Below are 115,343 nucleotides of genomic sequence, written 5' to 3' on the forward strand. Positions count from 1 at the left end.
GCGAGCTCGCGCACGCCGACGCGTTCCTGCACGGCCAGCGAGCCCCAGTGGTACCGCCCCATGACGCCGCCTCCCGTCACCGACCCGCAGACCTAACCTTCTAAGTCAACTTTAGAGGTTAGGCCCGTCGACGTCAAACCGGTCACGTAACCTTGAGGGGTTAGTAGGCGCGCGCAGAGGAGCGACGAGATGGCGACAGAGGCGGCGGATCCCCGCCCCCTGACGGGCGAGCCGGTCTCCCTGGACCTGCTGAACACGCGGTGGACGCAGGACGGCGAGAGCGTCGACCTCTTCGCCGGCGCCTTCGGGCTGACCCGCATCGAGGGGCTCGCGATCTGGCTGCGCAGCACCGGGCTGGCCGACCGCTTCCGCGCCGACGCCGCGACCCTCGTCCACCTGCTGACCGCCCGCGAGGCGCTCGCCCGCGCGGTCGCGGACCCGGCCGACGAGAGCGCGCGCGCCCTGGTCGACGCCGTCCTGGAGCACGGCCGGATCCGGGCCACGCTGACCGCCGAAGGCCCGGGCGAGCGCACCGAGTTCGAGGACCCGACCTGGGGTCCGGCCTGGACGGCCGCCCGCGACTACCTGGAGCTCCTGGGCACCACGCCCGAGCGGATCCGCACGTGCGCCTCCGAGACGTGCGTGCTGCACTTCCACGACACCTCGCGCAACGGCACCCGACGGTGGTGCTCGATGTCCGTGTGCGGAAACCGGGCGAAGGCCTCGCGGCACTACGCGCGCACGCGCGTGCGCTGAGGAACCGGAAGTTGTCACACCCGACCTGAGACCGGACACCGCGCCTTCCTCGCAATGAGGTCGGGAAGTCGATAAATCAACTCTTCAACCCCTGTGATTCGTACGCGTACGCCCCGGTACGGCCTCGATGGCGCATGGCCTGACCTGGCGAGAGTCCGCCATGTCAGGTCTCGGTCAATGACAACGCTCCCCAAACAGCTGTCACTTGCGCAAAGCTGACCGGTCATCCGGCACCGAAATCCGGACCGTATCTTTCACTTATCCAGGGATGCTGATGACCCTCGAATCCCCCAGCTCCATATCCGGGGCCAGACGCGTCGCGCGCGTCGCGGCCGCGGCCGGCCTGGTCGCCGCGCTGGCGACCGCGGGCGCGATGCCCGTGTTCGCGGCGACGGGCACCGGAAGCGGCACCCCGGGCACCGGCCCGGCGGTCAAGTCCGCGGACCAGAAGATGGGTTCGGCGGACGCCGAGCTGCTCCAGGAGGCCAAGGCCAAGGGTGACGCGACCGTCACCGTCATGGTGGCCACCGCCCCCGGTCAGACCAAGCAGGTCGCGGACCAGCTCACCGCGGTCCAGGGCGCCTCGGTCGGCCAGACCAACGACAAGCTCGGCTACGTGCGCGCCACGCTGCCCACCGGCAAGGCCGAGGCCGCGCTGAAGGCCGCCGCCAAGCTGTCCTCGGTGCACGCCATGGACCTCAAGCACGAGATCCAGCTGTCGGACCCGCGCCCCGACGGCGGGAAGGACTCGGGCTCGGCGAAGAAGACCGCCTCCGAGACCTACCCCGGTCCGGACAAGAACACCCCCGCGAAGAACCCGTACAACCCGTCCTTCGAGACCGGTGCGGTGGACTTCGTCGCCAAGAACCCGCAGGCCGACGGCCGCGGCGTGACCATCGGCATCCTGGACTCGGGCGTCGACCTCGGCCACCCGGCGCTCCAGAAGACCACCACTGGTGAGCGCAAGATCGTCGACTGGGTCACCGCGACCGACCCGATCACCGACAACGACGCCACCTGGCGCGCGCAGATCACCCCGGTCACGGCCACGGGCGGCACCTTCAGCGCGGGCGGCCAGAGCTGGAAGGCCCCGGAGGGCTCGTACCAGTGGAGCCGCTTCAGCGAGTCGATCACCGCCACGGGTGACGCGAAGGGCGACGTCAACCGGGACGGGGACACCACCGACCGGTTCGGCATGCTCTACGACGCCGCCGCCGGCACCGTCCGCGTCGACACCGACCAGGACGGCGACTTCACGAACAACGAGCCGATGAAGCCGTACAAGGACGGCTACCAGATCGGCTACTTCGGCACGGACAACCCGGCGACCGACGTCGCCGAGCGCATCCCGTTCGTGATCCAGATCCGCAAGGACGTCCCGATGGACCCGCTGGGCGGGGACTGGGTCGGCAAGAAGGCCGACTTCGTCAACATCGGCATCATCGAGTCCGAGCACGGCACGCACGTCGCCGGCATCACCGCCGCCAACAGCCTCTTCGGCGGCAAGATGAACGGCGAGGCGCCCGGCGCGAAGATCGTCTCCTCGCGCGCCTGCTCCTGGTCCGGCGGCTGCACCAACGTCGCGCTGACCGAGGGCATGATCGACCTCGTCGTCAACCGCGGCGTGGACATCGTCAACATGTCCATCGGCGGCCTGCCGGCGCTGAACGACGGCAACAACGCCCGCGCCGAGCTCTACAAGAACCTCATCGACACCTACGGTGTCCAGCTCGTCATCTCGGCGGGCAACGAGGGCCCCGGTGTCAACACCATCGGCGACCCCGGTCTCGCGGACAAGGTCATCTCCGTGGGTGCCGCGGTCTCCAAGGAGACCTGGGCCGCCAACTACGGCTCCGGCGTGACGAAGAAGTACAACATGTTCCCGTTCTCCTCGCGCGGTCCGCGTGAGGACGGCGGCTTCACGCCGACCATCACCGCCCCCGGCGCGGCCATCAACACCACGCAGACCTGGCTGCCCGGCTCCCCGGTGAAGGAGTCCGGCTACAACCTGCCGGCCGGCTACTCGATGCTGCAGGGCACCTCGATGTCCTCGCCGCAGGCGACGGGCGCCAGCGCCCTGCTGCTCTCGGCCGCCAAGCAGCAGCACATGACGGTGACCCCGGCGAGCCTGCGCGTGGCGCTCACCAGCACCGCGAAGAAGATCGACGACGTCCCGGCGCACGCCCAGGGCGCGGGCCTGATCAACATCGTCGACGCGTGGGAGTCCCTCCAGCGCGGCGCCAAGGCCAACGAGTTCACCGTCAAGGCACCGGTCGACACCGCGATCGACCAGTTCCTGAAGACCCCGGGCTTCGGCACTGGCCTCTACGACCGCGAGGGCGGCCTCAAGGTCGGCCAGAAGAAGGTCTACGACGTCGTCGTCACCCGCACCACGGGCGTCAAGTACGGCACCCGGCACGACCTGAGCTGGCGCAACAACGACGGCACGTTCAAGGTCGTCGGCGGCTACGACTACGTCACGCTGCCGCTGAACAAGCCGGTCACCATCAAGGTCGAGGCCAACCCCAAGACGGCCGGCGTCCACAGCGGCATCCTGCAGCTGGACGACGAGACCACCGAGGGCATCGACAAGCAGATCCTGACCACGGTCGTCGCCTCCACCCCGCTGGCGAAGCCGTCGTTCACGATGTCGGACACCTCCTCCGTCCAGCGCAACAGCCACAAGTCGTACTTCGTCACCGTCCCGCAGGGTGCGAAGTCCCTTGAGGTCGCCCTCGGCGGTCTCAAGACGGGCAGCCAGACGCGCTTCATCTCGATCCACCCGTACGGTGTGGGCGTCGAGGACAGCGCGACGACCCAGTGCTACCCGAACTACGACAACCCGGCCAACACCTGCCGCCCCGACCTGCGTTCGTACGACAACCCGACGCCGGGCGTCTGGGAGATCGAGGTCGAGTCGCGCCGTACGTCGCCGCTGCTCGACAACCCGTTCAAGCTGGACGTCAGCGTCCTGGGCGCGGGCTTCGACCCGGCGGTCAAGGTCCTCCCCGAGGTCAAGCAGGGCACCCCGGCCCCGGTCCAGTGGACCGTGAAGAACGACGGTGCGGCCATCGCCGGCGGCAAGCTCCAGGGCGGCCCGCTCGGCTCCGCGAAGGTCGCCAAGCCGACCATCGCCAACGGCGAGACCCAGACGAGCACCGTCACCATCGGTGAGGGCGTCTCCCGCCTGGACGTGGCCATCGGCGGTGTCTCCGACACCGGTGCCGACCTCGACCTCACCATCCTCAAGGACGGCGTGAAGGTGGGCTCCTCCGCCGACGGCGACTCCGAGGAGGCCGTGACCCTGCTCAACCCGGCCGCCGGTACCTACACCATCGAGGTGGCCGGTTACGCGGTTCCGTCCGGCTCCACCACCTACAACTACCGCGACGTGTACTTCTCGTCCGCCCTGGGCTCCGTCCAGGTCGACGGGGCCGCCGCGGTGAACCTCGCCAACGGCGCCTCGGCGTCCGTCACGGCGAACGTCCTCGCCTCCGCTCCGGCCCCCGAGGGCCGTCAGTTCTTCGGCGAGGTCAAGCTGCTCAACGGCCGCGGCACCGCCGCCGGCACCGGCAGCGTCCAGATCGAGAAGGTCACCCCGTAGCTCCACCGGTTCCACACCGAAGGGGCGGTGCTCGTCGGAGCACCGCCCCTTCGGGCTTTTTCCCCCGGGCCCGGGTCCGCCCGGCTACCTGCCCAGCGAACTCAGGTCCTGGGCGTACGTGCCGACCGTGTGAGCGATGACGTCCAGGTTGGTGTCGAAGGCCTTCAGGTCCAGGTTCTCCAGGGTGTCGCCCGCACCGTGGTAGTTCGGGTCGTACGGGGCCCCGGCCGTGCCGCCGTACCGCCGGGCCTGCTCGGCGCTCTTGACGCCCTCGGCTCCGGTGAAGGTGCCGCCGGCCGGGATGCCGTTCGCGATGAACGGGCCGTAGTCGGAGCGGCCGTCGAAGTCGCTGCCCTCGTGCGGCTTGCCCTTCCCGTCGAGGAAGCCGTTGATGAGCGCCTCGATCTGCGCCGAGCCGGCCGGGCCCGCGCCCTCGCCGGTCTTGTCCGAGTCATCGCCGTCGTAGACGAACTGCACCGGGTTCGGCGAGGCGATCATGTCGAAGTTCAGGTAGAGCGCGATGTCCTCCTTCTGTTTCGCGGACAGCTGCGCCACGTAGTGTTCGGACCCCAGCAGGCCGAGCTCCTCCGCCGACCACCAGGCGAAGCGGACCTTGTTGGCGGGCCCCTTCCCCTTCTTGTTCGCGCCCTTCCCGGCGAGCTTGAGGGCCACCTCCAGCAGGCCGGCGGAGCCGGACCCGTTGTCGTTGATGCCCGGGCCCTCCGGCACCGAGTCCAGGTGGGCGCCGACCGTGACGACGCGGTCGGCGCGGCCGCCCCTGGTTTCGGCGATCACATTGCGGGTGGTCCTCTTCACGTGCTCCTGGTCGAGGTCCAGGCGTACGGTCACCTCGCCGCCGCCAGCGGCCGCGGCCAGCGCCTCGCCGTCGGCGAGGCTGATCCCCGCACTCGGGACGATCCCCTCGGCGGGCGAGGAGAACCCGCCCCGGACCGGGGTGGTGCCGCTGTGGTTGTAGACGATCACGCCGGCCGCACCCGCGGCGGCGGCCGCCCTCTGCTTCTCCACGAAGGTGCAGGCACCCCGCTTGACCAGGGCGATCTTCCCGGTGAAGGCTCCCGCCGGATAGTCGGCGGCGTCGCAGCCCGGGGTCTCGTCGACCCGGGCGAGCGCGATGGGGGCGGTCAGGCCGCCGGCCGGCGTCGACGTGGTGAAGGTGAAGGCCGCGGTGGCCAGCTCGCGCGGGGCCGCCCCGAGGACGGTGGTCCGCTCCGTCTTCGTGTGCGCCTCGTGGATGTCGAAGTCCTGGTACGAGACCCGGTACCCGGCCTTCTCCAGCGTGTCGTGGACGTACGCCACCGAGGCGGCGTGGCCGGGCGTGCCGGCGGCGCGGTTGCCGCCGTTGGCCTCGGCGATCTGCTGGAACTTCGCCAGGTGGCGGTGGGCGCCGCGGGCGGTGACCTGTGCCACCAGCTCCTCGGCCAGCCCGCCCTCGCGCGGGTGCGCGGCCGCCGGGGCGGCGGCCAGCAGGACGGGTGCGGCGACGGCGGCGGCCGCGAGGGCGGCGAGCGCCGGTATGGACCGGCGGCGGTGGCGGATGGCGCGCACGGTGGTACTCCCCGAGTTCGGTGTGCGGAACGCACGTCCGGATACCGGACGCGACTGATCGGACCGTAACCGGCTACCACCAGGCAAAACGGGCGTTCGGCAGGGGTGCAACACGGCCGCCACGAACGTGTCACGAGGGTTCACATCGGGGACACCGTCCGTTCCTCGGACAATGGATTGGACAAGCCTCGTGGGGTCGAACGCATGATGGCTCCACGCGCCCGCGTCGTACGTACCAAAAGGAGTCACCGTGAGGGTCGGAATCGTCGGAGCCACCGGACAGGTCGGCGGAGTCATGCGCGGCATCCTCGCCGAGCGCAAGTTCCCGGTGGACGAGCTGCGGCTGTTCGCCTCGGCCCGTTCCGCGGGCTCGACCCTCGCATGGGAGGGCAAGGAGATCACCATCGAGGACGCCTCCACGGCCGACTACTCCGGCCTGGACATCGTGCTCTTCTCCGCGGGCGGCTCGACGTCCAAGGCCCTCGCCGAGAAGGTCGCCTCCCAGGGCGCCGTCGTGATCGACAACTCCTCCGCGTGGCGCCGCGACCCCGAGGTGCCGCTGGTCGTCTCCGAGGTCAACCCGCACGCGATCAAGAACCGCCCCAAGGGCATCATCGCGAACCCGAACTGCACCACCATGGCCGCGATGCCCGTGCTGCGCCCGCTGCACGAGGAGGCCGGCCTGACGGCGCTGGTCGCCACCACCTACCAGGCCGTGTCCGGTTCCGGCCTGGCCGGTGTCGCCGAGCTCAAGGGCCAGGCCTGCGCGGTCGCCGAGGCCGCCGACCAGCTCACCTTCGACGGCGGCGCGGTGGACTTCCCGGAGCCGGCCGTCTACAAGCGCCCGATCGCTTACAACGTGGTCCCGCTCGCGGGCAACCTGGTCGACGACGGCTCCTTCGAGACCGACGAGGAGCAGAAGCTCCGCAACGAGTCCCGCAAGATCCTGGAGATCCCGGAGCTCAAGGTGTCCGGCACCTGCGTGCGCGTACCGGTCTTCTCCGGCCACTCCCTCCAGGTCAATGCCCGCTTCACGAACCCGATCAGCGTGGAGCGCGCGTACGAGCTGCTGAAGGACGCCCCCGGCGTCGAGCTCTCGGAGATCCCGACCCCCCTCCAGGCGGCGGGCAAGGACGCCTCGTACGTGGGCCGCATCCGCGTCGACGAGACCGTCGAGAACGGCCTCGCGCTGTTCCTCTCGAACGACAACCTCCGCAAGGGCGCGGCGCTGAACGCGGTCCAGATCGCGGAGCTCGTCGCGGAGGAGCTCCGCGGCTGAGCCCGCGACCACGGCGAAGGGGCGGCACCCACGGGTGCCGCCCCTTCGCCGTGGTCGCGCCGTGTTCGCGCCGGGGCCGCACCGGGGCCGCGCCGGTCAGTACGGCCTGCGGACCTCGAACAGGAAACAGCCGAACTCGGTGGCGCGGACGTGCACCAGAGCGACGTTCGGGTCGGCGAAGGCCTCCGTCAGGGCCTCCTCCAGCGAAGCGTCCGGCTCCTCGCCGAGGGAGAGCGCGCGGCCTCCGAGGATGCGCCCCCCTCCGTCGTAGCGGCGCAGCGTGCGCAGGGCCCCGGGCTGGGCGAAGGGGTGGCCGTGGGTCCGGGCCGGGCCGCCGCAGTCGGCGGCGTGGACGAACACCGGGCCCTGCTCGTCGTAGGCGCCCGGGTCGGCGCCGGTCTCGGCCGCCCAGCGGCGCAGCGGCGCGTAGGAGACGAGTGCGATCCGCTCCCCGGGGCGGCTGCGGCGCAGGCAGCAGCGCAGCGGGGCGCCGCCCTCGGGGTCCTCGTAGGGCAGGCAGGGCCGGCCCGCGTCGTCGCGGATCCGCAGGGCGGCGAGGGTGTCGGGGGCGACGGGGCGTACTGCGTGGAGCGCCGGTCGGGGCGCCGGGTGCGTGGTCATGCCGACCAGCGTGCGCGCCCGGACCGGCTGAAGCTGGCGGAAATCGGACGTCGCGTTTCGCCCGTGGATTACTCCGCCCACCTGGTCGGCCCCGCGTGGAAGGATGGCCGGGCAACGTCACCATCAAAGGAGATGACCGCGTGCCTGGCACGAATCTCACCCGTGAAGAGGCTCAGCAGCGGGCGAAGCTGCTCACCGTCGACTCGTACGAGGTCGAACTCGATCTCAGCGGTGCGCAGGAGGGCGGCACGTACCCCTCCGTGACCACCGTGCGGTTCCGGTCCGCCGAGGCCGACGCCGAGACCTTCATCGACCTGGTCGCGCCCGCCGTGCACGAGGTCGTCCTGAACGGCACGGCGCTGGACGTGGCCGAGGCCTTCAAGGACTCGCGCATCGCGCTGAAGGACCTGGCGGCCGGCGCCAACGAGCTCCGCGTCGTCGCGGACTGCGCCTACACCAACACGGGCGAGGGCCTGCACCGCTTCGTCGACCCGGTCGACCAGCAGGCCTACCTGTACACCCAGTTCGAGGTGCCGGACGCGCGGCGCGTGTTCGCCAGCTTCGAGCAGCCCGACCTGAAGGCAACGTTCCAGTTCACCGTGACGGCCCCCGAGGGCTGGACGGTCATCTCGAACTCCCCGACGCCGGAGGCCGCGGACGTCAAGGACAACGTCTGGCGCTTCGAGCCGACGCCGCGCATCTCCACGTACATCACGGCGCTGATCGTCGGCCCGTACCACGCGGTGCACAGCTCGTACGAGGGCCCGAACGGCCAGTCGGTGCCGCTCGGCATCTACTGCCGGCCGTCGCTCGCCGAGTTCCTGGACTCCGACGCGATCTTCGACGTCACGCGCCAGGGCTTCGACTGGTTCCAGGAGAAGTTCGCGTACGACTACCCGTTCGCCAAGTACGACCAGCTCTTCGTCCCCGAGTTCAACGCGGGTGCGATGGAGAACGCGGGCGCGGTCACCATCCGCGACCAGTACGTCTTCCGCTCCAAGGTGACGGACGCGTCGTACGAGGTGCGCGCGGAGACGATCCTCCACGAGCTGGCGCACATGTGGTTCGGCGACCTGGTCACCATGGAGTGGTGGAACGACCTGTGGCTGAACGAGTCGTTCGCCACCTACACCTCGATCGCCTGCCAGGCCTACGCGGAGGGCTCGAAGTGGCCGCACGCGTGGACCAGCTTCGCCAACTCCATGAAGACCTGGGCGTACCGGCAGGACCAGCTGCCGTCCACGCACCCGATCATGGCCGACATCCGTGACCTGGACGACGTCCTGGTCAACTTCGACGGCATCACGTACGCCAAGGGCGCCTCGGTGCTCAAGCAGCTCGTGGCCTACGTCGGCATGGAAGCCTTCTTCAAGGGCGTGCAGGCGTACTTCAAGGCGCACGCGTTCGGCAACACGCGCCTGTCGGACCTGCTGGGCGCCCTGGAGGAGACCTCGGGCCGCGACCTGACCGCGTGGTCGAAGGCGTGGCTGGAGACGGCCGGCATCAACATCCTGCGCCCCGCCATCGAGACGGACGCGGACGGGAACATCACCGCGTTCGCGGTCCGCCAGGAGGCCCCGGCACTGCCCGCCGGAGCCAAGGGCGAGCCCACGCTGCGCCCGCACCGGATCGCGATCGGCCTGTACGACCTGGACGGCGACAAGCTCGTCCGTACGGACCGGATCGAGCTGGACATCGACGGCGACCTGACCGCGGTGCCGGAGCTGGTCGGCCGCCCCCGGCCGGCCGTCGTGCTGCTGAACGACGACGACCTGTCGTACGCCAAGGTCCGCCTGGACGAGGTCTCCCTCGCCAACGTCACCGCGCACCTCGGCGACTTCACGGAATCCCTGCCGCGCGCACTGTGCTGGGCCTCGGCGTGGGACATGACCCGCGACGGCGAACTGGCCACGCGCGACTACCTCGCCCTCGTCCTGGCCGGCATCGGCAAGGAGTCGGACATCGGCGTCGTCCAGTCGCTGCACCGGCAGGTGAAGCTGGCCGTCGACCTGTACGCCGACCCGGCGTGGCGGGAGCAGGGCCTGGCGGCCTGGACCGAGGCCACGCTGCAGCACCTGCGCGGCGCCGAGCCGGGCAGCGACCACCAGCTGGCGTGGGCCCGCGCCTTCGCGGCCACCGCCCGCACCGAGGGACAGCTGACCTACCTGGCCGCGCTGCTGGACGGGGCGGCCGAGATCGAGGGCCTGGTCGTGGACACCGAGCTGCGGTGGGCGTTCCTGGAGCGCCTCGTCGCCACCGGTGTCCTGGCCGAGACGGCCATCGCGGCGGAGCTGGAGCGCGACCGGACGGCGGCGGGCGAGCGCCACGCGGCCACGGCGCGGGCCGCGCGTCCGACGGCGGAGGCCAAGGCCGAGGCGTGGGCCTCGGTGGTGGAGTCCGCGGACCTGCCCAACGCCGTGCAGGAAGCGGTGATCGGCGGCTTCGTCCAGACCGACCAGCGCGAGCTGCTGGCCCCCTACACCGAGAAGTACTTCGCGGTGGTCAAGGGGATCTGGGACGACCGCAGCCACGAGATCGCCCAGCAGATCGCGGTGGGCCTCTACCCGTCGCTCCAGGTCTCCCCGGAGACCCTCGCGGCGACGGACGCCTGGCTGGCCTCGGCCGAGCCGAACGCGGCCCTGCGCCGGCTGGTTTCGGAGTCCCGGTCGGGCGTGGAGCGCGCCCTGAAGGCCCAGGCCGCGGACGCGGCGGCAGCCTCCGCCTGACGCCCCGCCCGGCTGCCCCGGCCCACCGGACCCTTCCGGCGGCGCCGGGGCACCGCACACGTCCGGCGCCGACGCGGGTCGGGGCAAAGCCGGGTACCCGGCTTTGCCCGGGGCCCGACGGAAACCCGGAGCCCGACGGAGCCCGGAGCCCGGCAGAACCCGGGGTGCCCGGCGAAGCCCGGGGAAGCCTGGGGTACTCGGCAGCCGATCCAGGGGCCCGGCGAAGCCCGGAGCCCGACGAAGCCCGGGGCCCGGGGCCCAGCGGAACCCGGGGTGCCCAGCGGAACCCGGGGTGCCCGGCGAAGCCCGACGAAGCCCGGGGAATCCGACCAAGCCGGTGAACCCGGAGGCCGGCCCGGGCTTTGTGTCTGGTGCGGCCGGGCGGGTTCGGAGTCGGTCTCGGAGAGGACGACGGCGCCGCGCAGCGGGGCCTCAGGGCCCGGTCAGCGAGCGGCAGCGGCCTGGCGGAGGGCCGCCAGGGCGTGGGCCACCGCCGGCGCCGATTCCGATCCCCGGCGGGTGGCCGCGATGACGTGCCGCGTGGGGCGGTCGCGGGTCAGGACCCGCACCGTCACCCCCGAGGCCCGGCTCGACACCATGCGCGGCACCAGCGCCACGCCCATCCCCGCCTCGACCATCGCGAGGATCGCGGTCCACCCGGCCGCCGCGTGCGCCTGTTCCGGCACGAACCCCGCGGCCTCGCACGCCGTCCGCGCGATCTCCTGCCACGGCCCGCTGCCCCCGTAGATCCACGGGTCCCCCGACAGGTCCGCCAGCCGCAGCTCGGCCGCGCCCGCCAGCGGATGCCCCGGCGGCAGGGCCACGTCGAGGGGGTCCTCCAGCAGCACCATGCGGGTGAACCGCGGGTCCCGGGCGGTCGGGGCGTGCGCCGCCAGCGAGAGGGCGAGGTCGACCGCGCCGGCCGACAGCAGTTCGTACGACTCCGCCGCCTCGGTCTCCCGTACCCGTACCTCCACCCCCGGGTGGCTGCGCCGCAGCGCCGCCACCGCCGGGACCACCAGCACCGGCACGGCCGTGGAGAACGCCCCGATCCGGACCTCCCCCGCGTCCCCGACCAGGTACCCGGCCAGTTCGGCGTCCGCCCGCTCCAGCTGCGCGAACACCGCCTCGGCGTGCCGCAGTACGAGGTGTGCGGCATCCGTGAGCCGGACCCGGCGCCCCTGCGCCTCCAGCAGCGGCACCCCCAACTGCCGTGCGAGATTGGTCAGCTGCTGCGAAACGGCCGAGGGCGTCATGTGCAGCGCCTCGGCCGTCGCGGTCACGGTCCCCCGGTCGGCCAGGGTCCGCAGGATCCGCAGCTTCTTGATGTCCCACTCGGTCATGGGACCGAACCTACCGCCGGGCCCCCAGGCTCACGCCGCCCAGGATCAGCGCCATGCACAGCAGCTGCGCCGGGCCCGTCCGCTCGCCCAGCAGCAGGAGGCCGAGGCCGGCGACGCACACCGGCTGAAGGTAGTAGACGACTCCCGACCGGGCAGCGCCGATCAGCGAGACGGCCTTGTTCCAGGCGAAGAAGGCGACCGCGGAGGACATGACGCCGACGTACAGCAGCATGCCGGCGGTGCCCGCGGTGACCTCGAACCCGCCCTGGACGGTGACGGACACGGCGTAGGCGGGGGCGAGCATCAGCGCGCCGAGCACGAAGGTGGTGATCAGGAAGGCCAGTCCGCCGAGCTCGGCGGGCTTGCGCTTGAGGAGCGCGCTGTACGTGGCGAACGACAGGGCGGCGGCGAACATCCACAGGTCGCCGGCCCCGAAGTCGAAGCCGAGCGAGCCGTCCCCGACGAGCAGCAGGACCCCGAACGCGGCGAGGAGCAGTCCGAAGGTGCGCCGGGCGCCGAGCCGTTCGCCGCCGAGCCGGGCGTAGAGCGCCATGATCACAGGCGACGCGGCCATGATCATGCCCATGTTGGAGGCGGAGGTGGTCAGTCCGGCCTGGTGCACGAGCGTGTTGTACAGGGCGACACCGAACAGCGAGGCGAGGGCGACGAAGCCGAAGTGCTTGCGGATCAGCGCCCGCTGCTGCCAGGCCTGGCGGGCCGCGAAGGGGGCGACGGCGAGGGTGGCGATGATCCAGCGCCAGAACACGGCCTGGACGGGCGGGACGGTGTCGGCCATTCCCCGGGTGGCGACGAAGCTGCCGGACCAGACGACCGTGGCCACCAGGGCGAGCAGGACGCCGAGTCCGGCGGACCCCTTCGCGGCCTGGCTGCCGGGCTGGTGCTGCGTAACGGTACGGACCCTGTCCATGACGGCCACGGTGTGTTCTCCCCCTCGGGTGTCGGTCTGAAGTGGGTCTACCGTCGCACTTCGTCACCCGTCAGGTCCATCGAAACATTTCGATCATTCTCTTCAGTAGAACTGAACGGTTCTGCGGGGGCGGGGGTCCGGGCGGCGAACAGCTGGCCGGCGACGGTGGCCCCGAAGGCGATCGCCATGCCCATCAGCTGTACGGGCGACAGGGCCTGCCCGAGGGCCGCCCAACCGATGACGGCGGCGGTGAGCGGGGAGAGCGGGCCGAGCAGGGTGACCGAGGTGGCGGTGAGGCTGCCGATGCCGCGGAACCAGAGCCAGTACGCGATGCCGGTGTTGATCAGCATCATGTAGCCGTAGCCGAGGAAGGCCTTGCCGTCGAGCGCGGGCGGCGCTCCCTCGATCAGGGCCGCGACGGGGATGATGACCAGCCCGCCCGCGGTGAGCTGCCAGCCGGTGACGGCCAGCGGGCCGACCGCCTCGGGACGCCCCCAGCGCTTGGTCATGACCGTGCCGGCGGCCATGGAGGCGGAGGAGACGACACCGGCGACGATCCCGACGAGGTCCAGCCGGGCCGCGGAGGTCAGGACGACCATGCTCACGCCGAACGCCCCCACGACGGCGGCGAGTACGGTCCGCAGCCGGGCCCGCTCCCCCAGGACGAGGGCGGCGAGTCCGACGACGAACAGCGGGCCCGCGGAGCCGAGGACGGCCGCCACGCCGCCGGGCAGCCGGTACGCGGACAGGAACAGCAGGGGGAAGAAGGCGCCGATGTTGAGCGTGCCGAGGACGGCGGACTTCCACCACCAGGCGCCGGTCGGGAGTCTGCGGGCCAGGGCCGTGAGCAGCAGTCCGGCGGGCAGGGCCCGCATCACCCCGGTGAACAGGGGCCGGTCGGGCGGGAGCAGTTCGGTGGCCACGGCGTAGGTCGAGCCCCAGGAGATCGGGGCGAGGGCGGTCAGGGCGACGGTGGCGAAGCGCTTCATGGCGGGTGACTCCTCGGGCGGGTGAGGAACGCGGGACGGAAGGGGAGGGCGGGAACCAGGGCCGGTCCGGCCGGGCGGCTCAGACCGCCGGGGCCGACACCGGGGCCGGGACCGACACCGGGTCCGACACCGGGGCCGGGGTCCGCGGCGCCGAGGCGGCCGTCACGACCGACGGCTGCGGGTACACGGCCTCGACGGGCAGCCGGCGCTCCAGCCGGACCAGCGCCAGGGCGGCGCCGGCCGCGGCGACGGCGAGGACGGCCCAGGGCAGGCGGCCGTCGACGGCGAGCAGGGCGGTGAAGAGGGAGGGGGCCAGGGCGGTGGCCAGCGAGTAGGACACCTGGTAGGTGGCCAGGTAGCGGCCGCGCACGGCTTCCGGGGCGGCGGAGACCGACAGGGCCCCGCCGGACGGGCTGTGCACCAGCTCGCCGAGGGTGTAGACGACGACGATGACCAGCAGGGCGATCAGGGTGGCGGTCTGCCCGGGGCGCAGGGTGCCGAGCACGATCTGGCCGACGAAGGCGGCGGCGAAGAGCAGTGCGCCGAGCGCGGCCGAGCGGGTGCGGCGGGCTCCGGAGCGGCGGACCCGGCCCGCGACGAGCACTCCGATCCCGGCGCACAGGGCGGTGTTGAGGGTGAAGGCGGCTCCGGTGAGGGAGTCGGGCCCGTGCAGCCAGGTGGCGATGTAGAGCGGGAAGAGTACGGACAGGGCCGCGTAGCCCAGTGCGGTCAGGAAGTTGGCGGCGGTCAGGGCGAGGAAGGGGCGGTCGCGCAGGACCATCCGGTAGCCGGCGGCCGGCCGCTTGGCGGAGGCCGTCAGGGCGTCGCGCACCGGGCGGACCCGGCGGACGAGCAGTCCGGCGAGCGCGAAGGCCAGCGCGTTGCCCCAGACGGTGTACGTGAAGGCGGCGGTCCCCCACAGCGCCAGCACTCCGGAGACGATCAGGGCTCCGGCGCCCATCCCGGCGTTCTGCAGGGCGCGCAGGGAGGCCTGGAGCCGGTCCCGGTCGGCGCCGCGCGCCACCTCGCCGATCAGGGACTGCTGGACGACGGGGAAGGACCGGTCGGCCAGGGCGGTGACGAGGGCGACGGCGGCGAAGGCGGGCAGTGAGCCGGCGAAGGGGTAGAGCGCGAAGCCGAGCGCCCGGACCGCGTAGAGGGCGAGGACGATCCGCTTGGCGCCGAACCGGTCGACGGCGGAGCCGGCCAGCGGCAGGAACGCCAGTCCGGCGAGGCCGGTGACGGTCAGGACCAGGCCGACGAGGGCGAAGGAGAGGCCGGTGACGTGGTGGAAGAAGACGAGCGAGAACGGGACGTACATGCCGGTCCCGACCGCGCTGACCCCGGCACCGACGAGCAGGGACCGTTCCCCCGCCACCCTTGATTCCTTGGCCGTGGCCATCGTTCCCCCCAAGTAGATTGATAGAAAGTAGCTTACCCCTAAGCTACTTTCCGTCAAGCAACTTTCTTGCGATCTACTGGAGGAACACTCGATACTGCGCTCATGACCGAGGCCAACAAGGACGCCGTCGACGCGATCATCGACCAGTGGCACGCAGTGCGACCGGATCTGGAAACCGCCCCCATGGCGGTCTTCGGCCGCATCTACCGGATCGCCCGGAGCATGGGGGACGCGATGGATCGGGCCTACGCCCGCTACGGGATCTCGCGCGGCGAGTTCGACGTCGTCGCCACATTGCGGCGCTCCGGCGCCCCGTACACGCTCTCACCGCGCCAGCTGTCGGCCACGCTCATGCTCACGACGGGCGGCATGACCGGGCGCCTGGACAAGCTGGAGAAGGCCGGGTTGCTCTCCCGCAGGCCCGATCCGCACGACCGCCGCGGGCTACAGGTGACGATCACCGACCGGGGGCTCGCACTCATCGACGAGGCCGTCGCCGCCGGGCTGGAGGTGCAGCGCGCCGCGCTCACCGGGCTCGACGACGAGGAGGTCGCCGCTCTGACCGGCCTGCTGCGCAAGCTGCTGGCTGGGGTCTAGGACGGACCCCGGGGCGCTCCGCGGGCCCCTGACGGGCGACGGAAACGCACAACGGAGCGCCGGAGGTCCGCACCGGAGCCGGAAGGCATCGGCGTGCGGACCCCCGGCGCCCCGGAAGTCTGTTGTGTGCTGCCCCGCGGGGTCAGCCCGTTCAGCCGGTGGGCTGCTGCTTGCGCGTCTTGTCGGTGACGATCACGAGGCCCGCGATGATCAGGAACAGCGCGATCGGCGTGAAAACGTACAGGCCGAGGGTCTGGGCGATGCTCAGGCCCGGGCCCGGGTCGTCGCCGTCGTCGCGGGTCACCGCGAGGGCCGGAGACGTCATCAGCAGCATCATCAGCGTCGATCCGGCCGTGACGGCGCCGGCGCGCAGAGCGTTCTTCTTGTCCACGGTGCAAACGTAGCGAACACCTAAACGCGGCGCGCGCCCGGGGGTGCCGTACGGGCACTCACCCCCTCCCGCACCGCTCCCAGCAGGGCGTTCGCCCGGGGGGAGGCGGCTAGCGCCTCCAGGGTCAGCGGCCGCCCCGCCGGGTCGGCCACCGGCAGCCGCCAATTGGGGTACTGGTCCCAGGTCCCCGGCAGGTTCTGCGGACGCCGGTCCCCCACCGCGTCGGGCAGCCATACGCCGACCAGGCTGGCGGGGGTGCGCAGCAGGAAGCCGTACAGGGCCCGTACGGCGGCCTCCTCGCCCTTGGTGTCCAGACCGAGCCGCTCCAGTACGTCCAGCCACTGCGCGGTGTCCGCGGCGTCCTCGGTCTGCTCCTGCTCCACGGGGCGGGTCAGAAGGCCGAGCCGGTCGCGCAGTTCCACGTGGGCGCCGGCCAGTTTGGCGGCGGTGGGCGGCAGGTCGTGGGTGGTGGCGGTGGCCAGGCAGCCGGCCCGCCACGCCTCGGGTGCGAGCGGCTGTCCGTCGCCCGCCCAGTCCCGTTCGAACCACAGCACGGAGGTGCCGAGCACCCCTCGCCGGGCCAGCGCCCGACGGACCCGCGGCTCCACCGTCCCGAGGTCCTCGCCGATCACGAGGGCCCCGGCCCGGTGGGCCTCCAGCACCAGGACCGCGAGCATCGCCTCGCCGTCGTACGAGACGTACGTGCCCTCGGCGGGCGGCGCCCCCTCCGGGATCCACCAGAGCCGGAACAGGCCCATGACGTGGTCGATCCGCAGGGCCCCGGCGTAGCGGAACACCCCGCGCAACAGGTCCCGGAACGGCGCGTATCCGTCGTCGGCGAGCCGGTCGGGCCGCCACGGCGGCAGGCTCCAGTCCTGGCCGCGCGCGTTGAACGCGTCGGGCGGGGCGCCGACGCTGACGGCCGTCGCATAGAGGGACGGGCTGGAGGTGTCGGAGCCCTTCGGGTGCACCCCGACGGCCAGGTCGTGCACGATGCCGACCGCCATCCCGGCCTCGCGGGCGGCCAGCTGGGCCGCACTGAGCTGGGTGTCCGTCAGCCAGACCAGCCAGCGGTGGAAGTCGGCCCCGGCTCTCGGGTCGTCGCCGGCGTGCTCGGCGCACCACGTGGCGTGCCGGTCCAGCTCCGTTCCCTGTTCGGCGCGGAACACCTGGTAGGCGGCCTCCCGTTCCTGCGTGCGGGGGACCGCGTACAGCAGCTCCAGGGCGGCGCGCTTGAGGGCCCAGACGGCGTCCCGGTCGATCAGTGCGCCCTTCTCCAGGACCTCGCGGCGCAGTTCCCCGCCCCGGGCGGCGAGTTCGGCGAGGGCGTCGGAGTCCGGGCAGTCGGCGTACTCGGGGACGTCCTCGATCCGCAGGTGCACCGGGTCGGGGAAGCGGCGCGAGGAGGGCCGGTACGGGGAGGGGTCGGTCGGGGTCCCCGGCACGGCCGCGTGCAGCGGGTTGACCTGGATGAAGCCGACGCCGTGGGTGCGGCCGGCCCAGCTGGCGAGCGCGGCCAGGTCACCGAGGTCTCCCATGCCCCAGGACTGTTCGGAGAGCAGGGAGTACAGCTGGACGAGCAGTCCGTGGGCCCGCTCGGGCGCGGCGGGGGCCCGCTCCGGGGCGATGATCAAGGTGGCGGCCCCGGTGCGACCGTCGGGGGCCTCGGCGATGAGCCGGTGCACACCGAGCGGCGGCACCCGGCCCGGTTCCGGTTCCGGGGCCGGAACCGGGCCGGGGTCCGGGTCCTGGGCCGGGTCCCGGGCGGGCTCCCCGCCGGAGTCCTCGCCCGGCAGCCAGCCTCCGGCCTCGTCGCCCTCCAGCCGGATCCGCGTCCCTGCCGGCAGCGCGGTGAGCTCGGAGGGCGGCAGCGACCCGGCCCACCACACCAGCACGGGCGGCAACAGCCGCTGCGCCGCCTCGCGGTCGGCGTCGGCCAGGTGCCCCCGCACGGCCTGCGGGGTGTCGCAGTCCACGCCCAGCTCCCGCAGCACGGCGGCCACGGTGGCCTCCGGGACCCGGACCGTGACGTCCTCGGCGGGCTGGTAGGTGGTGGCGACGCCGTGCAGGGCCGCGAGCCGGGCGAGGTCGTCCATGTGAATACCCGTGTCCTTGTGTCTAGTCGCCTGCGGCGGCGGCCGCGGCGGGCGTGGTCGGTTCGCTCGTCAGCGGGGCCTCGTCGGTGAGCGGGGGCTCGCTGGTCAGCGGCGCGTGTGCGGAACCGGCGAGCGGGGGCTCGCTGGTCAGGGGCCCTTCGGCGGGCCCGGCCTGCGCGGGCAGGTGGGCGAGCGGCGGGGCGGCGGGGGCGGTTCGGGTGCCGGGTGCGGTGTTCACGGCGGTTGCTCCTTCTTCCGTAAGGGGTGCTGAGGGTGGGTCAGGGCCATGGAACACCGCCGGGAACAACGCAGCCATACCCCGTGGGCAGCGGTGCATTCCTGGCGTATCCAGGTCAGAACACCCGCCCACATTGACACTCCGGGCGCACGGGTGGTGGGCTCGGGGTCATTCGTACGACCGGGGAACGACTCGGGGCGAGGAGGCTTCGTGCAGCTCAGGGCCAGGAAGCGGACGACGGCTGCGGCGGTGGCGGTCATCGGGACGCTGCTGGGGGGCGGGGTGTTCGTCATGTCGCCCGCCATGTTCGAGCTGCCGGGCTCGCCGGCCGTCCCCGGACCGGACCACGGCCCCGGACCTGCGGCCGGAGCCGGCGGTGCGCGCGCCGGCGGACCGGCGTCCGCCACCGCGGCGGGGGCTGCGGGCGGGCCCGTCCTCGACCCGGGCGCCGACGTGCCGCGAGCAGCCTCCGAGGGCCCGGCCGTCTGGCCGCGCCCGCAGTCGATGACCGCCGATGCGGCGCGCGAGGTCCCGCTGGGCCCCGAGGCCGTCCTGGTGGCGGCGCCGGACGCCGATCCGTACGCGGTCGGGCTGGTCCGCACCGCGCTGCGCGAGGCGGGCGTACGGGCCCTGCACGAACCGGCGCCGGGAGAGCCGCTGCCCGAGCGGGGCACCGTCGTACGGCTCCAGGGACCCCAGGCGCAGGAGGCCCTGCGGGCGCTGGGTGCGTTCGGCACCGGAGCCGGAGCCACGGCCGCGGAACTGCCGAGCGGCGGCTACCGGCTCGCCGTGGGCAAGGCCGCGGGCCGGGACACGGTCGCGCTGGCCGGTGTGGGCGAGGACGGCCTGTTCCACGCGGCGCAGACGCTGCGCCAGGTGCTGGCCGCAGGCGGCCCCGGCGCCGGGAAGGTGCCCGGGGTCGTGGTGCGGGACTGGCCGACCGCACCCGTACGCGGAACCACCGAGGGGTTCTACGGGCAGCCGTGGACGCAGGACCAGCGGCTCGCGCAACTCGACTTCATGGGCAGGACCAAGCAGAACCGGCTGCTGCTCGCGCCCGGCGACGACCCGTACCGGACCTCCGACTGGCGCGAGGACTATCCGGCGGCGCAGCAGGCGCAGTTCCGGGAGCTGGCCGAGCGGGCCCGCGCCAACCGGGTGGTGCTGGCCTGGGCGGTGAACCCCGGGCAGTCGATGTGCCTGGCCTCGGCGGCCGACCGGGCGGCGCTGGCGCGCAAGATGGACGCGATGTGGGACCTGGGCTTCCGGGCGTTCCAGGTGCAGTTCCAGGACGTCAGTTACACCGAATGGGGCTGTCGGGCCGACCGGGTGCGGTACGGGACGGGTCCGGCGGCCGCCGCGAAGGCGCACGCCGAGGTCGCCGGCGAACTGGCGGCGCACCTCGCCGCCCGGCACCCGGGCGCGGCGCCGCTGTCGCTGATGCCGACGGAGTACCACCAGAAGGGCGCGACCACGTACCGGACCGCCCTGGCGAGCCGGCTCGACGGGCGGGTGGAGGTCGCCTGGACGGGCGTGGGCGTGGTGCCGCGGACCATCACCGGCAACGAACTGGCGGGGGCGCGCAGCGCCTTCGGCCAGCACCCGCTCGTGACCATGGACAACTACCCGGTCAACGACTGGGATCCGGGCCGGGTCTTCCTGGGCCCGTACACGGGCCGGGAGGCCGCGGTGGCGGGCGGCTCGGCGGCCCTGCTGGCCAATGCGATGCCGCAGGCCGCCCTGTCGCGGATCCCGCTGTTCACGGCGGCGGACTTCGCGTGGAACCCGAACGGCTACCGGCCGGGCGAGTCCTGGGCGGCCGCGGTCTCCGACCTGGCGGGCCCGGACCAGGCGGCCCGCCGCTCGCTGGCCGGGCTGGCCGGGAACACGGCCTCCTCGGGGCTCGGCCAGCAGGAGTCGGCGTACCTGCGCCCGCTGGTGGACGAGTTCTGGCGCACCCGCGGCTCGGGCGACCAGGCGGCCGGGGACAGGCTGCGGGCGGCGTTCACGGCCCTGCGGGAGGCGCCCGCGCGACTGCCGGGGCTGTCGGCCGAGGCCGGGCCGTGGCTGGCGCGGCTGTCGGCGTACGGAACGGCGGGCGAGCTGGCGGTGGACCTCCTGCGGGCCCAGTCCCGCGGGGACGGGGCGGCAGCGTGGAAGGCCTCGCAGGATCTGGCGACGGCCCGCAAGGCGCTCGCGGACCCGGGCGCAGCCCGGGTCGACAAGGCCGTACTGGACCCCTTCCTGGCACAGGCGGTGGCGGAGGCGGACGCGTGGACGGGAGCGGCCCGCCAGACGGGCACGGTGTCACGGGAGCCGGACTCGTTCACGGTCCATCTCAACGCGGTGCGGCCGGTGTCGGTGGTGACCGTGATGACGGACCCGCTCCCGGCGGGAAGCCGGGGCGCGGCGGTGGAGGCGCACGTTCCGGGCGAGGGCTGGCGCAAGGTCGCGGACGCCTCGGCGTCGGGCTGGACCCAGGCGGACGTCGGCGGCGTGGGCGCGGACGCGGTGCGGCTGTCGTGGGCGGGACTGCCGGCTCCGGCGGTGCACCAGGTGGTGCCGTGGCTGGCGGACGGGCCGGAGGTCGGGTTCGAGCTGGCGCAGGCCGTGGACGTGGAGATCGGCGGGGCCGCGCAGGTGGTGCCGGCGCAGCTGTCGGCGCTTCGCCCGGGCGGCGTCAAGGGCCCGCTGGCGGCTACGGCCCCGCCGGGGGTCGAGGTGAAGCTTCCGGCGGAAGCGACGGCTCCGCGGGGCACTCGGGTCACGGTGCCGGTGTCGGTGACGGTCCCGGCGGGCACCCCGGCGGGCAGCTACCCGGTGTCGGTCACCTTCGCGGGGCAGACCCGGACGCTGACCGTCCGGGCGGTCCCGCGCACGGGCGGCCCGGACCTGTTCCGCTCGGCGCGGGCCTCGTCGTCGGGGAACGAGACCCCGGCGTTCCCGGCCTCGGCGGCGGTGGACGGCTCCGCGACGACGCGCTGGTCGTCCCCGCCGGTGGACGGCGCGTGGTGGCAGGCGGAGCTCCCGGCCGCGGCCCGGGTCGGCAAGCTGGTGCTGCACTGGCAGGAGGCGTACCCGTCGGCGTACCGGGTGGAGACCTCTGCGGACGGCACGACCTGGCGGCCGGCGGGTGCGGTCGCGGCGTCGCGCGGAGGCCTGGAGACGGTCCGCCTGGACGCCTCGGCGCCGGCCCGCTTCGTGCGCATCACCTGCGAGAAGCGCGCCACCCGGTTCGGCTGCAGCCTCTTCTCGGCGGAGGCCTACGCCGCCGTCCCGTAGCCGCCGTCCGGTGACCGGCGTCGGTGGCCGCCGTCCGGCACTGTGGTGGCCGGCACTGCGGTGGCCGGCACTGCGGTGGCCGGCACTGCGGTGGCCGGCACTGCGGTGGCCGGCGCCGGATCCGCAGACCTCGGGCCCTCGGGCCCGCGGACCCTGGGCCCGGGTGTCCGGGGCCGAGGTCAGCGGGCGCGAGGTCCGTCGGTCCGGCCGGTCAGGAGGCCGCCGCGCCGATGCGGTCCAGGGCGTCCTCCGCGCCGTAGGCCTGGAGGTACGGCATCCAGCGCGGGTCCCGGTGCCCCGTCCCGATGATCCGCCAGGCCAGACCGGACGGCGGAGCCGGCTGGTGGCGCAGTCGCCAGCCCAGCTCCAGCAGGTGCCGGTCCGCTTTGACGTGGTTGCACCGCCGGCATGCGGCGACCACGTTGTCCCACACGTGCTGCCCGCCGCGGCTGCGCGGGATCACGTGGTCGACGCTCGTCGCGACCCCGCCGCAGTACATGCAGCGGCCGCCGTCCCGGGCGAAGAGTGCGCGGCGGGTGAGCGGAACGGGCCCCCGGTAGGGGACCCGCACGAAGCGCTTGAGCCGGACCACGCTGGGCGCGGGGACGACTCTCGTCGCGCTGTGCAGAAAGGCGCCGGATTCTTCCAGGGAGACGGCTTTGTTCTCCAGGACGAGGACGAGCGCGCGGCGGAGCGGTACGACGCCGAGCGGCTCGTACGACGCATTGAGGACCAGGACGTGCGGCACGGACTGCCTCCTTGTACGCCGGCGGCGCGTGGCTCGCGCCGGGACGATCTGCTCTCCAGTCTCTCCTTAGGGCTGGTCGAAGCGCCACCACGCGCCCGTAACGGGTCCGAGGTGTTTTCAACCACACCGGGTTCATCCCCGGGTGAGCCTGGTCTCTCCCTCGAACACGGCAACAGGGTCACTGGAATGCCCCGTTAGTGTGGAAGGCCTGCCCCGCACACCCCTTTCAGAGGGCAGACCGCTACACCTGGAGGTTCCCGTCGTGCCCTGGCCTGCCGCCCTGCTGCCCCTGGCAGCCGACACCCCGGACCCGGCCGCTTCGGTGAAGGAGGCCCACGAGAGCGTCACGAACGCCGCCAGTTTCATCGAGGAGAACTGGGCCGGATGGCTGTACCTGGGCCTGAAGATCCTGCTGATCCTGGTGATCGCGGCCGCGTTCCGCTCGCTGGTCCGCAAGTCGCTGACCAAGCTGATAACCAGGATGAACCGGGGCGCCGAGGCCGTCGAGGGCATGGCGCTCGGCGGGCTGCTCGTCAACGCCGAGCGGCGGAGGCAGCGCTCCGAGGCCATCGGTTCGGTCCTGCGTTCGGTGGCTTCGTTCCTGATCCTCGGCACGGCCGGGCTGATGGTGCTCGGCGCCCTGGGCATCAACCTGGGCCCGCTGCTCGCGAGCGCCGGTGTGGCCGGCGTGGCGATCGGTTTCGGTGCGCGCAACCTGGTGACGGACTTCCTGTCCGGCGTGTTCATGATCCTTGAGGACCAGTACGGCGTCGGCGACAAGATCGACGCGGGGGTGGCCTCCGGCGAGGTCGTCGAGGTCGGCCTGCGCGTCACCAAGCTCCGCGGGGACAACGGTGAGATCTGGTACGTCCGCAACGGCGAGATCAAGCGGATCGGCAACCTGAGCCAGGGCTGGGCGACCGCGGGCGTGGCCGTCCAGATCAAGCCGTCGGAGAGCCTGACCCGGGTCCGCGAGGTGGTCAAGCACGTCGCGGAGAACATGGCGAAGGAGTCCCCGTGGGACGAGCGCCTGTGGGGCCCGGTGGAGGTGCTGGGCCTGGACGAGGTGCTGCTGGCCTCGATGACGGTGAAGGTGTCGGCGAGGACGATGCCCGGCCAGCAGTTCGCCGTGGAGCGCGAGCTGCGCTGGCGGATCAAGGAGGCCTTCGACGAGGCCGGCATCCGGATCATCGGCGGCCAGCCGGCCGTCGACGGCGACGAGGACGAAGCCGCGGCCGACCCGACGGCCGCCGTGGCCGCGCCGTCGGCGCTCGCCAACCCGGCATCCCCGCAGTCCCTGGCCACCACCCCGATCCCGTCGCCGGCCAGCGGCAGCCCCCGGATCACCAAGTAGCGCTCCCTCTCCCAACGCGTCGCGCCGCTGCCCCCGCAGGTTCATTTCTGCGGGGGCAGCGGCATTGACACGGCTCGAACACCGATAGGAAACTTACCTAACAGTTCTTGCCCACGGCGTGCGCCGATGACCCGATGACCCGATGACGGAGAGAACGCTCATGACCGGCACCACCCCCGGAACGCCCAGCCTTCTCCGCGTCATGAACGACCGCGCGGCGCTGGACCTGCTGCTGGAGCACGGGCCCCTGTCCCGCACCCGGATCGGCCGGCTCACCGGGCTCTCCAAGCCCACCGCCTCCCAGCTGCTGGCCCGCCTCGAAGCCGCCGGACTCGTCGTGGCCTCCGGCACCTCCGGCGGCCGCCCCGGCCCCAGCGCCCAGCTGTACGGGGTCAACCCGCGCGCCGCCCACGTCGCCGGACTGGACGTCACCCCGAACGGTATCGTCGCGGCCGTCGCCGACCTCACCGGCGAGGTCACCGGCAGCCACGAGCTCCCGTACGCCGAGGGCACCGCGGCCGTCGACCGGGTCACCCGGGCGCTCGGCGAGGCCGTCAAGGACGCCGGCCTCCAGCGTTCCGACATCCACCGGGTCGTCATTGCCACCCCGGGCTCCTTCGACCCGGGCACCGGGGCCCTGCGCTACGCCGACCACCTCCCCGGCTGGCACTCCCCCACCCTCCTGGAGGAGCTGGCGGCGGCCCTGCCGATGCCGGTCGAGTACGAGAACGACGTGAACCTGGCCGCGGTCGCCGAGCAGCGCCTCGGCGCGGCCCGCGGCCACGGCGACTTCGTCCTGTTGTGGAACGAGGAGGGCCTCGGCGCCGCCCTGGTGCTCGGCGGCCGGCTGCACCGCGGCTGGACCGGCGGCGCGGGCGAGGTCGGGTTCCTGCCCGTGCCGGGCCATCCCCTGGTCCGGCAGGTCACCCGGGTCAACTCCGGTGGCTACCAAGGGCTGGCCGGTGCACAGGTGGTGCCCGGGATGGCGGCCGCCCTGGGCATCGCGCCGCCGCCCGGCGCCGCAGCCGGGCCGGGGCACGAGGCCGGGCACGAAGCGGGGCCGGGGCACGAAGCGGGATCGGGGCACGGCGCCGGGCGCGAAGCCGGGTCGGGGGCCGCGCTGGTCGCCGCGGCGGTCGCGCTGCTCGCGCAGGCCGCCGAGCACCCCGAGGGGGCCAACCTGCGGCTCCTCCAGCAGTACGCCACCGCGCTCGCCACCGGTCTGGCCTCGCTGGTCGCCGTACTGGACCCGGAGATCGTGGTCCTGTCCGGCGCGGTGACCGCCGCCGGCGGGGACGTGCTGCGTGAGCTCGTCGAGGCCGAGCTCGCCGATCTCGCCCCCTCCCGGCCGCGCCTGGTGTCCGGCACCGTGCGCGAGCGGCCCGTACTGCGCGGCGCGCTGGAGAGCGCCCTCGCCACCACCCGCGACGAAGTCTTCGACACCTCCCGCCGCTGACGGGCCCCGGCCCCCTCCGCCCGTACGACCAGCACCTGCACCTGCACCTGCACCTGCACCTGCACCTGCACCTGCACCACCCGACGCGACGCCGCACCCCCTGGCACACCCCCCGGAAGTTCCTCCCGCAGAGAGCGAGCACCGCCATGTCCAGAAACCGCCGTCTGACCGCCGCGGCCGCCGTCGCCGCGATATCCGTCCTCGCCACCGCGTGTACGGGCCAGAGCGGCAGCGCGGCCGCCGACGATCCGGCCAAGGACGTCACGCTCAACTTCTGGCACGGCTGGTCCGCGCCGAGCGAGGTCAAGGCGATCGAGGAGAACATCGCCCGGTTCGAGAAGGCCCACCCGAACATCAAGGTCAAGGTCACGGGCAACATGACCGACGACAAGATCAACCAGGCGTTGCGCGCGGGCGGGGACAAGGCTCCCGACGTGGTCTCCTCCTTCACCACCGACAGCGTCGGCAAGTTCTGCAACTCCGGCGCCTTCGCCGACCTGAACCCGTTCCTGCGCAAGTCCGGGGTCGACAAGGCGAAGGTCTTCCCCAAGACCCTGCTGGAGTACACCCAGTTCAACGGCAACCAGTGCACGCTGCCGCTGCTCAACGACGCGTACGGCCTCGTCTACAACAAGGACGCGTTCAAGGCCGCCGGCATCACCGAACCGCCGAAGACCTGGAGCCAGTTCACCGAGGCCGCGCAGAAACTGACCAAGACCGACGGGGACTCGTACGACCAGCTCGGCGTCATGCCGACCTTCCACGGCTACGAGAATGCCCCCGTGCGCCTGACCGCACAGTGGAGCCCGACGTACTTCGGCGCCGACGGCAAGTCCAACCTGGCCAAGGATCCGGCCTTCGCGAGCATGCTGACCGCGCAGAAGGACCTGGTGGCCAAGCTCGGCGGCTACGAGAAGCTGGAGAAGTTCCGCAGCACCTTCGGCGACGAGTGGAGCGCCGAACACCCCTTCCACAAGGGGAAGGTGGCGATGCAGGTCGACGGCGAGTGGCGGGCCGCGATGGCCAAGGAGGCCGGGGTCACGTTCGAGATCGGGACGGCGCCGCTGCCGGTCCCGGACGACCAGGTCGCCGACTACGGCAAGGGATACCTCTCCGGCACGATCATGGGCATCGCCGCGGGCAGCAGGAAGCAGAACGCCTCCTGGGAGCTGGTGAAGTACATGACCACCGACACCGAGGCGGTCGTGGCCTTCGCCAACGCCATCCACAACGTGCCCTCGACGCTGGCCGCCCTGGAATCCCCGAACCTCCAGGTCACCCCGGAGTTCAAGACCTTCCTCGACATCGCCCGGCACCCGAAGTCGAACACCACCCCGGCCCAGGCCGACGGCGGCACCTACCAGCTGACCTTCCAGGACCTCGCGTACGCGGTCGAGAAGGGCGACGTCGCCGACGTCCCGGCCGGCCTCGCGAAGGCAGGCCAGCAGATCGACACGGACATCGCGAAGGCGAAGTAGCCCCGATGACCGCCACTGCGCCCGGCCCCGCCGCGCCCGCGCTGCGTGCGAAGCGCCGGCGGTCCGCCCTGCGGACCGCGGCCTTCATGTCGCCCTGGCTGATCGGGTTCGCCGTCTTCTTCGCCTACCCGCTCGTCTCCACGGCGTACTTCTCCTTCACGAAGTACGACGGCTTCCGCCCGCCCGTCTTCAACGGCCTGGACAACTGGGCGTACGTCTTCACCGACTATCCCCTGTTCTGGCCGGCCATGCGCAACACCCTGTGGCTGGTCGTGGTGATGGTGGGCTGCCGGGTCGTCTTCGGGCTCGGCACCGGCCTGCTCATCACCCGGATCAAGACCGGGGCGGGCATCTTCCGGACCCTGTTCTACCTGCCGTACCTGGCCCCGCCGGTGGCCGCGACGCTGGCCTTCGTCTTCCTGCTCAACCCCGGCACCGGCCCGGTCAACACCCTGCTGGACGCGGTCGGCCTGCCCGCCCCCGGCTGGTTCACCGACGCCGACTGGTCCAAGCCCGCGCTCACCGTCCTCGCGGTGTGGGGGGTCGGCGACCTGATGGTGATCTTCATGGCAGCGCTGCTCGACGTCCCGAAGGAGCAGTACGAGGCCGCCGAGCTGGACGGGGCCGGCGCCTGGCAGCGGTTCCGGCACATCACGCTGCCGAACATCTCGCCGATCATCTTGTTCGCGGTGGTCACGGGGGTCATCCAGGCCATGCAGTACTACACGCAGCCCCTGGTGGCGGGAAAGGTCGCCGCGGGTGTCATCGGCGGCTCGGGCGAGCAGTTCGAGCCGGGCTACCCCGACAAGTCCACGCTGACCCTCCCCCAGGTCATCTACAACGTCGGCTTCCAGCGCTTCGACTACGGCGCCGCGTGCGTCGTCGCGCTGGTCCTGTTCGCCCTCTCCATGGCCTTCACCGCACTCCTGATGCGCCGCCGTGGCGGGCTGATCGGAACGGGTGACTGAGCATGCGCCGTAACCACAAGCCCGTCCTCCACTGGATCGGCGTTCACGCCCTCGGTGTCGCGGCCGCCCTGTTCTTCGTCCTCCCGTTCGTCTTCCTCTTCCTGACCTCCCTGATGAGCGACCAGCAGGCGCTGACCCGCGACCTGGTGCCCGACACCTGGGAATGGGGCAACTACGCCAAGGTGTGGCACACCCCCGGCTTCCTGACCTGGTGGCGCAACACGCTCCTGTACGCGGGACTGGGCACACTGCTGACCGTGATCTCCTCGGTGCCCGTCGCCTACGCCCTCGCCAAGTTCCGCTTCCGCGGGCGACGGCTGGCGCTGCTGCTGGTGATCGCCGCGATGATGCTGCCGCCGCAGGTGGTGGTCATCCCGATGTACCTCTTCTGGGCCACGCAGCTCGACCTGTCCGGCACCCTGTGGCCGCTGATCATCCCGATGGCCTTCGGCGACGCCTTCTCCATCTTCCTGCTCCGCCAGTTCCTGTTGACGATCCCCGACGAGTACCTCGACGCGGCCAGGGTCGACGGCTGCGGAGAGCTCCGCACCCTGCTGCGCGTCGTCCTGCCGATGGCCAAGCCGGGGATCGCCGCTGTGGCGCTGTTCCAGTTCTTCTACGCCTGGAACGACTACTTCGGCCCCCAGATCTACGCCTCGGACAACCCCGCCGCCTGGACCCTCAGTTATGGACTGGAGTCCTTCAAGGGGGCGCACCACACCAACTGGAACCTCACCATGGCCGCGACCGTGCTGGTCATGGCGCCGGTGATCGTCCTCTTCTTCTTCGCCCAGAAGGCGTTCGTCGAGGGCGTCACCCTGACCGGAGTGAAAGGCTAGTGCCCATGAAACTCGCAGTGGTGGGCGGCGGTTCCACCTACACCCCCGAGTTGATCGACGGCTTCGCGCGGCTGCGCGACACCCTGCCCGTCAGCGAGCTGGTGCTGATCGACCCCGCCACCGAGCGGCTGGAGCTGATCGGCGCACTGGCCCGGCGGATCTTCGCCAAGCAGGGGCATCCGGGGCGCATCACCACCACCGCCGATCTCGACGCGGGCGTCGACGGGGCCGACGCGGTCCTGGTCCAGCTGCGCATCGGCGGGCAGGCGGCCCGGCTGCAGGACGAGACCTGGCCCCTGGAGTGCGGCTGCGTCGGGCAGGAGACCACCGGTGCGGGCGGGCTCGCCAAGGCGCTGCGGACGGTACCGGTGGTGCTGGACATCGCCGAGCGCGTTCGGCGGGCCAACCCGGACGCCTGGATTATCGACTTCACCAACCCGGTCGGGATCGTCACCCGCGCCCTGCTGCGGGCCGGGCACAGGGCCGTCGGCCTGTGCAACGTCGCGATCGGCTTCCAGCGGAAGTTCGCGGCGCTGCTGGACCTGGCCCCGGCCGACATCCACCTCGACCACGTCGGGCTCAACCACCTCACCTGGGAGCTGGGGGTGCGCAAGGGCGGCCCCGACGGCGATGACCTGCTGCCCGGGCTGCTCGCCGAGCACGGCGCGGCCGTCGCCGAGGACCTGCGGATGCCGCGCGCGGTGCTGGACCGCCTGGGCGTCGTACCGTCGTACTACCTGCGGTACTTCTACGCGCACGACGCGGTGGTGCGCGAGCTGGGCACGAAGCCCTCGCGGGCCGCCGAGGTGAGCGCCATGGAGCGGGAGCTGCTCGGCCTGTACGCCGATCCCGCACTGGACGAGAAGCCGGAACTGCTGGCCAAGCGGGGCGGGGCCTTCTACTCGGAGGCGGCCGTGGACCTGGCGGCCGCCCTGCTGGGCGACGGAGGAAGCGCCGTGCAGGTCGTCAACACGCTCAACCGCGGCACCCTGCCGTTCCTCCCGGACGACGCGGTGATCGAGGTGCAGGCGCGGGTGGACCGGTCCGGAGCGGCGCCGCTGGCCGCACCGAGGCTGGACCCGCTGTACGCCGGACTGGTCGCGCAGGTCACGGCGTACGAGGACCTGGCGCTGGACGCGGCCGTACGGGGCGGTCGCGAGCGGGTCTTCAAGGCGCTGCTGGCGCACCCGCTGGTCGGCCAGTTCGACCTCGCCGAGGGGCTGACCGACCGGCTCCTCGCGCACAACAAGGAGCACCTGCCATGGGCGTGACCGGTGCCGCCCGGAGCGACCGGCCCTCCCGGCCCGCCGTCCTGGCCATCGACGCTGGCAACAGCAAGACGGACGCGGCGCTGATCGCCGCGGACGGCACGGTCCTCGGCACCGGGCGCGCGGGCGGCTTCCAGCCGCAGCGGACCGGCACCGGGGCGGCGCTCGACGTCCTGGGGAAGGCGGTCGCCGAGGCCGCCGAGGCGGCCTCGCTGCCCCGGCCGGCGCCCGGTGCGCCGTACGCCGACCAGGTATCGGCATGTTTGGCCAATGCGGATCTGCCGGTGGAGGAACGGCAGCTCGCGGAAGCGATCGGCGCGCGGGGATGGGGCGCGGCCACGGAGGTGTTCAACGACACCTTCGCGATCTTGCGGGCCGGGCTGACCGGGGCCGGGCCGCCGTGCGGGGTCGCGGTGGTGTGCGGGGCCGGCATCAACTGCGTGGGGATGCGGCCCGACGGGCGCACGGCCCGCTTCCCGGCGCTCGGCCAGCTCTCCGGGGACTGGGGCGGTGGGGGCGGCCTGGCCGCGGAGGCCCTGTGGTGGGCGGCGCGGGCGGAGGACGGCCGCGGCGGGACGACGGAGCTGGCGGCGGCGCTGCCGGGGCACTTCGGGCTCGACTCGATGGCCGAACTGATCGAGGCGCTGCACCTGGGGGCCCTGGCGCAGCGGCGGACCCACGAGTTGGTGCCGGTGCTGTTCTCGGTGGCCGCTGCGGGCGATCGGGTGGCCTCGGCGCTCGTGGAGCGGCAGGCGGACGAGGTGGTGGCGCTGGCGTCGGTGGCGCTGGCCCGGCTGGACCTGCTGGACGAGGAGGCTCCGGTGCTGCTCGGCGGGGGCGTGCTCACGGCCGGTCACGAGCAGTTGGACGGGCGGATCGCGGCGGGGCTGGCGCGGCGGGCTCCGCACGCCCGGGTGTCGGTGGTCGCGGCCCCGCCGGTGCTGGGGGCGGGGCTGCTGGGGCTGGACGCGCTCGGGGCACTGCCCGGGGCCCAGGGAAAACTCCGTGCCCATTTCGGGTGAACCCGCCCCGGAAGGCTCCGGGTCTGGAACCGTGGCGGCCGTGGGGACGTATTCACGGTGAAGGGGTGGGGTCGGCGCGCACAGGGGGGTGGATCGCCCGAGATCCGCGACCGGGTGATGTGGTCGACCGTCACTACGGCCATACTGCTGCGGAGCAGAGGACCGAGGGGGAGGTCAGGTGGCCATCACATCACGCGCGCCCGCGCCCGGGGGCGCTGTCGCCGTGCCGCCCGCGGGTCCGCCGGCGGGGCCTGCTCCCCGGCGCGGTACGGCCTGGGCCGAAGGTGTCGAGCGGCTGCGCGCGGCGGCGACGACCGAGCCCGGCCGGCTGCGGATCATCGGTGCGGTCCTGGCCGCGCTGGTGCTGCTGTTCGGCGCGGTGACCGTGTGGGAGATCTCCGTGCGGGTCGGCGCCGCGGACGACGTGGTGGGCCGCAGCCAGCCGCTGAGCGCGGACGCGGCGAGCATCTACCGCTCGCTCGCTGATGCCGACACGGCCTCCTCCAGCGGCTTCCTGGCCGGCGGCGACGAGCCGCGCGAGGTGCGCCAGCGGTACGAGAAGGACATCTCCAACGCTTCGAAGCTGCTGGTGAACGCGGCCGCCAACACCGGGGCGGACGAGGACTCGCGCAAGCAGATCGCGCTGCTGAGCGAGCAGCTGCCCCGCTACACGGGCCTGATCGAGCAGGCGCGGGCCACGAACAAGCAGGGCCTGCCCCTGGGCGGCGCCTACCTGCGGTACGCCAACGAGCAGATGAGCACCCAGCTGCTGCCCGCCGCGCAGCGCCTGTACGAGGCGGAGACGGACCGGCTCTACACGGACTACGACGACGCCCGATCGCTGCCGCTGGCCTCGCTCGGCACGGGCCTGCTCGCGCTCGCCGCGCTGGCGTGGGCGCAGCGCCGCAATTACCGCCGGACGAACCGGGTCTTCAACCACGGTCTGGTGGCGGCGACGGCCGCCTCGCTGGTGGTGCTGATGTGGCTGCTCGTGGGGCACACGGTCGCCCGGTCGGAGCTGGCCGAGGCCAGATCGGACGGGCAGGAGTCGCTGAAGGTGCTCAACGACGCGCGCATCGCCTCGCTCCAGGCGCGCGCCAGCGAGAACCTGACGCTGATCGCCCGGGGCGCCGTACTGGCCGCCGACAACAAGTCCGACAAGTACGACGTGGACTTCACGAGTGAGATGAAGGAGCTGGACGCGGGGCTGGCGACGGCGCAGCGGCTCGCCGACGACAGCAGCGGGCGGGAGCCGGTCGCCCGCGCCGTGGAGGGGGTCAAGCAGTGGAAGCAGCGGCACGCGGCGGCCCGGGAGACCGACTTGCGCGGCGACTACCAGGACGCTTTGCCCCAGGTCATCGGGGACAAGGACCACAAGGACAGCAGCGGGGCCTCGTTCGACACGGTGGACGCGTCCCTGGAGCAGGCAGTGGCCCATGAGCAGAAGGAGTTCACCGGGGCGGCTCGGGGCGGGCTCGGTGCGCTGGGCGGTTTGGTAACGGGTTCGGCGGCCCTGGCGGTCGTCGGCGCCGCGGCGGCACTGCTCGGCATCGGCCGCCGGCTTTCGGAGTACAGGTGACAGCGATGCGGATACGCGTGAAGTCCCACGCCGAGGGCCACGACGGCGGAACCGGCCGGCCCGACAGGCGGGCCGGAGCGTCCTGGGTGCGCCGTCCGGCGGCGCGGCTGCGCGGCTGGGGCGGGGTCAGCGCGATGGCCGCCGCCTGCGCGGTGACGGCCGCGGCCGTCCTGCTGCCGCTGGCCCATGCGGCCCCGGAGACCGGCCACCCGGCCCTGGTCCGCGAACCCGCCTCGATGGCGGCCGCCCCGGCGCCCTGGACGCTCACCGACACCTGCCAGGACCCGGAGGCCAGCCTGAGCCCGTCCGCCGTGGACGGGCCGACCATCGAGCGGATCCGCAAGGCGGGCAAGCTCGTCGCGGGCGTGGACCAGAACAGCTTCAAGTGGGGTTACCGCAACCCGGTCGACGGCCGCCTCGACGGGTTCGACATCGCCCTGGTCAAAGCCATCGCCAAGGACATCCTGGGCGACGAGAACGCGGTCATCTACCGGGCCATCCCCACCAGCCAGCGCGTGCCCGCGCTCCAGGACGGCCGCGTCGACGTCGTCGTGCGCACCATGACGATCAACTGCAAGCGCCTGGAGGACGTGGCGTTCTCGACGGCGTACTTCGAAGCAGGGCAGCAGGTCCTGGCACCCAAGGGCTCGCCGATCACCGGGTACGACGCCTCCCTGAAGGGCCGCCGGATCTGCACCGCCGCCGGCTCGACCGCGGAGGCGGCGCTCAAGGCCCAGCCGTACGGCTCGGTCCCGGTCAGCGTGCCCAACCAGCTCGACTGCCTGGTCCGGCTCCAGCTGGGCGAGGTGGACGGCATCATCACGGACAACGCGCTCGCGGCCGGCCAGGCCGCGCAGGACCCGTCGGTGCGCTTGGTCGGCTCCCCCTTCACCAAGGAGTTCTACGGGGTGGCCATGAAGAAGGACGCCTCCGACCTGGTGCGCCGGGTCAACAAGGTGCTGGAGAACTACCGCGCCGGTGGTGACAACAGCCCCTGGATGCAGGCCTACGTGACGCACCTCAAGCCCGTTCTGCCCGGGGTGGCCGGACCGCCCGCGCCGAAGTACCGGGACGGCTGAGGCCGGTGGTGGAAGTACCTCCCGCTCGTGGGGGAGAGTCGGAGCCCGATGTCAGGAATACGGAGGCGGGGTCTGTGGAGGCGCAGTCGGCAGTGATGGACCGGGACGACGTCGACCGCGCCCTGGCCCGGCTCGGCGCGGAGCACGAAGCCGTCGAGACCTCGCTGCTCGCCCTCCAGGACCATGCGGGGCGCCGGCTGCTGGAAGGGGCCGGGCTGACCGGCGTCACCAAGGAGCGCTGGGCGGCCGCCGATGCCGCCATCACCCGCCTGTGGACGTACTTCGACGCCTACAGCGGGGCGCTGGGCGCTGCCCGGGAGATCCGCGAGCGACGCCGCTGGCCCGGCCGCGAGGAGCTGATCGAGCTGACCGAGCGGCTGCGCGGGCCCGGCGTGCTGATCGCGGGTGCCGCGGCGGAGGGCGTGGCGCTGGCGGAGCGGCTCTCTCTGGCCGAGCTGGTGGCGCGGATGAACGAGCTGTACGCGAGCTCGCTGGACGTGGTGGTGGCCGCCGACTCGGTGTGGTCGGCGCTACCGGCCCGCATCGACCTGCTCGCCGCCGAACTGCACCGCACGCGTTCGCTGGCCCACTCCGTGGGGGTCCGCCCGGGTGAGCACCCCTCGGGCGACGACCTGGAGGCCATCACCGCCGAGCTGACCGGGCTGCGGGAGCAGGTGATCGCGGATCCCCTGGCGTTCTGGCAGCCGGTGTCCGGGAGTTCTGCGCCCGGCGGCGGCCGTCCGGACACCGCCCGCTACGACCGGGCCGCCGTCGCGCTGGAGGACGTACGCCGGGAGATCGAGGCGGTCCTGGCCGTGCGCCAGGATGCCGAGCAGCGGCTGATCGCCCTGCGGGACGTGCTCTCGCGGGCCGACCGGACCCTGGCGGAGGCGCGGACCGCGCGCGGCGAGGTGCTGGCGAAGATCGCGGCATCGGAGGTGCCTGTGGTGAGCGGTCCGCCGACGGCGCTCCAGGAGCAGCTGGCGGCGGCGGCCGAGTACCGGCGCCAGGCACAGTGGCACCGGCTCTCGCCGCTGCTGGACTCGTTGGAGGAACGGGCCGAGGAGGAACTGCGACGGGCCCGCGAATCGTTGACCGCGGTGACGGCGCCCTTGGCGGTACGGGCGGAACTGCGCGGGCGGCTGGACGCGTACAAGGCGAAGGTGGCCCGGCACGGCATGGCGGAGGATCCGCTCCTGATCGAGCGGTACGACGCGGCCCGGCGGATGCTGTGGAGCGCGCCCTGCGATCTGCGGGCCGCCGAGCAGGCCGTGCTGCGCTACCAACAGGCCGCGGCCGAGTCACTGGCACCGCCGCAGCCTCAGTACCGGCCCGAGGGGCCGGGGAAGGAGGACGCATGAGTCTGGTCGGAACAGCGTGCGTTCGCCCCGGCTGCCCGGGGTCGTACGAGGACATGGGCGACGGCGAGCTGTACTGCGACACCTGCGGTCTGGCTCCGGTCGGCTCCGTCGCCGCGGGCGCGGAGGAGCTGGTCTCACCGCCGACGGGAATGACGAGCGCGGCCCGGCACGGGGACTCGCACGGCTCCCGGGGCTCGGACCGATCGGGCCGGTCGGGGTCGACCTCGGCATCGGCTCGGTCCTCGCGGTCCTCGCGTTCGTCCTCCTCGCGGCGCTCGGTGTCGGGCCGGCTCTCGCGCTCCTTGTCGGGGGCCGCGTCCACCCGTTCGGTGTCGGTGCGCAGTTCGGGTTCGGCGGCGGGGCCCTCGGGGCGCAGCCGGCTGGGCGCCGGGCTGGTCAACGTCCCGGAGGTGCCGCGGCCGGATCCATCGGCGGCGGTGCTGGAGAACCCGGAGGTGCCGGAGCGCAAGAGGTTCTGCTCCCGCTCGGACTGCGGGGCTCCGGTGGGCCGGTCCCGTGGTGACCGGCCGGGCCGGACCGAGGGCTTCTGCACCAAGTGCGGGCACCCGTACTCCTTCGTGCCCAAGCTGCGCGCGGGGGAGGTCGTCCACGGCCAGTACGAGGTGGCGGGCTGCCTGGCCCACGGCGGCCTCGGCTGGGTGTACCTGGCGGTGGACCGGGCCGTCTCGGACCGGTGGGTGGTGCTCAAGGGCCTGCTGGACACCGGGGACCAGGACGCGATGGCCGCGGCGATCTCGGAGCGGCGCTTCCTCGCGGAGATCGAGCACTCCAACATCGTGCGCATCTACAACTTCGTGGAGCACCTGGACCAGCGGACGGGTTCGCTGGACGGGTACATCGTCATGGAGTACGTGGGCGGCAAGTCGCTGAAGGAGATAGCGAACGAGCGGCGCAGGCCCGACGGCCGGCGCGATCCGCTGCCGGTCGAGCAGGCCTGCGCGTACGGGATCGAGGCGCTGGAGGCGCTCGGGCACCTGCACAGCAGGAATCTGCTGTACTGCGACTTCAAGGTCGACAACGCGATCCAGCAGCAGGACCAGCTGAAGCTGATCGACATGGGCGCGGTGCGCCGGATGGACGACGAGGAGTCGGCCATCTACGGCACCGTGGGCTACCAGGCGCCCGAGGTAGCCGAACTCGGTCCCTCGGTCGCCTCCGACCTGTACACGGTGGCGCGGACGCTGGCCGTCCTGACCTTCGACTTCCAGGGCTACACGAACGTGTTCGTGGATTCGCTGCCGGATCCGGAGCACATCGAGGTGTTCGGGCGGTACGAGTCCTTCTACCGGCTGCTGGTCCGGGCGACCGATCCCGATCCGGACCGGCGGTTCTCGTCCGCGCAGGAGATGGCGGACCAGCTCACGGGCGTGCTGCGGGAGGTCGTCGCCCTGCAGACGGGCCGGCCGCGGCCACAGCTGTCCACGCTCTTCGGGCCGGAGGTCCGGGTTCCGGACACCCGGCTGTTCGCCGACGGGGCCGGGGCCGAGGTCTCCCGCCTGGGCGCTCGGGCCCTGCCGGGTCCCGCGGTCGGCGGCCTCCGGCTCGGCCGCAGGCCCGTTCCGTCGGCGGTCCCGCCCGCTCCGGCGGCCGCGGGGGCGGTGGTGCCCCCGCTTCCCGCCGGGCCTGCGGGGGCGGCGGCCCTGTCCGCGCCGCTGGGGACCACGGCCACGCACAAGGCCGGCGACCCCGCCGCGGGCGTCCCGGCCGGCCGCCGGGCCCCGGTGCCGGCTGCCCGGCAGGCCCCGCCGACGGCTGCGGCCGGGGCGAGCGCTGCGGCCGGGGCGGAACCCGGGCCGGCCGTACGGCCCACCGAACTGGCCGCGCTCGACGCCCGGGGCATGGCGCTGGCCCTGCCGGTGCCGCTGGTGGACTCGGGCGACCCCAACGCCGGCTTCCTGGCCGGACTGCTGGCCTCCGCCCCGGGTGACCTGCTGGGCGCCCTGCGCTCGGCGCCCGCCGACTCGGCCGAACTGCGGCTGCGCGAACTGCGGGCCCGGCTGGAGCTCGGTGAACTCGTCGCGGCCGGGGCCGCCCTGACCGACCTGGAAGGCCGACATCCGGACGACTGGCGGGTGGTGTGGGCCCGCGGGATCGCCTCGCTGGCCACCGGGGACGACGAGATAGCGGCCCTGTCGTTCGACGCCATCTACGACGCCTTCCCGGGCGAGCCCGCACCGAAGCTGGCGCTGGGCCTGTGCGCGGAGATCCTGGGGCAGTTGGACAACGCCGCCGAGTACTACCGGCTGGTCTGGATCACCGACCCGGGTTTCGTCAGCGCGGCGTTCGGGCTGGCCCGTGTCCAACTCGCCGCGGGCGACCGGCCCGGGGCGGTGCGCACGCTGGAGTCCGTGCCGGAGGCATCGATCCACTACACCGCCGCACGGGTGGCGGCGGTACGGGCACGCCTGCGCGACCGGTCTCCCGAGGAGCCCCTGCTGCCCGATCTCGCGGCGGCTGCCGCGCAGGTCGAGGCGCTGGAGCGGTTCGGCCTGGACGCGGTGCGCCACGAACGGCTGTCGACGGAGGTTCTGGGCTCGGCCCTGGACTGGGTACTGTCAGGTAGCCGGGGTTCCGACCCCGGCCGGACCTCGCTGCTCGGCAGTCAACTGGACGAGCGGGGCCTGCGCTTCGGCCTGGAGCGCTCGTACCGCGTACTCGCGCGGCTGGCGCAGCGGGGCGAGGACAGGATCGAACTGGTGGAGCGGGCAAACCGTTTCCGTCCCCGGACGTGGGTGTGAGTGATGTCGATGCATCGGCCGTCTGGCTGCCCCAGCTGCGCGGAGCCCTTTGAGGAGGGTGACCGTTTCTGCGGGGTCTGCGGCTCGCCCGTGTCCGCCGCTCCCCCTCCCGTGTCCCGGGACGACCCGACGCTCCCGATCCCGACGCTCCCGCCCGCCCCACCCTCCCCGGCGGGCCCGACGGGGGGATACGCCTTCGCGGAGCCCGCGCCCGGGTGGGGCAACGTCGCGGCCGGGGCGGCGCCCACGCTGGTCGGGGAAAGCGCCGAGTGGTCGCCGGCGGCAGATCCCGCCGCCCGGCCCGGCGGGGAGCCGGCGCCCCGGTCCGGTCCGGTGCCACCTCCCGCTGCCGCTGCCGCACGGCCCGTCGCACCACCGCCGCCGGTGGCCGCGCCCGCCGCCGGGGCCGCCCCCGTACCGCCGCAGGGCTCCTCGTACGGCGCGCCCGATCCGGCGGCCGGCGGCGAGATCCGCCACGACCGGCCCGACAGCACCCCCACCCCGCCCGAGGGGACCCCGTGGGGCGCACCGGAAGCCCCGTACAGCGGTGTCGGCCCCGGGCACGAGGACCCGTACGCCTCCACGAGCGCGCAGCCGACCGGCAGTGCGGACGGCGGGAAGACCTGCGTGGCCTGCCGGGCCGGGCGGGTCGACACCGACGGGTACTGCGAGCACTGCGGGCACGCCCAGCCCCGCGAGCGCGACCACCTGGAGGAGGAGCTCGGCAGCGTCGCCGCCGTCAGCGACCGGGGGCTGCGACACCACCGCAACGAGGACTCGTTCGCGGTGGCCGCCACGGCCCTGCCCGACGGCTCGGCCGCCACGGTGGCCATCGTCTGCGACGGCGTCTCCTCCGCCAGCCGTCCCGACGAGGCATCGGCCGCCGCGGCCGGCGCCGCCAACGAGGCCCTGCTCGAAGCCCTTCCGCGCGGCGCCCACCCCCAGGAGGCCATGCACGACGCGATCCTGGCCGCGGCCGCCGCCGTGAACACCCTGGCCCCGGACGTCCCGGGCGCGCAGAACGCCCCCGCCTGCACCCTGGTGGGAGCCGTCGTCAGCGGCGGCCTGCTGACCATCGGCTGGGTCGGCGACAGCCGCGCGTACTGGGTCCCGGACGACCGCGACGCGCTGCCGCGCCGTCTCACCGAGGACGACTCGTGGGCGGCGCAGATGGTCGCGGCCGGGCTGATGGGCGAGGCCGAGGCGTACGCCGACGTCCGCGCGCACGCCATCACGGGCTGGCTCGGGGCCGACGCGTACGAACTGGAGCCGCACACCGCCACGTTCAAGCCGGACCACGCGGGTGTGGTGGTCGTCTGCACCGACGGCCTGTGGAACTACGCGGAGTCCGCACAGGAGATGGCCCACGTGCTGCCCCCGGATGCCGCCGCCCGACCCCTGCACAGCGCACAGGTCCTGGTGGGTCATGCCCTCGACGGGGGCGGCCACGACAACGTCACGGTGGCCGTCGTCCCGTTCGCCGCGCCGTCGGGGCCGGAACAGCCGCAAGCGGAACCGAAAACGGAAGCGGAAGCACGCCCTCAGGCCTGATCCACCCGCACCCGCACCCAGTCCTTCTCCGAGGAGTCCAACCGATGGCGAACTTCGCCAAGCCGAGCGCCCCGCGCTTCAGCGTGGAGGTGTACCAGAACGAGTTCCTCCCCGAGGGCGGGCGGGACGTCCACGCCATCGTCACGGTCACGTCCACGGGTGGCGCCACCGCCACCCGTGCGGCGTCCGCCCACGGCTCGGCCGCCGTCGTGATCATGGTGGACTGCTCGGGGTCCATGGAGTACCCGCCGGACAAGATGCGCGGCGCCCGCGAGGCCACCGCCGCCGCGATCGACACCCTGCGCGACGGCACCGCGTTCGCCGTCATCGCCGGTACGCACGTGGCCAAGGAGGTCTATCCCGGCCAGGGCCGCCTCGCCGTCGCCGACCCGGCCACCCGCGCCCAGGCCAGGGAGGCCCTGCGCGGCCTGAGCTCCGGCGGCGGGACCGCCATCGGCACCTGGCTGCGCCTGGCCGACGGCCTGCTGCGCCAGTCCTCCGCCGCCATCCGGCACGGCATCCTGCTCACCGACGGCCGCAACGAGCACGAGGACCCGGCCGTGCTGCGCGCCACGCTCGACGCCTGCGCGGGCCGCTTCACTTGTGACGCGCGCGGAGTGGGGACGGACTGGGAGGTCAAGGAGGTCACCAGCATCGCGAGCGCCCTCCTCGGCTCGGCGGACATCGTCGCCGACCCGGCGCACCTCACCGAGGACTTCACGCTCATGATGGAGAACGTCATGGGCAAGGAGGTCGCGGACGTCGCGCTGCGCCTGTGGACCCCCGTCGGCGTGGAGATCCAGTACGTCAAACAGGTCGCGCCCACCGTCCAGGACCTCAGCGACCGCCGCACCGGGGCGGGCCCGCGCGCCGGCGACTACCCGACCGGGTCCTGGGGCGACGAGTCCCGCGAGTACCACGTGTGCGTCCGGGTCCCCGCCGCGTCCGTCGGGCAGGAGATGCTGGCCGCCCGGGCCACGCTCCTGCAGCCCGGCGCGCCGGGCGAGCCGCCGGCCACCCTCGCGCAGGGGCTGGTCCGGGCCGTGTGGACGGACGATCTGGCCGCCTCCACCGCCATCAATCCGCAGGTCGCCCACTACACGGGGCAGGCGGAGCTCGCGCAGGCTATCCAACAGGGGCTGGAAGCGCGCAAACTGGGCGATGTCGACGGCGCCACGGCCAAGCTCGGCCGCGCCGTGCAACTGGCCAGCGCCTCCGGAAACGCGGACACGGCCAAATTGCTCGCGAAGGTGGTGGATGTCGTCGATGCGGCGGCGGGTACTGTGCGGCTGAAGGCGAAGGTCGCGGATGCCGACGAGATGACCCTCGAAACGCGTTCGATCCAGACCGTCCGAGTGAAGAAGACCTGAGAGACCTGAGAAGACCTGACGCGATGACGCAGGCTGAAGGGGGAAGAGCCGCCATGCCGACCTGCCCGAACGGGCACCAGTCCGCCTCCGACGACTGGTGCGAGGTCTGCGGCCACCGCATGGCTGCCGCCGCGGGTGCGCCCGCGGCGCCTTCCTACGGCTACGGCTACCCTCCCACGACCGGTGAGCCGACCGCCCAGGCGGAGCTCTGCCCGCAGTGCCGGACCCCGCGCGAGGCCATGGCCCCGTTCTGCGAGGAGTGCCGGTACAACTTCCTGACGCGCTCGGCGACCTCGTACACCCCGCTCGGGACGGACGCGGGAGCCGTCAGCGGGAACGGCGCCGGGGCCACCCCGCCGCCTCCGCCTCCGGCGCCGCCCGCACCTCCGGTGCCCGCCCCGGCGCCGTTCTCACAGGACCACTTCGAGTACCAGGGCTCCCGGCCGTCCCGGGTCAACCGGCCGGCCGAGCCCCTGGAGCGCGAGGACGACTGGCTGTTGCCGCCGCCGGCCCACGAGCAGCCGCAGGTCCAGCCGCAGCCGCCGCAGGTCCCGCAGCCGCCGCAGGAGTACCGGCAGCCGCAGGAGTACCAGCTGTCGGAGTACCAGCAGCCGCACGAGTACCAGCAGCCTCAGCAGGCGCAGCAGGCGCACGTGCCCCAGCAGCCGTTCCCGCCCCAGAGCACCGGCGCCTGGAGCGCGACGATCGGCCCCGACCGCTCGTACTTCATGGCGATGATGCACCGCAGCGGCCCCGAGGCGGCCGCGCTCAACCTGCCCGCCTACTCCCCGGAGCAGCACCTTCCGCTCTCCGGCGGTCAGATCACGATCGGCCGTCGCCGCGCCTCCACGGGCGAGTCCCCGGACATCGACCTGTCGGTGCCCCCGGAGGACCCGGGCGTCTCCCACCAGCACGCGGTGCTCGTCCAGCAGCCCGACCTCAGCTGGGCGGTAGTGGACCAGAACTCCACCAACGGCACCACCATCAACGGCGGCGAGGAGTCGATCCAGCCCTACGTCCCGATCCCGCTCTCCGACGGCGACCGGGTCCACGTGGGCGCCTGGACCACGATCACCATCCGCCGGAGCTGATCCCGGGACGCTGCGCTACTCCCCCAGGGGCCATACGTACGGGCCCTGGGGGTCGTCGAGCCACGACCACTGCCCCTCCGCGCTGACCGTCACCCCGAACCGCTCGCGGCCCGGCCGGCCCTCGCCGCGCCACAGGTCCAGGGCCTCGCGCGGATGCAGCGCGCCGGCGGTCAGCACGAGCATGAACTGGAAGCGGTCGTTCTCCACCAGCTCGTACGGGAGTCCGTACGGCAGCCCGGGCGCGGCCGGTGCGGCCGTGGCCCCGCGCAGCGGGACGAAGTAGGCGGGGGTGTGCAGGAAGCGGCCCTCCGCGAAGTCGGCGTCCTGGACGCGCAGCGCGATCAGCCCGGTCGACAGCGGGGCCAGGATCCGCGCCCCCCGCCGGCACTGGCCGAGCCAGGCGTGCGGGACCAGCGGCAGCATGCACGTCACCAGGATCCGGTCGAACGGGGCCCGGGAGGGGCAGCCCCGCGCCCCGTCCCCGGTGACCACGGACGGCCGGTGGCCGAGCAGGGCCAGGTGCGCCCGCGCGGACTCGGTGATCTCCTCGTCCAGGTCGACGGTGGTGACGTGCTCGTCGCCGAGCCGGTGGCACAGCAGCGCGGCGGTGTAGCCGGTGCCGGCGCCGATCTCCAGCACGTCGTCCCCGTCGCGGACGTCGAGCGCCGCCAGCATCTTCGCCATCAGGGACGGCTGGCTGCTGGAGGAGAGCAGCTCGCCGTCGCGCAGCCGGGTGGCGAGCGGGGCGTCCGTGTAGACCCCGCGCAGCCAGCGGGCCCGGCGGGCCGGGTCCGGGTCCTCGCCCCAGAGCCGCTCGTGGCCGGCCCCGCGGCCGGTGAAGAAGTACGGGACGAAGACGTGCCGGGGCACCGCCGCGAAGGCCGCCCGCCAGGCGGGGTCCTCCAGCACCCCGGCTGCGGTCAGCTCCTGCACCTGCCCCGCGTGGGCGGCGTCGCGCAGGTCCCTCGTCTCGCCCTCCGCGGTGCGCGGGGGGCGGGTGGTACGCGTGGAGTGTCCGGAGTGTGCACCCATGGCTCCACTGTCCTGCTGCCGGGCTCCGGAGGCGAGCGGTGGTTCTGGCTGGTCCTAAGTCCCCGGTCCTCCGTCCGGGCGTCTGAGACGATGGTCGGGTGAATGAGATTCCGCGGGGCACGCTTCAGGAGCAGACGTTTTACGAGCAGGTGGGCGGCGAGGAGACGTTCCGCCGCCTGGTGCGGCGCTTCTACCAGGGGGTCGCGGAAGATCCGCTGCTGCGCCCGATGTATCCGGAGGAGGACCTCGGCCCCGCCGAGGAGCGTTTCGCCCTGTTCCTGATCCAGTACTGGGGCGGCCCGAACACGTACAGCGAGAACCGCGGGCACCCTCGCCTGCGGATGCGGCACGCCCCGTTCCAGGTGGACGCGGCGGCGCACGACGCGTGGCTGGGGCACATGCGCGTGGCGGTGGACGAGCTGGGCCTGGCGCCGGAGCACGAGGCGCAGCTGTGGCGGTACCTGACGTACGCCGCCGCCTCGATGATCAACACCGCGGGGTAGCGCGTACGCAGGTACGTACGCGGAACCCCTGGCGGAAGGTCGGGAGCCGCAGCTGCAGTCGCAGCTGCCGAGCCCGAAGGCCGGACGAGTGCTAGAGCGGCCGGACCTGGAGGGCGCCCAGGCCGCCGGTACCGCCGGGGCGGCGCATCGCGATCGAGCCGTACGGGGTGCGCAGCCGGAGCCAGCCGCCGGAGCCGAGCAGGGCCACCGGGTCGGGGGTTCCGGGGGCGGAGGGCGCGCCGGCGCCGCTCGCGACGGCCGACCGGATCGGACGCAGGAAGCCCAGGGACTGCGCGGCGTGCACGGCGCGCAGCGGGAGTTCGGTGTCGCCCAACGTCCGGGACCAGATCTCACGCCCGATGCGGTCCCGCTCGGACCGGGTCCGGTGCTGCGGGGGCAGGGCCTCGTCACGGGCCCGGAATTCGGCGACCGAGGCGCTGAGGGCGGCCCGTACCTGCTCGGGTCCGGGCAGCCCGGGCAGCTGCTGCCAGCCACCGCGGGGCGGGAGCACCCCGGTCCAGGGCGGGCCGGTGACCGGCCCGGGGACGACGGCGCTCGCGGCGGCCTCGTCCACGGATTCCAGCAGCTCGCCAGCGGACACGGTCACGTCCAGCGGCCCGGAGACGGGCACCGCGAGGCGCACCGTACGGATGGCCAGCACCTCGAAGGACGCCGGCCGTCCGAAGACGGCGACCGCGCCGCCGCCCGCCTGGAGGCGGACCGCGGCGGCACGGTCGTAGTGCACCAGCCGGCCCAGGAAGGCGGCGAGGTCCGCCGCCTCCCCGGAATCGGCGAAGCACAGCCGTTCGGTCATGCGGCGATGCGGCCTTCCGCGCGCGAGCCCACGGGCTCGTCGAGGTACTTCTCCAGGAAGTGCTTCTCCTCGGCCGTGATGCGGCGGGGCCGCCCCTCGGCGAGGTTGTACGGCACGACCACGGTCGAGGCCCGCACGTAGACCTTCTCCGGTGCGTCCTCGGTCGCCTCGTCCTTGACCTCGTAGCCGATGGTCAGCGACGCGGCACCTATCCGGGTCACCCAGGACTCGATCAGGACGGGCTCGTGACGGTGCACGAGGGGCAGCTTGTAGTCGATCTCGTGGCGGGCCACGACGGACCCGCCCGTGAAGGACTCACTGCCCTCCCCCGGCGCCAGCCGGAACATGAAGTCGATCCTCGCCTCCTCCAGGTAGCGGAGGAAGACCACGTTGTTGACGTGGCCGAAGGAATCCATGTCCGACCAGCGCAGCGGGCACCGGTAGTGATGTCTGGCCATGTTGCTCAGCCTCGGGTGAGCTTCTTGTACGTGGCGCGGTGCGGACGGGTGGCGTCCGGGCCGAGCCGCTCGATCTTGTTCTTCTCGTAGGACTCGAAGTTGCCCTCGAACCAGAACCACTTCGAGTCGCCCTCGTAGGCCAGGATGTGGGTGGCCACTCGGTCCAGGAACCAGCGGTCGTGGGAGACGACCACGGCCGCACCGGGGAACTCCAGCAGCGCGTTCTCCAGGGAGCCCAGGGTCTCGACGTCGAGGTCGTTGGTGGGCTCGTCGAGGAGCAGCAGGTTGCCGCCCTGCTTCAGGGTGAGCGCGAGGTTCAGGCGGTTGCGCTCACCGCCGGAGAGCACACCGGCCGGCTTCTGCTGGTCCGGACCCTTGAAGCCGAAGGCGCTGACGTACGCGCGGGACGGCATCTCGACGTTGCCGACGTTGATGTAGTCCAGCTCGTCCGACACGACCGCCCAGAGGGTCTTCTTGGGGTCGATGTTGGCGCGGCCCTGGTCGACGTACGAGATCTTGACGGTCTCGCCGACCTTGATCTCGCCGGAGTCCGGCTTCTCCAGGCCCTGGATCATCTTGAAGAGCGTGGTCTTGCCCGCGCCGTTCGGACCGATGATGCCGACGATGCCGTTGCGCGGCAGCGTGAAGGACAGGTCGTCGATGAGGACCTTGTCACCGAAGGCCTTCGAGAGGCTGTTGACCTCGACCACGATCGAGCCCAGACGCGGGCCCGGCGGGATCTGGATCTCCTCGAAGTCCAGCTTGCGCATCTTGTCGGCCTCGGCCGCCATCTCCTCGTAGCGGGCGAGACGGGCCTTGGACTTGGCCTGGCGGCCCTTGGCGTTGGAGCGGACCCACTCCAGCTCTTCCTTGAGGCGCTTGGCGCGCTTCTCGTCCTTCTTGCCCTCGACCTTGAGGCGCTCGGCCTTCTTCTCCAGGTAGGTGGAGTAGTTGCCCTCGTAGGGGTGCGCGCGGCCGCGGTCGAGTTCGAGGATCCACTCGGCGACGTTGTCGAGGAAGTAACGGTCGTGGGTGACCGCCACGACGGCGCCCTTGTACTGGGCGAGGTGCTGCTCCAGCCAGTTCACGGACTCGGCGTCGAGGTGGTTGGTGGGCTCGTCGAGGAGCAGCAGGTCGGGGGCCTCCAGCAGCAGCTTGCAGAGGGCCACGCGGCGCTTCTCACCACCGGAGAGGTTGGTGACCGGCCAGTCGCCGGGCGGGCAGCCCAGGGCGTCCATGGCCTGCTCCAGCTGGGCGTCGAGGTCCCACGCGTTGGCGTGGTCCAGGTCGTCCTGGAGCTTGCCCATCTCCACCATCAGCTCGTCGGTGTAGTTCGTCGCCATTTCCTCGGCGATCGCGTTGAACCGGTTGAGCTTGGTCTTGATCTCGCCGACGCCGTCCTCGACGTTCTCCAGGACGGTCTTGCTCTCGTCGAGCTTGGGCTCCTGCATGAGGATGCCGACGGAGTAGCCCGGGGACAGGTAGGCGTCACCGTTGGACGGCTGCTCCAGACCCGCCATGATCTTGAGGACGGTCGACTTGCCGGCGCCGTTCGGGCCGACCACGCCGATCTTCGCCCCCGGCAGGAAGTTCAGGAACACGTCGTCGAGGATCACCTTGTCGCCGTGCGCCTTGCGCGTCTTGCGCATGGTGTAGATGAACTCAGCCAAGAGAAACCGTCCGGCAGATCGATGGGTGGGCAGATACACCCCATCTTGCCAGTCGTCCACACCTACGGGCGAATGGGTTGCTCAGCGCAGGCGGAGGGCGCCCGGCGCCTGGTCCTCGATGATCTCCGTGAGGACGTCGAACAGGGTTGGGCCCCGGCCACCGCGCGCCAGCGCGAGCTCTTCGGCGACGCGCTCGCGGTTCGTCGGATGGCAGCGCGCCAGCACGCCCTCCAGGCGCCGGGCCGTCTCCGGGTGGCCGAGGGCCCGCCGGGAGGCCTCGTGATCGCGCCACTCGACCACGAAGCCACCCTCGTCGGGGGTCCCGAAGCCGCCCCGGAGACAGTCGATGAAGCTGTCCAGATTCCGGCCGAAGTAGCCCCCGGGGCCGTTGACGGCTTCACCCATCAGGGTCCAGAAGTCGTCCAGCGTGCCGATCCGGCTGCCGTCCAGTACGTAGGTCGTCGTCACGGTCAGGGAGCCTAGATCGTCTGCCGGCCGGTCAGCCGGGGCGGTAGACGGTCAGGGCGTCCGGGAGGGTGTCGAGGACGAGGGCGGCCGGGGCGCGGCCGTACTCGCCGTCGTACGCGAGCGGGGTGCCCGGCGGGATCTCCCCGATGCGCAGGCTGCGCAGGCGGGTGGCCGTGTGGACGGGGCTGCGGCTCAGCGGGCCCGTGAGGGCGGCGGCGAGCAGGCGGGGGCCGGGGCGGCCGCCGCCGTGGACGAGCCGGAGGTCGAGCAGGCCCTCTCCGAGGCTGTCGCGGCGGCGGGGGGTGGCGCCGGTGCCGTGGTAGGTGCCGTTTCCGGCGAAGAGCAGCCAGACGCTCCGGGGTCGGCCGGCCAGCCGGAGCCGTACGGGGCGTTCCGCGCGCAGGACCCGCCAGGCGGCCAGCAGCGCGGCGGGGCCGCCGCCGATCCGCGGCCCCCAGTGCAGGCGGTGCCGCAGCAGCTCGGGGTAGGCGCCGATGCTGAAGGTGTTCAGGAAGTAGCCGGAGCGGTCGTCCTCGGGACCGGGGCCGGGGGTGAAGCGGCCCACGCTGACCCGGACCGCACTGCCGTCGGCGAGCGCGCGGCAGGTGTCCTCGGCTCCGGCCAGGCCGAGGTCGAGCGCGAAGTGGTTGAGGGTACCGCCGGGGAAGACGGCCAGCGGCACACCGGCGCGCAGCGCGGCGGTGGCGGCCGCGTTGATCGTTCCGTCGCCGCCGCACACGCCGAGCACGGTGGAGCGGGCGGCCGCCGCCTCCAGTTCCGCGGGCAGCTCCGGGCCCGTGCACCGGACCACTTCGGCCTTGGGCAGCCGGGTGCGCAGTATGTCGAGGCCCGCGTCGGCTGCCGTGCCGGACCCGTCGTTGACGACCACGGTGAGCCCGGCCCCGTCCGGCAGTGCGGGCGCGTCGGTGGCCGGCCGCTCGGCGCCGGGCACGAGCCGCGCCTCCTCCACGCCGCGGGCGATGCGGCGTACGGCGTAGCCCGCGGCGACGCCCAGCGCCGCTCCGGCGACCACGTCGGAGGGGTAGTGGACCCCCGTGTAGACGCGGGAGAACGCAACCGACGCGGCCACCGGGGCCAGTGCGGCACCCCAGCCGGGGGCGTGCAGCGCCAGCCCGGTGGTGAAGGCGAACGCGGAAGCCGAGTGGCCGGACGGGAAGGAGGTGGTCGTCGGCTGCGTCACGAGCCGCCGTACCTCGGGCACTCCTTCCAGCAGCGGCCGGGGCCTGCGTACGGACCACTTGCCCACGGTGTTGACGGTCGCCGAGGCCAGCGCCAGCGAGGCGGCTCCGCACAGCGCCGCCTTGCGGGCCCCGGCCGAGCCGAGGACCGCGATCGCCGCGGCGGCCCCTCCCCACAGCACCCCGTGGTTCGCGGCCCGCCCCAGCCTCGGTAGCACCCGGTCGGCCGCGGGCCAGTGCCTGCGGGCCACCTCGTCGAACAGCTTCCGGTCCCATCGTGCGGCGGCGCCCCGCCAGGTCAGCTCTTGATCAGCCATTTCCACCGCCTACCCGGACCTCCCGCCCCGGAATCAACACGCCCCGCCAACCAGCCCTGAGGAGGTGCCCGGGGACCCGAATGCCGGAGCACCCCATGCACGACGTGCCGCTGCCCGTGGGCCCGTTCCCCCAGGGCATGCGCCTGCCCGCTGCCCGGCCCGGTCCCGTTGGGCCTGGCCCCTCCTAGGCCTGGTCCTCTTCCTCGTCCAGTGGGCGCTTGCGGAGCAGGAGGACCACCAGACCGCCCAGCACCACCAGGCCCACGGCCAGCGAGGCGATGACCGGAGTGGCGGCCGAGCTGCCACTGGTGGCGAGCCGCTCCTCGTCCGGGCTGGACTCCGCGGAAGCCGCCGCCGCTGCCGCCGCCGCCGAGCCGGAGGCCTGGGGCACGGCTGGCGCTTCCCCGGTGGTTCCGGCCTCCGCCACGACGGGCTGCGGCCAGACCGCGCTCGCCCTCGCCGCCGACGCGGACTCGCTGGAGCCGGCCACGATCTGGGCCTGGGCCGGCACCTCGCTGGTGAAGACCCGCCCGACCGGCACCTTCGTGGAGCCCTGGACGGTGACCGACGCCGAGCCGTCGGGCGTGCCCGCGGGCACCTCGAAGTACAGCCGGCTGCCGTTGGCCGCGCTGGTGAGCGGTCGCCCCTCGGCGTCCACCACCCGCACCCCCAGGGCCACGGCCGCCGCGTCCGGGGTGACCGTCACGCTCTGCGCGCCCGTCCGTACTGTGACCGGCCCGAGGCGGGTACCCACGGGCCCCGACACGTTCCCGGGATCCAGCCCCAACGAGGCCGGCGGCTCCGGGAGCTTGCCCGCGGACCGCTGGAGGTAGCCGGCCAGCTTCTCCGCCGCAGGGTCGGCGGCCTCCACCTGCGCGCCGTCCGCCAGCCGCCAGATCGCGACCTGCGTCCCGGCCGCCGCGCTCTGCGCGGTCAGCGCCCCGGCACCGGCCGCCTTGGCCAGCCCGGCGAGGTCGTTCAGCTGCGGATAGGAGTGCTCAAGGACCCAGCGGATCCGGCCCGCCTCTCCGTTCCCGGCGAGCAGGCTGCCGCTCCAGCCGCTCTCGGTGTACCGGGCCTGCGGCTGGGCGTTGCCCGCCACGCCGACGCCGTAGGTCTGGAGCGTCCCGCCGCCGTCGACCCGCATCTCGTACAGCCCGGCCGGTATCTGGCGGACCGACCCGTCCTTGGCGTGCAGGACCGCCTGCCCGTACGTCTTGAGCCCGTCCAGCACGGCGCTCGCGCCCTCCGGTGTCCGGGGCGAGGGCGTCCCGGTGTCGGCGGCCGCCCGCGCGCCCGGGGCTGCGGCCAGGGCCGCGGCCAGCAGCGCAGCCGCCAATGGCCGCCGCCCGGGGGCCCGTACGGGCGCTGCCGCCGCAGCAGGCGCGGCAGACTCGGCAGGCAGACCGGAGGTGCTGGCAGCAGCGAGCGAGGAGCGAACGGATCCGGGCACCGCATCAGGTACCGGAGCAGGAACGGAATCAGGAGCGGAGGATGCGGGAACGGCAATCGACACAGTCTTCCCCTTCGGGCCAGCGACCCAGGTGCCCGTGAGTACCGGGGAATCCTAACCGCCTCGAACACTCAGACCACCGCCGCCTTCTGAGTATCCATCAGCGGGAGGTCCACCTTGACGACCCGCCGGAACGCCGCCGTCCCCCGGTTCAGGTCGTGGCCGATGGCGGTCGCGTCGATCTCCGCCGAGAACCACCCCTTGCCCTCACCGTCGGGCGGGTCCGCCCGCACCTGCAGCCTCCCGTGCACCACCAGTGGCTCCCCCACCGCGACGGAGCCGGCCAGGTTCACCGCGAGCGTGCGCCGCGCCCACACCGTGTAGAAGCTGGTGGACCCGTCCGTCCAGGCGTCCTTGCGCCGGTCGAAGTAGCGCGGCGTCACGGCGAACCGGAACCGCGCCGACGGCCCGTTCACCGTCTCCTTGTAGTCGATCTGCGTGGCCACGTGGCCGACCAGCGTCACCAGGGTGTCGTTCATCCCGGCAGCCCTCCCCCGCATCCGCACCTGCACCCGCACGGACCATCCGCACGAGGTACGAACCATGCTGGCGCGACCCCCCGGTCCCCGCTCCGGCCTGTGGACTACTCGCGGGTTGTGGACAACTTCATCCCCCCTGCGGACACCGTCGCGTACTGCTCGCGCACCTCCCGGTAGCGCAGCAGCTCCGCGGCCACCGGCTCCAGCACGCGGGCCCGCCCGCAGCCGGCCGCCGCCTGCCGCAGCCGCCGCTCCGCGTCCTGCCCGTAGCGCCGCGCCGGACCGCGGGCCGCGATCGAGCAGGCCCACTCCACCAGCGGCCCGCCGACGATGCCCGCCACCATGAGCAGCACCGGCGGCATCAGGCGCGGCTCCAGCACCCCGGCGATCTGCCCGACCAGCCACAGCCCCCCGTAGATCTGCAGCAGCGTCATCGCCGCCTGCGCCAGCACCGCCACCGGCCACCACCGCGGCCGCGGCGGCTTGACGCTCGGCACCGTGACCGCCGACCCCAGCGTCACCGCGATCTCGTCCAACGCCTCCGGGAGCTGCTCGGCGCCGCGCACCGCGGTCTCCCGCACCGCCTGCGCCCAGGCGTCGGGCAACCCGTCGGCCGCCGCGTCGGCGACGGTCCGTACGGCCTGTTCGACCCGCTGGCGCGCGGTCACCTCCTCCTCGACCGCAGGCTCCGCGGTGACCGGGCCCCGGCCGCCGATCGCCGCCAGGGCGGCGAGCCCGGCCAGGGTGCGCGGGGCGCGCCGGTCCTCGTACCACCGCCACAGCCGCAGCCACGGGGTGCCGCACGCCTTCCCGGCGTTGCGGCGCCAAGCGCGCTCGGCGGCGAGTCCGGCCGCGTACGCCCCGACGGCCTCCGCGAGGCGGTCCTCGAACTCGGCGCGCGCCACCTCCCCGATCTCCGGCCCGGGATGGCCGTCGGCCACGTACAGCGGGCGCAGCCGCATGGCGGCCCGGTCGACGTCGGCGGCGATCCGCCGGGTCGCGGCGCCCTTCTCCTGGGTGAACTGTGCGAGGAGGTCGCGCAGTTCCCCGACGCCCTCGCCGGTCAGTGCGGACAGCCCGAGGACGGTGGCGCCGGGTTCGTCGTACTCGCCGAGGGCGATGCCGTCGTCGTCCAGCAGCCGCCGCAGGTCGTCCAGTACGAGGTCGGCGGACTCACCAGGCAGCCGGTCCACCTGGTTCAGCACGACGAAGGTCACCTCGGCGTGTCCGGCGAGCGGTCGCAGGTACCGCTCGTGCAGCACCGCGTCGGCGTACTTTTCGGGGTCGACCACCCACACCACCGCGTCGACGAGGGCGAGCACCCGGTCCACGTGCTCGCGGTGGGCGCCGACCGCGGAGTCCAGGTCCGGCAGGTCCACCAGGACCATCCCGCGCAGCGCCCCGGCCTCGGAGGTCTCGCGCGGCCGGCGGCGCAGCCTGCCCGGGATCTCCAGCCGGTCGAGCAGCCCGGCCGCTCCGTCGGACCAGCTGCAGGCGATGGGTGCGGCGGTCATGGGCCGGCGCAGCCCGGTCTCGGAAATCTGCACTCCTGCCAGTGAATTGAAGAGCGTGGACTTGCCGCTTCCGGTGGCTCCGGCGATGGCGACGACCGTGTGCTGCGAGGACAGTCCGCGCCGGGCGGCCGCCTCGTCCAGCACCCGGCCGGCCTCGGCGAGGGTCTTGCCGTCGAGGCGGGTCCGCGAGAGCCCGACCAGTTGGCGCAGTGCTTCGAGGCGGGTGCGCAGCGCCTGCCCCTCGGGGCTGAGCGGCGACGAAGGCGCCTTGCCCCCGTCGCTGCCGGCGCCGGAGACGGCGAGGACGAGCGCGTCGTCGTCCTCGTCTCTCCCGTCCTCGGTGTCGATCTCGCCCGCGCGGCGCGAGCGTGCGATGAATCCGTCGTCCCAGCGGTCGTCGGTGCGGTCGGTCACGGTGGTCACCGCGTCACCTCTCCTTCTGCAGTAGGGACAGCGCGGCGATCAGCTCGGCCTGCGGTTCCGGCGTGACTTCGAGCGCCTCCAACGGGGCCAGCCGCCGGTCCCGTTCGGCCCGCAGCACCTGCTCCAGGTGATCCGCGACCAGTTCGCCGCCGCGGTCGCGCAGCCTCACGGCGGCCTGTACGCCGATCCGCTCGGCGAGTTTCTCCCCGGCGGGCCGGGCCCGCTTGCCGCCGAGGAGGGCCGCGACGAGCAGGGCGGCGATCGCGTCGGGGTGGGGCGCGGGCTGCTTGTCGAGCCGGGCCACCTCCTCCTCGGCGAGTTCCTCCAGCACGCGCCGCCAGTGCCGTACGGCCACGCCGATGCGCTCCCCCGCCTCCCGGTCGGGCCCGGGCAGTTGCACGGCGCCGGCGGCCGGTTCGCGCCGCCAGGCCTGGGCGATGCGCTCGTCGGCGGCGGCCACCGCGCACTGGAGCAGCGCGGCGAGCGACTCGGCGAGGGAGTCGAGCAGTTCGTCGGCGCTCGTGTCGAGGGGGTAGCCGCGCCAGCGGGTCAGGGCGTCACCGGACAGTACGGCGCCCTGGTCGAGCCGGTTGCGGACCCGCTTGCCCTCCCGCTTGTACGCGTCCTCCACGGCCGAGGTCATCCGTACGGCGGCGGCGTGCTGGGCGGCCACGGCGGACGCCAGCTCGGGCATCCGGCGCCCGAGGGAGTCCAGTGCGCCGAGCGCGGTCCGCCCGACGGCGTGCTGCCGGGCGGCCGGGTCCTGCGCGTGGTGGGCGAGCCACGCGAACAGCGGGGCGACGGCGCTGGCGGGCAGCAGTCCGCCCCCGCCGGCCGATTCGGGCAGCTCGGGCACCGTGAACCGCGGGACGTCGCCCAGCCCGGCCCGATTGAGAAGGGCCCCGTACTGCCGCGAGACCTCGGCGAGCACCTGGTGCGGGACCCGGTCGAGGACGGTGATCAGGGTGGCCTTGTACTGCTTGGCGGTGCGCAGCAGGTGCCACGGGACGGCGTCGGCGTAGCGCGAGGCGGTGGTCACCATGACCCAGACGTCTGCGGCGCAGATGAGTTGGGCGGCGAGCGTCCGGTTCTCGACCACGAGGGAGTCGATGTCGGGGGCGTCGAGGATGGCGAGCCCGCGCGGCAGGCCGGCGACGGTCTCGATGCGCAGCTCACGGGTGGCCGCGGTGGTCCCGTACCCGCGGGGGGAGCCGCGGTGGGGTCCGGGGAACTGGTCGTCCTCGCCGGGCGGGGCCCAGACCCGCATCAGGTCGGGGAGCACCCGCATGCCGGCGAACCAGTGATGATCATCCGGATGGCAGACGAGCACGGGGATCCGGGTGGTGGGGCGCAGTACGCCGGCTTCACTCACCTGGCGCCCCACGAGCGAGTTGACGAGAGTGGACTTACCGGCCCCGGTGGACCCGCCTACGACGACGAGCAGCGGCGCCTCGGGCGCCTTCAGCCGGGGTACGAGGTAGTCGTCGAGCTGCGCCAGCAGCTCGGCTCTGGTCTGGCGGGCGCGCGGGGCGCCGGGCAGGGGCAGCGGCAGACGCACGGACGCGACCCGGTCGCGCAGGGCGGACAGGGCATCGAGCAGCTGAGGCCGAACATCCAAGGTCACCACATGCGAAGAATGCCCAATTTGGGGCCATTTTTGAAGCTTATACGCCCTCTGCGCGCCGATCGCGACTCCAGTGGGACCTTTTGGACACAGCGGACGAGTGGGGCGCAGGCATAACGAGTGCACAACACCAAGGGCGCCGCGGCGCAAAAGCGGTGCGAGAATCGCACCTGCCTGCGATTATCGGGACCGCTTCACCGAACCTCCACATCGTGGCACGCGGGTGAAGCAACCGGGACAAGGCAACCGGAGCCCTATCCTTGACCTGGCACGGACGACGGTCCCACCCCCATCCCGGGGCTCCAGGCCACCACGGCCACCTTCCGGCCCCCGTAGCTCAGTGGATAGAGCAGGTGCCTTCTAAGCACTTGGCCGCAGGTTCGAGTCCTGCCGGGGGCACTCACCGCCAGCCGCCTCAGCCCTCCCCCCGGGGAGGGCTTTCGTGCAGGTCAGAAGTCTTGCGGAGGAGTCCGCTCGCTACCGATCACACCTTCTCGGCGCCCGTCTTGCCGCCGACCCCACCTTCTCGGCGCCCGTTCGGTGCCGTTCGGGGGGTGCCTGCGGGAAGATGGGGGGATGACGGACGGATCCCGGGAGCGGGCGCGGTCGTTCAGCTCGGCGGCCCGGCGCTACGGAGAACATCGGCCTTCCTATCCGGAGGCGCTCCTCGATGCACTGGAGGAGCTCGCCGGATTCGCGCTGGCCGGGGCGCGGGTCGCCGACGTCGGGGCCGGGACCGGGCTCGCGACCGGCCTGCTGCACGCCCGTGGGGCGCGGGTCGTCGCCGTGGAGCCGGGAGAGGGGATGGCCTTGGAGTTCCGTCGGCGCAACCCGCGGGTGCCGCTCGTACGGGGGGACGGGGACCGGCTGCCGTTCGCCTCCGGTTCCCTCGACCTCCTCGCGTACGCGCAGTCCTGGCACTGGACCGATCCGGCCCGTTCCGTTCCGGAGGCCCTGCGCGCGCTGCGGCCGGGCGGCGCGCTGGCCGTCTGGTCGAACGATCCGGACACCGGTGTCGGATGGATCGCCGACCAGCAGGCGCGCATCGAGAAGGACTTCGGCCCGGGCTGGTACATCAACGACCATCCGCGGTCACAGGGCGGCCTGGAGTTCACCACCCGACTGCTGCGCTGGTCGCGCCGGATCCCGGTCGGCGCCCATCTCGCCAAGCTGGCGACGCACTCCCTCTTCTTGATCGGCGCACCCGGTACGGACGACTTCCTCGCAGCCGAGCGCGACCGGCTCCGCGCGATGTTCCCGGGGGGAACGATCGAGGAGCACTACGTGGTCGACCTCAGGCTCGCCCGCGCGCCGGGGGCCTAGGCGGCGGGGGCGTCCTGCGGGGAGACGCCGAAGGCCTTGACGGCCTGGTAGTAGGTCCAGGCGGTGCTGTCGCAGGAGCCCTTCTTGACGCCCGAGTACGCCGAGCAGACCCGCTTGAGGTCCGCGTAGAGGGCGTCGTCCAGCCGGGACTTGTTGGCCGTGAACGCTCCTGCGGCCTTGTAGTTGCGGTAGCCGAAGTCATGGCGGGCGCAGGATGTCTGGAAGGGGAACCCGAAGGGGTTGTCGGGCGAGGAGGAGCAGTAGTCCGTCGACCAGTCGAACCCGTACGCCGACCACTTGCCCTGGTTGCCGCGCGCAGCGACCCAGGCGTTGTAGCTGGTGGCGCTGGTCTGCGTCCAACCACCGAGGACCTGAGGCTTGTCGGCCGGGGCCGCCGACGCGGGAGACGCGACGACGAGCACACCGGCGGCGGCCGTGGATGCGAGGAGTGGAGCGAGACGACGGCGCATGGCATTCCTCCGGGACGGGGGTGGGGGGGCCGCCCGGGTAACCCCCGGTACGGCGTCGGGTTCCACCGTCGGGGCACGTCCTATCGCCGCCCCTTAACGCCGCTATAACGGCTGCTCGCAGGCCTGGGTGGTGGGGTGACGAGGGGTCAGTGCCGCTGCTGGGTGCCGTTCCCGGCCGTGCGCCGGACCCGTGCCGGACCCGTGCCGGCCCGTGCCGGACCCGTGCCGGCCCGTGCTGGCCCGTGCCGACCTAGCGCCGGCCTCGTCCCGGGCGTCCGTCGTGCCGGATTCCGGGGCCCTTCGTAGTCGGGGCAGCCCTCAGGTAGGACGCCGTATCAGACTTCCGGCAGATATCAGGTTCGTCCTACGGAGGGACGCGCCGGGAGGCGCCGAGGCCGAGACTGGATCACATGAACCGCCGTCCCCTCGTCATCGCCGCCGCCACCGTGGGAGTCGTCGCCACCGCCGCTTTCGCGTTGCCCAACCTCCCGCCCAATCCGCTGACCGACTCCATCAACGACCAGGTCTTCAAGGAGAAGAGCAAGCACTTCGCGACCACCGCCGATGCGCCGACCCGCGGCAACCCGGCCTTCACGCTGCCGTCCTGGGTGCCCAAGGACGCCACCGACATACGCATACGCGCGCGTACGAGCGGCGAGGCCAGGCTGATCCGCTTCACGCTCGGAACGACCTCGCTGGACGGCCCGCAGTGCTCCGCCGGCGCGCCGAAGGACCTGGGCGGGCGACGGCGGCTGGACGCCAAGTGGTGGCCGCACGGCACCCGGGCCGAGGAGCGGCCCGAGTGCCGGGACTTCTACCAGTACCAGGTCGCGGTGCGCGGCAAGCGGGTCTACGCCTGGACCGACGGCACCCCGTCACCGGGGGCGAAGGCGGAGGACGGCGCTCCGGCGCCGGCCCACGCCCGCAGCCGCGGCTAGGGCCAAGAGCTGGCCTGGGCCCGGGCCTGGTTCTAGGGGGTGAGTGCGGCGGCGGTGGCCTGGGCGAAGGCTTCCGGGTTGTCGAGCATGATGTTGTGCCCGCAGTCCGGGACGGGGACCACGGACACCCCGGCGCTCTCCAGGGCCTCGGCGCCGGCGAGGGGTCCGTCGGCCGCGGGCAGCAGGTAGCTGCGCGGGATCTTCAGCTCCAGCAGCAGCTCGCGCATGGTCGGGCTCGTGCCGGCCGCGAGGTGTACCGCCGTCCGGTGCAGGGCCGTACGGTCCGCCAGGCGCATGGTGGACCACCAGTGCGCGCCGACCCGGTCGCGCACCTCGGCCCAGCCGCCGGCCAGGAACTCCTCCTCGGTGTAGGAGGCGATCCCGCTGCTGCCGGCGGTGCGCGGGACGATCGGCACCGGGTCCAGGTTGGCGTCGACCAGCACCAGCCGGGAGACCAGGCGGGGGTGGCGGTGGGCGAGCACGATGGCCACGGCGCCGCCCATGCTGTGGGCGATCAGCTCGGCGCCGGTGACACCGGCCGCGTCGAGGGCGGCGGCGAGGGTGTCGGCGTGCGCCTCCAGGGTGTACGGGAAGTTCTCGGGCCGGTCGCTGTGCCCGTGCCCCAGCAGGTCGACCAGGAGTGACCGGCGGCCGGCCAGCAACGGGTGCACGGCGCTAGCGGCGAAGTAGGCGGGCGAGGTCGACCCCAGCCCGTGCACGTACACCCGGGCGGGCTCCTCCCCCGGCAGTTCGACCCAGCGGATCCGGTCATCTCCCGGCGTGACGGCGGCACTTCGCACCATGGGCTCCTTGATCGACGAGAGGACGAGAGTAACCAGGGCCGCAGCGGGCGCCTCGACTACCCTCGTCGGGTGAGTACGCATGTGAACCGACTCGGCGAGGACACCCCGCGGACAGGCCTGCTCCCGACGGGGACCGGCGTGACGGTCTGGTCCCTGGACACCACCCTCGACGTGGTCGGTGGCCACCGGGTCGACGAGGCGCTGCCGATCCTGGACGCGAACGAGCGGGACCGGGCCGGGCGGCTGGTGCGGGCCGGGGACCGGCACCGGTACCTCGCCTCCCACGTGGGGCTGCGGGTCCTGCTCGGCGGCTACCTGGGGATGGCTCCGCAGGACGTCTGCCTGGTCCGGGAGGACTGCCCGTGCTGCGACGGCCCGCACGGGCGGCCGGCGGTCGCGGGGGGCGCGGTGCAGTTCTCGCTCTCGCACAGCGACGACCTGGCGTACCTCGCGTTCGCGGGGGTGCCGGTCGGGATCGACGTGGAGGCCGTGCCGAGCGCGGCGGCGGTGAAGGACGTGCTGAACAGCCTGCACCCGGCGGAGACCGCGGAACTCTCCGCGCTGCCCGCGGCGCAGCGGCCGGAGGCACTCGGCCGCCTGTGGTCGCGCAAGGAGGCCTACTTCAAGGGCACGGGCACCGGCCTGGCCGAGGGCCTGGCCGAGCCGTACATCGGCTCGGGCCCCGACCCCGCCGCCGTCCCCGGCTGGCGCCTCATCGACCTCCCGGCCCCACCGGCCTACGCGGCGGCCCTGGCCCTGCGCGTCTGACCCGGACCGGCCCCGGCCCCGACACCGCGGCCGGGGCGTCCTCGGCCGGTCGCCGGCGCGCCGCCCGCCGGGCCGTTCGCCGCGCCGGGCCGAAATCACGGTCGCCGCTGGTCATAGACGCCTATCGTGGCCGACATGGACATCCGCGCCGCCCGCACCGTCGCCGAACTCCAGGCCGCGGAGGGGCTCTTCGACGGCCCCGCCCCACTCGACCGGTCCGAGCGCTTCCTCGCCGCGCCGGGACACCTGATGCTCATCGCCTACGTCGACGACATCCCCGCCGGCATGGTCTCCGGCGTCGAGATGAGCCACCCCGACAAGGGCACCGAGATGTGCCTGTACGAGCTCTCCGTCGACGAGGGCTACCGGCGCCGCGGCATCGGCCGGGCCCTGACCGAGGCGCTCGCCAACGAGGCCAGGGCGCGCGGCTGTTACGGCATGTGGGTGGGGGTCGACACCGACAACGAGGCCGCCCTGGCCACGTACGCCGCCGCCGGGGCCCGCGACGAGGGTGTCTTCGCGATGCGCGGCTGGCCCCTCTCCGGATAATCCCTCCGGCGGCGTGTCGTGCGCCCAGTCGGCGCACCCTCCGCGCGCCCGGCCCGTGGCTCGCCGAGCATCGGCCGCATGACCGCACTCACCGCGCTGCTTCCGGCCGCCGCCCTGTTGGCGGCGGCCACTGCCCTGCCGCCGCACCCCGCACTCGCCGCCGCCGACCGCGCCGATGCCGCCACCGCCCCGTACGTCGTGGTCCTGAAGGACAACAGCTCCCGCGCCCCGAACCGTGCTGCGCTGGCCGCCGAGGCAGAGGCCTCCGGGGACAGGGTCGGGGCCGTCTACGACACCGTCATCAGCGGCTTCGCCGTCCGTACCACCGCCGCCCGCGCCGCGGCGCTCGCCGCTGACCCCCGGGTGGCCTCGGTGGAGCCGGACTCCGAGTTCCGGATCAGCGACGCGCAGAGCCCGGCGCCCTGGCCGCTCGACCGGATCGACCAGAGCGAGCTCCCGCTCGACGGCTCGTACACGTACGCCACCACCGCGCAGGGGGTCACCGCGTACGTCGTGGACACCGGGATCAACACCGCCCACCAGGAATTCGGGGGCCGGGCACGGGTCGGCTACAACGGGGTGTTCCTGGAGAGCTCGGGCGACTGCAACGGTCACGGAACGCACGTCGCGGGAACCCTGGGCGGGGCGACGTACGGGGTCGCGAAGGGGGTGTCCCTCGTCGGGGTCAAGGTCGCCAACTGCAAGGGGTCCGCGACCCTGACGTCCATCCTGGGCGGCCTGGAGTGGATGGTGAAGGACGCCGCCAAGGCTCCCGGCACCCCCGCCGTGGCCAACATGAGCATGGGCGGCACCCGCAGCTCCTCCCTGGACACGGCGGTGACGCGGGCGGTCGCCGCCGGGATCACCTTCACCGTGGCCGCCGGGAACGCTGCCGACGACGCCTGCACCGGCTCCCCCGCCGCCGTGCCCGCCGCGGTCACCGTCGGCGCGGCCGACGCCGCGGACCAGTGGGCTCCGTTCTCCAGTTACGGCCGCTGCGTGGACCTCGTCGCGCCGGGCGTGTCCGTGACCTCGGCCTGGAAGGGCTCGACGACCGCCCTCGCCCGCGCCTCCGGCACCTCCATGGCGGCCCCGCACGCGGCGGGCGTCGCCGCGCTGATCCTCGCCGAAGGCCTCGCGGCGGGCGGTACCGCGAAGACGCCCGCGGAGGTGTCCGACGCGCTGGTGCGGGGCGCCGTGCCGGGCCGCCTCACCGGCGTCCCGACCGGCACCGCCAATCTCCTCCTGCACGCCCCGCCGGCCGCCCGCTAGGGCACCGGTCCGGTGGCCGCCGGGCAGCGGGGCCGCCGGCCACCCGCCGCCCGGCCACCCGGCCACCCGGCGCCGGTCGACGGCGAGCCCTGCCCGCTCCCCTCCCGGACCGCCGCACCGCCGCGCCGCCGCGCCGCCGGACCAACCGCACCGCCCCACGGCCGCACCGCCGCACTCCCTGATCACCGCCCACCCGCGCCCGATCCGCGGATCACCGGACTGCCAGGTCAGCCACCTGCCGGCACCCCACCCATCCCATCCGCCCCGCACCCCGACAGACCCGGCCTGATGGGACATCAATTTCTGTGTGCTTCGGGCGAAAGCAAGTCATTGACTTCTCAACACCGCGACGCGTCAATGTCGGCCACCGCACCGGCTCGGCCTCCCCCACACAGCGGGTGGGGGGAGGGGTTCGTCTGACGAAGGAGTCGCGACCCAGTGAGTACAACGTTCCGACGAAGAGTTCTGGCCGGGGCGGGCGCCCTGTCCCTCGCGCTGGCGGGCGGCGTAGTGAGCCTGACCGGCACCGCTCAGGCGGCGACCGTGACCACCCCCGTCTTCGAGAACTGCGACGCCCCTGCTCCGCAGCCGGACGGTTCGGGCAACCAGAACTACACGATCACCGTGCCCGATCACGCCAAGGCCGGGGACGTCGTGCCGATCACGATCGACCCGGGTGCGAGCCCGCTGATCCCCGGCTTCTCCGTCACCACGGTGAACACCACCAAGATCACCCTCAAGGTGGGGGCGACCACCCAGGTGGTCACCAGCCCGCCCGAGACCGTCAGTGTCGTCGCCGGCACCCCGCTCGACCCCAAGGCCTTCTCCGGAACCATCAAGGTCCCGGACGGCACGGAGGGCACCGCGGTCGACGTCAAACTCGACCTGGCGGTCACGGACGCGGACCTCAGCGGTTCGGTGTTCACCACCACCTGCACACCTGCGCCCCGACCCAGCGCCACCCTCGGCTCGGTCGCCGTCGAGGCCCTGCCGAAGGACCCGGTCACCACCAAGCTGACGCCCAACAGCGGCAAGGCCGGTACGGCCGTCGTCGTGGGCGGCGCGAACTTCCCGGCGGGCCCGGTCACCTGTTCCGCCCTCCTTGCGGGTGCGGCCACCGGTGACACCGGTAGCGGTACGGCGGACGCGTCCGGCGCCGCCACCTGCAACATCACCGTGAGCAAGAAGGCCGACGCCATCAAGATCGACGGCTCGGTGACCCCGTACAAGTCCTTCGTGTACCTGGAGGACCAGGCAGGCGTGAAGAACCCGGTCGACATCGAGGTCCTCCCCGGCCCGCTGGCGCTCGGCCCGAAGGACGGCCAGCCGGCCGTCGCCTTCCCCTCGGTCACCATCAACGGCAAGGCCCAGTCGGTGGTCGGCGTGTTCAACGCCGCGACCATCCAGGACTTCCGCGGCGGCACGCTCGGCTGGGACGTGACGGCGACCCGTACGCCGTTCCTGAACCAGGCGACCGGTCACTCGATGGCGAAGGCGCAGATCGGCATCCAGCCGTCCTGCACCGTGACCAACCCGGACAGCCCGAGCACCTGCACCGCGGGCACGCCCGGCGCGATCTCCGAGACCCCGATGAAGGTGGCCTCGCAGGCCGCCGGCGGGGACGAGCTGACCGGCGGTGAGTTCGCCGTCGGCGGCGCCGGGATGATCCAGCTCCCGCCGTTCATGTTCGCCGACACCTACCAGACGGTCGTCACCTTCTCGATCGCCTGACCCAGCAGGAGTAGCGCCATCCCAGGGTGGTGCGGCGCCACGGTGCCGCACCACCCCTTCGCCGTCCCACTCCTGGCCGTGCCCCCGTGCCCCCATGCCCCGCGCCCGCGCGCCCGCACCCCCGTGCCCCCCGTGCCCCCCGCGCCGACTGGAGAACCGCCCATGCACCCCCGTCCCCGCCGCTCCCGCGTCTTCGCGTACGGTCCGCTGCTCGCCCTGGTGCTGCTGCTCGCGGGCCTGCTCCTGCCCGCCGCGACGGCGACGGCCGCGGACAACGGCACCTGGGGGGTGTTCCCGACGCCCCCCGCCGGCGCGCCGATGACCGACCGCGCCTACTTCTTCCACCAGGGCGCGGCCGGGACCACGATCAGCGACAGCGCGACGATCCTCAACTCCTCCGACAAGGAACTGACCTTCCAGGTCTTCGCCACCGACGCGGTGAACACCCCGGTCGGCGGCGCCTTCGCCCTGCTGCCGGTGGACCAGAAGCCCAAGGACGTGGGCGCGTGGATCGCACTGGCGCCCGAGGCCGCGACCACCGTGACCGTGCCGCCCAAGGGCCGCAAGGACGTCCCGTTCACCGTGAAGGTCCCCCAGGACGCGACGCCCGGCGACCACGTCGGAGGGATCGTCGCCCTCAACACGGCCGTGGAGGGCATCCGGCAGGAGGGCAAGGTCCAGGTCGGGGTGAAGCGGCAGGTCGGCTCGCGGATGTACTTCCGGGTGCCGGGTCCGGTGACGCCGGGGCTGAGCGTGGAGGACGTGAAGGTCAGCCGGTCCGCACCGCTGTTGCCGTGGGTCAAGGAGGCCCGCGCCACGGTCTCGTACACGCTGGTCAACCGGGGCAACGTGGTCGTCGAGCCCGAGGTGGCGGTGTCCGCGAAGGGGTTGTTCGGCCGTACGGTACTGGACCGGCCTGCCCGTGAACTGAAGCTGGTGCTGCTGCCCGGCCAGCGGGTGCAGCTGACCGAGCCGTGGGCGGACGCACCGCAGTCCGACTGGGTCACCGTACGGATCTCGGCCGGGGCCACGGCCCATCCGGACCTGGCCCCGCAGTCCGAGGTGGAGTTCATCGCCGTGCCGTGGCCCGCCGTCGGCGTGCTGTTCGTCCTGGCGGGCGCCGTGATCACCCTGCTGGTCCTGCGGCGCCGCCGCGCCCGGTCGTCCGCGGCCGACGGCGAACGGGCCGAGCTCACTGCGGACTTGGCAGGAACCCGTTGACCGGCGAGGGTGTCCGCCGGGCGGGAACGAAGCTCGCCCCCCGCGTGAGGGTGCGGGGGGCGAGCCGGTCCTGAGGTCCTGCGTGAGGTCCTGCGTGAGGTCAGTGGTTGCGGGGGAAGCCCAGGTCCACGCCGATGTGGCCTTCCGACGGGTCCGGCCAGCGGGTCGTGACGACCTTGCCGCGCGTGTAGAAGTGGATGCCGTCGTTGCCGTAGACGTGGTGGTCGCCGAAGAGCGAGTCCTTCCAGCCGCCGAAGGAGTGGTAGCCCACCGGCACCGGGATCGGCACGTTGACGCCGACCATGCCCGCCTCGATCTCCAGCTGGAAGCGGCGGGCGGCGCCGCCGTCGCGGGTGAAGATCGCCGTGCCGTTGCCGAACGGCGAGGCGTTGATCAGCGCCACGCCCTCCTCGTAGGTCTCGGCGCGCAGCACGCACAGCACCGGCCCGAAGATCTCGTCGCGGTAGGCGTCGGAGTCGGTCTTGACGTTGTCGAGCAGCGAGAGGCCGATCCAGTGGCCCTTCTCGAAGCCGTCGACCGTGTACCCCGTGCCGTCGAGGACCACGTCGGCGCCCTGGTCCGCGGCACCCTTCACGTACCCGGCGACCTTGTCGCGGTGGGCGGCGGTGATCAGCGGGCCCATCTCGGACGCCGGGTCGCTGCCCGGGCCGATCTTGATCTTCTCGGCGCGCTCGCGGATCTTCTCGACCAGCTCGTCGCCGATGGCGCCGACGGCGACGACCGCGGAGATCGCCATGCAGCGCTCGCCGGCCGAGCCGTAGGCGGCCGAGACCGCCGCGTCGGCGGCCGCGTCCAGGTCGGCGTCCGGCAGCACCAGCATGTGGTTCTTGGCGCCGCCCAGGGCCTGGACCCGCTTGCCGTTGGCGGAGGCGGTGGTGTGGATGTGGCGGGCGATCGGCGTGGAGCCGACGAAGGAGACCGCGGAGATGCCGGGGTGGGCGAGCAGCGCGTCGACGGCGACCTTGTCACCGTGGACGACGTTGAGCACACCGGCGGGCAGACCGGCCTCGGAGGCCAGTTCGGCCAGCTTGTTGGCGGCCGACGGGTCCTTCTCGCTCGGCTTGAGGATGAAGGTGTTTCCGCAGGCCACGGCCAGCGGGAACATCCACATCGGCACCATCGCCGGGAAGTTGAACGGGGTGATGCCGGCGACCACGCCGAGCGGCTGGCGGATGGCGGCGACGTCGACCCGGTTGGAGACGGAGGTCGACAGCTCGCCCTTGAGCTGGGTGGTGATCCCGCAGGCCAGCTCGACGATCTCCAGGCCGCGGGCGACCTCGCCCAGCGCGTCCGAGTGGACCTTGCCGTGCTCGGCGGTGATCAGCTCGGCGATGGCATCTCGGTTGGCGTCGAGCAGGGCGCGGTAGGCGAACAGCACCTTGGTGCGGGCGGCCAGCGAGGACTGGCCCCAGGTCTGGAACGCCTCCTGGGCGATCCGTACCGCCGCGTCGACCTCATCGGCGGACGCGAGGGCGACCTGCGTGGTGACCTCGCCGGTGGCCGGGTCGGTGACCGGGCCGTAGTTGCCCGACGCGCCCTCGACGGTCTTGCCACCGATCCAGTGGTTGACGGTCTTCATGCCTATTGCTCCTTCACAGATGGCGACGTCGCTGCGCGGCTTGCCGGTCGTACTCTTCGCGGGCCGCGTTCGCGGACGCACGGGTCGCGGTCTCGGCCACAGGAACATCCCACCACGCCTGTGCCGGGGGCGGGCCCGACACAGTGTCGGGTGTTCGGGTCTGTGCGTAGACACATGTGGGGCGGTCTGCCTCACGCGCTTCGGCGAGGGCTTTCCGCAGGTCACCGATGGTGCGGGTGCGGATCACGGCCATTCCGAGGGAGGCTGCGTTGGCTGCGAGGTCCACCGGCAGGGGTGCGCCGGTGTACGAACCGTCGTCCGCCCTGAAGCGGTACGCGGTTGCGAAGCCCTCGCCGCCCACGGCCCCCGAGAGGCCGCCGATGGAGGCGTAGCCGTGGTTGTCGAGGATCACCACCTTGATCGGGACGCCCTCCTGCACGGCCGTGACGATCTCGGTCGGGTTCATCAGGTACGTCCCGTCGCCGACCAGCGCCCACACGGGGCGACCGGGGGCGGCGAGCGCGGTGCCGATCGCCGCCGGGATCTCGTAGCCCATGCAGGAGTACCCGTACTCCACGTGGTACTGGTCGGCCGCGCGGGTCCGCCACAGCTTGTGCAGGTCGCCGGGGAGGGAGCCGGCGGCGTTGATCAGGATGTCGTCGGCGCCGACCAGCTCGTCGAGCAGCCCGAGCACCTGGACCTGCGTCGGGGCGGCGTCTTCGTCGGGGGCCGCCCAAGCCTGGTCGACCAGGCGCTCCCAGTTCCGTTTCCTTTCTTTGTACGTCGTCTCGTACGCGGGGTCCACGCGGTACCCGGCAGTCTCTTCCCGGAGGTCTTCCAGGCCCACCCTCGCGTCGCAGACCAGCGGCCGGGCGGCGAGTTTGTGGGCGTCGTACGGGTCGAGGTTGAGCCCGAGGAAGCGGACGGCGGGGTTCCGGAAGAGGGTCGAGGAGGCGGTGGTGAAGTCCGTCAGCCGGGTCCCGGCGGCGATGACCAGGTCGGCGCCGCGGGCCAGCTCGTCGGCGGTGGCCGTGCCGGTGTGCCCGATGCCACCGACATCGGCGGGGTGGTCGTACGGGAGCGCCCCCTTGCCCGCTTGCGTGGAGGCCACCGGGATCCCGGTGGCCCCCGCGAATTCCGCCAGCGCGGCCTGGGCCCCGCTGTGCCGGATCCCGCCGCCGGCGATGATCAGCGGGCGCGCGGAGCCCCGTACGGCCTCGGCGGCCCGTGCGAGCTCGTCCCGGTCGGGTCCGGGCCGGCGCACCCCCCACACCCGCTCGGCGAAGAACTCGGGCGGCCAGTCGTGGGCCTCGGCCTGGACGTCCTGGGGCAGCGCGAGGGTCACCGCGCCGGTCTGGACGGGGTCGGTGAGCACCCGCATGGCCTGGAGGGCGGCCGGGATCAGGGCCTCGGGCCGGGTGATCCGGTCGAAGTGGCGGGAGACGGGCCGCAGGGTGTCGTTGACGGAGACGTCGCCTGCGTAGGGCACCTCCAGCTGTTGGAGCACGGGATCGGCGGGCCGGGTGGCGAAGGTGTCGCCGGGCAGGAGGAGTACGGGAATCCGGTTGATGGTGGCGAGGGCGGCCCCGGTGACGAGGTTGGTTGCGCCCGGCCCGATCGAGGTGGTGACGGCGTGGGCCGAGAGCCGCTCGCACTGGCGGGCGTACCCGACGGCGGCGTGCACCATGGCCTGCTCGTTGCGCCCCTGCAGGAACGGCATCCCTCGCGGGCCGCTCTCCAGGAGGGCCTGCCCGATGCCGGCGACGTTCCCGTGCCCGAAGATCCCCCAGGTTGCGGCGATCAGCCTGCGGCGACGGCCGTCGCGCTCGGTGTACTGCTGCGCGAGGAAGCGGACGAGGGCCTGCGCGACGGTGAGCCTCATCGGGTCTCGTCCTCCGCTCGGTGGAAGGGCAGCCTGGGGTCGGCGTCCTGACCGGTCCAGGTGTCCCGGATCCAGGCGTGGTCGGGGTGGTCCCGGATCAGCCACTCCCGGGGCCGGCCTGGAGGGCCGGCCATGACGTTGAGGTAGTACATGTCGTGGCCGGGCGCCGCGATGGACGGGCCGTGCCAGCCGTCCGGGATGAGCACCGCGTCCCCGGTCCTCACCTCGGTGAGGACGTCGGTCTTCCCGGCCGGGGAGGGGGTGACGCGCTGGTAGCCGAAGCCGGGCGTGTCGCCGTGCGGGGCGATCTCGAAGTAATAGACCTCTTCGAGGCAGGACTCCCGACCGGGGAGGAACTCGTCGTGCTTGTGGGGCGGGTAAGAGGACCAGTTCCCGCCGGGCGTGAGCACTTCGACGGCGATGAGGCGGTCGCAGTCGAAGACGTCCGCGGCGGCGAAGTTGTTGACCTGACGAGTGCACTGGCCGGCCCCGCGGATCTCCACCGGGACGTCCCGGGCGGCCCCGTACCGGGCCGGGAGCGCGATCTCGCACCGCGCCCCGACGAGCGCGAACCGCCCCCCGGCGGCGGACCCGATCTCGGCCCGCCCGTCGCGGGGCAGGTACGCGAAGTCGGTGACGGCCGTGAACACGCTCTCGCGCCCCCGCAGTTCGAACACCGGGGCGGGCGGTCCGCCGACGGGATCCGCGCAGCGGACCGTGCACCCCCCGGCCAGCGGGAGGACGATCCACTCCCGGTCCCCGCACGTGTGCGCGTACGTCTCGCCCGGGGCGAGCTCCAGCACTCGCAGCGCGGCGAACTCCATCTCGTGGGAAGCGGTCGGCGTCACGGCTCCAGCACCTCTTCCACTTCCTTGGCGTACGGCATCGCCGCCGAGCACGCCAGCCGCGAAGCCACGATCGCCCCCGCCGCGTTGGCGAAGCGCAGCACCCGCTCCAGGTCCCAGCCCGCCAGCAGCCCGTGGCACAGCGCCCCACCGAAGGCGTCCCCCGCGCCGAGCCCGTTCACCACCTGCACCGGGACGGGCGCGGCCTGCGCCACCGTTCCGTCCCGCCGCATCGCCAGTACCCCGTCCGGCCCCCGTTTCACCACCGCCAGCTCGACCCCGGCCTCCAGCAGCGCCCGTGCCGCGGCCCGTGGGTCGCTCTCACCGATCGCGATCGCGCACTCCTGGACGTTGCCGACGGCCACCGTGGCGAGGCCCAGTGCCTGCGCGTACGGCTTCCCCGGTTCCTCCTGCCACAGCATCGGCCTCCAGTCGAGGTCGAAGACCGTGATCCCGGACTTCGAGCGCGCCTCCAGCGCGGCGAGGGTCGCGGAGCGGCTCGGCTGTGCGCTCAGGCCCGTGCCCGTCATCCAGAACACCCGTGCGGCCCGTACCGCGGCCAGGTCCAGCTCCTCCGGTTCGATCTCCAGGTCGGGGGCCTTCGGCAGCCGGTAGAAGTACAGCGGGAAGTCGTCCGGCGGGAAGATCTCGCAGAACGTCAGCGGGGTCGGGTACCGCGCCACCTCCCCGGCCCACCGGTCGTCGACTCCGAACCCGCGCAGCTCAGAGCGCAGATAGGCCCCGAAGGGGTCCGCCCCGGTCCGGGTGATCACAGCTACCTTCCGGCCCAGCCGGGCCGCTGCGACGGCGACGTTGGTGGGCGAGCCGCCCAGGAACTTCCCGAAGGTGTCCGCCTCCGCCAGCGGTACGCCCGTTCTCAGCGGGTAGAGATCCACCCCGATCCGCCCCATCGTGATCAAGTCGAACGCGACATCGTCCGCGGTGGTCACAGGCAGTCCTCCCTCTCGTCTCGCACCCTAAGGTGGCCGTCATGACGTCCTCCCCGCCCGCGTTGACCCGTATCCGCATCGGTTCGGCCCCGGACTCCTGGGGTGTCTGGTTCCCCGACGATCCGCTGCAGACCCCGTGGGACCGGTTCCTCGACGAGGTCGCCGACTCCGGATACGAGTGGATCGAGCTCGGCCCGTACGGCTATCTCCCCACCGACCCCGCGCGCCTCGCCGAGGAGACGGCCAAGCGGGGCCTGCGCGTCAGCGCCGGCACCGTCTTCACCGGACTCCATCACGGACCCGCCGTCTGGGCGGACACCTGGGAGCACGTGTCGCGGATCGCGGAGCTCACCCGGGCCACGGGGGCGGGCCACCTCGTCGTCATCCCGTCGTTCTGGCGCGACGACAAGACCGGCGAGGTGCTGGAGGACCGCGTCCTCACGCCCGCGCAATGGCGTGAACTGACCGAGCAGACCGAGCGGCTGGGGCGCGAGGTGCAGGACCGGTACGGCCTGCGGATCGTCGTCCACCCGCACGCGGACACGCACATCGACACCCCGGAGAACGTGGCGCGCTTCCTGGACGCCACCGACCCGGACCTGGTCTCCCTGTGCCTGGACACCGGGCACTACGCCTACTGCGGCGGCGACAGCGTCCAGGCCATCGAAACCTTCGGCGAGCGGATCGGCTACCTCCACCTCAAGCAGGTCGACCCGCGGATCCTCGCCGAAGTCGTCGCGGAGCAACTGCCGTTCGGCCCGGCCGTGGCCCGCGGCGTGATGTGCGAACCGCCGTCGGGGGTGCCCGCGCTGGAGCCCGTGCTCGCGGCCGCCCAGCGGCTCGGCGTGGACCTCTTCGCCATCGTGGAGCAGGACATGTACCCGTGCCCGCCCGACCGGCCGCTGCCGATCGCCCGCCGCACCCGCGCCTACCTGCGCTCCTGCGGCGCCCGCTGACTCCCCGGAGGGAAACACGACATGAGCACGCTGGGCATCGCCGTCATCGGGACGGGGAAGATGGGCGCCGACCACGTCCGCCGGATCGGGCGGACGGTCGGCGGGGCCCGGGTGGTGGCCGTGGCCGACCCGGACGGGGACCGGGTCAAAGCGGTCGCCGAGGCTCTGGACGGCGCGAGCGCGCACACGGACCCGGCGGCCGCGATAGCCGCACCCGGAGTCCAGGCCGTACTGATCGCCTCCCCGGGCCCCGCCCATGAGGAGGCGATCCTGCACGCCCTGGGGCGGGAGCTGCCGGTGCTGTGCGAGAAGCCGCTGACCCCGGATCCGGAGGGGGCGTTGCGGGTGATGGAGGCGGAGCAGCGGCTGGGCCGACGCCTGGTGCAGGTGGGGTTCATGCGGCGGTTCGACACCGAGTACGAGCGGCTGAAGGAGCTGCTGGACGCGGGCGGGATCGGCCGGCCGCTGTTCCTGCACTGCCGGCACCGCAATGCCGCCTCACCGTCCTCCTTCACCAGCGACATGCTGATCAGCGACTCGGTCGTGCACGAGGTCGACGCGGCGCGCTGGCTGCTCGGGCAGGAGATCACGGCGGTGTCCGTGCTCTCCCCGACACCGACCTCGGCGGCTCCGGAAGGGCTGCGCGATCCCCGACTGGTCCTGCTGGAGACCTCGGGCGGGGTGGTCATCGACGTGGAGATCTTCGTCAACTGCGGTTTCGGCTACGAGGTGCGCTGCGAGGCGGTGGGCGAGTCCGGGAGCGCCCAGATCGGTGAGGGGCAGGCGATGGTGGTCCGGTCCGCGGGCCGCCGCTACGACGAGATCGCCCAGGACTTCACCGTGCGCTTCGCCGACGCGTACGACCGCCAGCTGCGGCGCTGGGTGGCCGCGGCCGCGCGCGGTCGGGTGGCCGGGCCCGACGCCTGGGACGGTTACGCGGCGGCCGCGGTCTCCGCGGCGGGACTGGCCGCCGGGCGCACGGGCGTACGGACCCCGGTGGAGCTGGTGGACCGCCCGGCCCTGTACCTCTGAACCGCCGTACTGCTGAACCCCGGTACTGCTGAACCCCGGTACTGCTGAACCCCGGTACTGCTGAACCCCGGTACTGCTGAACCCCGGTACTGCTGAACCTCGGTACTGCTGAACCGCTGAACCGCTGAACCACCGTCCAGGGGAGACCCGTTGTGCCGCATCTGTCACAGCGGTCACCCTTGTGTCACGCATATCCGCATTTCGCAGGTTTTCCGTCACAGCTGTTCAACAGCCCCTCCCCCGCCTTCATCCCCCGTCGTTCTCCGGGCACAACCTGAGTGAACGTCTGTGTCCACGCGTCGGCTCCCCCGACGGCCTCCCGGCCGGCCCCGCGCCGTGGACTAGGAGGTGTCGTCGATGAGCGACCGACAGCTGTGGTCGTACAAGGAGATCGCCGCTCACATCCGGGTCCAGCCGGACACGGTGCGCTCGTACCGCAAGCACGGCCTGCTCCCCGCTCCCGACCACGTCGAGGGCGGGAAGCCCTACTGGTACGCCGACACGATCCGCACCTGGGTGGCCCGCCGCCCCGGCAACCGGGGCCGCCGCGACGACTGACCCCCCCGGCGGTCGCCGCCCCACCCCTGGACGGGGCGCGCCGGCGCCTAGCGGCTGCCCGCCGGTATCCGGTCCGGCTCTGGCGCCTCCCCCGGCGCCTGCGCCACCACCGCCGGCGGCGCGGACTCCCCCTCGCTCAGTCCGAACCGCTCGTGCAGTCGCCGCAACGGGCCCGGCGCCCACCAGGTGGCCCGCCCCGTCAGCTTCATGACCGCCGGTACCAGGAGGCTCCGTACAACCAGCGCGTCCATCAGGACGGCCAGCGCGATCCCGAGCCCCAGCATCTTGGTGTTGGTCACCCGGGAGCTGCCGATGGCCACCATCACCACCGCCAGGATCACGGCCGCCGCGGTGATCAGCCCGCCCGTGCGGACCAGTCCGGTGCGCACCGCCCCCTCGTGATCCCCGGTCCGCTCGTACTCCTCCTTGATGCGGGATATGAGGAACACCCCGTAGTCCATGGAGAGTCCGAAGGCGATGCAGAACATCAGGACGGGCAAGTTGGTCTCGATGTCCCCGGTGGAGGTGAAGGAGAGCAGTCCGGAGAGGTGTCCGTCCTGGAAGACCCACACCACCGCCCCGAACATCGCGGTCAGGCTGAGCGCATTGAGCAGGACCGCCTGGACGGGTATCAGCACGCTCCCGGTGAGCAGGAAGACCAGCAGCAGCGTGGCCAGGACCACCAGGGTCAGAGCGGCCGGCAGTTCCTCCGCTATCGCCTTCTGGGCGTCGACGAGGACCGCCGCCTGTCCGGTCACCGCGGTATCGAAGGGGGCGTCGACCTTGCGCACCTCCGCGACGAGGTCCTGGGCCTGCTCTCCGGCCGGCTCGCCGTCGGTGACCACCGAGAAGTACGCGGTCCCCGACCCGGAGGCGGAGGTCACCGGCCCGTTCACCCGCACTCCGGGCAGGGCGGCGAGCCGCTCCCGGTAGGCGGCGAGGTCGGCGGGGCCGGCCACGCCCTCGGCCAGCACGGTCAGCCCGGCGCCGGGACTGCCCGGGAAGCCGTCGCGGATCTGCTGCTGGACGATGTGGGAGGTGGCGGTCGCCGGCAGCTGCCGGTCGTCCACGGTGCCGAACTTCACCCCGAGGAAGGGCAGTCCGAGGAGCAGCAGCCCCGCCGTGGTGGCGATGGCGAACACGGGGGCCCGGCGCATCACCAGCGCGGTCGCCCGCGCCCAGCCCCGCCCGGCCCCGGCGACCGCGCCCGGAGCGCCGGCGGCCGGTGTCCCGGCGGCGGCCCGGGCCCGCTTGCGGGCCCACAGCCGCCGCAGGTCGAAGGAGTTGACCCGGTCCCCGAGCAGCACGAGCGCGGCCGGCAGCAGGACGAGCGCGGCGGCTGCCGCGAGCAGGACCACCGCGACCCCGGCGTAGGCGAAGGAGCGCAGGAAGTACATCGGGAAGAACAGCATCGCCGAGAGCGACACGGCCACGGTCAGCGCCGAGAACAACACCGTGCGCCCGGCGGTGCGCAGGGTGGCCCCCACGGCGGCGGCCGGATCCCGCCCTGCGGCGAGCTCCTCGCGGAACCTGCGCACGATGAACAGGGCGTAGTCGATGGCGAGTCCGAGGCCGAGCGCGGTGGTCAGGTTCTGGGCGAAGACGGAGACGTCGGTGAACTCGGTGAGGCCGCGCAGCACGGCATTGGTGCCGAGGATGGCGACGATGCCCACGCCCAGCGGCAGCAGTGCGGCGACGGCGCTGCCGAAGACGATGACGAGCAGGACGAGGGTAACCGGCAGGGCGATCACCTCGGCGCGCAGCAGGTCCTCCTGGATGGTGGTGGTCACCTCGCGCTGGACGGCGACCGGCCCCCCGAGGGAGACGCGCACCGGCCCGTGCTCGCCCCGGTAGTGCGGGGCGATCCGCTCCAGCACCGCGGCGCGGGTCTTCTCGTCACCGAGCACCCGGGCGGCTATCAGGGCTTGGCTGCCGTCCTTCGAGCGCAGCGCGGGCAGATGGGTTCGCCAGTACGAGCCGACTCCGGCCACCCCCTGCTCGGAGGCGAGCCGCTCGGTCAGCCGCTCGGCCTCGGCGGCGACGGCGGGGTCGTCCACCCCGGCACCTGCCGCCTCACCGGCCTCGACCAGCAGGAGCAGGTTGGGCTGGGAGCCCGGGAACTCGCGCTCCAGGACCTTGGCGGCGTAGGTGGACCGGGCGTCCGGGTCCTCCCAGCCGCCGCTGCCCATCCGGTCGGCGACGCCACCGCCCGCGAGGACGGCCAGTGCCGTGACCACGAGGGCGAGCAGCAGCGAGAGCCGCGGCCGGGCCGTGACGATCCGGGTCCACCGCCCGCTCTCCCCTGACGACGGCGGTTTTTTGACTTCGGACATGACTCGGTGTCCCCTTCACCGTGATTGCCAGCCAACTTAGACTGGCAAACACGAGCAGTCGCTCGCGTTTCTCAAGAATGCGAGCGCCCTCTCGCGTTTGTCAATCACCCACGGGAAGCAAGGGACGGAACATGCCGGAGAGGTCCCAGGCCGAAAGCGCCACCAAGGCCCCAAAGGCCACCAAAAAGACTGCCGCTCCGCGACGCCAGGCCCGCGGGGAGCGCCGGATCGCCCAGCTCCTGGCGGCTGCCGCCAGTGTGTTCTGCCGCACCGGCTACGCCGCGGCCAGCACCAACGCCATCGCCCGCGAAGCCGAGGTCTCGCCGGGCACGCTCTACCAGTTCTTCCCGAACAAGGAGGCCATCGCCATCGAGCTGGGCGGCCAGCTACTCCGGCGCGCCCACGAGATGCACGGCCAGGCCTTCCTCCCGGAGAACCTGGACAAGCCACTGCCCGAGCTGCTCGACGCCGTCCTGGACCCGGTCATCGCCTTCAACTGCGAGAACCCGGCCTTCTGGGCCCTGATGCACGGCTCCGGCATCCCCGGCATCGCCCAGGAACACGAGGAGCTGCATTCCGGGCTACTGACCCGCGTCGAGGGCGTCCTGCGCACCTTCTGCCCGGACGGCACACCCGAAGAGATCACCCGCGTCTCCAACATGATCCTGGGCATCTTCAAGGCCTCGCTGGACCTGATCCTCGCGAGCGAGGGCGCCGAGCGCGCCGCGTACGTCGCCGAGGCGAAGACCGTGCTGCTGCGCTACGTGGAGCCGATGGTCACCACGCCCCACCGGCACTGACCGCGGCCCCCGCCCCGCACTCCGCAGCCCGGACCGGCCCGGGACCGGTCGAACCGGCCGGAAGTGGCGGCGCACGCTCGCATTGATACCCCCTAGGGGTATAGTCTCGAAGTGTCGGGAGGACGGTGGGGTGACACCGCCGCCCCCAGGCGCCCGGATACGCCCCTGAAGAGGAGAACGACATGAACGCCGAGACGGACACCCGGACCACCACCGTCTACCGCGTGACCGGCATGACCTGCGGCCACTGCGAGGGCGCGGTGACCACCGAGATCTCCGCCCTTCCGGGCGTCAGCTCGGTCAAGGCCGTCGCCGCGACCGGCGAGGTCACCGTGGTCTCCGCCGCCCCGCTCGCCGACGAGGACGTGCGTGCCGCCGTCGACGAGGCCGGCTACGAGTTCGCCGGCCAGGCCGGCTGAGCAGCGCCACCACCCGCCCCTCCTCCGCAGTACCCCGCCGGGTCGTACCGGCCAGCTCATACTGGTTCCGTACGACCCGGCCCTCCCCCTGGAGCCGGACATGAGCAGCAGCACAGTGCACGACGGGCCCATAGCGACCGCCCCGGCCGCCGAGGTCGAGCTGAGCATCGGCGGAATGACCTGCGCCTCCTGCGCCGCCCGCATCGAGAAGAAGCTGAACCGGATGGACGGGGTCACCGCCACGGTGAACTACGCCACCGAGAAGGCCCGCGTCTCGTACGGCGACGGCGTCGAGGTCGCCGACCTGATCGCGACGGTCGTCAAGACCGGCTACACCGCCGAGGAGCCCCCGCCGCCCGCGCCGGAGCCCGAAGCGGAGGCCCCGGGCGCTCCCGGACCCGCGCCCGTCCCCGAACTGGCCGCGCTGCGCCAGCGGCTGCTGGTCTCCGCCGCCCTCGCCTTCCCCGTCGTCCTGCTCTCGATGGTCCCGGCCCTCCAGTTCGACAACTGGCAGTGGCTCTCGCTGACCCTGGCCGCCCCCGTCGTCGTCTGGGGCGCCCTCCCCTTCCACCGGGCCGCCTGGACCAACGCCCGGCACGGCGCCGCCACCATGGACACCCTGGTCTCGGTCGGTACCCTCGCCGCCTTCGCGTGGTCGCTGTGGGCCCTGTTCTTCGGCCACGCCGGCATGCCCGGCATGCGGCACGGGTTCGACTTCTCCGTCTCGCGCGCGGACGGCTCCTCCGCGATCTACCTGGAGGTCGCCGCGGGCGTCGTCAGCTTCATCCTGCTCGGCCGCTACCTGGAGGCCCGCTCTAAGCGGAAGGCGGGCGCCGCCCTGAGGGCCCTGCTGGAGCTGGGCGCAAAGGACGTGGCCGTGCTGCGCGGTGGCAGCGAGGTGCGGATCCCCGTGGCGCAGCTCGCGGTCGGCGACCGGTTCGTCGTCCGCCCCGGAGAGAAGATCGCCACCGACGGCACGGTCGTCGAAGGGACGTCCGCCGTGGACGCCTCGATGCTGACCGGCGAGTCCGTCCCGGTCGAGGTCGGCGTGGGCGACTCCGTCACCGGGGCCACCGTCAACGCCTCGGGCCGGCTCGTCGTCGAAGCCACCCGGATCGGCGCCGACACCCAGCTCGCCCGGATGGCCAGGCTCGTCGAGGAGGCGCAGAACGGCAAGGCCGAGGTACAGCGCCTGGCCGACCGGATCTCCGGAGTCTTCGTACCGGTCGTGCTGCTGCTGGCGCTCGGCACCTGGGTCACCTGGCTGCTGATCACCGACGACCCCACCGCCGCCTTCACCGCCGCCGTGGCCGTCCTGATCATCGCCTGCCCGTGCGCCTTGGGCCTGGCCACCCCGACCGCGCTGATGGTCGGCACTGGGCGGGGCGCGCAGCTCGGCATCCTGATCAAGGGGCCCGAGGTGCTGGAGTCCACCCGCCGCGTCGACACGGTCGTGCTCGACAAGACGGGCACGGTCACCACCGGCCGGATGACCCTGTCCGGCGTGCACCCCGCCGCCGGTGTCGACGAGCTGGAGCTGCTCCGTCTCGCGGGCTCGCTGGAGCACGCCTCCGAGCACCCGATCGCCCGCGCCATCGCCACCGGCGCCGTCGAGCGCGCCGGAGCCCTGCCGGCCCCGGAGTCCTTCGAGGCCCTCGCCGGGCTCGGCGTCCAGGGCGTGGTCGACGGGCACGCCGTCCTGGTGGGTCGCGAGCAGCTGCTGGCCGACTGGTCGATCCCGCTGCCGTCGGCCCTGGCCGAGGCCAAGGCCGACGCCGAGGCGCTGGGCAGCACCGCCGTCCTGGTGGCCTGGGACGGAGCGGCCCGCGGGGTCCTGACCGTGGCCGACGCGGTCAAGGAGACCAGCGCCGAGGCGGTGTCGCGGCTGCGCGCGCTGGGCCTGACCCCCGTCCTGCTGACCGGGGACAACAAGGCCGTGGCGGAGACGGTGGCCCGCGAGGTGGGCATCGACGAGGTGATCGCCGAGGTGCTACCGCAGGACAAGGTGGACGTCGTACGCCGGCTCCAGGCGCAGGGCCGTACGGTCGCCATGGTGGGCGACGGGGTCAACGACGCGGCCGCGCTGGCCCAGGCGGACCTGGGCCTGGCCATGGGCACCGGCACGGACGCCGCGATCGAGGCGGGCGACCTGACCCTCGTACGGGGAGACCTGCGGGTGGCGGCGGACGCGATCCGGCTCTCCCGCCGGACCCTCGCCACCATCAAGGGCAACCTGTTCTGGGCTTTCGGCTACAACGTGGCAGCCCTGCCCCTCGCGGCCGCTGGCCTGCTCAACCCGATGATTGCGGGGGCCGCGATGGCGTTCTCCTCCGTTTTCGTGGTGAGCAACAGCCTCCGGTTGCGATCCTTCCGCTAAGGGATCTTCTCCCCACTCTGCGCACACTTCCTTCACGGGAGACGCAGATCACAGTGATTGCAACGTAACCATCTGGCACTGCAGTGGGTCTAATGGGGCGGTGCCAGGAACGTCTTGGGGGACGTTCACGGGGGTCTTGGGGGACATCCCGGGCATCAGCCGGCCGGGACGCGTGCCCAACGGGGTGCTTTGAGCGGCCTTCCCGACCCGTACGGGTCCCGGCAGACACCCATGGGGCGCACTCCGCGTGCGCTCCTCGCAGACGCCCCGGCTCGGGTCCCGTGGGGGGAATCCGTTCCGGGGAAAGGAAAGCGCCCCGACCGTCGACCCGTGGGGGGATCGACGGCGGGGCGCTTTTCGCTTGCCTGCGGGCCTCGGATTGAGCCTCGGGTCAGCGGGCCGCGGTGTGGGCCTCGGGTCAGCGGGCCTCGACCGGGACGAAGTCGCGCAGGACCTCACCGGTGTAGATCTGGCGCGGACGGCCGATGCGGGAACCCGGCTCCTTGATCATCTCGTGCCACTGGGCGATCCAGCCGGGAAGGCGACCGAGCGCGAAGAGCACGGTGAACATCTCGGTCGGGAAGCCCATGGCGCGGTAGATCAGGCCGGTGTAGAAGTCCACGTTCGGGTAGAGGTTGCGCGAGACGAAGTACTCGTCGGCCAGCGCGTGCTCTTCCAGCTTGAGCGCGATGTCGAGCAGCTCGTCGCTCTTGCCGAGGGCCGAGAGGACGTCGTGCGCCGCCGCCTTGATGATCGTCGCCCGCGGGTCGAAGCTCTTGTAGACGCGGTGCCCGAAGCCCATGAGGCGGACGCCGTCTTCCTTGTTCTTCACCTTGCGGATGAAGGCGTCGACGTCGCCGCCGTCGTTCTTGATGCCTTCCAGCATCTCCAGAACGGACTGGTTGGCGCCACCGTGCAGCGGACCCCACAGGGCCGAGATGCCGGCGGAGATCGAGGCGAACATGTTCGCCTGCGAGGAACCGACCAGGCGCACGGTGGAGGTCGAGCAGTTCTGCTCGTGGTCCGCGTGCAGGATCAGCAGCTTGTCGAGCGCCGAGACCACGACCGGGTCCAGGTCGTACTCCTGGGCCGGCACGGAGAAGGTCATGCGCAGGAAGTTCTCGACGTAGCCGAGGTCGTTGCGCGGGTAGACGACCGGGTGGCCGACCGACTTCTTGTACGCGTACGCCGCGATCGTCGGGAGCTTGGCCAGCAGGCGGATCGTCGAGAGGTTGCGCTGCTTCTCGTCGAACGGGTTGTGGCTGTCCTGGTAGAACGTCGACAGCGCGCTGACCACGGAGGACAGCATCGCCATCGGGTGCGCGTCGCGCGGGAAGCCGTCGTAGAACCGCTTGACGTCCTCGTGCAGCAGCGTGTGCTGGGTGATGTCGTTGCGGAACGACGCGAGCTGGTCGACGGTCGGCAGCTCACCGTTGATCAGCAGGTACGCGACCTCGATGAAGGTCGAACGCTCGGCGAGCTGCTCGATCGGGTAACCGCGGTAGCGCAGGATGCCCTGCTCACCGTCGAGGTAGGTGATCGCGGACTTGTACGCGGCGGTGTTGCCGTAGCCGCTGTCCAAGGTGACGAGCCCGGTCTGGGCCCTCAGCTTCGAGATGTCGAAGCCCTGGTCACCGACGGTGCTTTCGACCACCGGGTAGGTGTATTCACCGTCCGCGTACCGGAGTACTACAGAGTTGTCGCTCACGTCATCCCTCACCGACGTAGTGCCTCTTCTTCGAGGTGCCCTGACTGCCTCTACCTTCCCCCATTTGGCGCAGGAGAGTGCACTCGGGGTCGGCCTTTGGTCTTTTTGACGGCACTGAGTGCCTTCAACCTGCTCATCCTGCCCCCTCCACACCGGCGCGGGAACCCCAAATGATCGATCATCTAGGTGATGTTTCCCACCGGTATCCGGCCGGACAGCCTGGACGCGACCGCCGTGTACCTCCTACCTGCGGAAACGGTACGCACAGCCTGGCCGAGGGCCTTGCGGGACCCGACCAGGACGACCAGTTTCTTCGCCCTGGTCACCGCCGTGTAGAGCAAGTTGCGCTGGAGCATCATCCAAGCGCCGGTGGTGACAGGGATCACCACGGCCGGATATTCACTGCCTTGGGAGCGGTGGATGGTGACGGCGTACGCGTGCGCCAGCTCGTCCAACTCGGCGAACTCGTAGGCCACCTCCTCGTCCTCCTCCGTCCGCACCGTCAGCCGCTGCCCCTCCTCGTCGAGGGCGGTGACCACGCCGACCGTGCCGTTGAAGACGCCGTTGGCGCCCTTCTCGTAGTTGTTCCGGATCTGGGTCACCTTGTCCCCGACCCGGAAGACCCGGCCGCCGAACCGCTTCTCGGGCAGATCCGGCCGGGCCGGTGTGATCGCCTGCTGGAGCAGCCCGTTGAGGTTTCCGGCGCCGGCCGGGCCGCGGTGCATGGGGGCGAGCACCTGGACGTCACGGCGCGGGTCCAGTCCGAACCTGGCCGGGATCCGCCGGGCCGCCACGTCCACGGCGAGCCGCCCGGCCTCCTCGGTGTCCTCCTCGGGGAAGAGGAAGAAGTCGGGCAGCCCGTCGGTGAGCGGCGGCAGGCCGGTGTTGATCCGGTGGGCGTTGGTGACCACGCCCGACTGCTGGGCCTGCCGGAAGATCCGGGTCAGCCGGACCGCGGGCACCGGGCCGCCCTCGGCCAGCAGGTCCCGCAGCACCTCCCCGGCGCCGACCGAGGGGAGTTGGTCCACGTCCCCGACGAGCAGCAGGTGGGCGCCCGGAGCCACCGCTTTGACCAGCTTGTTCGCCAACAGCAGGTCCAGCATCGAGGCCTCGTCGACGACCACCAGGTCCGCGTCCAGCGGGCGCTCGCGGTCGTACGCCGCGTCCCCGCCCGGCTTGAGCTCCAGCAGCCGGTGCACGGTCGAGGCCTCGGCCCCGGTGAGTTCCGCGAGCCGTTTCGCGGCTCGGCCGGTGGGGGCGGCGAGCACGACCTTGGCCTTCTTGGCCCGGGCCAGCTCCACGATCGAGCGGACGGTGAAGGACTTCCCGCAACCCGGCCCGCCGGTCATGACCGCCACCCGGCGGGTCAGCGCCAGCCGGACGGCGTCCCGCTGCTCGGGGGCCAGCTTGGCCCCGGTCCGCCCGGCGAGCCAGCCCAGGGCCTTGTCCCAGTCCACGTCCTGGAAGCCGGGCATCCGGTCCTCCTCGGCATGCAGGAGCCGCCGCACCTGCCCGACCAGCGAGAGCTCGGCCCGGTGGAAGGGCACCAGGTACACGGCGGTCAGCGGCGGCCCGCCCCGCGGATCGGGCACCGCTTCCCGTACGACGCCCTCCGGGTCGGCGGCGAGCTCGGCCAGGCATTCGATGACGAGGCCGGTGTCCACCTGGAGCAGCTTGACCCCGTCGGCGATCAGTCGTTCCTCGGGCAGGAAGCAGTGGCCCTGGTCGGTGGACTGGGACAGGGCGTACTGGAGTCCGGCCTTGACCCGCTCGGGACTGTCGTGCGGGATGCCGACGGCCTGCGCGATGCGGTCGGCGGTGAGGAAGCCGATGCCCCACACGTCCGCGGCGAGCCGGTACGGCTGGTTCTTGACCACCGAGATGGAGGCGTCGGCGTACTTCTTGTAGATCCGGACCGCGATGGAGGTGGAGACGCCGACGCCCTGGAGGAAGACCATGACCTCCTTGATCGCCTTCTGCTCCTCCCAGGCGGCACCGATCAGTCCGGTCCGTTTGGGGCCGAGCCCGGGTACCTCGATCAGCCGCTTGGGATCCGCCTCGATCACATCGAGGGTGTCGGTCCCGAAGTGCTCCACGATCCGGTCGGCGATCTTCGGACCGATGCCCTTGATCAGGCCCGAGCCGAGGTAGCGCCGGATCCCCTGGATCGTCGCGGGGAGCACGGTGCGGTAGTTCTCGACCGTGAACTGCTTGCCGTACTGGGGATGGGAGCCCCAACGGCCCTCCATGCGCAGCGATTCGCCGGGCTGGGCCCCGAGCAGGGACCCGACGACCGTGAGCAGGTCGCCGCTGCCGCGCCCGGTGTCGACCCGGGCGACCGTGTACCCGCTCTCCTCGTTGGCGTAGGTGATGCGCTCAAGCACCCCCTCGACCACCGCGTGTTGCACCGCCCCGTTGCTCGCCATGGCACGAAGTTACCGCCCGGCACCGACAGCCCGTCAGGCCTGTGGAAACCGGAGCGGGTCCGGGGAGGACCCAGAAGGGGGTCCGGCCTCGCGGCCGGACCCCCTCACGGTTACCCCTCCCGTGTCGGACTTCCCGATCCCCCCAGATCCCTCCCCGGAAGTGCCGACGCACCATACGACCCGCTGCCCCGCCCGGGGGTTGCACACGGAATCGGAACTTTACGTTTCCATTACCTCAAGGGCCTCAGGCGTCCATCCGAAATACCGCTGAATCACCGCGGAAGTAGCGTTTCCGGCATGAGTGAACCTTCGTTCCAGGACGACGTGCTCGGCGAGCTGGGCCCTCCGGGCTGACCGAGATCGCCGGCCTGCTCGGCACCGACGCCGCGGGCGCGCGCGAGACCGTCACGACCACGGTCGACGCCATGACCGGCGGCCTCCAGCAGAAGGCCGACGCCGGGGACGCCGACGGCAATGAGGTCCGCGACGCCCTCGCCGAGATCGCCGAGCCCCCGCTGAAGGGTGTGGCCACGCTCGGCGGGGGCCTGCTCGGCGGCGGCCTGATGGCCGGGGTGCTCGCGAAGGCGAGCAAGCCGGTCGCCGCGGCGGTGTCCAAGAAGACCGGCATCCCCGCGGCCACCGTCAGTCGTGTCATCGAGTTGCTGATCCCGGTGCTGCTGGCGGTCTTCGCCAAGCGCGCGGCCGCCGGCCAGGGCGCCGCCGCAGCCCCGGCCCCCGGTGCCGCGCCGGCAGGCGCACCCGGAACGGCTCCGGCGGAGGGCGGCGGCCTCGGCGATCTGCTCGGCCAGATCCTCGGCGACGGCAGGAAGTAGCGCCCGCCCTGCCCGGCCCCGTCCCGCCCTCGCCCTCGCCCTCGCCCTCGCCCTCGCCCTCGCCCCACCATGACCCCGCCCCGGCCCGCCGCCGCGCGGCCCCCGCCGCGCTATCCTCGGGCGCCATGGAGCCCCCTGCTAGCAACTCCGACGCACCGGTACGGCTGCGGGCCCCGGAGCCCGGAGACCTGGGCTGGATCGTGCAGCGGCACGGCGCGCTCTACGCCGCCGAGTACGGCTGGAACACGGACTTCGAGGGCCTGGTGGCCCGGATCGTCGCGGACTTCGCCGAGGACCACGACCCGTACCTGGAGCGGGTCTGGATCGCCGAGCTGGACGGCCGCCCGGTCGGCTCGGTGATGTGCGTCCGCGAGGACGGCTCGCCCGGCACGGCGCGGCTGCGGCTGCTCCTGGTCGAGCCGGAGGGCCGCGGGCACGGCATCGGCGCCCTCCTGGTCGCCACCGTCGTCGCCTTCGCCCGCTCCGTCGGCTACCGCGAGCTGGTGCTCTGGACCAACGACGTGCTGACCTCGGCCCGTTCCCTCTACCAGCGCGCCGGGTTCGTCCTGGTCGCCGAGCGCCCGCACCGCTCGTACGGCGTCACGCTCACGGGGCAGGACTGGCGGCTGCCGCTGCAGGAGGACTCCCCGCACTGACCTCCGCGCCCCCGCCCTGCGCCACCGTGCGGGTTCCTGCGCGGGTGGGCGCCAGCGAGGTCATGCCCACCCCGCCGACCAGCAGCAGCGCCGCCACCCAGCGCAGCCCCGAGACCTCCTCGCCCAGGACCAGCGCGGCCGAGGACATCCCGAACACCGGCACCAGCAGCGAGAACGGCGCGACCGACGAGGCCGGGTAGCGCCTTAGCAGGTGGTTCCAGGCTCCGAACCCGAACACCGTGGAAACCCAGGCGACGTACCCGATGACCGCCGCTGCGGACCAGTCCAGCCCGCGCAGCGCGGCCAGGTCCCGCTCGGGCCCCTCCAGCAGCAGCGACAGCGCGAACAGCGGCAGCACGGGGACGGTGCACACCCAGACCATGAAGTTCAGCGCGTCGGGCGGGGACGCCTTCCGCGTCAGCACGTTGGACACGCCCCAGCAGGCGGCGGCCGCGACGACCAGGGTGAAGCCGAGCACCGGCCCGGAGGTGCCCCCGTCCACGGCGGCGACGACGATCCCGGCGAGCGCCACCGCCATGCCGGCCATCCGGATCCGCCCGGGCCGCTCGCGCAGGACGACGGAGGCCAGGACGGCGGTGAAGACGGACTGCACCTGGAGCACGAGGGAGGACAGTCCGGCCGGCATCCCGGCGGCCATGCCGGTGAAGAGGAGACCGAACTTGGCGACGCCGAGGGCCACTCCGACGGCAATGATCCACTTCCAGGCGGCCTTGGGCCGGCCGACGAAGAACACGGCGGGCAGCGCGGCGACGAGGAAGCGCAGGGCGGACAGGAGCAGCGGCGGGAAGTGGCCGAGACCGATCTCGATGACGACGAAGTTGAAGCCCCAGACGGCGGCGACGAGTACGGCGAGTGCAGTGTGAACGGGACGCATGCTTCGAGCATCGACGCGGCAACCATGTAGCACCAGCGCGGATCCCTTCCGGGATGGATGAAGCATTGCTTACGGGTCCCCCGCGGTCCGGCGGTGCCTACCATGGGCCGCATGCTCGACCTCTCCCGGCTGCGCGCCCTGCACGCCGTCTCCGTCCACGGCTCGGTCGCGGGCGCGGCGGCCGCCCTCGGCTACACCCCCTCCGCCGTGTCCCAGCAGATCGGCAAACTGGAGCGGGAGACCCGGACCACGCTGCTGGAGCGGCGCGGGCGCGGGGTGGCGCTCACCGAGGAGGCCCGGCACCTGGCCGAAACGGCCCAGGAGTTGCTGGCTATCGTGGAGCGCGCCGAGACCACCCTGGAGGAGCGGCGCGGCCGGCCGAGCGGGCTGCTGACGGTGGCCGCGTTCGCCTCGGCGGCGCGCGGCCTGCTGCCGGGGGTGCTCGCCGATCTCGCGCGCCGACATCCCGCGCTGGACGTACGCCTCACGGAGGTCGACCCCCACCTCTCGGTGGACCTGGTGGCCCGGGGAGTGACCGACCTGGCGGTGGCCCACGACTGGGACATCGCCCCGCTGCCGGCCCCGGAGGGCATCGATCAGGCGGTCATCGGGGACGACCGCTGCGATCTGGTGGTACCTCAGGGCCATCCGTTCACGCAGCGGGCGGTCATCCACAGGACCGACCTCGGCGGCCAGCGCTGGGTCTGCCAGCCGCCCGGCCGGGTCTGCCACGACTGGCTGATGCGGACGCTGCGCACCGCCGGGTTCGAGCCCGACATCGCGCACGTGGCCGAGGAGAACCACACGATCGTCGCGCTGGTCGCCGCCGGGCTGGGGGTGGCCGTCGTACCCCGGTTGGGCACCGGGGCGCTGCCGCCGGGAGCGGTGGCCGTGCCGCTGGAACCAGGCCCCGTCCGCAGGTTGTACGCCCTGTGGCGGACGGGGGCGGCCCGCCGGCCGGCGATCACCGAGGCCGTGCGGGCCCTCCAGGAGCAGTGGGCGTACGCGGCACCCCTTCCGGGGGACCTCCCGAGTGTCCACGGCTGCGGGGGCGCTGCCCGGCAGTAGGGTCCGGCGCGTGTCGTACCACGCCTCCCGCAGGTCCCTGCTCACCGCGGCCGCCATGGCCGCCGTCACGGCCGCCGGGGTGGCCTCGTACGCCGTGGGCGGCTCTCCGGGCGGTCCGGACGGCCGGCCGCGCCCCGACGACGCGCGCCCCGGCGACCGGCCGCCCGGACCGGCGCCCGACCGGGCGGCGCTGCGCCGCCTGGTGGCCGGGATGAGCCTGGCCGAGCAGGTCGGGCAGCTCTTCGTCTCCCGCGCGTACGGCCATTCGGCCACCGACCCCGATCCGGCGGACGCCGAGCAGAACCTGAAGCTGTTCGGGGTGCGCTCGGCCGCGGAGCTGGTCGCCCGCTACCACCTCGGCGGGATCATCTACTTCTCCTGGGCCCACAACACGCGCGACCCGCAGCAGATCGCCGAGCTGTCGGCCGCGCTCCAGCGGACGGCCGCCGGCTCCGGGTCCGGCGTCCCGCTGATGCTGTCCACTGACCAGGAGCACGGTGCGGTGGCGCGCATCGGCAAGCCGGCGACGCTGCTGCCGGGGGCGATGGCGCTGGGGGCACGGCGCGGCGCGGGCGGCGGCTCGCCCGCGGCCACCGGATCCGCAGGGACCGGATCCGCGGGCACCGGATCCGCAGGAACCGATTCCGGGGGCGCCGATTCGGCGGGCGTCGCCGAGGCCCGCCGCGCCGCGCGCATCGCGGGTGCCGAGCTGGCCGCGATGGGCATCCGCCAGAACTACGCGCCGGTGGCCGACGTGAACGTGAACCCCGCCAATCCGGTGATCGGCGTACGGTCCTTCGGCGCCGACCCGCAGGCGGTGGCGGCCCTGGTCGCCGCCCAGGTCCGCGGCTACCAGGGCGCCGGGGTGGCCGCCACCGCCAAGCACTTCCCGGGTCACGGGGACACCGAGACCGACAGCCACGTCGGGCTGCCGGTCATGCGGCACAGCCGGGCGCAGTGGGAGGAGCTGGACGAGCCGCCGTTCCGGGCGGCGGTGGCCGCGGGCGTGGACGCCGTGATGACGGCGCACATCGTCTTCCCCGCGCTCGACCCCTCGGGGGACCCGGCGACCCTCTCGCGACCGATCGTGACCGGGATCCTGCGCGAACGCCTGGGCTTCCGGGGCGTGGTGGTCACCGACGCCCTGGACATGGCCGGGGTCCGCCAGAAGTACGGGGACGACCGGGTCCCGGTGCTGGCCCTGAAGGCGGGCTGCGACCAGCTGCTGAACCCGCCGGACCTGGGGCTCGCGCACCGCAGCGTGCTCGCGGCCGTCGAGGCGGGCGAGCTGACGCGGGAGCGGATCGAGGAGTCCGTGCTGCGGATCCTGGAACTGAAGTCCCGCCGGGGCCTGTTCGACGCCGCGCACACCGCCGCCGGGCAGGTGGGCGCCCTGGTGGGGATCCCGGCGCACCTGAGCGCCGCCGACGAGATCGCGGCGGGTACGACGACCCTGCTGGCCAATCCCGTGAAACTGCTGCCGCTGGATCCGGTGGCGGCACCGCAGCTGCTGGTCACCGGGACCGATCCGGCCTCCCCCAGCGGTACGACGGGGCCCCCCACGCTGGTACTGGCCCGGGAGCTGACCGCCCTGGGCTGCCGGGCGACGGCCGTGCCGCCCGCCCGGGCGGTGGCCGCGGCCCCCGGCAACGCGGCGGTGCTGGTGTGCACGTACAACGTCCCGGAGGGGGACAGTCCGCAGCGCACCCTGGTCACGGAGCTGCTGGCCACCGGGGTGCCCGTGGTCCTGGTGGCGATCCGCAATCCGTACGACCCGGCCCGGCTGCCCGCCTGCGCGGCGGAGCTGGCGACGTACACCTGGACGGACGTGGAGATGCGGGCGGCGGCCCGGGTGGTCACCGGCGCGGTACGGCCCACGGGCCGCCTGCCGGTCCCCGTACCGGGCCGCTACCCGCTGGGCCACGGGCTGGCGTACGACTAGCGCGTACGCCAGCCCGCGGCCGGGAGCTGCCCGCGGGCTACGGGCTACGGCCGCAGCTGCGGCTCGCGCTCCTGGTCCTTCTGGTCGAGCACCGCGTCGGGCTTCGCCAGCGGCGTCGCCCGGCCCGCGTCGACGAGTGCGGCGGCGGGGGCGACGCCGGCCCACTGCAGGATCTTCTGCGTGGCCAGCGCCTTCTCGCCGTCCTGGAGCTTGGCGACGTTGGCCCCGTGGTTGGCGCCCGGCGCGATCATCACGTAGCTGTCGTGCACCCCGTAGCCGAGGTGGAACGGTTCGGCACCCCACGGGTCGTTCTGCCCGTACACGAACAGCATCTGGTTGGCGTTGCGCTTCACCCAGTTGTCCACGTCCGCCATGACCCCGGGCTGGAAGGTCATCGGGATGTCGCGGGGCACGAAGTTGCGCGGCGACTGGTAGCCGTAGCGGCTCAGGCCCTTGAGGTGCGGCTGCTTGATGTCGGGCGAACCGAGCTGCGTACCCGCCTGGTAGTAGTACGGCGTGTACGTCTCAAGGCCCTGGTCGGCGTAGGCCGAGAAGCCGGAGATCGTGTCGACCGAGTCCCAGATCTCCTGGTCGCTCGCGGCCTTGGCGTCCGGGATGGAAGCGCAGTCGGCCAGCAGGCTGTACTGCCAGAACGCCCACACGTAGTCGAGCACGACGGCCTCGTAGGCCTTGTCGAGGTTGCCCACGGTGGTGAAGGTCCAGCCGTTCTCGGCGGCGGCCGCCGCGTACTTGGCCTCCAGCGGCTCACGGCGGACGAGCGCCTCGCGCTGCACCGCGTTCAGCTTGTCGCGGCACTCCTTGGTGCCGACCTTGTTGAAGAACCGGTCGTAGGCCGAGTCCTCGTTGTTGACGACGTCGTTGGGCGCGACGTACGCGACGACACCGTCCATGTCGCGCGGGTAGTAGCGCTCGTAGTAGGTCGCCGTCATGCCGCCCTTGCTGCCGCCCGTGGCGAGCCAGTTCTTCTTGTAGACCTTCTTCAGGGCGGTGTAGAGGCGGTGCTGGTCGCTGGCGGCCTGCCAGATGTCCAGGTTGGCCCAGTTGGCCGGATCGGGCCGGGAGGGCGTGAAGAACCGGTACTCCAGCGACACCTGGTTGCCGTCGACGATGGTCGTGGGCTCACTGCGGCGCGGGCTGGTGTTGACGTTGTAGCCGGAGGTGTAGAAGACCGTGGGCCGGGAGACGTCCTTGTGCAGCAGGGTGAAGCGCTGCTTGAAGGTGCCCTTCGACGGGTTCCGGTGGTCGACCGGCTGCTCGTAGTTCAGTACGAAGAAGCGGTACCCGGGGTACTCCTTCTCCTCGATCAGACTCATCCCCGGGATGGCGAGGATCTCGTCCTTGATGTCCGTCGCGGCGGACGGCCCTGCGGCGGTGGCCGCCTGAGCCGTGAAGCCGGCTGCCCCCATGGTGCCGATCAGCACCACGAGTGACAGCAGCCAGCCGAGCGTCTTGCGCATTCACCCTCCCCTTGAGTTCACTTCGGTCGAACGTGAACCTAGCGGGGCCAACGCGCCACTGAATAGACCTAGTTGGGCCGCCCGTTCAGCACAGAATCCAGCCGGAATCGACAGATCCGGCCTCGATGCTTCCCTTTACATACACGCAGCGGCTGATCGCACCGACGGTGACAGGACCGGCATACCGGGTGAATTGCCCGGCGTCGCGGACGGGGACCCCGCCGCGCGGCTGGATGCTCACCGCCATCGGCCGGCGCCGCCCCGGATCGCCGGCCACCGTCACCGCGCAGGCCTGCGTACGGCTCTTGTAGACCCGCACCTCGCCCGTCGGCAGGGGCAGGGTCCTGACCAGGGCGCCCCCGCAGCCACCGGTCGCCGCCTGCGCCGGCGGCGCCGCGAGCAGGCCGCCCACGCACAGCATCAGCGCGAAGGCCCCTGCAGACGCGGCCCCCCGGCCGCGCCCCTTCCACCCGTACCCCATGCCGCCCCCGATCGGTCGTACGCAACACGTACGCACGTACGACGCGCAGGGCCCCCGGAAGGTTGCATCCGACAAGATCCCTGCCCGGCCCGCCGCCCACCGCCCCCGCGACCACGGCCGAGGGCCCCGGAGCCGTCGGGTGACGGGTCCGGGGCCCTCGTCGCTGGGAGGGGCTGCGGCGGCGGTCTAGATCGCTGCGGCCGGTTCGTCCTCGCCGATGAAGGTGCGCCACAGTTCGGCGTAGCGGCCGCCGCGGGCCACGAGTTCGGCGTGGGTGCCGTCCTCCACGACCCGGCCGCGGTCCATGACCACGACCCGGTCGGCGCGCGCGGCCGTGGTCAGCCGGTGCGCCACCACGAGGGTGGTGCGCTTGCCGGCGAGCCGGTCGGTGGCCTGGTTGACCTGGGCCTCGGTGGCCAGGTCGAGCGCGGCGGTGGCCTCGTCCAGCAGCAGTACGTCGGGGTCGACGAGTTCGGCGCGGGCCAGGGCGATCAGCTGGCGCTGGCCGGCCGAGAGGTTGCGGCCGCGCTCGGCGACGGTGTGCAGGTAGCCGCCGTCGAGGGTGGCGATCATGTCGTGGGCGCCGACCGCACGGGCGGCCGCCTCCACCTGCGCGTCGCCCGCCTCGGGCCGCCCGTAGGCGATGGCGTCGCGGACCGTCCCCGGGAACAGGTACGGCTCCTGGGGGACGACCCCGAGCCGATGGCGGTACCCCGCCAGGTCGAGCTCGCGCAGGTCGGTGCCGTCGGCGGTGACCCGGCCGGAGGTCGGGTCGTAGAACCGGGCCACGAGCTTGACCAACGTGGACTTGCCGGCGCCGGTTTCGCCGACGAAGGCCACGGTCTGGCCAGCGGGTATCCGCAGGCTGATTCCGGCCAGCGCTTCGTCCTTCTCCCCGCGCTCCTCGGCGGTGCCGTACCCGAACCGGACGTCCTCGAAGGCGATCTCGCCGCGCAGCTCCCCGACCGCGCGCGGCTCGGCCGGGCGCGGGGTGCTGGTGGGTTCGCGCAGCAGTCCCTGGATCCGGCCGAGGGAGACGGTGGCCTGCTGGTAGCCGTCGAAGACCTGGGAGAGCTGCTGGACGGGCGCGAAGAACAGGTCGATGTAGAGCAGGTACGCCACCAGCGCGCCGGTGGTGAGGGTGCCGGCCTCCACCCGACCCGCGCCGACGATCAGCACGGCGGCAGCGGCCCCGGAGGACAGCAGCTGCACGAAGGGGAAGTAGACGGATATCAGCCACTGCCCGCGCACCCGGGCCTCGCGGTACGAGTCGCTGCGCTCCGCGAACCGGGCGGCGCCGGCATGCTGGCGGCGGAAGGCCTGGACGATGCGCAGCCCGGAGACGGACTCCTGGAGGTCGGCGTTGACCAGGCTGACCCGGTCGCGGGCGAGCTCGTACGCGGCGACCGACTTGCGGCGGAACACGATCGTGCCGATCACCAGCAGCGGGAGGGTCGCGAAGACGATCAGCGCCAGTTCGACGTCGAGCACGAGCAGCGCGATCAGGATGCCGAAGAAGGTGAAGACGGAGACGACGGCGGTGACCAGCCCGGTCTGCAGGAACGTCGAGAGGGCGTCCACGTCGGTGGTCATCCGGGTCATGATCTTGCCGGTCAGTTCGCGCTCGTAGTAGTCGAGGCCGAGGCGCTGGAGCTGGGCGAAGATCTTGACGCGCAGGGCGTACAGGACGCGCTCGCCGGTCCGCCCCGTCATCCGGGTCTCGGCGAACTGGGCGGCCCACTGCGCGACCACGACGGCGAGCGCCAGGGCGGCGGCCACCCAGACGGCCCCGAGGGCGGCCTGCTCGACGCCCTTGTCGATGCCGTGCCGGATCAGGATGGGGAGCAGCAGCCCGGAGCCGGCATCGACGGCGACGAGGCCGAGGCTGACGGCGAGGGGCGCCCAGAAGCCGTGGAGCAGCCGGCGCAGGTTGTAGCTCTGTTCGGCTGCCGTGGCGCGGTCCTCGTCCACGGCGGGCTCGTCATCGGCGGGCGGCAGTGCGGCCACCTGTGCGAGCAGTTCGGGGGTGGCCGGCATTCCGGCGACGGCGCCGGCCATGGAGTGGCCCGCGCCGGGGGCGCCGGTCCCGGCGGCGGGGGAAGCGGTGGACTCCGCTTCCTCCTGGCGGCGCCAGAGCTCGGGGGTCACCCCGTCGACGGCCCGGCGCTTGGCATTGACCGGCTCGGAGTCGATTTCGGCTTCGAGCTCGATGTCCCGTTCGAGGTTCCCGTCGATGTCCCGCTCGAACTCGCCCATCGCGACCGCATCGGGGGTGCGCGGCGAGCCGGCGCCGAGCGCGTCCGGGTCGGTGAGCAGCCGCCGGTAGAGGGGTGACCTGCGCTCCAGCTCCTCGTGCGTACCGATGTCGGAGAGCCGCCCGCGGTCGAGTACGGCGATCCGGTCGGCCAGCGCGAGCGTGGAGCGGCGGTGGGCGATCAGGAGGGTGGTGCGGCCGGCCATGACGGCGCGCAGCGCCTCGTGGATCTCGTGCTCGACGCGGGCGTCGACGGCGGAGGTCGCGTCGTCGAGGAGCAGCAGCCGGGGGTCGGTGAGGATCGCGCGGGCCAGTGCGATGCGCTGGCGCTGGCCGCCGGAGAGGGTGAGGCCCTGTTCGCCGACCTTGGTGTCGTACCCGGCGGGCAGGGCCTGGATGAACGATTCGGCCTGGGCGGCGCGGGCGGCGGCCTCGATCTGCACGTTGGTGGCGTCGGGCTGCCCGTACGCGATGTTGGCGCGGATGGTGTCGGAGAAGAGGAAGGAGTCTTCCGGTACGAGCCCGATGGCGGCGCGCAGGGAGTCGTACGTCAACTCGCGCACGTCGTGCCCGCCGACGCGGACGGTGCCGCGGTCGGCGTCGTAGAAGCGGGGCAGCAGGAGCGAAACGGTGGACTTGCCGGAGCCGGAGGCCCCGACGACGGCGACGGTCTCGCCCTCGGCGATGGAGAGCGAGAACCCGTCCAGGACGGGCCGCTCGGGGTCGTATCCGAAGACGACGCCATCGAAGTCGACGGTGGCGGGGGCGTCGGCGGGCAGCTCGTGGCCGCCCTCCTCGATGGCGGGCTCGGTGTCGATGAGCTCGAAGACGCGCTCGACGCCGGCCCGGGCCTGCTGGCCGACGGTCAGGACCATGGCGAGCATGCGGACGGGGCCGACGAGCTGGGCGAGGTAAGTGGAGAACGCGACGAAGGTGCCGAGGGTGACCTGCCCCTTGGTGGCCATCCAGCCGCCGAGGGCCAGCATGGCGACCTGCCCGAGGGCGGGTACGGCCTGTAGGGCGGGGGTGTAGCGGGAGTTGAGCCGGATGGTGCGCATCCGGCCGGCGAACAGCCGGCGCCCGGCGGTGCGCAGCTTGTCGGTCTCCTGCTCCTCCTGGCCGAAGCCCTTGACGACGCGGACGCCGGTGACGGCCCCGTCGACGACGGTGGCGACGGCGGCGGCCTGACCCTGGGCCCACCAGGTGGCGGGGAAGAGCTTCTTGCGGCTGCGCTTGGCGATGAACCAGAGGGCGGGGGCCATCAGCAGCGCGACGAGGGTCAGCACCGGGGACAGCCACAGCATGATGCCGAGCGATATCGCGAAGAGGAGGAAGTTCCCGATGGTCATCGGGAGCATGAAGAGCAGGCCCTGGATGAGCTGGAGGTCGCTGGTGGCCCGGCCGACGACCTGGCCGGTGGACAGCTCGTCCTGGCGGCGCCCGTCGAGGCGGGCGATGGTGTCGTACATGTCGGTGCGCAGGTCGTGCTGGACGTCGAGCGCGAGACGGCCGCCGTAGTACCGGCGTACGTACGTCAGGACGTACACGAGGACCGCGGCGCCTATGAGCAGCCCGGCCCATGTGCCCATCGGTTTGCTGTGGTCGCCGATGACGTCGTCGATGATGACCTTGGTGACCAGCGGTACGAGCGCCATCACGGCCATGCCGGCCAGCGAGGACCCGAGCGCGAGCAACACATTGAGCCGGTACCGCCAGGTATAGGCGGTGAGCCGCCTGGCCCAGCCCTGTTTCTCGCCCGCTGCCTTCTCTGCCGCCGTCACGTGACGCCTCCCCGTTGGTCCTGTCCTGCCGCCTCCCCCAACGCCCCGACCGGCGGATTTCATCCCGCCGCAACAATGCGAAGGTGCGCCCGGCGAACCTGCGGCGCACGCCGGGAGCGGCCGACCGTGGCGGCGGGGTGCGGCGGCGTCATCCGGAGGGGCGTACGGACCGCCCTGCCGTCACTCCGCGGGCAGGTGGGTCGGGGCGAACATGCGGAGGGTGACCGGGAGGACCAGGACCGTCGGGCCCGGGGTGGCCAGCGCGTGCTTCAGGTCGTCCCGCAGGCTCTGCGGGCTCGTCGTCGAGGCCGCGACGCCGAAGGACCGGGCCAGGGCGGTGAAGTCCGGGCGGGTGAGTTCCGTGCCCGTCGTGCGGCCGTCGAAGGAGTCCGTCATGTACTCGCGGAGGATGCCGTAGCCGCCGTCGTCGACGATCAGCCAGGTCACGTCCAGGTCGTGCTGCTTCGCCGTCGCCAGGTCCGCGATCGAGTACATCGCTCCACCGTCGCCCGAGACCGCCAGGACCGGGGTGTCCGGTTCGGCGACGCAGGCGCCGAGGGCGGCCGGGAAGGCGTAGCCGAGGCCGCCCGCGCCCTGCGCCGAGTGCATCGTGTTGGGGTGCTTCGCGTCGAACGCGGACCAGGCCCAGTAGGACAGGATCGTCATGTCCCAGAAGGACGGGGAGCGGGCGGGCAGGGCCGCGCGGATCGAGGCGAGGAGCTGCCGCTCCACTGCCACGTCCTGGCCGGACAGGCGGGTGTCGATCTCCGAGAGGACCTTCGCCACCCGTTCGGGAGCGGAGTCGTCCGCGCGTTCCGGGGCGGTCTCCAGCAGGGCCTGGAGGGCGAGGCGGGCGTCGGCGTGGATGCCGAGGGCGGTGTGGTTGGACTCCAGCTTGCCGAGGTCCGCCTCGATCTGGATGACCCTGCCCTCGGGGAAGAACGTGTGGTAGTTCGAGGACAGTTCACCGAGGCCGGAGCCGACGACCAGGAGTACGTCCGCGTCCTCCAGGAAGTCCGTCATGTGGCGGTCCTCCAGCCAGGACTGGAGGGACAGCGGGTGGTTCCACGGGAAGGCGCCCTTGCCGCCGAAGGTGGTGACCACCGGGGCGTTCAACCGCTCCGCCAGCAGGCGCAGCTTGCCGGCCGCGTCGGAGCGGATCACCCCGCCGCCCGCGATGATCACCGGGCGGGCGGCCCTGCCCAGCCAGTGCGCCGCGAGAGCGGTGAGCTCGGGGCGCGGGGCGAGTTCGTGCGGGGTCGCGTCCACGCCCGTGACCTGGGGGATCATCGTTTCCGCGCGGAGGACGTCCTCCGGGATCTCGATCCAGACCGGGCCGTGCGGAGCCGTCAGCGCCGATTCCCAGGCCTCCGCGATCACCGAGGGGATCTGGGACTGCGTGCGGGCCGTGTGGACCGACTTCACCACGTCCCGGAACGAAGCCGACTGCTCCCGCAGCTCGTGCAGGTGCCCGCGCCGGCCGCCGCCCAGGCCCGCGACCGGGACCTGGGAGGCGATGGCGAGGACCGGGGCGGAGGCGGCGGCCGCCTCCGCCAGGGCCGGCAGGGCCATCAGCGCGCCCGGGCCCGTGGAGAGCAGGAGGGGGACCGCCTCGCCCGTGACGCGGCCGTACGCGTCCGCCGCGAAGGCGGCGTTGTTCTCGGTCCGCAGCCCGATCAGCCGCAGGTCCGAGCGGCCCACCGCGTCGAAGGTGCCGAGCGCGTGCTGCCCCGGCAGCCCGAACACGGTGGTGGCGCCCAGCGAGCGCAGCGTCTCCACGACCAGGTCCCCGCCCGTCCGACCCGGCGGCGGCGCGAGAGCGGCCGCCGTCTGGGCCTCGGTGGGACGGAGTACCAGGTCGTGGTCGTGCGTCACGGGTGCGGGGTGCCCTTCTTACTTCGCCTTCGCGGCAGCGATCTGGCGGCTCATGATCGTCGTCAGCTCGTACGCGGTGTGCGAGGCGGCGACCGAGGTGATCTCGGCGTGATCGTACGCCGGGGCGACCTCGACGACGTCCGCCGAGACCAGGTTGCAGGAGGACAGACCCCGGATGATCTCCAGCAGCTCGCGGGAGGTCATGCCGCCCGCCTCCGGCGTACCCGTGCCCGGGGCGTGCGCCGGGTCCAGCACGTCGATGTCGATCGAGATGTACAGCGGGCGGTCGCCGATGCGCTGGCGCAGCTGGTCGGCGACCTCGTCGGCCCCGCGCCGGTAGACGTCGGCCGAGGTCACGATGCCGAAGCCCATCTTGGCGTCGTCGTCGAGGTCCTGCTTGCCGTACAGCGGGCCGCGGGTGCCGACGTGCGACAGCGCCTCGGTGTCGAGGATGCCTTCCTCCACGGCGCGGCGGAACGGCGTGCCGTGCGTGTACTCGGCGCCGAAGTACGTGTCCCAGGTGTCCAGGTGCGCGTCGAAGTGCAGCAGGGCCACCGGGCCGTGCTTCTTGGCGACGGAGCGGAGCAGCGGGAGGGCGATGGTGTGGTCGCCGCCGAGGGTCATCAGGCGGGAGCCGGCGCCGAGGAGCTCGTCCGCGGCCGCCTCGACCGTCTCGACGGCCTCGTTGATATTGAAGGGGTTCACGGCGATGTCGCCGGCGTCCGCCACCTGGGCGAGCGCGAACGGGGAGGCGTCCTGCGCCGGGTTGTACGGGCGCAGCAGGCGGGAGGCCTCGCGGATGGCGTTGCCGCCGAAGCGGGCACCGGGGCGGTAGGAGACACCCGAGTCGAACGGCACGCCGACGACGGCGACGTCCGCGGAGCCGACCTCGTCCAGACGGGGCAGCCGGGCGAAGGTCGCCGGGCCCGCGTAGCGCGGGATGCGGGAGGAGTCGACCGGTCCGCGCGGCGTCTGCTCGTTGCTCATCGGGGTGTGCCCTTCTGGAGGTCCTACGGTGCGGTCCTTCGAGCGTAAGCGGCCCACACCGGGGCGCGAAGTGTACGTTTCATCCATCGGGTGGCGTTGAAATGTACGGAGCATCCATGACGAAGCCTGCCGGGACCGACATCCCGCCCACGCCCGCGGTCGCGCTCGGCGCACTGCTCGCCGATCGCGGGCTGGAACTGCGGCTGATCGCCGGGCCCGAGCGGGCGGAGGTGCACGGGGTGCACGCCTCGGAGATGGCGGACCCGTCGCCCTACCTCCTGGGCGGCGAGCTGCTCCTCACGGCGGGGGCGGGCTTGACGGCCCCGGAGGCCGGCCCAAGCGGCGCGGGCGGGCCGGGCGGCGCGGTCGGACCGGGCGACGCGGGCGACGCCGGCGGCATCGCGGGCGACGCTGACGCCGCCGCCGATGCGTACGTACGACGGCTGGTCGGGTCGGGGGTGGCCGCGCTCGGGTTCGGGGTGGCGCCGCTGCACGCGGAGGTGCCGCCGGAGCTCGTCCGGGCGAGTGCGCGGCACGGGCTGCCGCTGCTGGAAGTGCCTCCGCAGACCCGGTTCACGGCCGTGGCCCGCGCCGTGTGGCGGCTGATGGCCGAGGCGCGGACCCGCGAGCTGCGCCGGGTCACCGAAGCCCAGCAGGCCCTCGCGGCCGCGGCCGCCCGCCCCGATCCGGTCCCGGCGGTCCTGCGCCGCCTGGCGGCCAGCCTGGGCGGCTGGGCAGCCCTACTGGCCCCGCCGAGCCCCGCCGGGGCCGCAGGGGCCGCCGTTGCCGCAGGGCCTGCCGTTGCCGCAGGGGCTGCCGGTGTCACCAGGGCGGCACGGGCCACCGGGCCCACAGGAGCCCCTGGGTCCGCCGGGACTGCCGGAGCCACCGGGCCCGCAGGGTTCGCCGGAGCTGCCGGAGCCACCGGGCCCACCGGGGCCGCAGGGGCTGCCGGTGTCACCAGGGCGGCACGGGCCACCGGGCCCACAGGAGCCCCTGGGTCCGCCGGGACTGCCGGAGCCACCGGGCCCACCGGGTTCGCCGGAGCTGCCGGAGCCACCGGGGCCGCAGGGGCTGCCGATGTCACCAGGGCGGCAGGGACCACCGGGCCCGCAGGAGCCTCTGGGTCCGCAGGGCCGGCAGGAGCCACCGGGCCCGCAGGGGTCGCCGGGACTGCCGGAGCCACCGGGGCCGCAGGGGCCGCCGGTGTCACCAGGGCGGCAGGGGCCACCGGGCCCGCAGGAGCCTCTGGGTCCGCCGGAGCTGCCGGGTCCACCGGGCCCGCGGGGGTCGCAGGGGCTGCCAGTCCCCCCAAGGTCGGAGCGGATGTCGGGGGCATTGGGGCCGCAGGGGCCGTAAGGGCTGCCGCGGCCGCCAGGGTCGGAGGGGGTGCCACTGGGGCCGCCGAGGTCCGAGGGGGTGCCGAGGCGGTCGGTGGTGGCGTGGGGGTGGGCCGCAGGGTTGTGTCCGCCTGTGCCGGACCCGCGCCCTCCGCCGAGGCGATGGCCGCACTGGTCGCACTGGCCGGTCGGGTGGCCCCCGACGCCGCTGCCACGGCCACCGCCACCGCGGACGGGGTCCAGCTCGCCGCCTACGCCCTCGGCGGCGGCCAGGCCCTGGGCGTTGCCACGGCCGAGCGGGCGCCCGGCGACCACACGATCGCGTCCGTGGCCGCCGTCCTGCTGGCCCTCCTCACGGCCGATCGGCCGGCCGGCGCCGAGGCCGCATCGCTGGCCCGGCTGCTGCTGGGCGGCTCCCCCGCCGGGGCGCTCGGAGGGCCCGGGCCCTGGTACGCCGTCCACGCCCGGGGCGGCGCCGACCCGCGGGCCCTCGCCGCCGCGCTGGGCACCGTACTGCTGGACCCGGACGGCCCGGCCGTACGGCTGCTCACCGACCGGGATCCGGCCCCGCAGCACGGGTGGCGGCTGGGGGTCAGCGCCCCGGCCGGGCCCGACGCGCTGGCCGCCGCAGACGCACAGGCCCGGCGCGCCCTGGACCGCGCCGAGGCGGCCCGCACCCCGCTGGCCCGGCACACCGACCCCGGCTTCGCGGGCCTGGTGGGCGAAGCCGAGGCCCGTGCCCACGCCGAGGCGCTGCTGGGACCGCTCTCCCCCGCCCTGCGCGAGACCCTGCGCGCCTGGCTGTCCCACCACGGCAGCTGGGACCGCAGCGCCGCCGCCCTGGGGCTGCACCGCAACACCGTGCGCCAGCGCGTCGCCCGCGCCGCGAACCTGCTGGACCGCGATCTGGACGACCCGGACATCCGGATGGAGCTGTGGTTCGCCCTGCGCCGGAACACGGAAATCTGACCGGGGCCCGGCCGGACGGCTGCGCCGTACGAATGGACTCGGGCCGTCTGGCGGCGGGTGCCGGGGCTCGGCATGCGAAGCGGCCTACCTTCGCACTGCTCCCCACCTCCACGAAAGGCAGTACCCGTGCGATCGATCCGCCTCGCCCTGACCGCTCTCGCCGCCGGTGGCATCATCCTGGCGGGCGCGTCCGCCGCCTTCGCCGACGGCGCCTTCACCGTCTACGCACCGATCGACAACACGTACTCGATCGTCTTCGGCGACCTGAACCAGCTGGCCGGCGACGACGTCTTCAACGCCGGACGCGACAACACGGTCGGTTCCCACAACGGTGCGGCCCCGACCGGCGACATCGGCATGGCGGCCATGCCAGGGACGCAGGTCCTGAGCAACGACGCCATGATGCACGGCGCCGCCGGCCAGTGGACGGGCAGCGTCCTCGGCAGGTAGTTCCCCGTGTGATGTCCGCCGGTGGACCGCCGTGGCGGTCCACCGGCGGACATCACACCCGGTACCCCTCCCCCATGTCTGGACAGCCCGCCCAACCCACCGGTAACTTATTGGTCTGAGCAAGCGCTTAGACACGGCGCGACAGCGCGACGGGCGACAGGATCGAGGAGGCGGCTGTGCGCCGTACCGTTTTCAACGAGGACCACGAGGCGTTCCGCGAGACCATCCGCGCCTTCATAGAGGCCGAGGTCGTCCCCGTCTACGACGAGTGGTTCGCGGCCGGCCAGGCCCCGCGCGACTTCTACTACAAGCTCGGCGAGCTGGGCGTCTTCGGCATCAACGTCCCCGAGGAGTTCGGCGGCGCCGGCCTGGACACCCACAAGTTCGAGGCCGTCCTGTACGAGGAGACCTCCCGCGCGGGCGTGAACTTCGGCGGCTCCGGCGTGCACGTGCTGCTCGCCCTCCCGTACATCAAGATGCTGGCCGACGACGAGCAGAAGAAGCGCTTCCTCCCGAAGTTCGTCTCCGGTGAGGAGATGTGGGCCCTCGCGATGACCGAGCCGGGCACCGGCTCCGACGTCGCGGGCATGAAGACCACCGCCAAGCTCTCCGAGGACGGCACGCACTACGTCCTCAACGGCTCCAAGACCTTCATCACCGGCGGCGTGCACGCCGACCGCGTGATCGTCTGCGCCCGTACCTCCGCCCCGAGCGAGGACGACCGCCGCTTCGGCATCTCCCTCTTCGCCGTGGACACCAAGTCCGAGGGCTACTCGATCGGCCGCAAGCTCGACAAGCTGGGCCTGAAGACCTCCGACACCGCCGAGCTGGCGTTCGTCGACGTCAAGGTCCCGGTCGAGGACCTGCTCGGCGAGGAGGGCAAGGGCTTCTACTACCTCGGCCACAACCTGGCCTCCGAGCGCTGGGGCATCGCGTTCGGCGCGTACGCCCAGGCCGCCGCGGCCGTCCGGTTCGCCCAGCAGTACGTCACGGACCGCACCGTCTTCGGCAAGCCGGTCGCGCACTTCCAGAACACCAAGTTCGAGCTGGCCGCCTGCCAGGCCGAGGTGGACGCCGCCCAGGCCGTCGCGGACCGCGCCCTGGAGGCCCTGGACGCCGGCGAGCTGACCCCCGCCGAGGCCGCCTCCGCGAAGCTGTTCTGCACCGAGGTCGCGCACCGCGTGATCGACCGCTGCCTCCAGCTGCACGGCGGCTACGGCTACATGAACGAGTACCCGATCGCCCGCCTGTACGCCGACAACCGCGTCAACCGCATCTACGGCGGCACCAGCGAGATCATGAAGACCATCATCGCCAAGTCGATGGGCCTGTAAGTCCCCTTGAACGAGGCACTGCAGGATCTCCTCGATCTGCTCGACCTGGAGCAGATCGAGGAGAACATCTTCCGCGGCACCAGCCGGACCTCCCTGGTGCCGCGCGTGTTCGGCGGCCAGGTCGCCGCGCAGGCCCTGGTCGCCGCCGGCCGGACGGTGCCCGGCGACCGGCTGCCGCACTCGCTGCACTCGTACTTCCTGCGCACCGGCGACTCGGGTGCGCCCATCGTGTACTCCGTGGACCGGATCCGCGACGGGCGCTCCTTCACCACCCGCCGCGTCGTCGCGGTCCAGCACGGGCAGCCGATCTTCCACCTCTCCGCGTCCTTCCAGACGTACGAGGAGGGGCTGGAGCACCAGAGCCCGATGCCCACCGCGCCCGACCCGGAGTCGCTACCGACGGCGGCCGAGGCGCTGCCGCATTACCGCGACACCTTCCGCGACCCGGGAACCGTCGAGAGGTTGCTCGAATCGCGCGGCGCCGTGGACCTGCGGTACGCGACCACGCCGCCGTGGGGTTCGGTCGGCCGGCCGACGGAACCGCGCTCGCAGGTCTGGTTCCGCACCCAGGGCAAGCTCGCGGACGACCCGTTGCTGCACATCTGCCTGGCCACGTACGTCTCGGACATGACCCTGCTCGACTCGGTGCTACTCGCGCACGGCCGGGGCGGTTGGGCGGTCGGTGACGTGGTGGGCGCCTCACTGGACCACGCGATGTGGTTCCACCGGCCGTTCCGCGCCGACGAATGGCTCCTCTACGACCAGGAGTCCCCCTCGGCGGCCGCCGGGCGGGGCCTGGGGCAGGCCAGGATCTGGACGCAGGACGGGCGCCTCGCCGTGACCGTCATCCAGGAGGGCGTGGTGCGCGTTCCGCGCGCCTGACCCCGGACGGCCGCGTGCGCTCGGCCACAGGACGGAACTGACCGGGCGGGCGGGGCGTCGACTGCAAACATGATCGTCGTGCTCCTCCTCCTCGCCCTGGCTTCCCCCTTCGCGGGCGTCCTGGTCCTCGGCCGGCTCGCCGTCCACCTGGTGGCCACGGTCCGGCGGCGTGACGCCCCGGACCTCCTCGGCGCGGGCGCCTTCCTGCTGCTCGGCGTCCTCGCGCTGTGCGTCGCCGGCTCCGCCTACATCTGGGGCCTGTCGTACGGCGTGTACGTCCTCGACCCCGACGAGGTGTGCGGGTACGCCCGGTGGGGCGAGCAGGAGAAGACGGTCGTATGGGAATCCTCGTTCCCGCTCTCCGTCCACTGCGCCGACCATCCCGGGGATCCGGGCGGGCGGCAGCTGATCCCGGGCTGGGTCAACCCGGCCGTCACGGCCGCCGCCGCGGCCGGCGCGGCGTGCGTGCTCGCGGCGCCGTTCGCACCCCGGCTGCGGCGCAGGGCGCTCGCGGCCCGGACGGCCGACTCCGCTCCTAGTTCCGGCTCTGCGGCGGGGACTTGAGCTTGGCCCAGATCGATTCCAGGGCGGCGATGTCGGCGTCGTCGAGCCGGTCGTCGAAGACCTCGGCGAGGGCCTCGCGGCGGGTGGCGTCCGCCTCCGCGAAGGCGCGGCGGCCCGCGTCGGTCAGGGCGATGCAGACGGAGCGGGCGTCCGTCGGCGAAGGTATCCGCTCGATCAGGCCGCGGGCCTGGAGCGAGTCGGCGACGCGGGAGACCTGGCTCCGGCTGAGCAGGGTCCTGGCGCCCAGCTCGGAGGGGGCGACCGGCTCGTGCTGGGCGTACAGCCACAGCATCACCTCGAACCACGAGAGCGGCAGGTCGTGGCGCCGCGTGAGGGCCTGGTCGACCCGGGCGGTGAGGGTGGTGCCGGCCCACACCAGACCGTAGAAGGCGTGGTCGCGGGGGGTGAGGCCGCCCATCCTGAGCTCGTTGTTCGCCATGGCAGCAGAATACCCGGGTTGCGTGCACACGCACACAAGGTTAATGTGTGTGTGCACGCACAAATAGAGGGAGACACTTCCATGAACACCAAGACCGTCCTCATCACCGGCACGTCCTCCGGCATCGGCCTGGCCGCCGCGGTCGCCGCCGCCCGGGCCGGCTGGCACACCGTCGCCACCATGCGCGACACCACCCGCTCCGACGCCCTGGTCAAGGCCGCCGCCGAAGCCGGCGTCGCCGACCTCGTCCAGGTCAAGCGGCTGGACGTGACCGACGCGGACTCCGTGGCCGCCTGCGTCGCCGAGGTCGTCGCCGAGCACGGACACCTCGACGCCGTCGTGAACAACGCGGGCGCCGGCTTCGTCGGCACCGTCGAGCAGCACGGCATGGAGCAGGTCCGGTCCGTGATGGAGGTCAACTTCTTCGGCGTCGTTGAGCTCACCCGGGCCGCGCTCCCCCACCTGCGCGCCTCGGGCGGCCGCGTCATCACGGTGACGAGCGTCGGCGGCGTGATCGGCCAGCCGTTCAACGAGTCCTACTGCGCGGCCAAGTTCGCCGTCGAGGGCTTCATGGAGTCCCTCGCACCGGTGGCCGCGTCCACCGGAGTCCAGGTGTCCGTCGTCGAACCGGGCGCCGTCACCAGCGAGTTCGTGAACAACGTACGGCTGGACCTGCCGGCCATGCTCGCCGAGGCCGGCCCGTACGCCCCGGCGCTCCAGGGCTACGCCAACCACGCCATGGAGGCCTTCAGCAGCAACAGCGCCCAGACCCCGGACCAGGCGGCGGCGCCGGTCATCGAGGCGCTGACCGGCGAGACGATGCCGTTCCGGATCCAGACCTCCGACTGGGCCCGCGACTTCGTCGCCCCCAAGCTCGCCGACCTCGACGGCTCGGCCGTGCAGTCGATGACCACCGCCTGGCTGGGCTAGGCGCCGGGCCGCTACCGGCACACCGGCCCGCCCGCGCCCGCCGGGCTTCCGCCCGGGGCGCGGGGCCGGCGCCCGCGGCAGTCAGAGGAGGCCGGCGGGGATCAGAGCAGACCGGCGGCGGCCAGCAGGTACGCGACCATCGGGTCGTAGAAACGCGGGTCACGGACGTGGTCGTCCAACGGGACCGCCACCTGGAGGGTGCCCTCCGCCTCGCCGAGGAAGAGCGCGGGGTCGTTGCAGTCCGCGTAGCCCACCGCGTCCAGCCCGCGCTGCGCCGCGCACCCCGCCCAGCCGTGGTCGGCGACGACCAGGTCCGGCTGGGGGCGGTTCGCCGCCGTCAGGCCGTCCAGGATGGCGGCCATCGGCTCCGGGGAATGCGTGTGCCACAGCGTCGCCCCGCGCTCCAGCACGGCGACGTCCGCGAACTGCCACACCGAGCCCTCGTCCGCGACCAGACCCTGGGGGATCACCACGATCTCGCAGCCCGCCGCGCGCAGCGCCGCCGCGGTCGCCCGGTGGACGTCCAACAGGCCGCCCGGGTGGCCCGTGGCGAGCAGCACGCTCTGCCGGTCCAGTGCCGCCTTGTGCAGCCGGGCCGCCATCCGGTCCAGGCCGGACACGGTCAACTCCGGGTCGATGGTGTCCTGTCCGAACCGGTACGCGGCGTCGTCGACGACCCCGCAGCGCTCCGCCATCACGGCGAGCACGTCCTGCTCGTCGGCCCAGCGGTCGCCCAGCTCCAGGCCGAGCCAGTAGTGCCGGTCGCCGTTGGCGAGCTTGCGGTAGTGCGACAGGTTGTTCTCACGCGGCGTGGCGACCTGACCCGAGATCCGGGTGCGGATCAGGTGGTCGACGAGTTCGGCACGGCTCGGTACGGGCGTCTCTATCGGCTTCGGCATACGGCCCATTCTGCCGCCGCGACGCCCCGGTCGCCGGTGCCATTCCGACCAGTGGGCGCGTCGCCTCACCCCGACAGCGCCCCGAACGCCCCGTGCGCCAGCCGACGCAGCAGCGATTCCGTCGCCGCCCGGCCGAGCGCCGCCAGGTGCGGGGTGGAGTTGAGCAGGCCGAAGACGGCGTGGACGGCCACCCGCACCTCGGCCTCGCCGACCTCCGGGTGCAGTTCCCGTACGACCTCCACCCACAGCTCGACGTACTGGCGCTGGAGCTGGCGGACGAGCTTGCGGTCGGCCTCCCGCAGCCGGTCCAGCTCGCGGTCGTGCAGGGTGATCAGCGCCCGGTCGTCGAGGGCGAAGTCGATGTGGCCGTCGATGAGGGAGGCCAGCACGCCGTCCGGGTCGCCGGCGGCCTCGGCCACCCGGTGGCGGCCGCCGGTCAGCAGCCGCTCGCTGATCCCGACGAGCAGCTCGGCGAGCATGGCGTCTTTGCCCGCGAAGTGCCGGTACAGGCCGGGGCCGCTGATGCCCACCGCGGCCCCTATCTCGTCCACGCCGACACCGTGGAACCCGCGCTCGGCGAAGAGGCGGGCGGCCTCACTGAGGATCTGCTCGCGACGGGTCGGGGCGGCCGCTCTGGTGCTCATGGGAATCCATTCTAGACAGGGCCGTTAGCGGTCGTTAACCTAAGCGGTACATGCGTTAACGCTCATTAACAGCGTGCACCGAGCAAGGGAGCTCGACCGATGCAGCAGGCACCAGTGCTGACGAGCGCCGCGGACCCGGCGTCCGAGGCCTGGCGGACCAACGAGGCCGCCCACCGCGAGCTCGCCGAGGGGCTGCGGGCCCGACTCGACGCGGCCCGGCTCGGCGGTGGCGAGAAGGCCCGCGCCCGCCACACCGCCCGCGGGAAGCTGCTCCCCCGCGACCGCGTGGACACCCTCCTGGACCCCGGATCGCCCTTCCTGGAGCTGGCCCCGCTGGCCGCCGAAGGCATGTACGGGGGCGCGGCCCCGGCCGCGGGGGTCATCGCGGGCATCGGCCGGGTCAGCGGCCGCGAGTGCGTGATCGTCGCGAACGACGCCACCGTCAAGGGCGGCACGTACTACCCGATGACCGTCAAGAAGCACCTGCGCGCCCAGGAGGTGGCACTGGAGAACCGTCTCCCCTGCCTGTACCTGGTCGACTCGGGCGGCGCCTTCCTCCCCATGCAGGACGAGGTCTTCCCCGACCGGGAGCACTTCGGCCGCATCTTCTACAACCAGGCGCGCATGTCCGGCGCCGGCATCCCGCAGATCGCCGCCGTCCTCGGCTCCTGCACGGCGGGCGGCGCGTACGTCCCGGCGATGAGCGACGAGGCCGTCATCGTCCGCGGCCAGGGCACGATCTTCCTCGGCGGCCCGCCGCTGGTGAAGGCCGCCACCGGCGAGGTGGTCACGGCCGAGGAGCTCGGCGGCGGCGAGGTCCACTCCCGGACCTCGGGCGTCACCGACCACCTCGCGGAGGACGACGCGCACGCGCTGCGGATCGTACGGAACATCGTGGCGACCCTGCCCGAGCGCGGGGCCCTGCCCTGGTCGGTCGAGGCTCCCGAGGAGCCGAAGGTGGACCCGTACGGGCTGTACGGCGCGGTCCCGGTCGACTCGCGCACCCCGTACGACGCCCGCGAGATCATCGCCCGGATCGTGGACGGCTCCCGCTTCCAGGAGTTCAAGGCGGAGTTCGGGCAGACGCTGGTCACCGGCTTCGCCCGGATCCACGGCCACCCGGTCGGCATCGTCGCCAACAACGGCATCCTGTTCTCCGAATCCGCCCAGAAGGGCGCGCACTTCATCGAGCTGTGCGACCAGCGCGGAATCCCGCTGCTGTTCCTCCAGAACATCTCGGGCTTCATGGTCGGCCGCGACTACGAGGCCGGCGGCATCGCCAAGCACGGCGCCAAGATGGTCACGGCCGTCGCCTGCACCCGGGTCCCGAAGCTGACCGTGGTCGTCGGCGGCTCGTACGGCGCGGGCAACTACTCGATGTGCGGGCGGGCGTACTCGCCGCGGTTCCTGTGGATGTGGCCCAACGCCAAGATCTCCGTGATGGGCGGCGAACAGGCCGCGTCCGTGCTCGCCACGGTCAAGCGCGACCAGATCGAGGGCGCCGGCCAGGAGTGGCCGGCCGAGGACGAGGAGGCCTTCAAGGCCCCGGTCCGCGCGCAGTACGAGGAGCAGGGCAACGCCTACTACGCCACCGCGCGGCTGTGGGACGACGGGGTCATCGACCCGATGGAGACCCGGCAGGTGCTGGGACTGGCCCTGACCGCGTGCGCGAACGCCCCGCTGGGCGACTCCGCTTTCGGCATCTTCCGTATGTGACGTGAGGACCCTGCAGATGTTCAGCACTGTTCTGGTGGCCAACCGGGGCGAGATCGCGGTACGCGTCATCCGCACCCTTCGCGAGCTCGGGATCCGCTCCGTGGCCGTCTTCAGCGACGCGGACGCGGACGCACGGCACGTGCGGGAGGCCGACACGGCCGTCCGGATCGGCCCGGCGGCCGCCGCCGAGAGCTACCTGTCGGTGGAGAAGCTGCTCGACGCGGCCCGCCGCACCGGCGCCGAGGCCGTCCACCCGGGCTACGGCTTCCTCGCCGAGAACGCGGCCTTCGCGGCCGCTTGCGCGCAGGCGGGCCTGACCTTCATCGGGCCGCCGGCCCCGGCGATCTCCCTGATGGGCGACAAGATCCGGGCCAAGGAGACCGTGAAGGCGGCCGGGGTCCCGGTCGTGCCCGGCTCCTCGGGAAGCGGGCTGTCGGACGCCGAACTGGTCGCGGCCTCCGAGGAGATCGGCATGCCGGTGCTGCTGAAGCCCTCGGCGGGCGGCGGCGGCAAGGGCATGCGGCTGGTCCGCGACGCCGCGCTGCTGGGCGAGGAGATCGCGGCGGCGCGCCGCGAGGCGCGGTCCTCCTTCGGCGACGACACCCTGCTCGTGGAGCGGTGGGTCGACCGGCCCCGGCACATCGAGATCCAGGTGCTGGCGGACGCGCACGGGAACGTGGTGCACCTCGGCGAACGCGAATGCTCCCTCCAGCGGCGCCACCAGAAGGTGATCGAGGAGGCCCCCTCGGTCCTGCTGACCCCGGAGATCCGGGCGGCGATGGGCGCCGCGGCCGTGGAGGCGGCGCGCTCCTGCGGGTACGTCGGCGCGGGCACGGTGGAGTTCATCGTGCCGGGCGGGGACCCGTCCTCGTACTACTTCATGGAGATGAACACCCGCCTCCAGGTCGAGCACCCGGTGACGGAGCTGATCACCGGGCTGGACCTGGTGGAGCAGCAGCTGCGGGTGGCCGCGGGTGCTCCGCTGGCCTTCACGCAGTCGGACGTCACCCTGACCGGCCACGCCATCGAGGCCCGCGTCTGCGCCGAGGACCCGGCGCGCGGGTTCCTGCCGTCCGGCGGTACGGTGCTGGCGCTGTCCGAGCCGTCGGGCGGTGCGGTGCGCACGGACTCCGGGCTCGTGGCCGGGGTGGACGTGGGCTCCACGTACGACCCGATGCTGTCGAAGGTGATCGTCCACGGCCCCGACCGGGCGACGGCCCTGCGCATGCTGCGGGCCGCCCTCGCCGACACCGTGATCCTGGGCGTCCAGACCAATGCCGGTTTCCTGCGGAGGCTGTTGGCGCATCCCGATGTGGTGACGGGCGAGATGGACACGGGTCTGGTCGAGCGGGACCTGTCCGAGCTGCTCCCGGAGGGCGTCCCGCCGGAGGTGTTCGCGGCCACCGCACTGCTGGCCCAGGCTTCTCTCCCCCACTCCGCTCCTTCCCGAAACCCCGCCGGGGGCTCGGGGGCGGCCACGTCCGCTGCGGGCGGCGCCGGCTGGGTCGACCCGTTCGATGCGGCCAACGGCTGGCGCCTCGGCGGAACCCCCGCCTGGACCGTCCACCACTTCCGCCTCCCGGGCCAGGACCCCGTACAGGTCCGCACCCGCCCCGCCGGGCCGGGCTCCGGCTCGGCCACGGAGCTGCTCCTGGCCGACGGCGCTCAGGCCGCAGCCGCCGGCGACGCCGGCCAGCATCAAGCCCCGCCGGTGTTCGAGGCGCGGGGTCTGGGCCAGAGCTCCGGCTCACCGGTTCGCGGCCGCATCATCGACCTCGGCCACGACCACGTGACCGTCGAACTGGAAGGCATCACCCACCGCTTCAGCCACGCCGCCTCCCCGGAGGGAACCTGGCTCGGGCGCGACGGCGACAGCTGGCACGTCCAGGGCCACGACCCCGTCGCCGCCAAGGGCGCGGCCGCCGCGGGCGCCGACACCCTCGCCGCGCCCATGCCCGGCACCGTCACCGTCGTCAAGGTGGCCGTCGGGGACACGGTGGTGGCCGGGCAGAGCCTGCTCGTCGTCGAGGCGATGAAGATGGAGCACGTCATCGCCGCCCCGCACTCCGGCACGGTCACCGAGCTCGACGTCTCCCCCGGCACGACCGTCGCCATGGACCAGGTCCTGGCCGTCGTCACCCCCGACGAGGAAGAGGAGGCGACCCGGTGAACGGGCTGCCCATGACCGTCCCGGCCCCCGGGCTGCCGGCCCGCGTCCGCATCCACGAGGTCGGCGCCCGCGACGGGCTACAGAACGAGAAGACGACCGTACCGACCGAGGTGAAGGCCGAGTTCGTCCACCGGCTCGCCGCCGCCGGCCTCACCACCGTCGAGGCCACCAGCTTCGTGCACCCCAAGTGGGTTCCGCAGCTCGCCGACGCCGAGCAGCTCTTCCCGCTGCTGGGCGACGTGGAGGCCGACCTGCCGGTGCTCGTCCCCAACGAGCGCGGCCTCGACCGCGCGCTCGCGCTGGGGGCCACCCGTATCGCCGTGTTCGGCTCGGCGACCGAGACCTTCGCCTCCCGCAACCTCAACCGGACCGTCGCCGAGTCCCTCACCATGTTCGAGCCCGTCGTGGCCCGCGCCAAGGAGGGCGGGGCGCACGTCCGCGGCTACCTCTCCATGTGCTTCGGCGACCCGTGGGAGGGTGCGGTACCGGTCCACCAGGTGGTCCGCGTGGCCAAGGCCCTGTTGGACCTCGGCTGCGACGAGCTGAGCCTCGGCGACACCATCGGCGTCGCCACCCCGGGTCATGTCCAGGCCCTCCTCGGCGAGCTCAACGAGGAGGGCGTGCCGACCGACCGGATCGGCGTGCACTTCCACGACACCTACGGCCAGGCCCTGTCCAACACCCTCGCCGCGCTCCAGCACGGGGTGACCACCGTCGACGCCTCCGCGGGCGGCCTCGGCGGATGCCCGTACGCGAAGAGCGCCACCGGCAACCTCGCCACCGAGGACCTGGTGTGGATGCTGCAGGGTCTCGGCATCGAGACCGGTGTCGACCTGGCCGCCCTCACCGCCACGAGCGTGTGGATGGCCGAACAGCTGGGCCGCCCCAGCCCCTCCCGTACCGTCCGCGCCCTCTCCCACAAGGAGTAACGAAGATCATGGCCCTCGACCACCGGCTCACCCCCGAGCACGAGGAACTCCGCCGTACTGTCGAGGCGTTCGCGCACGACGTGATCGCCCCCAAGATCGGCGATCTGTACGAGCGGCACGAGTTCCCCTACGAGATCGTCCGCGAGATGGGCCGCATGGGCCTGTTCGGCCTGCCCTTCCCGGAGGAGTACGGCGGCATGGGCGGCGACTACCTCGCCCTCGGCATCGCCCTGGAGGAGCTGGCCCGCGTCGACTCCTCGGTCGCGATCACGCTGGAGGCGGGCGTCTCGCTCGGCGCCATGCCCATCTATCTGTTCGGCACCGAGGAGCAGAAGCAGCAGTGGCTGCCGAAGATGTGCGCCGGTGAGGTCCTCGGCGCGTTCGGTCTGACCGAGCCGGACGGCGGCTCCGACGCCGGCGGCACCCGCACCACGGCCGTCCGCGAGGGCGACGAGTGGGTGATCAACGGCTCGAAGTGCTTCATCACCAACTCCGGTACGGACATCACCGCTCTGGTCACCGTCACCGCCGTCACCGGCCGCAAGGCCGACGGCCGCCCGGAGATCTCCTCGATCATCGTCCCGTCCGGCACCCCCGGCTTCACGGTGGCCGCACCGTACTCCAAGGTCGGCTGGAACTCCTCGGACACCCGTGAGCTGGCCTTCGACAACGTACGGGTGCCCCTGGCCAACCTGGTCGGCCAAGAGGGCCGCGGCTACGCCCAGTTCCTGCGCATCCTCGACGAGGGCCGCATCGCGATCTCGGCGCTCGCCACCGGCCTGGCGCAGGGCTGCGTGGACGAGTCTGTGAAGTACGCGAAGGAGCGCAAGGCCTTCGGCCGGCCCATCGGCGACAACCAGGCCATCCAGTTCAAGCTGGCGGACATGGAGATGCGCGCGCACATGGCGCGGATCGGCTGGCGCGACGCGGCCTCCCGCCTCGTGGCCGGCGAGCCGTTCAAGAAGGAGGCGGCGATCGCGAAGCTGTACTCCTCCACGGTCGCCGTCGACAACGCGCGCGAGGCCACCCAGATCCACGGCGGGTACGGGTTCATGAACGAGTACCCCGTGGCGCGCATGTGGCGGGACTCCAAGATCCTGGAGATCGGCGAGGGCACCAGCGAGGTGCAGCGCATGCTGATCGCCCGCGAGCTGGGCTTCGCCGGCTAGCGACCCCGTGGACCGCCGGACCGGGGCGATCACCGGCCCGGTCCGGCGGTCCCGGGGCCCGTGGTCCCGTGATCCCGCGGTCCGGGTCACACCTGCTCGCGCTCCGCTTCGGCGACGAAGGGCTGCAGGAACGTCGCGATGTGCTGCTCCACATCGGTGATCCGCTGCTCGTACACGTAGAGCTGGTCCCGCATGCCCGCCTTGGCCTGCTCGTCCATCCGGGACTCCTCGATGTTGCGCTGGACGATGCCGATGAGGTCCTGGAGCTGGATGTGCAGCGTTTCGCTGATCCCGCCCCACACGGCGCGCAGGTCGGCGGCGCGACTGTCCGCGTACTGCTGGGCGGTCTGACCGGCCGAGTCCTTCACGTGGGCGGAGAACTCCTCCGCCGCGCGGGACTGCAGCTTGCCGTCGGCGAAGAGGACCGCCCCCGAGGCCATCAGCGGTCCGATGGCCGCGCCGATGGCCACCGCCACGCCGACCGGCGGAACGGCCAGGCCCAGGCTGATCAGCCCGGCCGCCGCGGCGGCGGCCGTCCCGCCGACGACCACCGCACCGGTGCCCGCGCCGATCGCCATGAGCGAGCTGGGTCGGAACAGCAGGGGCACGTCGTCGCCGCGGTGGCCTCCGGGGCGCCCGCTGCCCTTGCCCGCCGCGATGGCCAGCGTGTAGAGCAGGTGGTTCTGGTCCCGGACCGACTGCGTGCCGGTGAGTTCCGTGCGGAGCTTGTCCAGGAGGTCCGCGTGTGCCCGGATCAGCGGTTCGAGCTGGCGCACCAGGTCGGCCTGCCGCTGTTCGATGAGCCGGTCGAGGCTCTGGGTGCAGAAGACCTGCATGCGCTCCTGGAGTTGGACCGTGTAGGCGTCCAGCAGCTCGTGCTGGGCGGCGACGCGGCCCCCCTTGGTGAAGGAGCGGACGGCCCGGCTCAGGCGTCCCGGGCCGGACGTGACGTGCCAGCCGCCGATCTCGCGGCTGATGTCGCTCAGGAACGAGCCGAACCTCAACTGGAGTTCGCTCTCGATGTCGGCGATCTTGCCGCCGACGATGTCGCGGATCGCGTCGGCGCTGGTGCGCAGTTGGTCCTGGGTGGACTGGCTGCGGTCGAGGAGCTCGCGCAGCTCCGCCGTCGACTTCATCAGGATGGCGCCCTCGTCGTGCAGCCGCACGCGCAGGTTGACCGCGTTGTGGCGCAGGAACTCGGCGAGCCGGACGAACTTCACCCGGGCCGCGTCGCGCATGCAGAAGACCTCCAGGGCGGACTCCAGCCGTCCGATCCCCGAGGCCTTCAAGCCTTCCTCGTCGCCGTCGATCCGGGCCCGCAGGGCCTGGAGGGCGCTGATGAAGAAGACGTTGGCGGTGGCGGTGGCACCCGGTTCCCCGCTGAGCTCGGCGACCGCGTTGCGGCAGCGGCTCATCACCTCCGCCCGCTCCTCCTCATCGATCCGGTCGAACTGGTTCACCACGAAGAAGATGTCGCGGTGTCCGAGTTTGCGGACGCGGGTGAGGTAGTTCTCGGTCTCGTGGAGGGTGAACGGGCGTCCGGCATCGGTGACGAAGACGACGGCGTCCACCTCCTCCAGGTACCGCAGGGTCACCAGTTCGCGGTCGGAGCTCTCGTTGATCCCCGCCGAGTCCACGATCTCTACGGAACTGCGCAACAGCTCCAGCGGTTGTTCGACGACGGCCAGCGCGAACGAGGGGGTGCGGGGTGCGCCGTACGCGTCGATCTGGAGGGAGACCTCCCGTTTGAACTCCTCCGTCGTGACGGCCGTCTCGCCTCCCCGCCGGTCGGCGTCCCGGTACAACCAGGCCCGCTCGGTCTCGCCCCACCGCAGGACCGTGGTGAAGGCGGTGGCCGGATTGGCCTTGGTGGGCAGTAGCCGTTTGCCCAGCAGGGCGTTGATCAGGGTGCTCTTGCCGCTGCTGAACTCGCCGAGCACCATGATGCGGAAGGTCTCGCGTTCGAAGACCGCCCCGTTGATCCCGAGGTCCAGCGGCCCGGCCGGACCGCCCGGCGGTGCGATGACCGCCGCAGCCTCGCCGGCCACCTGCTGCAGGCGCTGGTAGTACGAGCGCAGTGTGCCGATGTTGTCGCTCCAGCCGCGGAACTGCGTGGCCGGTGATTCCTGGCCGGCCGGTAACTGCCGGTTGCCGTGCGCCATCAGGCCCCTTCCAGGGGAGAGAGGAGGGCGTGCACGGAGCGGCCCAGCGACCGCGCCGTACTCCGCAGTGAACGCCAGTGGTCGAGGGACTCCGGCTGCGCGGCGACGGCCGTCGTGTGCAGCCGCCACCACTGCTCGTCGCGCTCCCGGGCTTGGCTGAGCAGGCGGTCGTACACCTGGACGATGCGCACCTCGGTCCGCGCCACCTGCTCGGTGAACGCCGCCTCGACGATCCGTTCCAGGTCGCCGATGGCGCGCTCGCGGCGCTCCGCCAGGCCGTGTTCGAGTGCCTCCGAAACCAGCGCCGTGCCGGCCGCTCCCGCGATCTGCGCCACGACTTCGGTGGAGACGGGCGTCAGCACGCTCTCGATCGCGGTCCCGACGAACTCCGGCAGCCAAGAGGCGTCCCAGCCGGTGGCGTTCTGCGACTCCGCGGCGGCGGCCGCGTCGGCCACCCCCGGCAGGGCCGCGGCCGGTACGACCCGCCCGGCGCCGGGGGCGGCCAGTCCCTGGAACAGTTCCTCGCCGGGCCGGTTGCGGAGCAGGATGTCGCGCAGCCGGCGGGTGTCGTCTTCGAGTGCCCGGTCGACGGTGCCGGTGATCCACGATTCGAACTGCTGGAGGGCCTCGGCGGTGTACGGGATCGCGTGGAGGCGGATGAAGTGCTGCTCCTCGGGCGTCTCCAGCATCCGGGAGAAGCGCGCGGCGAGTTCGCGGGCCGCGGCCGTCCGTCGCCTGCGCGCCTCGACGCCGATCGTCTGGACGAGCGAGGCGCGCCATTCCCCGGCGTCGGCGCTGAGCACGATCCAGTGGAAGCGGGCGCTCTCGTGGGCCGTGTGCCAGATCTGTGCGGCCCGGGTCCGGACGGGGTCGGGCCGGTGCGCGTCGGCCAGCGCCCGCCCGGCGGCCTCATCCACCAGGCCGCAGGTCGCGGCGAGGAGGTGCAGCCTGCGGATGGTCCGCAGCGCGCGGCGCAGCCGTATGCCGGCGAGCTGGCCCAGGGCCGCACGGAGCGGGTCGAGGCCGTCGGGCTCCCCGGCCGCCGGCGCCGCAGCGGTCTCGGGGACTGGGCCGGGCACGGGGCGCGGGCCGGGCAGGACGAGCGCCTCGGGGGCCAGCACCGCGACGAGGTGGTTGACGCGTCGCAGGATGTCGACCGCCTCGTCCTCGACCTCGGCGAGCTTGGTGACGACGACGGCGAGCGGCGGGCTGTGCGGAGCGGCGGCGAGCGCCTTGATCCGGGCCTGTTCGGTGGCGAGCATCGCGCGGCGCGCCTCGGTGACGACGACCACCACGTCGCAGTCGCCGACGATCCTGGCGAGGGCGGCGGTGTCGGGCTGGCGCACTCCGGACCAGCCCTCCCAGCCGGGGGTGTCGACGAGTTCCACTCCGGCGCGGGCCGGCCAGGAATCGGCGGGAACCTCGACGCGTACGGTACGCAGCCCCGCCTCGCCGGAAACCCCGACCCCGGCTCCGGCTCCGGACCCGGACCCGGACCCGGCGGACTCGGCGGCCCGGGCCGCCTCCGCGGAATCCGCGGGCTGCGCGACGAACGGGCGTACGACGACGGGCGGTCCCTCCGTCGGGTGCACGGACACCGGCAGGCAGGCCGTGCCGATGAGCTCGTTGACGAGGCGGGACTTACCGACGTTGCTGCCGCCGATGATGCAGATCCGGGCCTGCGGGGACACGGCGCGACGGGCCGTGCGGCGGATCAGCGAGGCGGCGGAGTCCGCTCCGGCCCGGTCCGCGAGCAGGGCCACCTGTTCGGCGAGCGCGCCCTGGCGCAGCTCCCGCTCGTGCTCCCCCGTACCGACCACAGCGCCGCCACCCCACCCCGTCAGGACCTCCCGGCGCGACCATGATGCCAACGGATGCCGCTGAGCGCCCCCGGTTCGGAGCCAGTTCACCCGGGGCTGCGCGGCTCCGGCCGCGGTCGCACGAAGAAACTTAGGGCCGCCTTACCAATTCCAGCCAAGGTTAGGCTAACCTTCCCTCCGAACGGCCCCGTGGCCGCCCGGCACGCACGAAAGCGGACATAGACATGCCCAAGTCCCGTACCTCCCACCTGTCCCGCCGCGGTCTCATCGCCGCCGGCGGCGCCCTCGGCCTCGTCGCGGCCCTCACCGCGTGCGGCGGATCCGACTCGAAGGGCGGGGCGGACGACAAGGACAAGGGTGCTGCGGCCTCGGGCGCCTGGTCCTTCAAGGACGACCTCCGCAAGGACGTCAGCCTCAAGGCCAAGCCGAAGAACATCGTGGCCTACACGGGTACCGCGGCCGCGCTCTACGACTACGGCATCCAGGTCAAGGGCGTCTTCGGCCCGACCAAGACCGCCGACGGCAAGCCCGACACGATGGCCGGCTCGATGGACATCTCCAAGGTCGAGATCCTCGGCAACGTCTACGACGAGTTCAACGTCGAGAAGTACGCCGCCCTCCAGCCCGACCTGCTGGTCACCAACACCTGGGACGGCAGCTACTGGTTCGTGCCGGAGGCTTCCAAGGACAAGATCCTGAAGCTGGCCCCGGCCGCCGCGATCGGCGTGGGCGGCGACGCCTCCCTCGACAAGGCGCTGGAGCGCACGGCCGACCTCGCCAAGTCCCTGGGCGCCGACCTGAACACCAAGCAGTCCGCCGACGCCAAGGCCCGCTTCGACGCGGCCTCCACGAAGGTCCGCGAGGCGGTCAAGGCCAACCCGGGCATCAAGGTGCTCGTCGGCTCGGGCTCCGCCGACCTGTTCTACGTCTCCACCCCGAAGACCTCGGCCGACCTGAAGTACTTCGAGTCCCTCGGCGTCGAGTTCGTCACCCCGGAGAAGGACAAGCTGGACACCGGCGGCTTCTTCGAGAGCCTGAGCTGGGAGAACGCCGGCAAGTACAAGGCCGACCTGGTCCTGCTCGACAACCGCACCGGCACGCTGCAGCCGGAAGAGCTGAAGGCCAAGCCGACCTGGGCCGAGCTGCCCGCCGTCAAGGCCGGCCAGGTCGCCCCGCGCGTGACCGAGCCGATCTACTCGTACGACAAGTGCGCCAAGGTCCTGGAGGACCTCGCGAAGTCCATCCAGAACGCCAAGAAGGTCAGCTGACCCTCGGCGCCCGGACCAGGCGCCGCCGCCACTCCCAGGGGGGACCCTCCGCATGACCGCCACCGCATCCGAAGCCCCGGCGTCCGACGCCGTCCCGGCCGCCGCGCACTTCCGGTTCTTCGCGTTCGAAGTGCTCCGCACCCGCCGGCTCGGGCACTCGTTCCTGCGGGTCACGTTCGGCGGAGAGTCCCTCGCGGGCTTCCGCTCGGGCGGCCACGACCAGAGCCTCTCGCTCTTCCTGCCGCCCGAGCACGAGGAACACACCGTGCTCCCGTCCACCGACGAGGACACCTGGTTCGGCGCCTGGCGCGCGATGCCCGACGCCGACCGGCCGGTGATGCGCTCCTACACCGTGCGCGAGCAACGCCGTACGCCCGGGGGCGTGGACGAGGTCGACGTCGACTTCGTCCTGCACGGGGACCCCGCCGGGGCAGCGGCTGATGTCACGGCCCCCGCGTCCCGGTGGGCCGGGCGGGCCGTGACCGGCCGCCGGATCATGGCGATAGGGCCGGCCGTCGCAGAGAACAAGTCCGTGCGGTTCCAGCCGCCGGCCGCCACCGACGCGCTGCTGATGTACGCGGACGAGACGGCGCTCCCGGCGGCGGCCGCGATCCTGGAGCGGCTCCCCGCCGGCATGCCGGTCACGGCCTGGTTCGAGGTCCCGCACACCGACGACCGGCTCGTCCTACCGA

At 72.8% G+C, this 115,343-nt stretch carries 90 protein-coding genes, 1 tRNA gene and 1 pseudogene (2 of these 92 running past the window's edge); 51 read left to right on the forward strand and 41 right to left on the reverse strand.

The features are described from left to right. On the reverse strand, positions 1-62 hold the start of the coding sequence (locus OHA65_RS13970; RefSeq protein ID WP_328762761.1) for a pyridoxamine 5'-phosphate oxidase family protein. The gene continues 841 nt to the left of window position 1, outside the view; only the first 62 of its 903 coding nucleotides appear in the window; its start codon is at positions 60-62; its stop codon lies off the left edge, out of view. 127 nt (positions 63-189) lie between these two features. On the opposite strand from OHA65_RS13970, the gene OHA65_RS13975 reads away from it, so the two are divergent. Both OHA65_RS13975 and OHA65_RS13980 read left to right on the forward strand, forming a co-directional pair. Beyond that, positions 190-756, forward strand: coding sequence for a CGNR zinc finger domain-containing protein (locus OHA65_RS13975; RefSeq protein WP_327283451.1), 567 nt, complete (start codon positions 190-192; stop codon positions 754-756). A 274-nt stretch (positions 757-1,030) separates the two neighbouring features. Next, the gene (locus OHA65_RS13980) at positions 1,031-4,360 is read left to right on the forward strand and encodes a S8 family serine peptidase (RefSeq protein ID WP_405756094.1); all 3,330 of its coding nucleotides are present in this window, start codon (positions 1,031-1,033) and stop codon (positions 4,358-4,360) included. A gap of 84 nt (positions 4,361-4,444) precedes the next feature. Here the strand turns inward: OHA65_RS13980 and OHA65_RS13985 are convergent, their stop codons facing one another. Next, complete coding sequence (locus OHA65_RS13985) at positions 4,445-5,926, reverse strand: M28 family metallopeptidase (protein WP_371643556.1); 1,482 nt, start codon at positions 5,924-5,926, stop codon at positions 4,445-4,447. 250 nt (positions 5,927-6,176) lie between these two features. Here OHA65_RS13985 and OHA65_RS13990 point away from each other — a divergent pair, with 250 nt between their 5' ends. Further along, the gene (locus OHA65_RS13990) at positions 6,177-7,205 is read left to right on the forward strand and encodes an aspartate-semialdehyde dehydrogenase (protein ID WP_327283454.1); all 1,029 of its coding nucleotides are present in this window, start codon (positions 6,177-6,179) and stop codon (positions 7,203-7,205) included. Between the two features lie 96 nt (positions 7,206-7,301). On the opposite strand, the gene OHA65_RS13995 is transcribed toward OHA65_RS13990, so the two are convergent. Continuing rightward, complete coding sequence (locus tag OHA65_RS13995) at positions 7,302-7,826, reverse strand: DUF1203 domain-containing protein (protein ID WP_405756101.1); 525 nt, start codon at positions 7,824-7,826, stop codon at positions 7,302-7,304. 140 nt (positions 7,827-7,966) lie between these two features. Here OHA65_RS13995 and pepN point away from each other — a divergent pair, with 140 nt between their 5' ends. Beyond that, on the forward strand, positions 7,967-10,552 hold the full coding sequence (pepN, locus tag OHA65_RS14000) for an aminopeptidase N (RefSeq protein ID WP_371643559.1): 2,586 nt from the start codon (positions 7,967-7,969) through the stop codon (positions 10,550-10,552). A 443-nt stretch (positions 10,553-10,995) separates the two neighbouring features. Here the strand turns inward: pepN and OHA65_RS14005 are convergent, their stop codons facing one another. The 4 genes from OHA65_RS14005 to OHA65_RS14020 form a co-directional block, all read right to left on the reverse strand. Then, complete coding sequence (locus tag OHA65_RS14005) at positions 10,996-11,895, reverse strand: LysR family transcriptional regulator (RefSeq protein WP_327283457.1); 900 nt, start codon at positions 11,893-11,895, stop codon at positions 10,996-10,998. A 10-nt stretch (positions 11,896-11,905) separates the two neighbouring features. Beyond that, positions 11,906-12,832 (reverse strand): DMT family transporter, encoded by a 927-nt coding sequence (locus OHA65_RS14010; protein WP_371643562.1) that lies wholly within the window; start codon positions 12,830-12,832, stop codon positions 11,906-11,908. Between the two features lie 38 nt (positions 12,833-12,870). Next, positions 12,871-13,812: an EamA family transporter gene (locus OHA65_RS14015; protein ID WP_327283459.1), complete on the reverse strand. Its 942-nt coding sequence runs from the start codon at positions 13,810-13,812 to the stop codon at positions 12,871-12,873. A 79-nt stretch (positions 13,813-13,891) separates the two neighbouring features. Then, positions 13,892-15,190 carry an MFS transporter gene (locus OHA65_RS14020; RefSeq protein ID WP_327283460.1) on the reverse strand — a complete coding sequence of 433 codons (1,299 nt, stop codon included), beginning with the start codon at positions 15,188-15,190 and terminating at the stop codon, positions 13,892-13,894. 126 nt (positions 15,191-15,316) lie between these two features. On the opposite strand from OHA65_RS14020, the gene OHA65_RS14025 reads away from it, so the two are divergent. Then, the gene (locus tag OHA65_RS14025) at positions 15,317-15,811 is read left to right on the forward strand and encodes a MarR family transcriptional regulator (protein WP_327283461.1); all 495 of its coding nucleotides are present in this window, start codon (positions 15,317-15,319) and stop codon (positions 15,809-15,811) included. Between the two features lie 151 nt (positions 15,812-15,962). On the opposite strand, the gene OHA65_RS14030 is transcribed toward OHA65_RS14025, so the two are convergent. Genes OHA65_RS14030 through OHA65_RS14040 form a run of 3 tightly spaced genes read right to left on the reverse strand, consistent with a single transcriptional unit; the run spans position 15,963 to position 18,614 of the window. Then, positions 15,963-16,202 (reverse strand): hypothetical protein, encoded by a 240-nt coding sequence (locus OHA65_RS14030; protein ID WP_327283462.1) that lies wholly within the window; start codon positions 16,200-16,202, stop codon positions 15,963-15,965. 20 nt (positions 16,203-16,222) lie between these two features. Continuing rightward, complete coding sequence (locus OHA65_RS14035; RefSeq protein ID WP_405761942.1) at positions 16,223-18,298, reverse strand: 4-alpha-glucanotransferase; 2,076 nt, start codon at positions 18,296-18,298, stop codon at positions 16,223-16,225. A gap of 22 nt (positions 18,299-18,320) precedes the next feature. Continuing rightward, positions 18,321-18,614 (reverse strand): hypothetical protein, encoded by a 294-nt coding sequence (locus OHA65_RS14040; RefSeq protein ID WP_327283464.1) that lies wholly within the window; start codon positions 18,612-18,614, stop codon positions 18,321-18,323. A gap of 132 nt (positions 18,615-18,746) precedes the next feature. On the opposite strand from OHA65_RS14040, the gene OHA65_RS14045 reads away from it, so the two are divergent. After that, a complete protein-coding gene (locus OHA65_RS14045) occupies positions 18,747-21,818 on the forward strand; it encodes a beta-N-acetylglucosaminidase domain-containing protein (RefSeq protein WP_405761944.1) in 3,072 nt (1,023 codons plus the stop codon). A gap of 211 nt (positions 21,819-22,029) precedes the next feature. Here the strand turns inward: OHA65_RS14045 and OHA65_RS14050 are convergent, their stop codons facing one another. Further along, complete coding sequence (locus OHA65_RS14050) at positions 22,030-22,566, reverse strand: HNH endonuclease (RefSeq protein WP_327283466.1); 537 nt, start codon at positions 22,564-22,566, stop codon at positions 22,030-22,032. 262 nt (positions 22,567-22,828) lie between these two features. Between OHA65_RS14050 and OHA65_RS14055 the strand changes: the two genes are divergently transcribed. The 14 genes from OHA65_RS14055 (at position 22,829) to OHA65_RS14120 (ending at position 41,741) form a co-directional block, all read left to right on the forward strand. After that, positions 22,829-23,920 carry a mechanosensitive ion channel family protein gene (locus OHA65_RS14055; protein WP_327283467.1) on the forward strand — a complete coding sequence of 364 codons (1,092 nt, stop codon included), beginning with the start codon at positions 22,829-22,831 and terminating at the stop codon, positions 23,918-23,920. 160 nt (positions 23,921-24,080) lie between these two features. Next, the gene (locus tag OHA65_RS14060) at positions 24,081-25,376 is read left to right on the forward strand and encodes an ROK family transcriptional regulator (RefSeq protein WP_328762774.1); all 1,296 of its coding nucleotides are present in this window, start codon (positions 24,081-24,083) and stop codon (positions 25,374-25,376) included. Between the two features lie 146 nt (positions 25,377-25,522). Then, a complete protein-coding gene (locus OHA65_RS14065) occupies positions 25,523-26,854 on the forward strand; it encodes an ABC transporter substrate-binding protein (RefSeq protein WP_327283469.1) in 1,332 nt (443 codons plus the stop codon). 5 nt (positions 26,855-26,859) lie between these two features. Further along, positions 26,860-27,822, forward strand: coding sequence for a sugar ABC transporter permease (locus tag OHA65_RS14070; RefSeq protein WP_327283470.1), 963 nt, complete (start codon positions 26,860-26,862; stop codon positions 27,820-27,822). Positions 27,823-27,824: 2 nt separating this feature from the next. After that, complete coding sequence (locus OHA65_RS14075; RefSeq protein ID WP_327283471.1) at positions 27,825-28,661, forward strand: carbohydrate ABC transporter permease; 837 nt, start codon at positions 27,825-27,827, stop codon at positions 28,659-28,661. Between the two features lie 5 nt (positions 28,662-28,666). Continuing rightward, positions 28,667-29,932: a 6-phospho-beta-glucosidase gene (locus tag OHA65_RS14080; RefSeq protein WP_327283472.1), complete on the forward strand. Its 1,266-nt coding sequence runs from the start codon at positions 28,667-28,669 to the stop codon at positions 29,930-29,932. Then, positions 29,923-30,951 carry a BadF/BadG/BcrA/BcrD ATPase family protein gene (locus OHA65_RS14085; protein WP_327283473.1) on the forward strand — a complete coding sequence of 343 codons (1,029 nt, stop codon included), beginning with the start codon at positions 29,923-29,925 and terminating at the stop codon, positions 30,949-30,951. Before OHA65_RS14080 ends, OHA65_RS14085 begins: the two co-directional genes overlap by 10 nt. A 178-nt stretch (positions 30,952-31,129) precedes the next feature. Further along, a complete protein-coding gene (locus OHA65_RS14090; protein ID WP_371643575.1) occupies positions 31,130-32,530 on the forward strand; it encodes a hypothetical protein in 1,401 nt (466 codons plus the stop codon). Between the two features lie 5 nt (positions 32,531-32,535). After that, on the forward strand, positions 32,536-33,609 hold the full coding sequence (locus tag OHA65_RS14095; protein WP_405761946.1) for a glutamate ABC transporter substrate-binding protein: 1,074 nt from the start codon (positions 32,536-32,538) through the stop codon (positions 33,607-33,609). 95 nt (positions 33,610-33,704) lie between these two features. Next, positions 33,705-34,970 (forward strand): hypothetical protein, encoded by a 1,266-nt coding sequence (locus tag OHA65_RS14100; protein WP_327285647.1) that lies wholly within the window; start codon positions 33,705-33,707, stop codon positions 34,968-34,970. Then, a complete protein-coding gene (locus OHA65_RS14105; RefSeq protein ID WP_327283474.1) occupies positions 34,967-37,729 on the forward strand; it encodes a tetratricopeptide repeat protein in 2,763 nt (920 codons plus the stop codon). Before OHA65_RS14100 ends, OHA65_RS14105 begins: the two co-directional genes overlap by 4 nt. A 384-nt stretch (positions 37,730-38,113) precedes the next feature. After that, on the forward strand, positions 38,114-39,280 hold the full coding sequence (locus OHA65_RS14110) for a protein phosphatase 2C domain-containing protein (protein ID WP_371643580.1): 1,167 nt from the start codon (positions 38,114-38,116) through the stop codon (positions 39,278-39,280). 44 nt (positions 39,281-39,324) lie between these two features. Then, a complete protein-coding gene (locus OHA65_RS14115) occupies positions 39,325-40,650 on the forward strand; it encodes a vWA domain-containing protein (protein WP_405761948.1) in 1,326 nt (441 codons plus the stop codon). A gap of 53 nt (positions 40,651-40,703) precedes the next feature. Continuing rightward, the gene (locus tag OHA65_RS14120) at positions 40,704-41,741 is read left to right on the forward strand and encodes an FHA domain-containing protein (RefSeq protein ID WP_327283477.1); all 1,038 of its coding nucleotides are present in this window, start codon (positions 40,704-40,706) and stop codon (positions 41,739-41,741) included. Positions 41,742-41,756: 15 nt separating this feature from the next. Here OHA65_RS14120 and OHA65_RS14125 read toward each other — a convergent pair whose 3' ends face one another. Further along, on the reverse strand, positions 41,757-42,773 hold the full coding sequence (locus tag OHA65_RS14125) for a methyltransferase domain-containing protein (protein ID WP_405761950.1): 1,017 nt from the start codon (positions 42,771-42,773) through the stop codon (positions 41,757-41,759). Positions 42,774-42,871: 98 nt separating this feature from the next. On the opposite strand from OHA65_RS14125, the gene OHA65_RS14130 reads away from it, so the two are divergent. Continuing rightward, entirely contained in the window at positions 42,872-43,276 is a 405-nt protein-coding gene (locus tag OHA65_RS14130; protein WP_327283478.1) for a globin, read from the forward strand. 91 nt (positions 43,277-43,367) lie between these two features. On the opposite strand, the gene OHA65_RS14135 is transcribed toward OHA65_RS14130, so the two are convergent. The 9 genes from OHA65_RS14135 to OHA65_RS14175 form a co-directional block, all read right to left on the reverse strand. Then, positions 43,368-44,090, reverse strand: a complete 723-nt coding sequence (locus tag OHA65_RS14135) for a hypothetical protein (protein WP_327283479.1) — start codon at positions 44,088-44,090, stop codon at positions 43,368-43,370. Next, positions 44,087-44,548: a thioesterase family protein gene (locus OHA65_RS14140; RefSeq protein ID WP_327283480.1), complete on the reverse strand. Its 462-nt coding sequence runs from the start codon at positions 44,546-44,548 to the stop codon at positions 44,087-44,089. Before OHA65_RS14140 ends, OHA65_RS14135 begins: the two co-directional genes overlap by 4 nt. Positions 44,549-44,553: 5 nt before the next feature. Then, complete coding sequence (gene ettA / locus OHA65_RS14145) at positions 44,554-46,218, reverse strand: energy-dependent translational throttle protein EttA (protein ID WP_327283481.1); 1,665 nt, start codon at positions 46,216-46,218, stop codon at positions 44,554-44,556. A gap of 81 nt (positions 46,219-46,299) precedes the next feature. Next, a complete protein-coding gene (locus tag OHA65_RS14150) occupies positions 46,300-46,686 on the reverse strand; it encodes a barstar family protein (protein ID WP_327283482.1) in 387 nt (128 codons plus the stop codon). Positions 46,687-46,717: 31 nt separating this feature from the next. Beyond that, positions 46,718-48,202 (reverse strand): phosphatase PAP2 family protein, encoded by a 1,485-nt coding sequence (locus OHA65_RS14155; RefSeq protein ID WP_329313554.1) that lies wholly within the window; start codon positions 48,200-48,202, stop codon positions 46,718-46,720. Positions 48,203-48,386: 184 nt separating this feature from the next. Further along, a complete protein-coding gene (locus OHA65_RS14160) occupies positions 48,387-49,655 on the reverse strand; it encodes a thioester domain-containing protein (protein WP_405761952.1) in 1,269 nt (422 codons plus the stop codon). A gap of 131 nt (positions 49,656-49,786) precedes the next feature. Next, the gene (locus OHA65_RS14165) at positions 49,787-50,194 is read right to left on the reverse strand and encodes a single-stranded DNA-binding protein (protein WP_405761954.1); all 408 of its coding nucleotides are present in this window, start codon (positions 50,192-50,194) and stop codon (positions 49,787-49,789) included. Positions 50,195-50,298: 104 nt separating this feature from the next. Further along, a complete protein-coding gene (locus OHA65_RS14170; RefSeq protein WP_405761955.1) occupies positions 50,299-52,131 on the reverse strand; it encodes a GTPase in 1,833 nt (610 codons plus the stop codon). A gap of 4 nt (positions 52,132-52,135) precedes the next feature. Beyond that, on the reverse strand, positions 52,136-53,749 hold the full coding sequence (locus OHA65_RS14175) for a GTPase domain-containing protein (protein WP_327283487.1): 1,614 nt from the start codon (positions 53,747-53,749) through the stop codon (positions 52,136-52,138). A 332-nt stretch (positions 53,750-54,081) separates the two neighbouring features. On the opposite strand from OHA65_RS14175, the gene OHA65_RS14180 reads away from it, so the two are divergent. Further along, positions 54,082-54,154, forward strand: a tRNA-Arg gene (locus OHA65_RS14180). 177 nt (positions 54,155-54,331) lie between these two features. Then, positions 54,332-55,078: a class I SAM-dependent methyltransferase gene (locus tag OHA65_RS14185; RefSeq protein WP_327283488.1), complete on the forward strand. Its 747-nt coding sequence runs from the start codon at positions 54,332-54,334 to the stop codon at positions 55,076-55,078. On the opposite strand, the gene OHA65_RS14190 is transcribed toward OHA65_RS14185, so the two are convergent. Next, the gene (locus OHA65_RS14190; protein ID WP_405761957.1) at positions 55,075-55,548 is read right to left on the reverse strand and encodes a phospholipase; all 474 of its coding nucleotides are present in this window, start codon (positions 55,546-55,548) and stop codon (positions 55,075-55,077) included. The two genes, OHA65_RS14185 and OHA65_RS14190, sit on opposite strands and share 4 nt — an antisense overlap. A 410-nt stretch (positions 55,549-55,958) precedes the next feature. Between OHA65_RS14190 and OHA65_RS14195 the strand changes: the two genes are divergently transcribed. Then, positions 55,959-56,486: a hypothetical protein gene (locus OHA65_RS14195; RefSeq protein WP_327283490.1), complete on the forward strand. Its 528-nt coding sequence runs from the start codon at positions 55,959-55,961 to the stop codon at positions 56,484-56,486. 32 nt (positions 56,487-56,518) lie between these two features. Here the strand turns inward: OHA65_RS14195 and OHA65_RS14200 are convergent, their stop codons facing one another. Beyond that, the gene (locus tag OHA65_RS14200; protein WP_327285649.1) at positions 56,519-57,286 is read right to left on the reverse strand and encodes an alpha/beta hydrolase; all 768 of its coding nucleotides are present in this window, start codon (positions 57,284-57,286) and stop codon (positions 56,519-56,521) included. 72 nt (positions 57,287-57,358) lie between these two features. Here OHA65_RS14200 and OHA65_RS14205 point away from each other — a divergent pair, with 72 nt between their 5' ends. The 5 genes from OHA65_RS14205 (at position 57,359) to OHA65_RS14225 (ending at position 62,830) form a co-directional block, all read left to right on the forward strand. After that, a complete protein-coding gene (locus OHA65_RS14205; RefSeq protein ID WP_327283491.1) occupies positions 57,359-58,057 on the forward strand; it encodes a 4'-phosphopantetheinyl transferase superfamily protein in 699 nt (232 codons plus the stop codon). 135 nt (positions 58,058-58,192) lie between these two features. Further along, on the forward strand, positions 58,193-58,606 hold the full coding sequence (locus OHA65_RS14210) for a GNAT family N-acetyltransferase (protein ID WP_327283492.1): 414 nt from the start codon (positions 58,193-58,195) through the stop codon (positions 58,604-58,606). Between the two features lie 78 nt (positions 58,607-58,684). Further along, positions 58,685-59,878 carry a S8 family peptidase gene (locus OHA65_RS14215; RefSeq protein ID WP_405761959.1) on the forward strand — a complete coding sequence of 398 codons (1,194 nt, stop codon included), beginning with the start codon at positions 58,685-58,687 and terminating at the stop codon, positions 59,876-59,878. A gap of 438 nt (positions 59,879-60,316) precedes the next feature. Beyond that, entirely contained in the window at positions 60,317-61,609 is a 1,293-nt protein-coding gene (locus OHA65_RS14220; protein ID WP_327283494.1) for a hypothetical protein, read from the forward strand. Positions 61,610-61,771: 162 nt separating this feature from the next. Continuing rightward, positions 61,772-62,830, forward strand: a complete 1,059-nt coding sequence (locus tag OHA65_RS14225) for a WxL protein peptidoglycan domain-containing protein (protein ID WP_405761961.1) — start codon at positions 61,772-61,774, stop codon at positions 62,828-62,830. 100 nt (positions 62,831-62,930) lie between these two features. Here OHA65_RS14225 and OHA65_RS14230 read toward each other — a convergent pair whose 3' ends face one another. The 4 genes from OHA65_RS14230 to iolC are packed head-to-tail and all read right to left on the reverse strand — an operon-like array spanning position 62,931 to position 68,068. Continuing rightward, on the reverse strand, positions 62,931-64,430 hold the full coding sequence (locus OHA65_RS14230; RefSeq protein ID WP_329313562.1) for a CoA-acylating methylmalonate-semialdehyde dehydrogenase: 1,500 nt from the start codon (positions 64,428-64,430) through the stop codon (positions 62,931-62,933). A 13-nt stretch (positions 64,431-64,443) separates the two neighbouring features. Next, the gene (iolD, locus tag OHA65_RS14235; RefSeq protein ID WP_328762796.1) at positions 64,444-66,312 is read right to left on the reverse strand and encodes a 3D-(3,5/4)-trihydroxycyclohexane-1,2-dione acylhydrolase (decyclizing); all 1,869 of its coding nucleotides are present in this window, start codon (positions 66,310-66,312) and stop codon (positions 64,444-64,446) included. After that, entirely contained in the window at positions 66,309-67,136 is an 828-nt protein-coding gene (gene iolB, locus OHA65_RS14240; protein WP_328765182.1) for a 5-deoxy-glucuronate isomerase, read from the reverse strand. Before iolB ends, iolD begins: the two co-directional genes overlap by 4 nt. A 20-nt stretch (positions 67,137-67,156) precedes the next feature. Further along, on the reverse strand, positions 67,157-68,068 hold the full coding sequence (iolC, locus tag OHA65_RS14245) for a 5-dehydro-2-deoxygluconokinase (protein ID WP_405763406.1): 912 nt from the start codon (positions 68,066-68,068) through the stop codon (positions 67,157-67,159). Between the two features lie 80 nt (positions 68,069-68,148). On the opposite strand from iolC, the gene OHA65_RS14250 reads away from it, so the two are divergent. The 3 genes from OHA65_RS14250 to OHA65_RS14260 all read left to right on the forward strand — a co-directional run bounded on the left by OHA65_RS14250 (position 68,149) and on the right by OHA65_RS14260 (position 70,653). After that, positions 68,149-69,063: a sugar phosphate isomerase/epimerase gene (locus OHA65_RS14250; protein WP_327283498.1), complete on the forward strand. Its 915-nt coding sequence runs from the start codon at positions 68,149-68,151 to the stop codon at positions 69,061-69,063. Positions 69,064-69,084: 21 nt separating this feature from the next. Then, complete coding sequence (locus OHA65_RS14255; protein ID WP_327283499.1) at positions 69,085-70,095, forward strand: Gfo/Idh/MocA family oxidoreductase; 1,011 nt, start codon at positions 69,085-69,087, stop codon at positions 70,093-70,095. A gap of 357 nt (positions 70,096-70,452) precedes the next feature. Further along, positions 70,453-70,653: an AlpA family transcriptional regulator gene (locus OHA65_RS14260; protein ID WP_030868582.1), complete on the forward strand. Its 201-nt coding sequence runs from the start codon at positions 70,453-70,455 to the stop codon at positions 70,651-70,653. 47 nt (positions 70,654-70,700) lie between these two features. Here the strand turns inward: OHA65_RS14260 and OHA65_RS14265 are convergent, their stop codons facing one another. Then, positions 70,701-72,986: an MMPL family transporter gene (locus OHA65_RS14265; RefSeq protein WP_327283500.1), complete on the reverse strand. Its 2,286-nt coding sequence runs from the start codon at positions 72,984-72,986 to the stop codon at positions 70,701-70,703. A 131-nt stretch (positions 72,987-73,117) separates the two neighbouring features. Here OHA65_RS14265 and OHA65_RS14270 point away from each other — a divergent pair, with 131 nt between their 5' ends. From OHA65_RS14270 to OHA65_RS14280, 3 genes are all read left to right on the forward strand, one after another. Then, positions 73,118-73,786: a TetR/AcrR family transcriptional regulator gene (locus OHA65_RS14270; protein ID WP_327283501.1), complete on the forward strand. Its 669-nt coding sequence runs from the start codon at positions 73,118-73,120 to the stop codon at positions 73,784-73,786. A 182-nt stretch (positions 73,787-73,968) separates the two neighbouring features. After that, positions 73,969-74,205, forward strand: coding sequence for a heavy-metal-associated domain-containing protein (locus OHA65_RS14275; protein WP_327283502.1), 237 nt, complete (start codon positions 73,969-73,971; stop codon positions 74,203-74,205). A gap of 100 nt (positions 74,206-74,305) precedes the next feature. Then, a complete protein-coding gene (locus tag OHA65_RS14280) occupies positions 74,306-76,582 on the forward strand; it encodes a heavy metal translocating P-type ATPase (protein WP_371643598.1) in 2,277 nt (758 codons plus the stop codon). A 418-nt stretch (positions 76,583-77,000) separates the two neighbouring features. Here OHA65_RS14280 and OHA65_RS14285 read toward each other — a convergent pair whose 3' ends face one another. Both OHA65_RS14285 and OHA65_RS14290 read right to left on the reverse strand, forming a co-directional pair. Further along, positions 77,001-78,290: a citrate synthase gene (locus tag OHA65_RS14285; RefSeq protein WP_327283504.1), complete on the reverse strand. Its 1,290-nt coding sequence runs from the start codon at positions 78,288-78,290 to the stop codon at positions 77,001-77,003. Positions 78,291-78,472: 182 nt separating this feature from the next. After that, complete coding sequence (locus tag OHA65_RS14290; protein ID WP_327283505.1) at positions 78,473-80,716, reverse strand: ATP-dependent RecD-like DNA helicase; 2,244 nt, start codon at positions 80,714-80,716, stop codon at positions 78,473-78,475. Positions 80,717-81,084: 368 nt separating this feature from the next. On the opposite strand from OHA65_RS14290, the gene OHA65_RS14295 reads away from it, so the two are divergent. Next, positions 81,085-81,549, forward strand: a complete 465-nt coding sequence (locus OHA65_RS14295; RefSeq protein WP_405763407.1) for a DUF937 domain-containing protein — start codon at positions 81,085-81,087, stop codon at positions 81,547-81,549. Positions 81,550-81,707: 158 nt separating this feature from the next. Further along, positions 81,708-82,205 (forward strand): annotated as a pseudogene (locus tag OHA65_RS14300) (GNAT family N-acetyltransferase); the annotation flags it as partial. Here the strand turns inward: OHA65_RS14300 and OHA65_RS14305 are convergent. Continuing rightward, on the reverse strand, positions 82,156-83,100 hold the full coding sequence (locus OHA65_RS14305; RefSeq protein ID WP_327283506.1) for an EamA family transporter: 945 nt from the start codon (positions 83,098-83,100) through the stop codon (positions 82,156-82,158). The pseudogene OHA65_RS14300 and the gene OHA65_RS14305 sit on opposite strands and share 50 nt — an antisense overlap. A gap of 111 nt (positions 83,101-83,211) precedes the next feature. Here OHA65_RS14305 and OHA65_RS14310 point away from each other — a divergent pair, with 111 nt between their 5' ends. Both OHA65_RS14310 and OHA65_RS14315 read left to right on the forward strand, forming a co-directional pair. Beyond that, on the forward strand, positions 83,212-84,168 hold the full coding sequence (locus OHA65_RS14310) for a LysR substrate-binding domain-containing protein (RefSeq protein WP_327283507.1): 957 nt from the start codon (positions 83,212-83,214) through the stop codon (positions 84,166-84,168). A 55-nt stretch (positions 84,169-84,223) separates the two neighbouring features. Further along, positions 84,224-86,110, forward strand: coding sequence for a glycoside hydrolase family 3 protein (locus OHA65_RS14315; RefSeq protein ID WP_405763409.1), 1,887 nt, complete (start codon positions 84,224-84,226; stop codon positions 86,108-86,110). A 44-nt stretch (positions 86,111-86,154) separates the two neighbouring features. Here OHA65_RS14315 and OHA65_RS14320 read toward each other — a convergent pair whose 3' ends face one another. From OHA65_RS14320 to speB, 5 genes are all read right to left on the reverse strand, one after another. Next, on the reverse strand, positions 86,155-87,588 hold the full coding sequence (locus OHA65_RS14320; protein WP_327283509.1) for a S28 family serine protease: 1,434 nt from the start codon (positions 87,586-87,588) through the stop codon (positions 86,155-86,157). 85 nt (positions 87,589-87,673) lie between these two features. Then, positions 87,674-88,009, reverse strand: a complete 336-nt coding sequence (locus OHA65_RS14325; RefSeq protein ID WP_327285653.1) for a hypothetical protein — start codon at positions 88,007-88,009, stop codon at positions 87,674-87,676. Between the two features lie 246 nt (positions 88,010-88,255). Then, positions 88,256-92,104 carry an ABC transporter ATP-binding protein gene (locus OHA65_RS14330; protein ID WP_328762803.1) on the reverse strand — a complete coding sequence of 1,283 codons (3,849 nt, stop codon included), beginning with the start codon at positions 92,102-92,104 and terminating at the stop codon, positions 88,256-88,258. Positions 92,105-92,284: 180 nt separating this feature from the next. Further along, positions 92,285-93,979, reverse strand: a complete 1,695-nt coding sequence (locus OHA65_RS14335; protein ID WP_327283511.1) for a thiamine pyrophosphate-binding protein — start codon at positions 93,977-93,979, stop codon at positions 92,285-92,287. Between the two features lie 18 nt (positions 93,980-93,997). Beyond that, a complete protein-coding gene (gene speB, locus OHA65_RS14340; RefSeq protein WP_327283512.1) occupies positions 93,998-94,966 on the reverse strand; it encodes an agmatinase in 969 nt (322 codons plus the stop codon). A gap of 116 nt (positions 94,967-95,082) precedes the next feature. Between speB and OHA65_RS14345 the strand changes: the two genes are divergently transcribed. The 5 genes from OHA65_RS14345 (at position 95,083) to OHA65_RS14365 (ending at position 100,505) form a co-directional block, all read left to right on the forward strand. Next, the gene (locus tag OHA65_RS14345; protein ID WP_405761965.1) at positions 95,083-97,275 is read left to right on the forward strand and encodes a helix-turn-helix domain-containing protein; all 2,193 of its coding nucleotides are present in this window, start codon (positions 95,083-95,085) and stop codon (positions 97,273-97,275) included. Between the two features lie 126 nt (positions 97,276-97,401). Further along, positions 97,402-97,725 carry a hypothetical protein gene (locus OHA65_RS14350; RefSeq protein ID WP_328762806.1) on the forward strand — a complete coding sequence of 108 codons (324 nt, stop codon included), beginning with the start codon at positions 97,402-97,404 and terminating at the stop codon, positions 97,723-97,725. A gap of 176 nt (positions 97,726-97,901) precedes the next feature. Beyond that, the gene (locus OHA65_RS14355) at positions 97,902-99,059 is read left to right on the forward strand and encodes an acyl-CoA dehydrogenase family protein (protein ID WP_327283515.1); all 1,158 of its coding nucleotides are present in this window, start codon (positions 97,902-97,904) and stop codon (positions 99,057-99,059) included. A 6-nt stretch (positions 99,060-99,065) separates the two neighbouring features. Continuing rightward, positions 99,066-99,941, forward strand: coding sequence for an acyl-CoA thioesterase II (gene tesB, locus OHA65_RS14360; protein WP_327283516.1), 876 nt, complete (start codon positions 99,066-99,068; stop codon positions 99,939-99,941). A gap of 69 nt (positions 99,942-100,010) precedes the next feature. Continuing rightward, complete coding sequence (locus tag OHA65_RS14365; RefSeq protein ID WP_328762809.1) at positions 100,011-100,505, forward strand: hypothetical protein; 495 nt, start codon at positions 100,011-100,013, stop codon at positions 100,503-100,505. Here OHA65_RS14365 and OHA65_RS14370 read toward each other — a convergent pair. After that, entirely contained in the window at positions 100,477-100,944 is a 468-nt protein-coding gene (locus OHA65_RS14370) for a MarR family transcriptional regulator (RefSeq protein ID WP_327283518.1), read from the reverse strand. The two genes, OHA65_RS14365 and OHA65_RS14370, sit on opposite strands and share 29 nt — an antisense overlap. 81 nt (positions 100,945-101,025) lie before the next feature. Here OHA65_RS14370 and OHA65_RS14375 point away from each other — a divergent pair, with 81 nt between their 5' ends. Continuing rightward, entirely contained in the window at positions 101,026-101,874 is an 849-nt protein-coding gene (locus OHA65_RS14375; RefSeq protein WP_327283519.1) for an SDR family NAD(P)-dependent oxidoreductase, read from the forward strand. 101 nt (positions 101,875-101,975) lie between these two features. Here the strand turns inward: OHA65_RS14375 and OHA65_RS14380 are convergent, their stop codons facing one another. Beyond that, complete coding sequence (locus tag OHA65_RS14380; RefSeq protein ID WP_327283520.1) at positions 101,976-102,782, reverse strand: phosphatase; 807 nt, start codon at positions 102,780-102,782, stop codon at positions 101,976-101,978. 56 nt (positions 102,783-102,838) lie between these two features. Continuing rightward, complete coding sequence (locus tag OHA65_RS14385) at positions 102,839-103,417, reverse strand: TetR/AcrR family transcriptional regulator (protein WP_327283521.1); 579 nt, start codon at positions 103,415-103,417, stop codon at positions 102,839-102,841. Positions 103,418-103,516: 99 nt separating this feature from the next. On the opposite strand from OHA65_RS14385, the gene OHA65_RS14390 reads away from it, so the two are divergent. From OHA65_RS14390 to OHA65_RS14405, 4 genes are read left to right on the forward strand one after another with little or no spacing between them, the layout of a single operon-like run. After that, on the forward strand, positions 103,517-105,133 hold the full coding sequence (locus OHA65_RS14390) for a carboxyl transferase domain-containing protein (RefSeq protein WP_327283522.1): 1,617 nt from the start codon (positions 103,517-103,519) through the stop codon (positions 105,131-105,133). Positions 105,134-105,149: 16 nt separating this feature from the next. Next, a complete protein-coding gene (locus tag OHA65_RS14395) occupies positions 105,150-107,303 on the forward strand; it encodes an acetyl-CoA carboxylase biotin carboxylase subunit (RefSeq protein WP_327283523.1) in 2,154 nt (717 codons plus the stop codon). Between the two features lie 11 nt (positions 107,304-107,314). Beyond that, positions 107,315-108,232 carry a hydroxymethylglutaryl-CoA lyase gene (locus tag OHA65_RS14400; protein ID WP_327285654.1) on the forward strand — a complete coding sequence of 306 codons (918 nt, stop codon included), beginning with the start codon at positions 107,315-107,317 and terminating at the stop codon, positions 108,230-108,232. A gap of 8 nt (positions 108,233-108,240) precedes the next feature. Continuing rightward, positions 108,241-109,401: an acyl-CoA dehydrogenase family protein gene (locus tag OHA65_RS14405; RefSeq protein WP_328762815.1), complete on the forward strand. Its 1,161-nt coding sequence runs from the start codon at positions 108,241-108,243 to the stop codon at positions 109,399-109,401. 86 nt (positions 109,402-109,487) lie between these two features. On the opposite strand, the gene OHA65_RS14410 is transcribed toward OHA65_RS14405, so the two are convergent. Next, complete coding sequence (locus OHA65_RS14410) at positions 109,488-111,563, reverse strand: dynamin family protein (RefSeq protein WP_327283525.1); 2,076 nt, start codon at positions 111,561-111,563, stop codon at positions 109,488-109,490. Further along, entirely contained in the window at positions 111,563-113,383 is a 1,821-nt protein-coding gene (locus OHA65_RS14415) for a dynamin family protein (RefSeq protein WP_405761966.1), read from the reverse strand. The genes OHA65_RS14410 and OHA65_RS14415 overlap by 1 nt, the downstream gene beginning before the upstream one ends. A gap of 224 nt (positions 113,384-113,607) precedes the next feature. On the opposite strand from OHA65_RS14415, the gene OHA65_RS14420 reads away from it, so the two are divergent. Both OHA65_RS14420 and OHA65_RS14425 read left to right on the forward strand, forming a co-directional pair. Continuing rightward, positions 113,608-114,651: an ABC transporter substrate-binding protein gene (locus OHA65_RS14420; RefSeq protein WP_371643611.1), complete on the forward strand. Its 1,044-nt coding sequence runs from the start codon at positions 113,608-113,610 to the stop codon at positions 114,649-114,651. Between the two features lie 52 nt (positions 114,652-114,703). Further along, positions 114,704-115,343, forward strand: partial view of a siderophore-interacting protein gene (locus OHA65_RS14425; RefSeq protein WP_327283528.1) — the 5' portion only. Its footprint extends 305 nt past the window's final position; only the first 640 of its 945 coding nucleotides appear in the window; its start codon is at positions 114,704-114,706; its stop codon lies off the right edge, out of view.

The organism is Streptomyces sp. NBC_00045 (assembly GCF_045041095.1).
In the GTDB taxonomy this organism is placed as follows: domain Bacteria; phylum Actinomycetota; class Actinomycetes; order Streptomycetales; family Streptomycetaceae; genus Streptomyces.

Coding starts and splice junctions, on each gene's coding strand:
- OHA65_RS14395 (WP_327283523.1), top strand. CDS start 105,150: ATGTTCAGCACTGTTCTGGTGGCCAACCGGGGCGAGATCGCGGTACGC.
- OHA65_RS14095 (WP_405761946.1), top strand. CDS start 32,536: ATGCGGATACGCGTGAAGTCCCACGCCGAGGGCCACGACGGCGGAACC.
- iolB (WP_328765182.1), bottom strand. CDS start 67,136: ATGGAGTTCGCCGCGCTGCGAGTGCTGGAGCTCGCCCCGGGCGAGACG.
- OHA65_RS13995 (WP_405756101.1), bottom strand. CDS start 7,826: ATGACCACGCACCCGGCGCCCCGACCGGCGCTCCACGCAGTACGCCCC.
- iolC (WP_405763406.1), bottom strand. CDS start 68,068: ATGGGGCGGATCGGGGTGGATCTCTACCCGCTGAGAACGGGCGTACCG.
- OHA65_RS14155 (WP_329313554.1), bottom strand. CDS start 48,202: ATGGCTGATCAAGAGCTGACCTGGCGGGGCGCCGCCGCACGATGGGAC.
- OHA65_RS14125 (WP_405761950.1), bottom strand. CDS start 42,773: ATGGGTGCACACTCCGGACACTCCACGCGTACCACCCGCCCCCCGCGC.
- OHA65_RS14265 (WP_327283500.1), bottom strand. CDS start 72,986: ATGTCCGAAGTCAAAAAACCGCCGTCGTCAGGGGAGAGCGGGCGGTGG.
- OHA65_RS14190 (WP_405761957.1), bottom strand. CDS start 55,548: ATGCGCCGTCGTCTCGCTCCACTCCTCGCATCCACGGCCGCCGCCGGT.
- OHA65_RS14270 (WP_327283501.1), top strand. CDS start 73,118: ATGCCGGAGAGGTCCCAGGCCGAAAGCGCCACCAAGGCCCCAAAGGCC.
- OHA65_RS14345 (WP_405761965.1), top strand. CDS start 95,083: ATGACGAAGCCTGCCGGGACCGACATCCCGCCCACGCCCGCGGTCGCG.
- OHA65_RS14325 (WP_327285653.1), bottom strand. CDS start 88,009: ATGCTGTGCGTGGGCGGCCTGCTCGCGGCGCCGCCGGCGCAGGCGGCG.
- OHA65_RS14275 (WP_327283502.1), top strand. CDS start 73,969: ATGAACGCCGAGACGGACACCCGGACCACCACCGTCTACCGCGTGACC.
- OHA65_RS14365 (WP_328762809.1), top strand. CDS start 100,011: ATGATCGTCGTGCTCCTCCTCCTCGCCCTGGCTTCCCCCTTCGCGGGC.
- OHA65_RS14025 (WP_327283461.1), top strand. CDS start 15,317: ATGACCGAGGCCAACAAGGACGCCGTCGACGCGATCATCGACCAGTGG.
- OHA65_RS14120 (WP_327283477.1), top strand. CDS start 40,704: ATGCCGACCTGCCCGAACGGGCACCAGTCCGCCTCCGACGACTGGTGC.
- OHA65_RS14165 (WP_405761954.1), bottom strand. CDS start 50,194: ATGAACGACACCCTGGTGACGCTGGTCGGCCACGTGGCCACGCAGATC.
- OHA65_RS14370 (WP_327283518.1), bottom strand. CDS start 100,944: ATGGCGAACAACGAGCTCAGGATGGGCGGCCTCACCCCCCGCGACCAC.
- OHA65_RS14410 (WP_327283525.1), bottom strand. CDS start 111,563: ATGGCGCACGGCAACCGGCAGTTACCGGCCGGCCAGGAATCACCGGCC.
- OHA65_RS14390 (WP_327283522.1), top strand. CDS start 103,517: ATGCAGCAGGCACCAGTGCTGACGAGCGCCGCGGACCCGGCGTCCGAG.
- OHA65_RS14015 (WP_327283459.1), bottom strand. CDS start 13,812: ATGAAGCGCTTCGCCACCGTCGCCCTGACCGCCCTCGCCCCGATCTCC.
- OHA65_RS14420 (WP_371643611.1), top strand. CDS start 113,608: ATGCCCAAGTCCCGTACCTCCCACCTGTCCCGCCGCGGTCTCATCGCC.
- OHA65_RS14040 (WP_327283464.1), bottom strand. CDS start 18,614: ATGGCTGCGTTGTTCCCGGCGGTGTTCCATGGCCCTGACCCACCCTCA.
- OHA65_RS14105 (WP_327283474.1), top strand. CDS start 34,967: ATGAGTCTGGTCGGAACAGCGTGCGTTCGCCCCGGCTGCCCGGGGTCG.
- OHA65_RS14060 (WP_328762774.1), top strand. CDS start 24,081: ATGACCGGCACCACCCCCGGAACGCCCAGCCTTCTCCGCGTCATGAAC.
- speB (WP_327283512.1), bottom strand. CDS start 94,966: ATGAGCAACGAGCAGACGCCGCGCGGACCGGTCGACTCCTCCCGCATC.
- OHA65_RS14065 (WP_327283469.1), top strand. CDS start 25,523: ATGTCCAGAAACCGCCGTCTGACCGCCGCGGCCGCCGTCGCCGCGATA.
- OHA65_RS14185 (WP_327283488.1), top strand. CDS start 54,332: ATGACGGACGGATCCCGGGAGCGGGCGCGGTCGTTCAGCTCGGCGGCC.
- OHA65_RS14115 (WP_405761948.1), top strand. CDS start 39,325: ATGGCGAACTTCGCCAAGCCGAGCGCCCCGCGCTTCAGCGTGGAGGTG.
- OHA65_RS14405 (WP_328762815.1), top strand. CDS start 108,241: ATGGCCCTCGACCACCGGCTCACCCCCGAGCACGAGGAACTCCGCCGT.
- OHA65_RS14035 (WP_405761942.1), bottom strand. CDS start 18,298: ATGGACGACCTCGCCCGGCTCGCGGCCCTGCACGGCGTCGCCACCACC.
- OHA65_RS14380 (WP_327283520.1), bottom strand. CDS start 102,782: ATGGGCCGTATGCCGAAGCCGATAGAGACGCCCGTACCGAGCCGTGCC.
- OHA65_RS14195 (WP_327283490.1), top strand. CDS start 55,959: ATGAACCGCCGTCCCCTCGTCATCGCCGCCGCCACCGTGGGAGTCGTC.
- OHA65_RS14375 (WP_327283519.1), top strand. CDS start 101,026: ATGAACACCAAGACCGTCCTCATCACCGGCACGTCCTCCGGCATCGGC.
- iolD (WP_328762796.1), bottom strand. CDS start 66,312: ATGAGGCTCACCGTCGCGCAGGCCCTCGTCCGCTTCCTCGCGCAGCAG.
- OHA65_RS14280 (WP_371643598.1), top strand. CDS start 74,306: ATGAGCAGCAGCACAGTGCACGACGGGCCCATAGCGACCGCCCCGGCC.
- OHA65_RS14070 (WP_327283470.1), top strand. CDS start 26,860: ATGACCGCCACTGCGCCCGGCCCCGCCGCGCCCGCGCTGCGTGCGAAG.
- OHA65_RS14085 (WP_327283473.1), top strand. CDS start 29,923: ATGGGCGTGACCGGTGCCGCCCGGAGCGACCGGCCCTCCCGGCCCGCC.
- OHA65_RS14290 (WP_327283505.1), bottom strand. CDS start 80,716: ATGGCGAGCAACGGGGCGGTGCAACACGCGGTGGTCGAGGGGGTGCTT.
- OHA65_RS14310 (WP_327283507.1), top strand. CDS start 83,212: ATGCTCGACCTCTCCCGGCTGCGCGCCCTGCACGCCGTCTCCGTCCAC.
- OHA65_RS14135 (WP_327283479.1), bottom strand. CDS start 44,090: ATGACCGAACGGCTGTGCTTCGCCGATTCCGGGGAGGCGGCGGACCTC.
- OHA65_RS14225 (WP_405761961.1), top strand. CDS start 61,772: ATGCACCCCCGTCCCCGCCGCTCCCGCGTCTTCGCGTACGGTCCGCTG.
- OHA65_RS14230 (WP_329313562.1), bottom strand. CDS start 64,430: ATGAAGACCGTCAACCACTGGATCGGTGGCAAGACCGTCGAGGGCGCG.
- OHA65_RS14260 (WP_030868582.1), top strand. CDS start 70,453: ATGAGCGACCGACAGCTGTGGTCGTACAAGGAGATCGCCGCTCACATC.
- OHA65_RS14400 (WP_327285654.1), top strand. CDS start 107,315: ATGACCGTCCCGGCCCCCGGGCTGCCGGCCCGCGTCCGCATCCACGAG.
- OHA65_RS14075 (WP_327283471.1), top strand. CDS start 27,825: ATGCGCCGTAACCACAAGCCCGTCCTCCACTGGATCGGCGTTCACGCC.
- OHA65_RS14250 (WP_327283498.1), top strand. CDS start 68,149: ATGACGTCCTCCCCGCCCGCGTTGACCCGTATCCGCATCGGTTCGGCC.
- OHA65_RS13980 (WP_405756094.1), top strand. CDS start 1,031: ATGACCCTCGAATCCCCCAGCTCCATATCCGGGGCCAGACGCGTCGCG.
- OHA65_RS13975 (WP_327283451.1), top strand. CDS start 190: ATGGCGACAGAGGCGGCGGATCCCCGCCCCCTGACGGGCGAGCCGGTC.
- OHA65_RS14305 (WP_327283506.1), bottom strand. CDS start 83,100: ATGCGTCCCGTTCACACTGCACTCGCCGTACTCGTCGCCGCCGTCTGG.
- OHA65_RS14315 (WP_405763409.1), top strand. CDS start 84,224: ATGGCCGCCGTCACGGCCGCCGGGGTGGCCTCGTACGCCGTGGGCGGC.
- OHA65_RS14100 (WP_327285647.1), top strand. CDS start 33,705: ATGGACCGGGACGACGTCGACCGCGCCCTGGCCCGGCTCGGCGCGGAG.
- OHA65_RS14320 (WP_327283509.1), bottom strand. CDS start 87,588: ATGCGCAAGACGCTCGGCTGGCTGCTGTCACTCGTGGTGCTGATCGGC.
- OHA65_RS14210 (WP_327283492.1), top strand. CDS start 58,193: ATGGACATCCGCGCCGCCCGCACCGTCGCCGAACTCCAGGCCGCGGAG.
- OHA65_RS14255 (WP_327283499.1), top strand. CDS start 69,085: ATGAGCACGCTGGGCATCGCCGTCATCGGGACGGGGAAGATGGGCGCC.
- OHA65_RS14005 (WP_327283457.1), bottom strand. CDS start 11,895: ATGACCGAGTGGGACATCAAGAAGCTGCGGATCCTGCGGACCCTGGCC.
- OHA65_RS14140 (WP_327283480.1), bottom strand. CDS start 44,548: ATGGCCAGACATCACTACCGGTGCCCGCTGCGCTGGTCGGACATGGAT.
- OHA65_RS14080 (WP_327283472.1), top strand. CDS start 28,667: ATGAAACTCGCAGTGGTGGGCGGCGGTTCCACCTACACCCCCGAGTTG.
- OHA65_RS14385 (WP_327283521.1), bottom strand. CDS start 103,417: ATGAGCACCAGAGCGGCCGCCCCGACCCGTCGCGAGCAGATCCTCAGT.
- OHA65_RS14215 (WP_405761959.1), top strand. CDS start 58,685: ATGACCGCACTCACCGCGCTGCTTCCGGCCGCCGCCCTGTTGGCGGCG.